The sequence below is a fragment of the Massilia solisilvae genome, assembly GCF_024753215.1.
In the GTDB taxonomy this organism is placed as follows: domain Bacteria; phylum Pseudomonadota; class Gammaproteobacteria; order Burkholderiales; family Burkholderiaceae_D; genus Telluria; species Telluria solisilvae.
Map to the genome: position 1 here is coordinate 169,050 of NZ_JANUGV010000001.1, position 115,343 is coordinate 284,392.

General features: G+C 65.4%; 82 protein-coding genes and 1 tRNA gene (2 of these 83 cut by a window edge). 41 read left to right on the top strand and 42 right to left on the bottom strand.

Annotated elements, in window-relative coordinates; all coding sequences use genetic code 11:
- Positions 1-42: the start of a 3-deoxy-7-phosphoheptulonate synthase gene (locus NX773_RS00810; protein WP_258854508.1), read on the bottom strand. Its footprint begins 1,020 nt before the window's first position; 42 of the gene's 1,062 nt are visible here — the first part of the coding sequence; the start codon lies at positions 40-42; its stop codon lies beyond the left edge, outside the window.
- 107 nt (positions 43-149) lie between these two features.
- Here NX773_RS00810 and ybiB point away from each other — a divergent pair, with 107 nt between their 5' ends.
- The 8 genes from ybiB (at position 150) to NX773_RS00850 (ending at position 8,488) form a co-directional block, all read left to right on the top strand.
- On the top strand, positions 150-1,112 hold the full coding sequence (ybiB, locus tag NX773_RS00815; RefSeq protein WP_258854509.1) for a DNA-binding protein YbiB: 963 nt from the start codon (positions 150-152) through the stop codon (positions 1,110-1,112).
- 133 nt (positions 1,113-1,245) lie between these two features.
- Positions 1,246-2,457, top strand: a complete 1,212-nt coding sequence (locus NX773_RS00820) for a BaiN/RdsA family NAD(P)/FAD-dependent oxidoreductase (protein WP_258854510.1) — start codon at positions 1,246-1,248, stop codon at positions 2,455-2,457.
- A 119-nt stretch (positions 2,458-2,576) separates the two neighbouring features.
- Positions 2,577-2,789: a 30S ribosomal protein S21 gene (gene rpsU, locus NX773_RS00825; protein WP_005665410.1), complete on the top strand. Its 213-nt coding sequence runs from the start codon at positions 2,577-2,579 to the stop codon at positions 2,787-2,789.
- A gap of 136 nt (positions 2,790-2,925) precedes the next feature.
- On the top strand, positions 2,926-3,375 hold the full coding sequence (locus tag NX773_RS00830) for a GatB/YqeY domain-containing protein (RefSeq protein ID WP_258854511.1): 450 nt from the start codon (positions 2,926-2,928) through the stop codon (positions 3,373-3,375).
- Positions 3,376-3,585: 210 nt separating this feature from the next.
- Entirely contained in the window at positions 3,586-5,382 is a 1,797-nt protein-coding gene (gene dnaG, locus NX773_RS00835; RefSeq protein WP_258854512.1) for a DNA primase, read from the top strand.
- A gap of 228 nt (positions 5,383-5,610) precedes the next feature.
- Positions 5,611-7,866, top strand: coding sequence for an RNA polymerase sigma factor RpoD (gene rpoD / locus NX773_RS00840; RefSeq protein WP_258854513.1), 2,256 nt, complete (start codon positions 5,611-5,613; stop codon positions 7,864-7,866).
- 116 nt (positions 7,867-7,982) lie between these two features.
- A tRNA-Ile gene (locus NX773_RS00845) sits at positions 7,983-8,061 on the top strand.
- Positions 8,062-8,242: 181 nt separating this feature from the next.
- The gene (locus tag NX773_RS00850; protein ID WP_258854514.1) at positions 8,243-8,488 is read left to right on the top strand and encodes a hypothetical protein; all 246 of its coding nucleotides are present in this window, start codon (positions 8,243-8,245) and stop codon (positions 8,486-8,488) included.
- A gap of 663 nt (positions 8,489-9,151) precedes the next feature.
- Here NX773_RS00850 and NX773_RS00855 read toward each other — a convergent pair.
- The 11 genes from NX773_RS00855 to NX773_RS00905 all read right to left on the bottom strand — a co-directional run bounded on the left by NX773_RS00855 (position 9,152) and on the right by NX773_RS00905 (position 21,413).
- The gene (locus NX773_RS00855) at positions 9,152-10,318 is read right to left on the bottom strand and encodes a HEPN/Toprim-associated domain-containing protein (protein WP_258854515.1); all 1,167 of its coding nucleotides are present in this window, start codon (positions 10,316-10,318) and stop codon (positions 9,152-9,154) included.
- Positions 10,319-10,707: 389 nt separating this feature from the next.
- Positions 10,708-11,394: a nucleotidyl transferase AbiEii/AbiGii toxin family protein gene (locus NX773_RS00860; RefSeq protein WP_258854516.1), complete on the bottom strand. Its 687-nt coding sequence runs from the start codon at positions 11,392-11,394 to the stop codon at positions 10,708-10,710.
- Positions 11,394-11,873 carry a helix-turn-helix domain-containing protein gene (locus NX773_RS00865; RefSeq protein ID WP_258854517.1) on the bottom strand — a complete coding sequence of 160 codons (480 nt, stop codon included), beginning with the start codon at positions 11,871-11,873 and terminating at the stop codon, positions 11,394-11,396. The genes NX773_RS00860 and NX773_RS00865 overlap by 1 nt, the downstream gene beginning before the upstream one ends.
- 172 nt (positions 11,874-12,045) lie before the next feature.
- Positions 12,046-13,422, bottom strand: coding sequence for a sigma-54-dependent transcriptional regulator (locus NX773_RS00870; RefSeq protein ID WP_258854518.1), 1,377 nt, complete (start codon positions 13,420-13,422; stop codon positions 12,046-12,048).
- Positions 13,415-15,295 carry a sensor histidine kinase gene (locus NX773_RS00875; RefSeq protein WP_258854519.1) on the bottom strand — a complete coding sequence of 627 codons (1,881 nt, stop codon included), beginning with the start codon at positions 15,293-15,295 and terminating at the stop codon, positions 13,415-13,417. The genes NX773_RS00870 and NX773_RS00875 overlap by 8 nt, the downstream gene beginning before the upstream one ends.
- Before the next feature lie 13 nt (positions 15,296-15,308).
- Positions 15,309-16,532 carry a CaiB/BaiF CoA transferase family protein gene (locus tag NX773_RS00880; protein ID WP_258854520.1) on the bottom strand — a complete coding sequence of 408 codons (1,224 nt, stop codon included), beginning with the start codon at positions 16,530-16,532 and terminating at the stop codon, positions 15,309-15,311.
- Positions 16,533-16,691: 159 nt separating this feature from the next.
- Complete coding sequence (locus NX773_RS00885; protein WP_258854521.1) at positions 16,692-17,873, bottom strand: acyl-CoA dehydrogenase; 1,182 nt, start codon at positions 17,871-17,873, stop codon at positions 16,692-16,694.
- A 35-nt stretch (positions 17,874-17,908) separates the two neighbouring features.
- On the bottom strand, positions 17,909-18,700 hold the full coding sequence (locus tag NX773_RS00890) for an ABC transporter ATP-binding protein (RefSeq protein WP_258854522.1): 792 nt from the start codon (positions 18,698-18,700) through the stop codon (positions 17,909-17,911).
- A gap of 10 nt (positions 18,701-18,710) precedes the next feature.
- Entirely contained in the window at positions 18,711-19,520 is an 810-nt protein-coding gene (locus NX773_RS00895; RefSeq protein ID WP_370662205.1) for an ABC transporter permease, read from the bottom strand.
- A gap of 21 nt (positions 19,521-19,541) precedes the next feature.
- Positions 19,542-20,531: an ABC transporter substrate-binding protein gene (locus tag NX773_RS00900; RefSeq protein WP_370662206.1), complete on the bottom strand. Its 990-nt coding sequence runs from the start codon at positions 20,529-20,531 to the stop codon at positions 19,542-19,544.
- 240 nt (positions 20,532-20,771) lie between these two features.
- Positions 20,772-21,413, bottom strand: a complete 642-nt coding sequence (locus tag NX773_RS00905; RefSeq protein ID WP_258854524.1) for a TetR/AcrR family transcriptional regulator — start codon at positions 21,411-21,413, stop codon at positions 20,772-20,774.
- 57 nt (positions 21,414-21,470) lie between these two features.
- Between NX773_RS00905 and NX773_RS00910 the strand changes: the two genes are divergently transcribed.
- The 6 genes from NX773_RS00910 (at position 21,471) to NX773_RS00935 (ending at position 28,163) form a co-directional block, all read left to right on the top strand.
- Positions 21,471-22,676 carry a glycosyltransferase gene (locus tag NX773_RS00910; protein ID WP_258854525.1) on the top strand — a complete coding sequence of 402 codons (1,206 nt, stop codon included), beginning with the start codon at positions 21,471-21,473 and terminating at the stop codon, positions 22,674-22,676.
- A gap of 54 nt (positions 22,677-22,730) precedes the next feature.
- The gene (locus NX773_RS00915) at positions 22,731-23,471 is read left to right on the top strand and encodes a DNA-binding protein (protein WP_258854526.1); all 741 of its coding nucleotides are present in this window, start codon (positions 22,731-22,733) and stop codon (positions 23,469-23,471) included.
- Between the two features lie 140 nt (positions 23,472-23,611).
- A complete protein-coding gene (locus tag NX773_RS00920; protein ID WP_258854527.1) occupies positions 23,612-24,364 on the top strand; it encodes an SDR family NAD(P)-dependent oxidoreductase in 753 nt (250 codons plus the stop codon).
- Between the two features lie 2 nt (positions 24,365-24,366).
- Positions 24,367-25,254 carry a ribose-phosphate pyrophosphokinase gene (locus NX773_RS00925; RefSeq protein WP_258854528.1) on the top strand — a complete coding sequence of 296 codons (888 nt, stop codon included), beginning with the start codon at positions 24,367-24,369 and terminating at the stop codon, positions 25,252-25,254.
- 36 nt (positions 25,255-25,290) lie between these two features.
- A complete protein-coding gene (locus NX773_RS00930; RefSeq protein ID WP_258854529.1) occupies positions 25,291-26,649 on the top strand; it encodes an MBL fold metallo-hydrolase RNA specificity domain-containing protein in 1,359 nt (452 codons plus the stop codon).
- On the top strand, positions 26,646-28,163 hold the full coding sequence (locus NX773_RS00935) for a thymidine phosphorylase family protein (RefSeq protein WP_258854530.1): 1,518 nt from the start codon (positions 26,646-26,648) through the stop codon (positions 28,161-28,163). The genes NX773_RS00930 and NX773_RS00935 overlap by 4 nt, the downstream gene beginning before the upstream one ends.
- A 3-nt stretch (positions 28,164-28,166) precedes the next feature.
- Here NX773_RS00935 and NX773_RS00940 read toward each other — a convergent pair whose 3' ends face one another.
- Both NX773_RS00940 and NX773_RS00945 read right to left on the bottom strand, forming a co-directional pair.
- Positions 28,167-28,550: a DUF1801 domain-containing protein gene (locus tag NX773_RS00940; RefSeq protein WP_258854531.1), complete on the bottom strand. Its 384-nt coding sequence runs from the start codon at positions 28,548-28,550 to the stop codon at positions 28,167-28,169.
- Positions 28,551-28,624: 74 nt separating this feature from the next.
- Positions 28,625-30,442, bottom strand: coding sequence for a DUF885 domain-containing protein (locus NX773_RS00945; protein ID WP_258854532.1), 1,818 nt, complete (start codon positions 30,440-30,442; stop codon positions 28,625-28,627).
- A gap of 117 nt (positions 30,443-30,559) precedes the next feature.
- Between NX773_RS00945 and NX773_RS00950 the strand changes: the two genes are divergently transcribed.
- The 4 genes from NX773_RS00950 to NX773_RS23480 all read left to right on the top strand — a co-directional run bounded on the left by NX773_RS00950 (position 30,560) and on the right by NX773_RS23480 (position 34,447).
- Positions 30,560-30,910: an ArsR/SmtB family transcription factor gene (locus tag NX773_RS00950; RefSeq protein WP_258854533.1), complete on the top strand. Its 351-nt coding sequence runs from the start codon at positions 30,560-30,562 to the stop codon at positions 30,908-30,910.
- Positions 30,894-31,835: an SRPBCC family protein gene (locus tag NX773_RS00955; RefSeq protein ID WP_258854534.1), complete on the top strand. Its 942-nt coding sequence runs from the start codon at positions 30,894-30,896 to the stop codon at positions 31,833-31,835. The genes NX773_RS00950 and NX773_RS00955 overlap by 17 nt, the downstream gene beginning before the upstream one ends.
- A 117-nt stretch (positions 31,836-31,952) precedes the next feature.
- Complete coding sequence (locus tag NX773_RS00960) at positions 31,953-33,860, top strand: bifunctional diguanylate cyclase/phosphodiesterase (RefSeq protein ID WP_258854535.1); 1,908 nt, start codon at positions 31,953-31,955, stop codon at positions 33,858-33,860.
- A 131-nt stretch (positions 33,861-33,991) separates the two neighbouring features.
- Positions 33,992-34,447: a glycine zipper 2TM domain-containing protein gene (locus NX773_RS23480; protein ID WP_370662207.1), complete on the top strand. Its 456-nt coding sequence runs from the start codon at positions 33,992-33,994 to the stop codon at positions 34,445-34,447.
- 148 nt (positions 34,448-34,595) lie between these two features.
- On the opposite strand, the gene NX773_RS00970 is transcribed toward NX773_RS23480, so the two are convergent.
- Complete coding sequence (locus tag NX773_RS00970) at positions 34,596-36,884, bottom strand: CHASE domain-containing protein (RefSeq protein WP_258854536.1); 2,289 nt, start codon at positions 36,882-36,884, stop codon at positions 34,596-34,598.
- 186 nt (positions 36,885-37,070) lie between these two features.
- Here NX773_RS00970 and NX773_RS00975 point away from each other — a divergent pair, with 186 nt between their 5' ends.
- From NX773_RS00975 to NX773_RS00990, 4 genes are all read left to right on the top strand, one after another.
- Entirely contained in the window at positions 37,071-37,577 is a 507-nt protein-coding gene (locus tag NX773_RS00975) for a cupredoxin domain-containing protein (RefSeq protein ID WP_258854537.1), read from the top strand.
- Between the two features lie 66 nt (positions 37,578-37,643).
- On the top strand, positions 37,644-38,261 hold the full coding sequence (locus tag NX773_RS00980; protein WP_258823742.1) for an LON peptidase substrate-binding domain-containing protein: 618 nt from the start codon (positions 37,644-37,646) through the stop codon (positions 38,259-38,261).
- Between the two features lie 129 nt (positions 38,262-38,390).
- Positions 38,391-39,101, top strand: a complete 711-nt coding sequence (locus NX773_RS00985; RefSeq protein ID WP_258854538.1) for an anti-sigma factor — start codon at positions 38,391-38,393, stop codon at positions 39,099-39,101.
- A gap of 328 nt (positions 39,102-39,429) precedes the next feature.
- Positions 39,430-40,866, top strand: coding sequence for a DEAD/DEAH box helicase (locus NX773_RS00990; protein ID WP_258854539.1), 1,437 nt, complete (start codon positions 39,430-39,432; stop codon positions 40,864-40,866).
- Positions 40,867-40,923: 57 nt separating this feature from the next.
- Here NX773_RS00990 and NX773_RS00995 read toward each other — a convergent pair whose 3' ends face one another.
- From NX773_RS00995 to NX773_RS01060, 14 genes are all read right to left on the bottom strand, one after another.
- Positions 40,924-43,005: an ArnT family glycosyltransferase gene (locus NX773_RS00995; protein ID WP_258854540.1), complete on the bottom strand. Its 2,082-nt coding sequence runs from the start codon at positions 43,003-43,005 to the stop codon at positions 40,924-40,926.
- On the bottom strand, positions 43,002-43,379 hold the full coding sequence (locus tag NX773_RS01000; RefSeq protein WP_258854541.1) for a GtrA family protein: 378 nt from the start codon (positions 43,377-43,379) through the stop codon (positions 43,002-43,004). Before NX773_RS01000 ends, NX773_RS00995 begins: the two co-directional genes overlap by 4 nt.
- Positions 43,372-44,352, bottom strand: coding sequence for a glycosyltransferase family 2 protein (locus NX773_RS01005; RefSeq protein WP_258854542.1), 981 nt, complete (start codon positions 44,350-44,352; stop codon positions 43,372-43,374). Before NX773_RS01005 ends, NX773_RS01000 begins: the two co-directional genes overlap by 8 nt.
- A 176-nt stretch (positions 44,353-44,528) precedes the next feature.
- Positions 44,529-46,448, bottom strand: coding sequence for a hypothetical protein (locus NX773_RS01010; protein WP_258854543.1), 1,920 nt, complete (start codon positions 46,446-46,448; stop codon positions 44,529-44,531).
- 14 nt (positions 46,449-46,462) lie between these two features.
- Positions 46,463-48,397: a hypothetical protein gene (locus NX773_RS01015; protein WP_258854544.1), complete on the bottom strand. Its 1,935-nt coding sequence runs from the start codon at positions 48,395-48,397 to the stop codon at positions 46,463-46,465.
- Positions 48,398-48,409: 12 nt separating this feature from the next.
- Positions 48,410-49,855 (bottom strand): UbiA family prenyltransferase, encoded by a 1,446-nt coding sequence (locus NX773_RS01020; protein WP_258854545.1) that lies wholly within the window; start codon positions 49,853-49,855, stop codon positions 48,410-48,412.
- A 16-nt stretch (positions 49,856-49,871) separates the two neighbouring features.
- Positions 49,872-52,772 carry a glycosyltransferase gene (locus NX773_RS01025; RefSeq protein ID WP_258854546.1) on the bottom strand — a complete coding sequence of 967 codons (2,901 nt, stop codon included), beginning with the start codon at positions 52,770-52,772 and terminating at the stop codon, positions 49,872-49,874.
- A gap of 3 nt (positions 52,773-52,775) precedes the next feature.
- Positions 52,776-54,008: an FkbM family methyltransferase gene (locus NX773_RS01030; protein WP_258854547.1), complete on the bottom strand. Its 1,233-nt coding sequence runs from the start codon at positions 54,006-54,008 to the stop codon at positions 52,776-52,778.
- A complete protein-coding gene (locus NX773_RS01035) occupies positions 54,005-55,228 on the bottom strand; it encodes an ABC transporter ATP-binding protein (protein ID WP_258854548.1) in 1,224 nt (407 codons plus the stop codon). Before NX773_RS01035 ends, NX773_RS01030 begins: the two co-directional genes overlap by 4 nt.
- The gene (locus NX773_RS01040) at positions 55,228-56,028 is read right to left on the bottom strand and encodes an ABC transporter permease (protein ID WP_307728418.1); all 801 of its coding nucleotides are present in this window, start codon (positions 56,026-56,028) and stop codon (positions 55,228-55,230) included. The genes NX773_RS01035 and NX773_RS01040 overlap by 1 nt, the downstream gene beginning before the upstream one ends.
- A 230-nt stretch (positions 56,029-56,258) precedes the next feature.
- The gene (locus NX773_RS01045; protein ID WP_258854549.1) at positions 56,259-56,951 is read right to left on the bottom strand and encodes a Crp/Fnr family transcriptional regulator; all 693 of its coding nucleotides are present in this window, start codon (positions 56,949-56,951) and stop codon (positions 56,259-56,261) included.
- A gap of 136 nt (positions 56,952-57,087) precedes the next feature.
- Positions 57,088-58,272 (bottom strand): acyltransferase family protein, encoded by a 1,185-nt coding sequence (locus NX773_RS01050; protein ID WP_258854550.1) that lies wholly within the window; start codon positions 58,270-58,272, stop codon positions 57,088-57,090.
- A 2-nt stretch (positions 58,273-58,274) separates the two neighbouring features.
- Entirely contained in the window at positions 58,275-59,540 is a 1,266-nt protein-coding gene (locus NX773_RS01055; RefSeq protein ID WP_258854551.1) for a tetratricopeptide repeat protein, read from the bottom strand.
- On the bottom strand, positions 59,537-61,441 hold the full coding sequence (locus NX773_RS01060; RefSeq protein ID WP_258854552.1) for a CHASE2 domain-containing protein: 1,905 nt from the start codon (positions 61,439-61,441) through the stop codon (positions 59,537-59,539). The genes NX773_RS01055 and NX773_RS01060 overlap by 4 nt, the downstream gene beginning before the upstream one ends.
- Positions 61,442-61,619: 178 nt before the next feature.
- Here NX773_RS01060 and NX773_RS01065 point away from each other — a divergent pair, with 178 nt between their 5' ends.
- The 7 genes from NX773_RS01065 (at position 61,620) to NX773_RS01095 (ending at position 72,321) form a co-directional block, all read left to right on the top strand.
- Positions 61,620-62,918, top strand: a complete 1,299-nt coding sequence (locus tag NX773_RS01065) for a FecR family protein (protein ID WP_258854553.1) — start codon at positions 61,620-61,622, stop codon at positions 62,916-62,918.
- A gap of 546 nt (positions 62,919-63,464) precedes the next feature.
- Positions 63,465-66,140: a DUF4214 domain-containing protein gene (locus tag NX773_RS01070; protein WP_258854555.1), complete on the top strand. Its 2,676-nt coding sequence runs from the start codon at positions 63,465-63,467 to the stop codon at positions 66,138-66,140.
- 336 nt (positions 66,141-66,476) lie between these two features.
- Complete coding sequence (locus tag NX773_RS01075; protein ID WP_258854556.1) at positions 66,477-68,312, top strand: type I secretion system permease/ATPase; 1,836 nt, start codon at positions 66,477-66,479, stop codon at positions 68,310-68,312.
- Positions 68,309-69,667: an HlyD family type I secretion periplasmic adaptor subunit gene (locus tag NX773_RS01080; RefSeq protein ID WP_258854557.1), complete on the top strand. Its 1,359-nt coding sequence runs from the start codon at positions 68,309-68,311 to the stop codon at positions 69,665-69,667. Before NX773_RS01075 ends, NX773_RS01080 begins: the two co-directional genes overlap by 4 nt.
- 2 nt (positions 69,668-69,669) lie before the next feature.
- Positions 69,670-71,022: a TolC family outer membrane protein gene (locus tag NX773_RS01085; protein WP_258854558.1), complete on the top strand. Its 1,353-nt coding sequence runs from the start codon at positions 69,670-69,672 to the stop codon at positions 71,020-71,022.
- Between the two features lie 57 nt (positions 71,023-71,079).
- A complete protein-coding gene (locus NX773_RS01090) occupies positions 71,080-71,562 on the top strand; it encodes a hypothetical protein (protein WP_258854559.1) in 483 nt (160 codons plus the stop codon).
- A 156-nt stretch (positions 71,563-71,718) separates the two neighbouring features.
- Positions 71,719-72,321 (top strand): DUF4214 domain-containing protein, encoded by a 603-nt coding sequence (locus NX773_RS01095; RefSeq protein ID WP_258854560.1) that lies wholly within the window; start codon positions 71,719-71,721, stop codon positions 72,319-72,321.
- Positions 72,322-72,454: 133 nt separating this feature from the next.
- Here the strand turns inward: NX773_RS01095 and NX773_RS01100 are convergent, their stop codons facing one another.
- Positions 72,455-73,321, bottom strand: a complete 867-nt coding sequence (locus tag NX773_RS01100; protein WP_258854561.1) for a sulfurtransferase — start codon at positions 73,319-73,321, stop codon at positions 72,455-72,457.
- 126 nt (positions 73,322-73,447) lie between these two features.
- Here NX773_RS01100 and NX773_RS01105 point away from each other — a divergent pair, with 126 nt between their 5' ends.
- Positions 73,448-74,557 carry an acyltransferase family protein gene (locus NX773_RS01105; protein WP_258854562.1) on the top strand — a complete coding sequence of 370 codons (1,110 nt, stop codon included), beginning with the start codon at positions 73,448-73,450 and terminating at the stop codon, positions 74,555-74,557.
- A 193-nt stretch (positions 74,558-74,750) separates the two neighbouring features.
- On the top strand, positions 74,751-75,602 hold the full coding sequence (locus NX773_RS01110; protein ID WP_258854563.1) for a MipA/OmpV family protein: 852 nt from the start codon (positions 74,751-74,753) through the stop codon (positions 75,600-75,602).
- A 46-nt stretch (positions 75,603-75,648) separates the two neighbouring features.
- On the opposite strand, the gene NX773_RS01115 is transcribed toward NX773_RS01110, so the two are convergent.
- Positions 75,649-83,580, bottom strand: a complete 7,932-nt coding sequence (locus NX773_RS01115) for a DUF4214 domain-containing protein (protein ID WP_258854564.1) — start codon at positions 83,578-83,580, stop codon at positions 75,649-75,651.
- Positions 83,581-83,784: 204 nt separating this feature from the next.
- Between NX773_RS01115 and dnaE the strand changes: the two genes are divergently transcribed.
- Positions 83,785-87,279, top strand: a complete 3,495-nt coding sequence (gene dnaE, locus NX773_RS01120; protein ID WP_258854565.1) for a DNA polymerase III subunit alpha — start codon at positions 83,785-83,787, stop codon at positions 87,277-87,279.
- Between the two features lie 41 nt (positions 87,280-87,320).
- On the opposite strand, the gene NX773_RS01125 is transcribed toward dnaE, so the two are convergent.
- The 6 genes from NX773_RS01125 to NX773_RS01150 form a co-directional block, all read right to left on the bottom strand.
- Positions 87,321-89,447 carry a DUF4214 domain-containing protein gene (locus NX773_RS01125; RefSeq protein ID WP_258854566.1) on the bottom strand — a complete coding sequence of 709 codons (2,127 nt, stop codon included), beginning with the start codon at positions 89,445-89,447 and terminating at the stop codon, positions 87,321-87,323.
- Positions 89,448-89,547: 100 nt separating this feature from the next.
- Positions 89,548-91,575, bottom strand: coding sequence for a hybrid sensor histidine kinase/response regulator (locus tag NX773_RS01130; protein ID WP_258854567.1), 2,028 nt, complete (start codon positions 91,573-91,575; stop codon positions 89,548-89,550).
- A 230-nt stretch (positions 91,576-91,805) separates the two neighbouring features.
- A complete protein-coding gene (locus tag NX773_RS01135) occupies positions 91,806-92,894 on the bottom strand; it encodes a glycosyltransferase family 2 protein (protein WP_258854568.1) in 1,089 nt (362 codons plus the stop codon).
- Between the two features lie 153 nt (positions 92,895-93,047).
- Positions 93,048-94,118 (bottom strand): glycosyltransferase family 2 protein, encoded by a 1,071-nt coding sequence (locus NX773_RS01140; protein ID WP_258854569.1) that lies wholly within the window; start codon positions 94,116-94,118, stop codon positions 93,048-93,050.
- Positions 94,102-94,956, bottom strand: a complete 855-nt coding sequence (locus NX773_RS01145; RefSeq protein WP_258854571.1) for a glycosyltransferase family 2 protein — start codon at positions 94,954-94,956, stop codon at positions 94,102-94,104. Before NX773_RS01145 ends, NX773_RS01140 begins: the two co-directional genes overlap by 17 nt.
- A 52-nt stretch (positions 94,957-95,008) precedes the next feature.
- Entirely contained in the window at positions 95,009-95,857 is an 849-nt protein-coding gene (locus NX773_RS01150; protein ID WP_258854572.1) for a glycosyltransferase family 2 protein, read from the bottom strand.
- A 59-nt stretch (positions 95,858-95,916) separates the two neighbouring features.
- On the opposite strand from NX773_RS01150, the gene NX773_RS01155 reads away from it, so the two are divergent.
- Genes NX773_RS01155 through waaF form a run of 3 tightly spaced genes read left to right on the top strand, consistent with a single transcriptional unit; the run spans position 95,917 to position 99,915 of the window.
- A complete protein-coding gene (locus tag NX773_RS01155; protein ID WP_258854573.1) occupies positions 95,917-97,161 on the top strand; it encodes an O-antigen ligase family protein in 1,245 nt (414 codons plus the stop codon).
- Positions 97,162-97,216: 55 nt separating this feature from the next.
- The gene (msbA, locus tag NX773_RS01160; RefSeq protein ID WP_370662227.1) at positions 97,217-98,881 is read left to right on the top strand and encodes a lipid A export permease/ATP-binding protein MsbA; all 1,665 of its coding nucleotides are present in this window, start codon (positions 97,217-97,219) and stop codon (positions 98,879-98,881) included.
- Positions 98,878-99,915, top strand: coding sequence for a lipopolysaccharide heptosyltransferase II (gene waaF / locus NX773_RS01165; protein WP_258854575.1), 1,038 nt, complete (start codon positions 98,878-98,880; stop codon positions 99,913-99,915). The genes msbA and waaF overlap by 4 nt, the downstream gene beginning before the upstream one ends.
- 45 nt (positions 99,916-99,960) lie before the next feature.
- On the opposite strand, the gene NX773_RS01170 is transcribed toward waaF, so the two are convergent.
- Both NX773_RS01170 and NX773_RS01175 read right to left on the bottom strand, forming a co-directional pair.
- Positions 99,961-100,911 carry a DUF535 family protein gene (locus NX773_RS01170; protein ID WP_258854576.1) on the bottom strand — a complete coding sequence of 317 codons (951 nt, stop codon included), beginning with the start codon at positions 100,909-100,911 and terminating at the stop codon, positions 99,961-99,963.
- A 262-nt stretch (positions 100,912-101,173) separates the two neighbouring features.
- Positions 101,174-103,423, bottom strand: coding sequence for a family 1 glycosylhydrolase (locus tag NX773_RS01175; RefSeq protein WP_258854577.1), 2,250 nt, complete (start codon positions 103,421-103,423; stop codon positions 101,174-101,176).
- 207 nt (positions 103,424-103,630) lie between these two features.
- Here NX773_RS01175 and NX773_RS01180 point away from each other — a divergent pair, with 207 nt between their 5' ends.
- Positions 103,631-103,867 carry a hypothetical protein gene (locus NX773_RS01180; RefSeq protein ID WP_258854578.1) on the top strand — a complete coding sequence of 79 codons (237 nt, stop codon included), beginning with the start codon at positions 103,631-103,633 and terminating at the stop codon, positions 103,865-103,867.
- Positions 103,868-103,901: 34 nt separating this feature from the next.
- Here NX773_RS01180 and NX773_RS01185 read toward each other — a convergent pair whose 3' ends face one another.
- Together NX773_RS01185 and NX773_RS01190 are read right to left on the bottom strand one after the other, a co-directional pair.
- Positions 103,902-106,091 (bottom strand): peptidase domain-containing ABC transporter, encoded by a 2,190-nt coding sequence (locus tag NX773_RS01185; protein ID WP_258854579.1) that lies wholly within the window; start codon positions 106,089-106,091, stop codon positions 103,902-103,904.
- 53 nt (positions 106,092-106,144) lie between these two features.
- A complete protein-coding gene (locus NX773_RS01190) occupies positions 106,145-107,401 on the bottom strand; it encodes an HlyD family secretion protein (RefSeq protein WP_258854580.1) in 1,257 nt (418 codons plus the stop codon).
- A gap of 561 nt (positions 107,402-107,962) precedes the next feature.
- Between NX773_RS01190 and NX773_RS01195 the strand changes: the two genes are divergently transcribed.
- Positions 107,963-108,112, top strand: a complete 150-nt coding sequence (locus NX773_RS01195) for a class IIb bacteriocin, lactobin A/cerein 7B family (protein WP_258854581.1) — start codon at positions 107,963-107,965, stop codon at positions 108,110-108,112.
- A 33-nt stretch (positions 108,113-108,145) separates the two neighbouring features.
- Positions 108,146-108,346: a hypothetical protein gene (locus tag NX773_RS01200; protein ID WP_258854582.1), complete on the top strand. Its 201-nt coding sequence runs from the start codon at positions 108,146-108,148 to the stop codon at positions 108,344-108,346.
- 165 nt (positions 108,347-108,511) lie between these two features.
- Here NX773_RS01200 and NX773_RS01205 read toward each other — a convergent pair whose 3' ends face one another.
- On the bottom strand, positions 108,512-109,651 hold the full coding sequence (locus NX773_RS01205) for a substrate-binding domain-containing protein (RefSeq protein ID WP_258854583.1): 1,140 nt from the start codon (positions 109,649-109,651) through the stop codon (positions 108,512-108,514).
- 126 nt (positions 109,652-109,777) lie between these two features.
- Between NX773_RS01205 and NX773_RS01210 the strand changes: the two genes are divergently transcribed.
- The 3 genes from NX773_RS01210 to fdhF form a co-directional block, all read left to right on the top strand.
- The gene (locus NX773_RS01210) at positions 109,778-111,418 is read left to right on the top strand and encodes an OFA family MFS transporter (RefSeq protein WP_258854584.1); all 1,641 of its coding nucleotides are present in this window, start codon (positions 109,778-109,780) and stop codon (positions 111,416-111,418) included.
- Between the two features lie 146 nt (positions 111,419-111,564).
- Complete coding sequence (locus tag NX773_RS01215; RefSeq protein ID WP_258854585.1) at positions 111,565-113,262, top strand: NAD(P)H-dependent oxidoreductase subunit E; 1,698 nt, start codon at positions 111,565-111,567, stop codon at positions 113,260-113,262.
- Positions 113,259-115,343, top strand: partial view of a formate dehydrogenase subunit alpha gene (gene fdhF / locus NX773_RS01220; RefSeq protein WP_258854586.1) — the 5' portion only. It continues 708 nt past the right edge of the window; only the first 2,085 of its 2,793 coding nucleotides appear in the window; the start codon lies at positions 113,259-113,261; its stop codon lies off the right edge, out of view. Before NX773_RS01215 ends, fdhF begins: the two co-directional genes overlap by 4 nt.

The window sequence follows — 115,343 nt, forward strand, 5'->3', positions numbered from 1 at the left end:
CGAGGTAACGTTGGTATTTTCGAGATCTGGCGTAGTTGTCATCTTGCTGCGGCAGTTTTGCTTCGGGTAACACTCACTATAGCCCGATTTTGCGTGCAGTGCAGCATTTTGCCCAAAACGGCCCGGCCCTGACGGTGTAAGCTGTGGTTATGCAGAACGATCAACACCCATTTCATACCGCACACTTCATCAAGGAAATCGGCCGTGGGCAAAAGGGCGCCCGCTCGATTTCCCGCGACGATGCCCGCGCGCTGTACGCCGCCATGCTCGACCGCAGGGTGCCCGACCTTGAGCTGGGCGCATTGCTGCTGGCAATGCGCATCAAGGGCGAATCGGCCGACGAGCTTGCCGGCTTCCTCGAAGCGGCCCACCAGTCGTTAGAGCGCCTGCCGCTGCCACGCGCCCATGCTGCGCCGGTGGTGGTGCCCAGCTACAACGGCTCGCGCAAGCTGCCGAACCTGACGCCGCTGCTGGCCGGCCTGGTGGCGCGCGAGGGCGTGCCGGTGTTGGTGCATGGCGTCATGCGGGACCCGGGGCGCGTGACCACCGCCGAGATCTTCGAGGCACTGGGCTGGACCCTGGCCACCTCGCACGACGCCGCGACGGCCGCGCTGGCGCAAGGCCAGCCGTGCTTCATGCCGATCGAGGCGCTGGCCCCGCAGATGGCCAACCTGTTGTCGCTGCGGGCGGCGCTGGGTGTGCGCAATTCGACCCATACGCTGGTCAAGATATTGCAGCCCTTCGATGGGCCGGCCCTGCGGCTGGTCTCCTACACGCATCCGGAGTACCTGGAACTGCTCGCGCAATATTTCACGGCGGCGGCGCCGGCCGCTGAGGGCGATGCCTTCCTGATGCGCGGCACCGAGGGCGAGACGGTCGCCAACCCGCACCGCGCGCAGCAGATCGACTGGTTCCATGACGGCGTGCGCACGCTGCTGGCCGAGCGCGATCCACCGACCGACGAACTGGCGGCGCTGCCGGAGGGGCGCGATGCCGAAGCGACCGCGCGCTGGATCAGCGAGGTACTGCATGGGCGCCAGCCAGTGCCTGAGCCGATTTCCGCACAGGTGGAACACATTGTGCGCGTGGCGCGTGGCTTGCCCGCTGCCTGAGCCGGGCGGTTACAATCCCGGGTTTCCCAGTTGATTTGAACGCGTGGGCCGGAGACCTGCCCACCCTACGGTAGGCATCGGTAGGGTGGGCAGGTTTTCCTGCCCACGCGTTCAACGAAAAGCGTATCAGGCGATGAGCAAACAATATGACGTGGCAGTAATTGGCGCAGGCGCAGCCGGCATGATGTGCGCGGCCGTCGCCGGTCAACGCGGCAAGAGCGTCGTGCTGCTCGACCACGCCACGCGCCTGGCGGAAAAGATTCGCATCTCCGGCGGCGGCCGCTGCAACTTCACCAACATCAACGCCGGCCCGCAGAACTTTCTGTCCGAGAACCCGCACTTCTGCAAGAGCGCCCTGTCGCGCTACACGCCACAGGATTTCCTCGGCCTCATCAGGAAGCACCACATCGCCTGGCACGAAAAGCACCGTGGCCAGCTGTTCTGCGACGACTCGTCCGAGCAGATCATCCAGCTGCTGCGCGCCGAATGCATCGCCGGCGACGTGAGCTGGCGCATGCCGTGCAAGATCGCGTCGTTGCGCAAGGAGGGCGAGCGCTTCGTGATCGCGACCGACGGCGGGGATGTTGTTGCCCGCAATGTCGTCGTCGCCACCGGCGGCTTATCGATTCCCAAGATCGGCGCAACCGACCTCGGCTATCGCATCGCGAAGCAATTCGACCTGCAAATCGTCGAGCCCCGGCCCGGCCTGGTGCCGCTGACCTTCGACGGCCCCAGCTGGCAACCGTTCACGCCGCTGGCCGGCATCTCGCTCGAGGTGGACGTCTCGACCGGCACGGGCAAGGGCAAGGGCGCCAAACGCGGCTATTTCCGCGAAGACCTGTTGTTCACGCACCGTGGCCTGTCCGGCCCTGCGATCCTGCAAATCTCGAGCTACTGGACGCCCGGCACGCCAATCATGCTCGACCTGCTGCCGGAAATGGACGTGGCCGAAGAACTGATCGCCGCCAAGACCACGCACAAGAAACAGCTCGGCAACATACTGGCCCAGTGGATGCCATCGCGCCTGGCCGATGGGCTGCTGGTGGCCAACGGCTTTGCGCCGGACGCGCGCCTGCCGGACATGGCCGATGCCAAACTGCGCAAGCTGGGCGACGCGATCAACCGCTGGGCCATCGTGCCCACCGGCACCGAAGGCTACAAGAAGGCCGAGGTGACGCTGGGTGGCGTAGACACGCGCGAGCTGTCGCAGCAGTCGATGATGGCCAACAAGGTGCCGGGGCTGTATTTCATCGGCGAGACGGTGGACGTGACCGGCTGGCTGGGCGGCTACAACTTCCAGTGGGCGTGGGCATCGGGCTACGCCGCCGGCAGCAATGTCGAGTAAGCTGCCGGCTACGGCGGGCATCTGTGGCAATTCCGGCACAGCCATCGAAACGCTTCCACTGCTGACAAAATGCTGCTAGAATCTCGTTCTTCCCTAAATCCAAACGGTTTGATTTTTACATGACCACTATCCGCCTTAAAGAAAACGAGCCGTTCGAAGTCGCTATGCGTCGCTTCAAGCGCACTATCGAAAAGACCGGTCTGTTGACGGAGCTGCGTGCGCGCGAGTTCTACGAAAAGCCGACTGCAGAGCGCAAGCGCAAGCTGGCCGCTGCCGTGAAGCGCCACTACAAGCGCATCCGCAGCCAGCAGCTGCCGAAGAAGCTGTACTGATTCCAGACTGATCGCGTGCTCCCGTGACGGCGTTGTGCCAGTCGCGGCAAGGCGCTGCTGAGTAGTCGTGAAACCCGCTCCGGTTGTTGCCGCAGCGGGTTTTGTCACTTCCATTTTTCGCATCCACGAGGACCCCATGAGCCTGAAAGACCAAGTCACCGAAGACATGAAAGCCGCGATGCGCGCCAAGGAAAGCTTCAAGCTGGCCACGATCCGCCTGTTGATCGCCGAGATCAAGCGCAAGGAAGTGGACGAGCGCATCGAGCTGAACGATGCCCAGGTGCTGGCCGTGGTCGAAAAGATGATCAAGCAGCGCAAGGACTCGATCACCCAGTTCGAAGCCGGCGGCCGCCAGGACCTGGCCGACAACGAAAAGGCCGAGCTGCAAGTGCTGGCCGCCTACATGCCTGCCGGCCTGTCGGACGAGGAAGTGGCCGCCGAAGTGAAGGCTGCCGTGGCTGCCTCCGGCGCGGCCGGCCCGCAGGACATGGGCAAGGTCATGGGTATCCTCAAGCCCAAGCTCGCTGGCCGCGCCGACATGACGGCCGTCTCGGCGATGGTCAAGAAGGCGTTGTCCGGCGGCTGATTCGTCATCCTGTAGGGTGGGCGGGTCTCCCGCCCACGCGTTCAACCAGCGTTCGCGTGACCGTGCATCCACGCGCCGCCTGAACGCCTGGGCAGCCAAGCTGCCCACCCTACGCCCCCCGCAAGTTGCCTCGCACTAAGCTTGTCGCATCTCAACTTGCAGCGAGCCCTGCGGTATAGTCTGACCTTAGACAAAACACTGTAATTTCAAGTGATTCCGCAATCATTCATCACCGATTTGCTCAACCGTGTTGATATTGTTGACGTGGTAGGGCGCTACGTGCAGCTGAAGAAGGGCGGCGCCAACTTCATGGGGCTGTGCCCCTTCCACAGCGAAAAGTCGCCCAGCTTCACGGTCAGCCCCACCAAGCAGTTCTACCACTGCTTCGGCTGCGGCGCGCACGGTACCGCGATCGGTTTCCTGATCGAATACTCCGGCATGGGCTTCGTCGATGCCGTCAAGGATCTGGCCCAGGGCGTGGGCATGGTCGTGCCGGACAACGACGACAAGATTCCGCCGGCCCAGCGCGCCGCCCAGCAGGCCCAGTCGCTGGCCCTGTCGGACGCACTGCAGCGCGCCTGCGACTTCTACCGCGCCCAGCTGCGCCAGGCGCCCAACGCCATCGCCTATTTAAAAGGGCGTGGCCTGACCGGTGAAATCGCGGCCCGCTTCGGCATGGGCTATGCCCCGGCCGGCTGGACCAGCCTGAAATCCGTCTTTCCCGATTACGAGGCACTGCAGCTGGTCGAATCGGGACTGGTGATCGACCACGTGGACGAGGATGGCGGCAACAAGAAGCGCTACGACCGTTTCCGTGAGCGCATCATGTTCCCGATCCGTAACGTCAAAGGGCAGGTGATCGGCTTCGGCGGCCGCGTGCTCGACGGTGGCGAGCCAAAATACCTGAACTCGCCGGAAACGCCGCTGTTCAGCAAGGGTACCGAGCTCTACGGGTTGTGGGAAGCGCGCCAGGCGATCCGCGACGCCGGCTACGTACTGGTGACGGAAGGCTACATGGACGTGGTCGCGCTGGCCCAGCTGGGCTTTCCGCAAGCCGTCGCCACCCTCGGCACCGCCTGCACCAGTACCCACGTCCAAAAGCTGTTGCGCCAGACCGACAACGTGATCTTCAGCTTCGACGGCGACAAGGCCGGCCGCCGCGCCGCGCGCCGCGCACTGGAAGCTTGCCTGCCGCAGGTGACGGACAACAAGACGATCCGCTTCCTGTTCCTGCCGCAGGAGCACGACCCGGACAGCTTCGTGCGCGAATACGGCGCTGATGCGTTCGAGCAAGAGGTGGCCAACGCGATGCCGCTGTCGCAATTCTTGCTGCGTGAAGTTGCTGGTGAGCACGATCTGACCACGCCCGAGGGCCGCGCCCGCACCCAGTTCGACGCCAAGCCGCTGCTGCAGGCCATGGCGCCGTCCGGGTTGCGCCTGCAGATCGTGCGCGGTCTTGCCAGCATGACCGAATCGACGCCGGCGGAAATCGAAAGCCTGTTTGACTTGTCCAAGCCAGTAGCGGTGGCAAAACGCGCGCCGCCGCGCCAGGGCCGGCCGCAACCGGTGGGGCTGGAGCTGCAGATCATCCGTCTGCTGGTGGCCCAGCCGTCGCTGGCGGTGCAGCTGGACGAAACCGCGCAGGCCGCGTTCACGTTCTTTGGCGAGGAAGCGGCGGAACGGCTGAGCCATTTGGTTACAACTGCACAGTCGCTGGGAGCGAACGGAACGTTCGCGGCGTTGTCTGAGCAATTGAAGGAAGTCACCACGGAATATGACCACCTGATCGCCGAGATTGCCGCCGAGCCGGAATCGGATCCCGATGCCGACCGTGTCTGGCTGGCAAGTGCGGTCCGGCAGATCAAGATGGATATGTTAAAAAAGGAGCTTAACCAGTTGTTTTCTTCGGGTTTGACCCCAGATCAGGTGAGTGCCCGCTACCGCGAAATCACAGCGCAACAGAACCTGCTGGTCCGCGAAGCCGAGGCCGCGATGGCACCCCGATGAGGTCCCAAACCCGTTCCGCTACGGAAGAGTTCGCAACTGGAAAAGCCAGGGGTGCGTGCTATAATAAAACGCTAACTATTGCAAGCTTTGAAACGATTTTTCGTCTCAATCGCCGCGTGGCGTTTCAGTTAGTAGGCGGGGGAGTTTGTTCCTCCACGTTGTGGATGTGAGGTAACAATCTTTATCTTTAACCATCGTACGTAAGTCGTTGTGACATCGAAAGCGCCTGTGCCAACCAAGAAACCCCAACCCAAAGTGGCTGCCAAAACCACCAGAGCGTCCGCGGCGAAGGCGGACAAAGCGCAAGACAAGGCAGTGACCGCGAGCACTGCGCCTGTCGTGAGCCAGACCACCGATGCGGCTGCACTGGCCGCGATCGACACGTCCGGCTACGTGCTGCCTACGGTCAAGGTACCGGGGCGTCGCGGTCGCAAACCCAAGGAATTCACGCCTGAGAACGACGAAGTCGCCGCGCTCAACACCATCGAACGCGCCGAGCTCAAGGCTGCGGACAAGGCCAAGGCCAAGGACCGCAAGGCCAAGGAGAAAGCGCTGCTGAAGGACGCCTTCTCGTCCGACAGCGAAGCCTCCGAAGAAGAACTCGAGAGCCGTCGGCAGAAACTGAAAGCGCTGATCAAGTCGGGCAAGGAACGCGGCTTCCTGACCTACGCCGAGATCAACGACCACCTGCCGGACAACATCGTCGATCCGGAAGCGATCGAAGGCATCATCGGCACGTTCAACGACATGGGCATTGCCGTGTACGAACACGCGCCCGATGCCGAAACGCTGCTACTGTCGGACAACGTGGCCGCCGCCACCTCCGACGACGAAGCCGAGGCTGCCGCCGAAGCGGCGCTGTCCACGGTCGATTCCGAATTCGGCCGCACCACCGACCCGGTGCGCATGTACATGCGCGAGATGGGCTCGGTTGAACTGCTCACGCGCGAAGGCGAAATCGAAATCGCCAAGCGCATCGAGGACGGCCTGAAGGACATGATCCAGGCCATCTCGGCCTGCCCGGTGACGATCGCCGAAATCCTGACCGTTGCCCAGCGCATCGACAACGACGAAATCAAGATCGACGAGATCGTCGACGGCATCGTCGACCCCAACGAGTCCGAGGACAACAGCCCGAGCGCCGTGGCCCCGTCCTCCAGCGACGGTGACGACGAAGACGAGGGCGAAGAGGACGAGGAAGAAGAGGAAGAGGAAGAAGAAGCCGCCGCCAGCCCTGGCGCCGCCGGCTACTCGGCCGAGCAGCTCGAAGCGCTCAAGGCCACCTCGCTCGAAAAGTTCGACGCCATCGCCCAGCAATTCGAAAAGATGCGCAAGGCGTTCGAAAAGGACGGCTACAACTCCAAGGCCTACGTCAAGGCGCAGGAAGCCATCTCCAACGAACTGCTCGGCATCCGCTTCACCGCCAAGGTCGTCGAAAAGCTGTGCGACACCCTGCGCGGCCAGGTGGACGAAGTGCGCCACATCGAAAAGCAGATCCTGGACGTGGCCGTGAACCGCTGCGGCATGCCGCGCGCCCACTTCATCAAGGTCTTCCCGGGCAACGAAACGAACCTGGAATGGGTGGACGGCGAAGTGGCCGCGGGACACGCCTACAGCGCCATCCTGAGCCGTAACATTCCGACGATCAAGGAACTGCAGCAGCGCCTGATCGACCTGCAAGCGCGCGTGGTGCTGCCGCTGCACGACCTTCGCAACATCAACCGCCAGATGGCGGCCGGTGAGATGAAGGCGCGCAAGGCCAAGCGCGAAATGACCGAAGCCAACCTGCGCCTGGTGATTTCGATCGCCAAGAAGTACACCAACCGCGGCCTGCAGTTCCTCGACCTCATCCAGGAAGGCAACATCGGCCTGATGAAGGCGGTGGACAAGTTCGAATACCGCCGCGGCTACAAGTTCTCGACCTACGCGACGTGGTGGATTCGCCAGGCGATTACGCGTTCGATCGCTGACCAGGCGCGCACCATCCGTATCCCGGTGCACATGATCGAGACCATCAACAAGATGAACCGCATCTCGCGGCAAATCTTGCAAGAGACCGGTGCCGAGCCCGATCCGGCAACGCTTGCGATCAAGATGGAAATGCCGGAAGACAAGATCCGGAAGATCATGAAGATCGCCAAAGAGCCGATTTCGATGGAAACGCCGATCGGCGACGACGACGATTCGCACCTGGGCGACTTCATCGAGGACAACAACACGCTTGCGCCGTCGGACGCCGCGCTGCACGCCTCGATGCGCGGGGTGGTGAAGGACGTGCTCGACTCGCTGACGCCGCGCGAAGCCAAGGTGCTGCGCATGCGCTTCGGCATCGAGATGTCCACCGACCACACGCTGGAAGAGGTAGGCAAGCAATTTGACGTCACGCGCGAGCGCATCCGCCAGATCGAAGCGAAGGCCCTGCGCAAGCTGCGCCACCCGTCGCGTTCCGACAAGCTGAAGAGCTTCCTCGAAGGCAGCAGCTAAGGCTTGACGGGGCTGCGCTAAAAGCAATATCCTCTCGCCACTTCGTTGGGATGGCCGTCTGGCTTCCCCGGGTGGCGAGACGTTTTTAGCGCCTCCCGTTTGAAACGATTTCTCCTGGGCCTCTAGCTCATGCCTGGTTAGAGCAGCGGACTCATAATCCGTTGGTGCGCGGTTCGACTCCGCGGAGGCCTACCAAAAAAATATTGGAAAATCAAAGGGTTAGCGATGTCGCTAGCCCTTTTTTCTTTCTATCGGCTTCGTGCTGTCCAACTTCTGTCCATATTTTTTTGTTTCCTTGACTCCATCGTTTAGTATTGCCTAGAATAAACTTCTAATACTGACAGGAACTGCAATAAAAAAAGCTATCTATCTCACGGTGGTTGGTTTTACGAACGATCGGCTCATCCTCAAGAAGCCCAATGGAGAAGATATTGCCGTTCCTTTACAAGAGATGGAGCCCCAGGACATTGATGCCATCGAAGCCGGGTTGAACAATCCCGTGCCTAACTGGAACAATAGTGGCCCTGCGCCATTCCAAATCGTCGCAGACGTTGAGGTTGATGATGAGACAGGGCGCTACAAGAACTTTGCAATAATGGCGTTCCATATCAAGAACGACTAGCTCTGTGCGCATCCGCCAGCATAAGGCGTTGTGCAATGGTGGCCGTCAACGAATGCGCACCGATTGAGCGCCCGCGCAAGCTCCCTCAAGGCTCGGCTCCATAAATATCAGGCACCATAAACACGGAGGCGCTCTGTTATCAAATGTTCCTGCGCAATCTTTAGAATTCTTACCTCGCGTCGAGTAAATCTTGGGTTGATCATGCCAATTGAAAAATCGAATCCAATCCTGAGAATCCGAATCGGCAGCCCATCTTCGCAAATCACGTGCCCCCACCTTGTGCTCGGCATCTCGCCAACCTCCCCGAGTATTGGCCCACGTCTGTCGTTGAGGTTGATGTAAAAGTCAGGCCAATTCCCACTTATATCAATCCCATTGAGTGCGAAGAGCCCCAATTTGTGATCGATTTGAAAGATGACTCCCTTGGGATCGATGATGCTTCCGTATAACGGGACCACGTGCCTGAACCAGATTGCGCGGAACAGATTGATCAAACTTTCATGCTGGTGACTTGGCATCGGATTGCACCCAACGTATTTTGTATCGCAAATTATCAGTACGGCGGGGCAGCCTGCAACTGCCGGTAGCAGCCTTGCAGATCTCTAACTCAACTCACAGCCCCTGTCAGGTCAAGTCTGAGTCAGTACAGCTAATCCCAACGTGTTACACGGTTGACCGGGTGCAGATCGCAACGATTTCATCGAGCACGCGGTTAAGCTTTTCGTAGTTGTAACTCTCTTGGAACCCATCGAGGTCCAAGAATTCACGCTTGAAGCGGTCCTTCTCCATCAGTGCTCCCTGGTAAACCGCAAGCGCTTCGTTGTAACTGCTCCAGCGGACTGCAGCATCTGCCGGCAGGTCGAGGTAGCATTCTATTGACGCTCCTCTCCCATTGATGTCGGCTAGTTGGTCGCCCTGTGGCCCTACAGTTCGGAATTGTCTGAACTCTTCGATGTCTGGCAGCTTCATCATTTTCATGTTGGGCGGAAGCGAAAGTGCGTTGCATTTCTTCATGCACGCTACGCCTTCCGCGTCGTTGTCGAATACAAAGACGACATTGTTTTGTATCCGGATACTTACCAATCCTTTGGCAAAGTTCAAGAGATTGCCAGTCCCTGAGAATGGATAACCATCGGCCATATCGACGAACCGGAAGAAGTCACTAATGTCTGGCCTGAGCACATCGAAAGCCCGACGCAGAATCTTCGCGTCGGAGCTGCCCTCGGTGACAAGTAGGTATTCTGCCGGCTCTGAAATTCCGTGCTGGATGTTTTCGCGTTCGGTCCACCCGCCTTGTACAACATCGTTAAAAAACCAAATAACTGGTAGGTCGAGGTTTGCAGGGCTCTCTGCCAGAACGCGTAGCGTCGATTCCGGACTGAAGTTCTCCAGTAGTGCTAACAGGTCCCAGTGAGTTGCTTCAAACCTTCCCGGCGGGAGAACCTCGCGAAGGATGGGCTGGATATCTGCGGGTACGAACTGCCCGCAAGCCGGCTGCTCCGGGTATTCGTTTTTGATTTCGGCAATGTTGACAGTGCGCAGGATGTCCATCACCTGGTCAAAGGTGAGCGGCAGCGGATCGTCGAACGAGTATGGGTTGGGGCGGACGTATTCCTCACGTGCGCGTGCCAGGGTGAAGCCCATCAGCTCCAATCTCTTCACAACCAGGCGCAACGGTCGTTCGTAGTGCTCTTCTGGTTCCGTTTGGCCGTACAAAGGAGATACCACAAGGTCTTCGGCCAAGAAGAATTCGTTGTGATATGAAACAAACTCGTTCTTGCTCTCCGTTACGGTGAGCGGGCCGAGCATAAGTCCAGAATACGATCCCATCGCGTGTACCTGTAGTTTTCGAACGGCGGTGTGTGCGATATCTTATCAGCTCGAATGAAGTCCTCAGCCGTGACCTTGCGCCGTTGTTGGGTGCGGAATCAGGACCTCATGTCATGTTGCCAACCCTGAACCCTGCCGGAATTCTGCCGGAATGGTCGGGTTGCCGGAGCTGAAGTCGAGTTGCGCCGAGTGATGGAAATCCTTGTGAAATCAAGTGATTAGCTGTAAACTGCTGGGCGCTTGATTCGACTCATAATCCGTTGGTGCGCGGTTCGACTCCGCGGAGGCCTACCAATAGCTTTTGCCATGAAATCAAGTCGTTGCGAGTGATCGTGAGGGCTTTTTTCATCGCCGCTTGGCCGTGTCATCCGCCGGGCCAAGGCGCAACGCTAACCTGTGGGTGAGCGATTTGCGTATGTTTCTTTTTCGACGTGTTGCGCGGCGGAGTCCAGCGTTTGGATGACGATGTCTCGCACTCGATCAAAAGTTGGGTTAAACGAGAGTTTTTCGATCGCATCGAATTGTAAGCGGAGGTTCGTGAGATCGCCGGCGAGAGTCGCCTTGATTGGGGTGATATGGCGAACGAGGAATCTGCTGGCCTTCAGCAGCTCATCGGGCTCCTTTTCGGCAACCAGAGCGAAATCGAACATGTCGCGGGCGAGTAGATGATCGCCGCGATGGAATAACTTCTTGGCCACGATCTCAGCTGCGGCCTCGACGTGCACTGTACGGCCGAATATTTCCTCGTCCACGTACGGGTTCTCGGTCAAATTCGAAGACGCGACGAAGTCGATCTCGCCGTCAGGCAAGAACAGTTTGATGAAGCTGTTCGCCTCGTCGTAGTGAACTGTCAGATCCTCCGCGACTTGACTCAGGCGTGGATTTACATAGTTCAGCACCTGCGGATCGGGCACAAAAATATCGATGTCTTTGCTAAGGCGGTGCCGATACTTGCGCATCAGCACCGTTCCGCCGCCGAAGGTCCAGTAGAGATGTTTGGACCCGTGGGTCCGGATCTCATCCACCAATCGCAAGGCGTCTTGGAAGAGGCCTTCCCAGGTCCTTTCGTCTGCCATTACCAAACAGCTCTATGTGTCTGAAGCTCTTTTGCCATTGCGGAGACGTTTTTCATGACTGTCTTCGGTGGCGTATTGGTCTCGACCGAGGCTTCCTTAATTGCACTGACGACCAGCGGTAGGGGCGTTTCGTCAAGCAGCGTCATCACATGCGGCTTGAAGTCGTCAGGAACCACACCCGACTTCAAGATATTCTTGAGGACATCGGATGTGAGGATCTTCTTGTAGCTCGTGCTGGCTGTCTGTGCGGCAATCTTGAGCGCCGGCGACTTTTTCAACCTTTCCTTGGCATCAAAGGTCAGGCCGAGGATGCCCAGCAGCTGGCTCAGCTTCGTATAGCCCAGATCTTCCAGGGCACCGCTCTCGAGCTGGTTGACCGTAGTGCGTGACAGGCCTGCCAGCCGCGCCAGTTGGGCCTGGCTGAGGCCGATCTCCTTGCGCCTGTCATGCACATGCATGCCTACTTCGCGAAGTTGCATGATCTCGACCTCGAAAAATGTTCAACAAACTGAACAAATTATCACCGATCCAGCGGAATTTTCAAGTCCTGAGGAAGGAGGTTGTTGGATCAAGTGATCATCGGCAATCCCTGCGGCGCTCGTTTGGGTCTGGTTGGACGCCGGGGAAGCTTGCGAGCAATCGGTGTTTCGTTCACCCGCGCCGCGCCGCCTGCGGCACCGGATGAAACTTGTCCGTCGATATATCAAACCGCTTCAGCTTGTCATACAGCGTCTTCTTCGGAATACCCAAGCTTTCGGCCGCTGCATTAACGTTGCCTTCCTGACGCTGCAACGCCTCTTCGATGATCGCCTTTTCGAACGCATCAACCTGCTGGGCGAGCGATCCTTCGCGGCGGGTTCCGGAGGGCATTAGCATATCGTCCAGCAAGCCCAGCACAAAGCGATCAGCCACATTGTGCAGTTCCCGCACATTGCCAGGCCAGCGTTGCGCCATCAGCGTATGCAGCAGCTCGCTGCCGATCAGCGGCGCGCTCTGACCGTAGCGCACGGCCGCCTGCAGCACGAAGAATTCGAACAGTAAAGGAATGTCCTCGCGCCGATTGCGCAGGGCAGGGAGCGTCAGGCTGGCGACGTTCAGGCGGTAATAGAGGTCGGCCCGGAACTTCCCCTGCTCGGACAGCACTCCAAGGTCTTCCTTGGTCGCGGCAATCACCCGCAGGTCGATCGGAATGACGCTGTTCGAACCGAGGCGCTCGACCTGGCGCTCCTGCAGCACGCGCAGCAGCTTGACCTGCAGGTTGAGCGGCATGCTTTCGATTTCATCGAGGAAGAGCGTGCCGCCGTTGGCATGTTCGATCTTGCCGATGCGGCGCCGCTGCGCGCCCGTGAACGCGCCTTCTTCATGGCCGAACAGCTCCGATTCGAAAATCGTCTCCGGCAGCGCGCCGCAATTGATCGCGACGAAGGGGTGATCCCGTCGGCTGCTGAAGTCATGCAGGCAGCGCGCCACCAGTTCCTTGCCGGTGCCGGTTTCCCCGAGGATCATGACGTCCGCGGTCTTTGGCGCGAGGTTGAGCACCAGCCGGCGCACCTTGTCGATCGCATTGCTGCGTCCGACCATGCGCGCTTCGATGCCTTCGCGGTTTTCCAGCTGGCGGCGCAGGGTCAGGTTCTCCAGCACCAGACGGCGCTTGTCGAGCGCGCGCCGGCACACTTCGATCAGCAAATCGGACGAAAACGGCTTCTCGATAAAGTCATAGGCACCCTGTCGCATGGCGCCTACCGCCATTGACACGTCGCCGTGGCCGGTGACGAGAATGACCGGTAGCGACGGATCGCGCGAAGCGGCCAGTTGCAAAAGCTCCAGACCATCCATGCCCGGCAGCCTGACATCGCTGACGAGAATGCCCGCAAAGTCCGGGGACAAATGAGCCGTTGCTTCTTCCGCGCTGGCGCAGGCAGTGACCCGCAGCCCGGCCAGTTCCAGGGCTTGCTTCGCGCCCTTCCTGACCACCGCATCGTCTTCCACGAGCAGCACCTGCATGTCGTCGAAGTTCGTTTCAAGCATCTTGTTCCCCTAAGTCTGTCTTCCCGCCCGGCTGCCGGCAGCGCAGCCGGATGGTGAATTCCGCGCCGCCGTGCCCGTCGCTGCCGTGGTTCTGTACCTCGATCGTGCCGCCGGCGGCGCGGATGATGCCCGCGCTGATCGACAGCCCCAGACCGAGCCCTTGCTCCTTGGTGGTGAAGAAGGGTTCGAAAATTTTCTGCGCGCTGGCCGGCGCAATGCCGGGCCCATTGTCGGCGACACGGATCACCGCCTGGTCGCCGGACTGCGCGACGCGGATCGAAAGATGCGCGATCTCGGCCGCGCCGACTGCATCCATCGCGTTCGTGATCAGGTTGGAAAAGACCTGCCGCAGCCCGGTCTCGTTGCACAGAACGACGATGTCCTGTTGCGGCCAGTCCTCGTCCAGCACCAGGCGGTCCGCGCCCCGAGTGGTGCGCACCTGCAGCATGGTCTGTTCGAACGCCTTGCGTACGCTGACCGGCTTTTGTGCATCATCGCTGCGCCGGGCAAAGCCTTTCAACTGCGAGGTGATATAGCCGAGGCGCTTGACCAGGTCCGAGATGATCGACAGGTTTTCCAGCGCTTCGTCGGCGCGGCCCCGTGTAATGAGCACCTGCGCATTGTCGGAGAATGTCTGGATTGCCGCCAGCGGCTGGTTCAGCTCATGCGTGATGCCCGCCGCCATCTGTCCGATCGCGGCGAGTTTGCCGCTTTGTACCAGTTCCGCCTGAGCCTGGCGCAAGGTCTGCTCGGCGCGCTCGCGTTCACCGACTTCCGCCTGCAGTCGTAGATTGGCGTCGAGCAGCGCGGCGGTGCGCCGCTCGACCTTGGCTTCGAGTTCGTCGTTGGCGCGCTTGAGCGCTTGCTGTGCGTTCAGCCGCTCCGCAATGCGCCGCCGGCGCTGCAACGCATACAGGATGCCAAGGCAAAGCGCGGTCCAGCCCAGCGCCGCGCCGACGGCCGCGTTGCGTGCCGCCGCGCGCACCTGTCCCAGTTCGGCCAGCACCGTGATTTGCCATTCGAGGGGCTTGAGCCGGCTGCTGACCGCCATGTAGCCGCTTGGTTCGCCTTCCCTCGGCAGGTTCAGCGACAGCAGCTTTGCGCCGTCGGTCAGGCGTTGCTCAACCCGGTGTGGAAGTTGCGGCAGCGTCTCATGCAGGAACTGCCGCTGTTCGTGGATGCTTTTGCGCGCGCCCTCAGACAATGGAGCGAGTGTCTTGAATTTGAAGGCGGAGATCGACGACAGGAGAATGACGCCGTTGGCGTCGGTCACCCAGATCTGTTCGGCCACGCTGGGCATGCGCCAGGACTGCTCCAGCCAGTCCAGGCTGACCTTGGCCGCGGCAACGCCGATAATGCGGCCATGGCGTCGTATCGGCAGTGCGATGAAGTAGCCGGCCTCGCGGGTCGATACGCCAATGCCATAGAAACGTCCGATGCCACCGTTCACCGCTTGCCTGAAGTAGGGACGGAAGCCGTAGTTCTGCCCGACATACGAGGTCGGCTCTTTCCAGTTGCTGGACGCGTACACCTCGCCCTGCGGATTGATCACGTAGACCGCGAAGGCGCCGGCGCCCTGGATCATCTCCTCCAGGTAGGCATTAACGCGTGCGGCCCGGTCGGGCGACCGGGTCTCGAGGAGGGCGGCGACTTCATCGCTCTGCGCGATGGCCAGTGGCAGGAATTCATACTTGGCGAGCACCCCGCCGATCGTCGCCGAGTACAGTTCGGCGCGCGAAGCCAGCGTGCGGTGCAGGTCGTCGAGCTGGCGGCGTTCGACCAGCATATAGGACAGCATCGTCACCGCCACCAGCGACGCCAGCGCCAGCAGCACAGTGTGCGACTGGCTCAGTTTCCATTTTTTTACCGCCACTTGTACTCCGCATTCAGATCACGCCCTGCCTCTGCAAACGGTCGATTTGTTCCCGGTCCAGGTGCAGGCGCTCTTGAAGTATCTCATGAGTATGCTCGCCCAGGAGCGGCGCCGCGCGATCATAGGCAACCGGCGTATCGGACATGCGGATCGGATTGGCGACCGAGGCAACGGCGTCATGCAGCGCATGCGGCAGCGCCACGGCAAGCTGCCGGTGGCGCGCCTGCGGCTCATCGAACACCTGGGCGATCGTGTTGATCGGTCCGCAAGGAACGCCGACCGCTTCGAGCTGGGCCAGCCACTCGCGCGTCGTCCGTTCCTGCAGCACCGGCTCCAGCAACGCAATCAGTTCGGCGCGGTGGCGCACGCGCATGGCATTGGTGGCAAAGCGTTCGCAGCTGCCCCACTCGGGATGCCCCGCAACCTGGCAAAAGCTGTTGAACTGGCGGTCGTTGCCCACCGCGAGGATGAGGTGGCCGTCCGCCGTGGCGAAGGCCTGATAGGGAACGATATTCGGATGCGCGTTGCCGAGCCGGCCCGGCACCACGTTGCCGACCAGGTAATTCGACGCCTGGTTGGCCAGCATCGCCACTTGCACATCGAACAAGGCCAGGTCGATGTACTGTCCGGCGCCGCTCACCTCACGCTGGGCAAGGGCGGCCAGCACGGCCACAGAGGCATACATGCCGGTCATCACGTCGGTGACGGCGACGCCGACCTTCACCGGCCCACCACCGGCCACCTCGTCGGGCTGTCCGGTGATGCTCATCAAGCCGCCCATCCCCTGGATCATGAAGTCGTATCCGGCGCGCTGCGCATCGGGGCCGTCCTGGCCGAAGCCGGTGATGGAGCAATAGATCAGGCGCGGATTGATGGCGCGCAGCGACGCCTGGTCGAGCCCGTATTTGGCGAGTGCGCCGACTTTGTAGTTCTCAAGCACGATGTCGCACTCGGCGGCGAGTTGTTTGACGATGTCCTGGCCTTCCGGCGTGGAGATGTCGAGGGTCAGCGATTTCTTGCCGCGGTTTGCGGACAGGAAGTAGGCGGACTCCTTCGTTTCCGCGCCCGACCTGTCCTTCAGGTATGGCGGTCCCCATGCGCGCGTGTCGTCGCCAACGCGGGGGCGCTCGACCTTGATGACTTCGGCGCCAAGATCGGCGAGCAGCTGGCCGCACCACGGGCCGGCGAGCACGCGCGACAGATCCAGTACTTTGATATGAGACAGCGCTCCAGCCATGGGGAAAACCTCATTAAGAAGGCGCTGTCTGTGTTAACTGTTGAAAGTGCCCCGTCGTTCCCGCGTGCGCGGGAACGACGTGCTTGAGTCCACACTTAGCGCAGACAGCGCCACTAAGGATGGGTGAGTGGGGCGTGCGAGATCGCACGTCCACGCTCGTCAGAATGCCGCGATGCCGGTCTGTGCGCGGCCCAGGATCAGCGCGTGGATGTCATGCGTGCCTTCATAGGTATTCACGACTTCCAGGTTGACCAGATGGCGCGCAACGCCGAACTCGTCGGAAATGCCGTTGCCGCCCATCATGTCGCGCGCCAGGCGTGCGATGTCGAGCGACTTGCCGCACGAGTTGCGCTTCATGATCGACGTGATTTCCACCGCCGCGGTGCCCTCGTCCTTCATGCGGCCCAGGCGCAGGCAGCCTTGCAGGCCCAGCGTGATTTCGGTTTGCATGTCGGCCAGCTTTTTCTGAATCAGCTGGTTGGCCGCCAGCGGCTTGCCGAACTGCTTGCGGTCCAGCACGTATTGGCGCGCGCGGTGCCAGCAATCCTCGGCGGCACCCAGGGCGCCCCACGCGATCCCGTAGCGTGCCGAATTCAGGCAAGTGAACGGGCCTTTCAAGCCGCGCACTTCGGGGAAGGCATTCTCTTCCGGGCAGAACACTTCATCCATCACGATCTCGCCCGTGATCGACGCGCGCAGACCGACCTTGCCGTGGATCGCCGGCGCGCTCAGGCCTTTCCAGCCTTTTTCCAGCACGAAGCCGCGGATCGCACCTTCGTCATCCTTGGCCCACACCACGAACACGTCGGCGATCGGCGAATTGGAAATCCACATCTTGCTGCCCGACAGGCTGAAGCCGCCCGGGACCTTCTTCGCCCGCGTGACCATCGAACCCGGATCGGAACCGTGGTTCGGCTCGGTCAGGCCGAAGCAGCCGATCCATTCGCCGGTGGCGAGCTTGGGCAGGTATTTCTGCTTCGTTTGTTCATTGCCGAATTCATGGATCGGCACCATCACCAGCGACGACTGCACGCTCATCATCGAGCGATAGCCGGAATCGACGCGTTCGACTTCGCGGGCGATCAGGCCGTAGCTCACATAGTTCAGGCCGGGGCCGCCATATTGTTCCGGAATGGTGGGGCCGAGCAGGCCCAGTTCGCCCATCTCGCGGAAGATCGCCGGGTCGGTTTCTTCCTTGCGGAAGGCTTCGAGCACGCGCGGCTGCAGGCGCTCCTGGCAATAGGCGCTGGCGGCCTCGCGCACCATGCGTTCTTCGTCCGTCAGTTGCTGATCCAGCAGCAGCGGATCGTCCCATTGAAATGCTGCTTTCGTTTGTCCCATGTTGTTTTCCTGGTTGATTGATTGACGGTGCCGTATCAGTCGGCAGTCGTTGCGAGCAGCTCCGCGTTGTGGTGACGCTGCTGTTCTTCCATGACGAGTTCGCCCAGCATGCGCTTGAGCCGATTGAATTCCGGGTCGCTGGGGTCGCGCGGACGTGGCAGGGTGATGCGCACGTCCTGCTTGATGGTGCCGGGACGATAGGTCATCACGATCGTCCGGTCCGCGAGATAGATCGACTCTTCGATGCTGTGCGTGACGAAGATGATCGTGGTGCCGAAGGTCTTCCAGATTTTCAGCAGCTCGTCCTGCAGGTTGCGGCGGGTGAGGGCGTCGAGCGCGCCGAAGGGTTCGTCCATCAGCATGATCGGCGAATCCAGTGCCAGCACCCGCGCGATCGCAACGCGCTGACGCATGCCGCCCGACAGGTCCTTGGGATAGCGGTCGCGGAATTCGCGCAGGCCCAGCATGTCCAGCAGCATGTCGACACGCTCCTTGATGGCCGCGGTCGGGCGACCGGCGATTTCCAGACCGAAGGCGATGTTTTGCTCGATGGTCATCCAGGGGAAGAGCGCATATTCCTGGAACACCATGCCACGATCCGGCCCCGGCTCGGTGATCGGGCGGTTGTCGACCAGGATCTGGCCCGAGGTGGGGTGCGAGAAGCCGGCAATCGCGTTGAGCAGCGTCGACTTGCCGCAGCCCGACGGGCCTAGCAGGCAGACGAACTCGCCGCTGTTGATGGTGAGATTGATGTCCTTGAGCGCGACGACGTCGCTGCCGTGGCTCGAGAACACCTTGTTGACGCCGTTGATATGAATGGTTTTCATGCTGTTTTCTTCAATGTTCCAGCCCGCGATGCCACTTGAGCAGATGGTTGTTCAGCGCGTTCATGCCCAGGTCGATGGCAAGCCCGAACAGGCCGATGGTGAACATGCCGGCGATGATCTTGTCGGACCAGAAGTACTCGCGCGCTTCCAGGATGCGGAAGCCCAGGCCACTGTTCACCGCGATCATTTCGGCCACGATCACCACGATGAAGGCCGTTCCCATGCCGATGCGCGCACCGGCCAGGATGTAGGGCGTGGCCGCCGGCAGGATCACGCGGCGGAACATCGTCATCTGCCCCGCGCCCAGGTTGCGTGCGGCGCGCAGGTAGATCCCGTCCACGTGGCGTACGCCGGCAATCGTGTTCATCAGGACCGGAAAGAAGGAGCCGATGCTGATCAGGAAGAATGCCGGCGGATTGCCCAGGCCGAACCACAGGATCGCCAGCGGGATGTAGGCGATCGGCGGAATCGGCCGCAGGATCTGCACCAGCGGGTCGAACAGCTTGTAGATCGTCTTGTTCGTTCCCATCAGCAGGCCGAGCGGCAGCGCCAGCCCGGCGCCGATCAGGAAGCCGCCGATCACGCGTGACAGGCTGGCGTAGGCGTCGTGCAACAGCTCGCCGGAAACCAGCCAGACCAGGTAGCTACCCTGCTCGGGCGAATACGGTTCCAGCGGCGATGCGTACTCCAGCAGCTTGCGCAGCACCGCCAGCGGCGACGGTACGATCTGCGGATTGAGCCAGCCCAGTGCCGATACCGCCTGCCAAAGGACTACCGCAGCAAGCGGCACGGCGGCGCCGTGAAGAATGCGTTTGATCATGTTCGCGTTCATGGCGCGCCTTTACTTGCTGCTGACCGACTTCTGGGCTGCTTCCAGCAAGTCCAGCTTGACCCAGTCCTTCGCGGCAGGCGGCGTCGCCATCCGGCCGATGTTGTACTTCATCATGTAATCGGTGGTCTGCTGCACGTGCTCGGTGGTGATGCTCTCGGTGAAGCTGGCGTTGTTCATGGCATCCTGGTAGTCGTCCGACGTCACCTGGTTCTTGAACATCGATTCACGCACGTATTTCTCGGCCAGCTTGGGGTCGGCGATGAACTGGCGCGTCGCCATCACGAAGCACTGCATGAAGCGCGCGGCCACGTCGCGTTTTTCCTTGTACATCTTCTCGGTCATCACCAGGGCGCGCACCGGCTCGCCCAGCGGCGTGTCGTACGGCTTCATGATCTCGGCGCCGTACTTCTTGTGCATGGCCTGCGTTGCGTAGGGTTCGGACTGGCTCATGGCATCGATTTCCTTGGCCAACAATGCCTGGTTCAGGTCGGGGTAGCCCATGTACATGATCTGCACGTCCTTGCCCGGCTTGTCGGACCAGGTGAGCTTGTTTTTCGCCAGCTCGGTGAAGAGCAGGATCTCTTGCGGTCCGCCGCGGGTCACGCCAACCTTCTTGCCCTTCAGGTCTGCGATGGAATGGATGTTGAGGTCGGGGCGGCCGACGATGCGCACGCCGCCCTTGGCAAATCCGCCGACCAGATAAACCGGCACGCCGCTGGCACGTCCGGAAATCGCGGCTTCGAGCGCGCTGGCGGAGACGTCGATTTCACCGGCGATGATGGCCGGCACGATGTCCAGGCCCTTGGCGAACACGCGCTCTTCAATCTTGAGGTTGCACTTCGGTGCGATCTCTTTCATGTAGGCGACGGCGCCGTAGTGCGCGAACTTCAGGTTGCCCAAGCGGACGAGGTCCGCGGCCTGTGCGGTCGGCGCGATGGCGGCCGAAGCCAGAGCGAGCATGGGAAAGCTGAGGATTGCCTTGAGGCCCTTGAGTTTCATTGCGTGTCTCCTGTTGTGGTGTGTGATGAATCCTTTGGCAGCTGGTCGCGTGCCAGAGTCCGCATCTTCTTCAGCACAGTTCGTGCCATGCGGTACCAAAACAGGAGATGTCGTATCTCCTTGATCTTTAATGTTTTTTTATCGGCGCCCTGAAGCGCGGCCGCGCACGATTCCGGGCTTTCGCACAGGAGGCGCAAATCGTGTCCGGAATTTCGCACGCCCCGGGGGCTGCGGTGAGCGCTACTGTCGGCCGGGAGCCCGGGCGCCGTCCACGAATAATCGGACCACCGTCGTGAACTCTTGCTTCAAATCGAGTCGGCGGTCAGTGATCCAGCGCATCAGTGCGCCCAGGTAGAGATAGTGAAAATAGATGGCCAGCTGTTCGGCCGGGGGCGACGGATCGAGTTCGCCGCGCTGCTGTGCGGCGGCGATCAGCAGCGACCACGTTTGCACCAGGTCACCTTTGCCATCGGTTTGCGCGTTCGGCTCGAAACTGGCGAACTTGTAGCGGATATAGGGCAGCAGATAGTCGGGATGGCGCTCGCACCAGCCGGCGGACTCCACCAGCAGGGCAGAGACGTTGGCACGGAAGGGCGCATCCAGGTCGAGCTGAAAGCCAGGGTTTGCGAGATCGCGCGCCAGCTCCCCCTCCAACAGATGCGCGAGGATTGCCTCCTTCACCGGAAAATACTTGTACAGCGTACGCTTGGAGACCTCGGCCGCCGCCGCGATCTGCTCCATCGTCACCGCCATGTAACCACCGGCCTGGAACAGTGCACCGGCTGCGGTGGCGATCTGTTCCAACAGGCGGGCTTTTTTCAGCGTTCGCCGGTCGCTCACGGGCGCATCGGGTTGATTTTCCGGATCGGTAGGGGAGGCCATGGCTCCGGAGTATAAAGGGTGTTAAAGTATACGTCGTATACTTTTTAAGAAGATTGTATGAAACTGCTGATCCTTACCTATGGAACGGAAGGCGACACCCGGCCGCTCGCTGCCCTTGGCCACCAGCTGGTCAGCGCCGGCCACGAGGTACATCTGCTGGGTGATGCGAGCACCCTCGGCTCGGCGCAAGAGCTGGGCCTCGCGAACTCGGCGCTGTCGGGCGACATCCGGCAGTTGTTTTCCACATCGAGCAGTCAAGGGGCAAAAGGCACGGCCAAGGCGCTGGCACAATTGACCAATGCCAACACCCGCGCCTGGACGCTTGAAACCCTGGCGGCAGCGGAAGGATGCGACGCCATCCTCACGTCCGGCCTGGCTGGTTTCGTTGGCCTGTCGGTTGCTGAACGGCTGGGCATCCCGGCCATCGGCACCGGCATGATTCCGCTCACGCCTTCGCGCGACTTTCCGTCGCCCTTTCTGCCGCCAGGACTGGTGCCGCGCTGGCTTAACCACGCCAGCCTCAGGCTGACCAACCAATTGGTCTGGCTGGCCTTCCGGAAAAGCTTGAATGAAGCGCGCCAGGCAGTGCTCGGACTACCCGCGCGCCGGGAACTGCCCACCGAGCATCCCATGCTCTATGGGATTTCCCCGACGATCCTGCCGCAGCCTGCGGATTGGCCGGCTCACGCCCGCGTGTGCGGCCAATGGCAGACGCCGGCCGGTGAATTTACGCCGCCGCCTGAACTGGCCGATTTTCTCCGTGCTGGCCCGCCGCCGGTCTACGTCGGCTTTGGCAGCATGGCGGGCATCGATGGGCCGCGCCTGGCCAATACGCTGGTAACCGCCCTGGCTGGCCGACGCGCGTTGTTCTACCCAGGCTGGAGCGGCATGGATGACATCGAACTGCCAGACAATATCCTGCGCATCGGCACTACCCCGCACGGCTGGCTGCTCCCGCGCATGGCCGCTGTCGTTCACCATGGTGGCTCCGGGACCACCCATTCCTCCACCCGCGCTGGCGTGCCATCGATCGTCATTCCATTCGCAGGCGACCAGGCATTCTGGGCCGAGCGCCTGCAGCGCCTGGGTATTGCGCCGCCGCCGCTCGATGGAGCGAAGCTGGACGCGGGCGCATTGGGCAAGGCGATCGGCTTCGTTGAACGCCCAGAGGTCCAGAAGCGCGCCGCGGAGCTTGGTGAGCAGATGGAACAGGAGAAGGGGCTGGCGATGGCCGCGAGGGAGATTGAGAAGCTTTGCTGTTGAGAGCATGCGGTGGCGTATTATATTGCTCTTCGGCAATTATAATTACTCAATCTCATGAAACCCGATTCGGCCCATCAGGGCATCCAGTTCGACGCGGTGGCCGCCGCGGCTGACGCATTACAGAAAGACGGCAAACAGGTCACCATCGACGCCGTGCGGGAAATCCTCGGCGGCGGCACGCCAACCGCCATCCAGAAGCATCTGATCCCGTGGCGCGCCAGCCAGGCCAAGCCGGCGCGCACCAGCAACGCGGAACTGCCTGAAACGATTGTTGCAGCCTTGGCCGACTGGGCGCAGCAGTTCGCCCTGGAGTCCGGCGCCGGCGCGCGCGAGGCGCTGGCACAGTCCGAAAGTGACATGCAGGCCCTGCTCGAGGCCGGTGAAGCGCTCGAAGGCGAGCGCGACGAATTGCAGGCACAGGTAGCGTCTGTTACCGCCGCGTCGCATGCCGCCATTGCTGAACGGGACGAGGAGATCGAGCGGCTGCAGGCGGAGCTGCGCAATGCACGCCATATCGCCACCGAAGCTTTGGTCGGCAAGGCCAAGGACCAGCTGGCCATCGACGGCAAGGACGCCCAGCTGGCCGACTTGCGCACCCAGCTCGAGCGCTACGTGGCGTCGTCCTCCGAGCAATCCGATGCGCGCCTGGCTGCCGAGATGGAGCTGGTGGGCGCCAAGACGGTCCGCGAAAGCCTGGAGGCCGAGATCGCCGACCTGCGCAAACAGCTGGACGCGGCGCGTGCCGAGCGTGGCGCCTTGCGGGCCGAACTGGAGACCCTGCGCGCCAGGACCTAGCCTGTGCCCTCGGTGATGACGGGTTCACCGGGCAGTTTCACGATCCGGAACACCGCCGCCATGCAGGTTGACACCACCATGCCTGATGGCCACACTAGGCATGGATGAACCCGCTTGTGTTCGCAGAAAGAGAGACTCAGATGAAATACTCGTTTTCCGGCCAGTCCGTTCTCGTGACCGGCGCCGGCTCCGGCATTGGCGAAGCCACTGCGCGCCTGCTGGCACAACAAGGCCTGTCGGTGGTGGTGTCCGACGTGCACGCCGACGCCGTCAAGCGCGTCACCGATGCCATCGCGGCCTCCGGTGGGCGCGCGGTGCCGAATGTCGCCAACGTGGCCGATCCCGCGCAGGTAGAGGCAGCGGTCGATTGCGCCGTGAAGCACTTCGGCGCGCTGCATTTTGCTTTCAACAACGCCGGCATTGGCGGCACCCTGCTGCCGGCCGGCGAGCTGCCTGCGGACGACTGGCAGCGGGTCATCGACATCAACCTGAGCGGCGTTGCGCACGGCTTGCGCTACCAGATCCCGGCCATCCTCGCCGCGGGCGGCGGCGCGATCGTCAACATGTCGTCCATTCTTGGCCTCGTGGGCAACTCCTTCGCGCCGGCCTACGTGGCCGCCAAGCACGGCGTCACTGGCCTGACCCGCTCGGCCGCGCTTGCGTATTCGGCCCAAGGCATTCGCATCAACTCGATCCATCCCGGCTACGTGGACACCCCCATCCTCGACGGCCTCGACCAGACCGCGCGCGCCGGCCTGGTGGGCCTGCACGCCATCGGGCGCCTGGGCCGCGCCGAAGAAATCGCACATGCCGTCGCCTTCCTGCTGTCGGACGGCGCCAGCTTCATGACGGGCTCATCCATGGTGGTCGATGGCGGCTACACGGCGAGCTGACAGTGCGGCGCCTGATCCTGCCCCTGCCGGGCAACGAAGCCTTCGCCGCCGCGCTCGCGTCCGCAACCGATGCTGAGCTGGGCCGCCTGGAGACCCGCCAGTTCCCCGATGGCGAAAGCTACGTGCGCCTGCATGGCGACCCCGCCGGCCGCGCCGTGGACCTCGTCTGCACGCTGGCCAAGCCGGACGCGCAGTTCCTGCCGCTGGTGTTCGCCGCCGACGCCGCCCGCGACCTGGGCGCCACCGAAGTCAACCTGGTCGCGCCTTACCTGGCCTACATGCGCCAGGATAAGCGCTTCAACGATGGCGAGAGCGTGACCTCCCTGTCCTTTGCCCGGCTGGTGTCCTCCACCTTCGACCGCCTGCTGACCGTGGACCCGCACCTGCACCGGCATCCGACGCTGGCGGCGCTCTACACGATTTCCACCACGACGCTGCACGCCGCGCCGCAGCTGGCCGACTGGATCGCCGCCAACGTCGAAGCCCCGCTCATCGTCGGCCCCGACGAGGAGAGCGAGCAGTGGGCAGCGGCCATCGCCTCGCGCATCGACGCGCCGCATGCGGTGCTCACCAAAACCCGCCACGGCGACCGCAACGTGGACATTGAAATGCACGACCTGTCTGCCTGGCGCGATCGCACGCCGGTGCTGGTGGACGATATCGCTTCCTCGGGCCGCACGCTGGCGGTGGCCGCGCGCAAGCTCGCCGAACAGGGACTGGGTAAACCCGAGTGCGTCGTCGTGCATGCGCTGTTTGCCGACGACGCATGGAACGAGCTGCAGCCCCTGTTCACGCGCATCACCTCCACCGACGCAGTGCCGCATCCGAGCAACCGGATCGCCCTTGCGCCGCAGTTTGCCAACGCGCTGCTGAACGACGTGCGCGACTGAAGGCGAGCCAACCACTTAACACGAACAAGAAATCTCATGCTTTCATTGACCAGCCTTGGCGGCGCTGGGACCGTCACCGGTTCCAAGCACCTGCTTACCTATGGTGATTCCAAAATCCTCGTGGACTGCGGCCTGTTCCAGGGCCTGAAGAACCTGCGTACCCTGAACTGGCAGGACCTGGCCGTGGCGCCGCGCGACGTCGATGCCGTGGTGCTCACGCACGCCCACCTCGACCACAGCGGCTACCTGCCGCGCCTGATCCGCAACGGCTTTCACGGCAAGATATTCTCCACCGCCGCCACCCGCGACGTGGCCAAGCTGATCCTGCTCGACAGCGCCTGGCTGCAGGAGAAGGACGCCGAATTCGCCAACCGCAAGGGCTACTCCAAGCACAAACCGGCGCTGCCGCTGTACACGGTCCAGGATGCGGAGCACTCGCTCAAGCACTTCCAGGCGGTGCCGGTGCATGAAGAAGTGGCGCTGCCCGGCGGCGCCAGCCTGCTGCTGCGCCGCGCTGGCCACATCCTCGGCGCGTCCACTGCGCAGATCGACGTGGACGGCGTGCGCATCGTGTTCTCCGGCGACCTGGGCCGCTACGACGACCCGGTCATGTTCGACCCCGAGCCGGTCACCGACGCCGACTACATCGTCATCGAGTCCACCTACGGCAACCGCCGCCACGATCGTTCCGACCCGCTCGCGGCGCTGGACGAGGTGATCGCGCGCACCGTGCGCCGCGGCGGCACCGTGGTCATCCCGGCCTTTGCCGTTGGCCGCGCGCAGTCGCTCATCTACAACCTGTGGCAGCTGCGCCAGCGCGGCAGCCTGCACAACGTGCCGGTGTTCCTGGACAGCCCGATGGCCACCAGCGCCACCGAACTGCTGCACCGTCACCAGCACGACCACAAGCTCTCCATGGACGAATACGAGGCCGCGTGCGACGCTGTCACCTATGTGCGCGACGTGGAGGAATCGAAGGCGCTCTCGGCCAACCGCTATCCGAAGGTGATCATCTCGGCCAGCGGCATGGCCACCGGCGGGCGCGTGCTGCACCACATCGCCGCGTTTGCGCCGGACCATCGCAACACGCTGCTCTTCTCCGGCTTCCAGGCAGCCGGCACGCGCGGACGCAAGCTGCTCGAAGGCGCGCGCGAGGTGAAGGCCTACGGCACCTGGATTCCGGTGAACGCCGAGGTCGCGGAACTGCCGATGCTGTCGGCGCACGCCGACTGCGACGAGTTGATGAAGTGGCTGTCCGGCTTCAAGCGTGCGCCCAAACGCGTGTTCGTGGTCCACGGCGAGCCGGAAGCGTCGGAAGCGCTGCGCGAACGGATCGCGCGCGAACTCGGCTGGGCGGTCGACGTGCCCCTGCAAAACCAGGAGTTCGTCCTGTGAGCGCTGTCATCTGGCCCCAGCAGCCGCTGCTGCGCGCAACACGTCTGCGCCTGCACGCGCAGGACCAGGCCATTGCGCTGATGCGCGCCGATTGCCACGTCTGCCGCTCCGAAGGGCTGTCGCCGCGTTCGCAGGTGCTGGTCGTAGCCGGCGAGCATGAGGTGCAGGCCTTGCTGTACCAGATCGACAGCCCGCTGCTCGAGCAGGGCCAGGTGGCGTTGTCCGAGGCGGCCTGGGACGCGCTGCACATCAGCGACGGCGACCAGGTCCAGGTGCGCCACCCGCCGGTGCTCGAATCGCTGGCTGGCATCCGCCGCCGCATCCACGGCTACCGCCTGAACGCGCAGGACCTGTCGGCCATCGTGCGCGACGTGGTGGACGGGCGCTACACCGATGTTCATTTGTCTGCCTTCCTGACGGCGACTGCCACGCTGGCGCTGGACGCGCAGGAAACCGTGCACCTCACGCGCGCGATGGTCGATGTCGGCGAGAGCCTGCACTGGAACGCGCCCGTGGTGGTGGACAAGCACTGCGTGGGCGGCCTGCCGGGCAACCGGACCACGCCCATCGTCGTCGCGATCGCCGCCGCCAATGGCCTGGTGATGCCCAAGACCTCGTCGCGCGCGATCACCTCGCCGGCCGGCACCGCCGACACGATGGAGATGCTCGCGCCGGTGGACCTGGACATGGCCACCCTGCGCAAGGTGGTCGAGACCGAGGGCGGTTGCGTGGCCTGGGGCGGTTCCATGCACCTGAGCCCCGCCGACGACATTTTCGTGCGCATCGAGCGCGAGCTGGACATCGACACCGAGGGCCAATTGATCGCCTCGGTGCTGTCGAAGAAGATCGCGGCCGGCGCGACCCACGTGGTCATCGACATCCCGATCGGGCCGACGGCCAAGGTGCGCAGCCGCGAGAGCGCGGTGCGTCTCTCGGCCAAGCTGCGCGCCACCGCAGCCGATTTCGGCCTTGCGCTGCGCTGCATGTTCTCGGACGGGAACCAGCCGGTCGGGCGCGGGATCGGCCCGGCCCTGGAAGCGCGCGACGTGCTGGCCGTGCTGCAGAACGAGCCGGGCGCACCGGAGGACCTGCGCGAGCGCGCGGTGCTCGTGGCCGGCGCCGTGCTGGAGCTGGGCGGCGTTGCGGCCGAGGGCGAAGGCATGCGCGTGGCGCGCGAGACGCTCGACAGCGGACGCGCCTGGGACAAGTTCAAGCGCATCTGCGCGGCGCAGGGCGGCCTGCGTGAGCCGAAACGCGCCGAGTTCGTCGAGCCGCTGGTGGCAACGCACGGCGGCCAGGTGGTGCACATCGACAATCGCAAGCTGTCGCGGCTGGCCAAGCTGGCCGGCGCACCGGCCAGTCCCGCGGCGGGCGTGCACATGGAAGTGCGCCTGGGCGACGAGGTCGCGCGCGGTCAGCCGCTGTTGTACGTGCACGCGCAAACGCCGGGTGAGATGGCCTACGCGCTCGATTACGCGCGCCAGGCCGGCGACATCATCCGGGTCGAGGCCTAGGGCTCAGGCGGCGTTACGCGCGACGGCGGCGAGGACCAGCGCCTTGAACGCTTCCTCGTCGATCGCGTCGCCCTCGTGAAAGTCGATGGCGCGCCGCACCTTGCCTTCCAGGCTGGAGTTGAACAGGCGCGCCGGGTCCGCCAGCGATGCCCCTTTCGGGAAGGTGAGCTTGACCGCCTTCTTGTAGGCTTCGCCGGTGCAGATGATGCCGCCGTGCGACCACACCGGAACCTGCCACTTCCATTCTTCCACTACCTGCGGGTCCGCCTGCTGGATAAGGGCGCGGATCCGGGCGAGCATGGCGCCGCGCCAGTCGCCCAGTTCCCGAATGCGCGCGTCGATCAGTTCCGATGGCGAAGGCCCGGCAGGATTCGCGTTCTTGTTCATGGTCGGTCCTCAGGTTGGGATACGCAGCAATTGTAGTGGCCGGCGCGAACGCGAGGTTTGCGCCGGCGCGCGGATCACTTCTGGCTGGCGATCCACTTGTCCACTTGCGCTTCCAGGATCGGCAGCGGCAAGGTGCCGTCGCCCATCACCACGGCGTGGAACTTCGGGTAGCTGAACTTCGGCCCCAGCGCCTTTTGCGCCTTGGCGCGCAGTTCCAGGATCTTCAGCGCGCCCACCTTGTAGGCCAGCGCCTGGCCCGGCCATACCATGTAGCGTTCGATCTGGTTGGTGGCGCGCGCTTCGCTGTAGCCCAGCACCTGCATCGCGTACGCAACCGCCTTCTCGCGGCTCCAGCCCATCGCGTGCATGCCGGTGTCCACCACCAGCCGCACCGCGCGCAGCAGCTCGTCGTTCAGGTGGCCGTAGTAGGGCGCCGGGTCGTCGTAGAAGCCGAACTCGCGTCCCAGCGTCTCGCAGTACAGCGCCCAGCCCTCGGTGTAGGCGGCTGCGCTCGGGTGCTCGGTGTAGAACTTGCGGAAGTCCGGCAGCGGCAGTTCCTTGAGCAGCGCCGCGTGCAGGTGGTGGCCCGGCACGCCTTCGTGCAGCAGCAGGCTGGTCATGCCCACGTTGCTGTACTTCGCCGGATCATTGACCACGGCCCAGAACACGCCCGGGTGCGAGCCGTCCGCCGCCACCGGGGTGTAGTGGTCCGACGCGGTGGCGCGCGTGAGCTCCGGTTCGAGCTGGATGTCGAGCCTGGCCTTGGGCAGCAGGCTGAAGTAGTTCGGCAGCTTTGCGTCCACCGTCGCGTAGATCTTGCGGTAGGCGTCCAGCACTTCCTGCTCGGTGTGGAAGGGCTTGAATTTGTCCTGCGCCGCCACCCATTGCGGCAGCTGGTTGGCCGGGCCGGTGTAGCCGAGCTTGGGCCCCAGTTCGGCCAGCTGGCGCTGGATGCGCGCCACTTCCTTCAGGCCCAGCTCGTGGACCTGCTGCGGCGTGAGCGCCAGGTTGGTGTTGTTCTTGATGCGCGCCTTGTACCAGGCCGCGCCGTTGGGCAGATCGCCGTAGCCGGAGCTCGCGCGCGCGGCGGCCATGTAGTCGGACTCGAGGAACTGGCACAGGCTGTCCAGCGCGGGGCCGATGCGCTCCACCGCCTGGCGGTACGCGGCCGTCAGCTCTTCCTTGTCCTTGGCCGAGAATTGCGCCGGCAGGTTCTTGATCGGGGTGTAGAAGATGCTCGCTTCAGGCGTGCTGCTCCTGAGCTGCTGGAACTGCGGCAGCATCTTCATCACGATTGCCTTCGGCTGCACCACGCCCACGCGGATGCCTTCCTTCATGTTGACGATCGCCTGGTCGATCCATGCCGGCAGCTGGTTCAGGCGGGACAGGTAAGCGCGGTACTGCGCCGGCGTGGTCAAGGGCTGCGAGCCGGTGCCGCTGGCGTAGTTGGCCAGCACGCTGGGCACGTTCTCGAAGTGGTTCAGCGGCAGCAGGTGCTCGGGAAAGTGCTCCAGGTCGAGCTGGCTGTTGATTTCGAACTCGAGGATGTCGTAGTTCAGCCGCGCCTTCTCCGGCAACTGCGCGCGCGCGATCATGTGCAGCTGGCGCAGCTGGTCGTGGTACTGCGCGAACTGTTTGGCCCGCACCACCGGCGAGATCGCCATGCCGATCTGGTCGTCGTAGCGGCTGTCGCCGTTGGCGGTGGCGTACAGCAGCGGGTCGAACTTCGCGCGCGCCACGTAGAACTGGTCGGCCAGCCTGTCGAGCTTTTGCTGGGCCGGGCTCGGCGCCGCGGCGCGGGTCGCGGCCAGCGCAGGGTGGGTCAGGACGGCGCCCGTCAGCAGGCAGGCAGCGAGGGCGGTAACACGCAGTGCGGGGAGGGTTCGGGACATCGTCGTTGCATCCTTGGGTTGAAGTTCCAAAAGGATACAACAGTTGTTGCACGATCCAGACGCGAGTTTGATACTAAAGTTCTTGCTTTACTATTTGAACTCGCTATACTTAAGTCCATGCTTAACAAACACGATCCACTCGACCTGGCGTTCCAGGCACTGGCTGATGGTTCGCGCCGCGCGATGCTGGCGCGGCTGGCCAAGGGGCCGGCTTCGGTATCGGAGCTGGCGCAGCCGCTGTCGATGTCGCTGCCGGCCGTCATGCAGCACTTGTCCGTGCTGGAAGGCGCTGGCCTGGTGCGCTCCGAGAAGGCCGGGCGCACCCGCACCTGCAACATAGAGCCCGCGGGCCTGTCGCTGGCCGAACAGTGGATCAACCAACGCCGCCAGGAGTGGGAGGGGCACTTCGACCGCCTTGGCGAATACCTCAATACCTTGAAAGCTGAAGGAGATGGCAATGGCAAATGACACCGTAGCGACCAGGCAGCACCAACTGAAGGTATCCCGTGTATTCCCGGCCTCGCGCGAGCAGGTGTTCGCGGCGTGGAGTTCGGCCGAGCACGTCAAGCACTGGTTCTGCCCGCAGGGCTTCACGGTGCCGCACGCGACGGTGGAGTTCCACCCCGGCGGCGCGTTCGACGTGTGCATGCGCGCGCCCGACGGCCAGGAGCACTGGACCCGCGGCCATTTTCTCGAGGTGGTGCCGCCGGCGCGCCTGGTGATCGACATGACGGTGCCGGGCGCCGATGGCGAGCCGCTGTTCAGTGCCCACACCACCGTGGTGTTCACCAGCGGTTGCGGCGGCACGCACATGGAAGTGGAGCAGGCGTACACGCTGTTCCATCCGCTGGCCGAACAGATGGTCAAGGGCGCGCAAATGGGCTGGGAACAGACCCTCGACCGCCTCGGCCGCGCGCTGGAGTACACGCAGCAACCGGCCGCGCACAGCGTGGTGCACGGCAGCTTTCGCATCGAGCGCCATTTCGACGTGCCGCGCGAACGCGTGTGGAGCGCCTTCACCGACCAGGAGGCCAAAGCCAGGTGGTTCGGCGGCGGCAACGGCCAGACCATCCTCGCGCGCACCGCGGACATACGGCCCGGCGGCCGCGAGCACGTGCAGGGGCGCTGGGGCAGCGGCACGGTCTCGACCTTCGACGCGGTGTACTTCGACGTGGTGCCCAACGAGCGCCTGGTGTACTCCTACGAGATGCACCTGGACCAGCGCAAGATCTCGGTGTCGCTCGCAACCCTGGAATTGAAGCAGGACGGCGCCGGCACCCTGGTCGTGATGAGCGAGCACGGCGCCTTCCTCGATGGCTACGACGATGCCGGCTCGCGCGAACGCGGCACCAATCTGCTGCTCGATGCGGTGGGCCAGTACCTCAAGGGCTGAACGGCAACGGGCATGGCATGTTGCAGAAATGCACACTATTTTTTCTAATATGCAACTGCGAAATGGTATGATGTATGCATCCAGAATCCGGAGTGGCCGTTCCTGCTCCTGGCTGTCATGCCTATCTATACCTATAAATCGCTGCGCGCTGCCGGCTCATCCGGCGCGTGGTTCCGTCGTGCCGTCCTGCTGCGTCTCGCCGTCTTTCTTGCCCTGAGCACGCCCCTGGTGTGGCTGGCCGTGTGCGCCGAACGCAGCCAGCTCTCCACGATCGCGTTCGAGCAAAGCCGGCTGGACGTCAAGAACCTGGCACGCGCGTTTTCCGAGGAAGTCAATTCCACCATCAGCACCGTGGACATGTCGCTGCTGCACCTGCGCTCGCACTGGGAGCAGGGGCACGAGGGATTCGCCGCGCTGGTCGAGCGCCTGAACAAGGAGCTGCATGGCCGCGTGATCATGCAGGTGGCGGTGACGGACGCGCGTGGGCGCCTGGTGTATTCCAACGCCGGCCCGGCCAATGGCATCGACCTGAGTGACCGCGAGCACATCCGCGTGCACCTGCAAGGCCACGAGGACGTGCTGTTCGTCAGCCACCCGGTGCTCGGGCGGGTGTCGGGCCTGTGGTCGGTGCAGTTCACCCGGCCCATCTACCACGCCGGCAAGCTCGATGGCGTCATCGTCGCATCGGTCGCGCCCGAGTACTTTTCGCGCTTCTATTCCGACATCGACCTGGGCCCGGATACCTCGATCTCGCTGGTGCGCTACGATGGAGTCGTGGTGGCGCGCCAGTCGCGCAACGGCGTGGGCGACATCGGCAAGGTGGTCACGGGCTATCCATACTACGACTGGCGTGCCTCGAAAACCGAGAAGGCCGGCTACTTCCAGCGCCCCGGTCAGCTGGACGGCATCGAGCGCGTCTATGCCTGGCGCGACCTGCCGAACTATCCGCTCACCGTCACCGTCGGCGAGTCGCTCGCCGATGCGAACGCGCACTTCGACAAGCAGAAGACGATCCTCGTGCGCACCGGCGCCGTGGTCAACGTAGTGCTCGCGCTGCTGGGCTGGTTTGCGATCGCCGCCTCCGACAACCGGCGCCGCGCGGTGAAGGCGCTGGCCGAGGCAGAGGCGCGCTGGAAGCTGGCGCTGAACGCGGCCGGCGAGGGCGTATGGGACTGGAACCTCTCGACCGCGATGCTCAACCTGTCGCCGCGCGCGCAGGCGCTGCTGGACGTGGGCGTTCCCGCCATCCCGTGCCCTCCCGATACCTTGTACCCGTCGATCCATCCGGAAGACATGGGCCGCGTGATCCGCGCGCTGCGCGACCATTACGAGGGGCGCACGCCGGACTTCATGGCAGAGCATCGGGTGCGCCAGCGCGACGGACGCTGGAGCTGGATCCTGGCGCGCGGGATGCTGGTCGAGCGCGCGCCGGACGGCGCCCCGCTGCGCATCATCGGCACCTTCGCCAACATCGACGAGCGCAAGAGCGCCGAAGAGCAGATCATCCATCAGGCCCACCACGATGCGCTGACCGGCCTGCCCAACCGGCTGCTGTTCGGCGACCGCCTGCAGCAGGCGATCCGCGCGGCGCAGCGCGAGCAGACCAAGCTGGCGGTGCTGTACTTCGACCTGGACAAGTTCAAGCCGGTCAACGACACGTATGGCCACGCGGTGGGCGACGTGCTGCTGGTCGAGGTGGCCAAGCGCGTAGCCGGCACCCTGCGCGAATCGGACACGCTGGCGCGGCTGGGCGGCGACGAGTTCGTGGTGCTGCTGCCGGGCTGTTCGGAAGCGGTGCAGGCGCGCCTGGTTGCGGAGACCGTTCTTGCGCAGTTGAACCTGCCGTTCGTGGCGGACGGCCATGTGCTGAACATTTCCGGCAGCATCGGCTTTGCGCTGTTCCCGGACAACGGACTGGACAGCGAGGAACTGCTGCGCAGCGCCGACGTGGCCATGTACTCGGCCAAGTCCACCGGGCGCGGGCGGGTGTGCGGACCGGACGAGCACCTGCCTGTGGCGGCCTGAAAACGGAACACGGCGCAAAGATCCGGAACCGTTACATTCGCTTGCAATTGAAACGTTTTGGGCCTTTGCGCACTGCGGCTGGACAAGTACTCTGTAGCCATTCGTCCATATCGGCAACAGAGGAATTCAGCGTGAAACAAGCATTCAATCTTTTTAGCGTGCGCAACCAGGTGGTCGCGGCAGTCATCGGTATCGCGGCCCTGTCCGCACCGCTGGGCGCGCAGGCGGCGTCCCAACATGGCGAGCGCTGCGAGAGCTGCGGCACGGTCGTCTCGACCCATACTTACCAGCGCGCGGCCGAGCATGGCAGTGGCCTGGGCATCGCGACCGGCGCGCTGGTGGGCGGCTTCCTGGGCAATCGCGTCGGCGGCGGCAACGGCCGCAAGCTGGCCACGGTGGCCGGCGCGGTGGGCGGCGGTTACGCCGGCAACGAAATCGAGCGCAATGCGCGCTCGCGTACGGTCACCGAAACCCGCGTGCGCATGAGCGGCGGCGCGGTGCGCAGCTTCACCGAAGAGGGCGCGCGCCAGCACTACAAGGGCGAGCACGTGCGCGTCGAACACGGGCGCCTGATCTCGCAGCGCTGAGCGTACAGCTAACTCAAGAAACGCCGTCCCCGCGCAGGCGGGGACCCATAGGGCTCCAGCAGCACCGTTCGGCTCGGCGTCGCGTTGGCGCCAGCTCGGTATGGGGCCCCGCCTGCGCGGGGACGACGTTTCAGCTTGATGAGACCGGTTACCGCATCATCGCCCCGCGCATGCCGGCGGTATCGGGCAGTTCGTGCGTGCAGCGCGGCAGGTAGATCGACACCGTGGTGCCGCGCCCGACCTGGCTCGACAGGCGAATGTGGCCGCCGCTTTGCTTGACGAAGCCGTGCGCCATCGACAGGCCAAGGCCGGTGCCCTTGCCTTCGGGCTTGGTGGTGAAGAAGGGCTCGAAGGCGCGTTCCATCACTTCCGGCGGCATGCCGCTGCCGGTGTCCGATACCGCCACCATCACATACTGCCCGGGTGTCATGTCCGGGTCGGGCAGCTGGTTGCGGTCGAGGTTGGCGTTGTCCAGCTCGATCGTGATGCTGCCGCGGCCCTCCATCGCGTCTCTGGCGTTGATCACCAGGTTCAGGATCACGTTTTCGAGCTGGTTCGGGTCGACCTGCGCATTCCACAGGTTGGGCGCGACTGCCCGGCGCAGCTCGATGGCGTCGCCCGCGGCGCGGTGCAGCAGGCTGTCCATGCGCTCGATCAGGTGGGCCACATTCACCACCTGGGGGTGCAGCGGCTGGCGCCGCGCGAACGCCAGCAGCTGGACCGACAGCTTCGAGCCGCGCTCCACGGCGTCCAGGATGCTTTGCAGGCGCTGCGCCATGTTGCCGGGCGAGCGCTGGATCAGTTGCACGTTGGCGCTGATGATGTGCAGCAGGTTGTTGAAGTCGTGCGCCACCCCGCCGGTAAGCTTGCCCACCGCCTCCAGCTTTTGCGCGCGCTGCAGCGCGCTGCGCGCTTCGTCCAGCCGCAGCTGGCGCTGGCGCTCGCGTATTTCGGCTTCCTTGCGCGGCGTGATGTCGCGTATGAAGGCACTGGCCCCGTAGCCGGCCGCGGTCGGCAGCGCTGTAACCGCCAGCTCGACCGGGATCTGGCGCCCGCTGCGGTGCAGGGCCAGCATTTCGGTCGGGCCTTCGAGCAGCCGGCCGGTGCCGCTGGTGACGAAGCGGGCAAAGCCTTCGCGGTGGCGTTCGCGCTGCTCCTGCGGCACGATCACGTCGGCGATCTCGCGGCCGACGGCCTCGTGCTCGGTCCAGCCGAACAGCTGGGTGGCCTTGATGTTCCAGTCGGTGATGCGGCTCTGCGCGTCGATCGCGATGAAGGCGTCATAGGCGTTTTGCAGGATCACGCGCATGCGGCCCTGCTCGGCCTCGATGCGCTCGTACGACTCGCGCAGCTCGTGGGTCATCTCCTGCGCCAGATCCACCGCCCGGCTGCGTTCGCTGGCCAGCAGCCACACCACGAGGCTGAGCAAAAAGCCCAGGCCGGCCCCGGTCACCGCGATCACCAGCGGCCGCGTCCGGTCCAGCTGCGCTTCGAACGAAGGCGCCGAGGCGATCGCCACGGTCCAGTGGCGTCCGGCGATCGTCACCGTGTTCGAGGTCGCGAACAGCGGCGTGCGCGCGGCGTGGCCGGGGCCGGACGCGTACAGCAGGGCGTCCGGGGAAACCGTCTCGCCGTCGTAGATCCGGGTCGCCAGGTCGCCGGAATGCTCGCCGCCCAGGCCGCGCATCAGGTCGTTCATGCGGAACGGCGCATACGCCCAGCCGACGATCGCGGCGCGCCGCTCCTCGACGGTGCGCGAGCCCACGCCCGGGCGGTACACCGGCAGGTACATGAGAAAGCCCGGCTGCGCGCCCTTGTCGCCTTCCTGCACCAGCACCACCTTGCCGGTCACGGCCGCCTTGCCGGTGTCGCGCGCGGCCTCCATCGCGGCGCGGCGCGATGGTTCGCTGAACATGTCGAAGCCGAACGCGCGCAAGTTGCGGCCGTGGAACGGTTCGATGTGGGTGATCGAGGTATATTCCGGGCGCGGCGGATCGCGCGGGTGGACCAGGTAGCCGGCAAAACCCATGCGCTGCATCGCCGCCTCGTGCGCTGCCAGTTGCGCTGCGGGAACGATGGCGGCGATGCCGAGCGCTTCGATGCCGGGAAAATCCTCGTCCAGCTTGAGCACCGAGAAGTAGTCGGCGAACGCCTGGTGGCTGATGTCCACCGAGCCGCGCAGGAAACCCTGTTCGCCGCGCAGCACCTCTTCGTACACGGTCATGCGCCGCACCAGCAGGCTGGACATGTCGCGCGCCCGGTAATCGAAGTTGTTCTGCAGCGTCGAGTGCGCCATGTGGCGCGCGCTGGTATAGGCGCTGTACGTAATCAGCAGCGACACCAGGAACACCAGCCCCGCCAGCAGCAGCGGTACGCGCCGGGAACCGGGCGGAGCGTCGCGACGCGGCGGGGACGATGGATGGGCTTGGCTGTGCATGGGTCAGGTGGATGGTCGAGGGCGGTCATTCCAGGCCGCAAGCAGGAAGCACGCCAATACATTTAGCATACGCATCTATGCATCCCGAAGGCGCACGCCATCCCGAGCGCACCCGAGGATATTGGAAGCAATAGTTGCGATGCTACAATCTGCCGCTGCCGCCGATCCGTTGCCGCCCCATATCCGATGAGCTCCGATTCCCCCACCGTGAACCAGCGTCGCCGCCCCGGCCAGGACATGCTGCGCCGGCGCCGGCCGCAGCTGGCGGCGGGCGCCGCGATGGTCGCGTTGCTGCTGTGGGGCGCGTTTGCCCCGCTTGCCGGCAACAGCCGCGAGCTGCCGGTCGAGATCCCGGCCGGCACCGACGCGCGCCGCTTGCAGGGCGAGCCGGTCGAGCTCCTGCCGCAGCTGGTCACGCTCACGCTCGGCGTGCAGGACGTGCTGCTGCTGCGCAACCGCGACAAGGTGCCGCAGGTGTTCGGCCCGGTGCTGGTGATGCCGGGCCAGGAGTTCCGCCTGCCATTCGAGCAGGCCGGCGACTACCAGTTCAACTGCAGCGCGCACGCCAGCGGCCAAATGACCGTGCGCGTGGTCGGGCAGCCCGACCCGGGCTGGGACCGGCTGCGCTGGCGTGCCCGCAAGCTGGTGCACGAGTTGCGCTATCTTCCTTTGGTGGGGCCACGATCAGGGTGATCCGGCAGGACAGGGCCGGCCGCAATCGTGTTCGGGTCCCGCGGGCGATTCTGTCATGATGCAGCCATGTCCACGTTTTCGTTGCCACTGTTCCCGCTCAGTACGGTGCTGTTCCCGGACGGGGTGCTGCCGCTGCAGATTTTCGAGGTGCGCTACCTCGACATGATCAGCCGCTGCCTGACGGAGGATTCCGACTTCGGCGTGGTGCTGCTCACGCACGGGCACGAGGTGCGCTCGCCGCAGGGACACGAGCGCTTTGCCGCGGCCGGCACCATCGCCTCGGTGCACGACACCACGGCGTCGGCGCCGGGCCTGCTGCAGGTGGTGTGCCGCGGCGGCTCGCGCTTCGAGGTGCTGTCGGCCGAGCAGCGCGCCAACGGCCTGTGGGTGGGCGAAGTGCAATTGATCGAGGACGACCACGAAGTGCGCATCCCATCCGAGCTGCAAGGCGCGGCCGATGCGCTCGATCGCGTGCTGGCGTCGCTGCACGACGTGCCGCAGCACCGCTGGCCGATCCAGCCGCCGTTCAAGCTCGACGATTGCGGCTGGGTCGCCAACCGCTGGTGCGAGCTGCTGCCGCTGCCCAACCAGCAAAAGCACAACATGCTCATGCTCGACAACCCGGTGATCCGGCTCGAGCTGCTGCACGACGTGCTGGACGAACACGGGCTGATCACCTCCTGAACGACGCTTGCCGGATGCGCGCTTCGCGGCAGCCGGACTTGTCGCGCCCGTACAAGCGGTGTCAGCCTGGCTGGCGTCGTGCATCCATGATCGGATGATAAGATGGGTCATCGGAGTGAGGACGGGACCATGAAATTTTCCGATGAAGTATTGATGGCGTATGCGCGCGGCACCCTGGACGAGGCCGAGCGCAGTGAGATCGAGCGGGCCATGCGCGCTGACCCCGGGCTGGCGGCGCGCATTGCGCGGCACCGGGCCTTGCGGGCCCATGCCTACGACACCTATGGCGCGGTGCTGCACGAGCAGCCCCCGCCGGCGCGCCTGGCCGGGGTTGCCGGCAAGGTGGTGCAGCTGGACGCGGTGCGCGCCGCCCGCCAGCAGGCGCAGCAGCCGGCGCCGGCGCACTCGCGCTGGTCGTGGCGGCAGTGGGCCGTGCTGGCGGCGGCGCTGGCGATCGGCGCGCTCGAGGGCGTGTTCGCCTACAGCCTCATGCAGGGCGAATCGGGCCTGGCGGCGGTGGATGGCAAGGGCGGGGCGCTGCTGGCGCAGGGCGTGCTGGCGCAGGCCTTGTCGAACCAGCCGGCCGGCGGCGACGGCAAGGTGCGCATTGGCCTCAGTTTTGCGGCCAGGGACGGCAGCTATTGCCGCAGCTTCGCCTTCGGCGGGGCCACCGGGCTGGCATGCCGCCAGGGCGAGCGCTGGCACATCCCCGTCATGGCCGAGGCGCAGGACAGCGTCGTGCCCGCCCCGGTGCGCGACGTGATCGCCCAGCGCATGGTGGGCGCGCCGCTGGACGAACAGGGCGAGCGGGCGGCGCAAAAACAGGGCTGGCGGCGGTAGGGTGGGCGCGCCAGCCCACACGGTCGATCGGCCGCAGGGTGTCCCGGCCTGGGCACGAGTGCCCGCGCCGCGCCCCCCGCAAATCACGAGTCCATATACAGTGTCAAGGATTTAGGGTATCGTTTAGGGCGCTATCAGTGCTTCTACGTCCGCGCGCCGGGTTTTTCAGGCCGGCGCTGCCGTGGCACCGTCGAGCCGGCCGCGGGCCGTGCCCAGCCGGCGGCTCATTCCAGTCCACCCCGGAGTTTCCCGCGTTGGCCGCCACCGGCGGAGCCTGGCGCAACCCGGTTCGGCCGTTAAGCAGAACGAATTACTGCCCGGAAATACTATGTCTGAAACAAACAACAACGAAAATGGTGCGGCGCCGACCGTGCGCTTCGCCGATTTCGGCCTCGCGCCGGAGATCCTGCGCGCACTCTCGGACCAGGGCTATGTCCATCCGACTCCGATCCAGGCCCAGGCCATCCCCGTGGTGCTGCAGGGCCGCGACGTCATGGGCGCGGCCCAGACCGGCACCGGCAAGACCGCCGGCTTTTCGCTGCCCATCATCCAGATGCTGCTGGCGCACGCCAGCACCAGCATGTCGCCCGCGCGCCACCCGGTGCGCGCGCTGATCCTGACCCCGACGCGCGAGCTGGCGGTGCAGGTGGCGGAAAACGTCAAGGCTTACGCGGCCCACACCCCGCTGCGCTCGACCGTCGTGTTCGGCGGCATGGACATGAAGCCGCAGACTGAAATCCTGCGCCGCGGCGTCGAGATCGTGATCGCGACCCCTGGCCGCCTGCTCGACCACGTGGAGCAGAAGAACATCAGCCTGGCCCAGGTGCAGATGCTGGTCATGGACGAGGCCGACCGCATGCTGGACATGGGCTTTTTGCCCGACCTGCAGCGCATCATCAACCTGCTGCCGAAGAAGCGCCAGAACCTGATGTTCTCGGCCACGTTCTCGCCCGAGATCAAGAAACTGGCCGGCAGCTTCCTGACCAACCCCACCACGATCGAGGTGGCGCGCAGCAACGCCACCGCCGACAAGGTCACCCAGGTGGTGTACAAGGTGGCGGAAGAGCAGAAGCGCGACGTGGTCGAGTTCCTGATCCGCTCGCGCGAGCTCAAGCAGGTGATCGTGTTCTCGAACACCAAGATCGGCGCCTCGCGCCTGTCGCGCTCTCTGGAGCAGGCCGGCATCAAGGCCTCGGCGATCCACGGCGACAAGACCCAGCAGGAGCGCATGGCTGCGCTGGAAGCGTTCAAGAAGGGCGAGGTCGAGGTGCTGGTGGCGACCGACGTGGCCGCGCGCGGCCTGGACATCTCGGACCTGCCGTGCGTGATCAACTATGATCTGCCGTACAACGCCGAGGACTACGTGCACCGCATCGGCCGCACCGGCCGCGCCGGCGCCTCGGGCGATGCGCTGTCGGTGTATTCGGACAAGGACGAGCGCCTGCTGGCCGACATCGAGAAGCTGATCAAGCAGACCATCACGCGTGGCGAGCTGGCCGGTTTTGCGCCGTACGCACGCGGCGCCAGCGCCGGCTACGGCGGCGAGCGCCGCGCCCGCCGCAGCGGCGAGAGCGAATCGCGCCCGAGCCGCACCAGCAGCAGCGCGCCGCCCCCGCGCCGCGAGAAGGTCGATCCGTGGTTCCTCAAGCCTTACGAGCCGTCCACCGTCACGCGCAAGGAAGCCGCGCCGGCGGGGCCGGCGTCGCCGTCGTCCAAGCCGAAACAAAAAGTGGCGGCGCTGCTGGGCGGCTTGCCCAAGCCGTAAGCCAATCAAACACGTAGGGTGGGCAGGTTTTCCTGCCCACGCTGCCCTCTACCCCCTTCAGTTGTTGGCCAGGCCGTCGCCGCCGGTATCGCCGATCTCGATCTCGCTGATGCCAATGCCGATCCGGCGCGGGTCGGGCTGGCCGTGCACCGTGGGCGACACCGGATGCGGCACATCGATCACGATCTCGCGTTCGGCGCCGCCGGTCTCGAACGCCACGCTCACGTCCTGCGGCGCCCAGCCCACCTTGAACTGTTCGCTGCGCTCGCCCACGTGCATCGTGAACGGCAGCTGCGTGTTCACGTCATACGCCTGCGCCTTGAGCACGACGCGCAGGTGGCGCGGCAGCGGCATGTTAAAGCGGATCACCACCTTGTCGGCATCCGACCAGCGGCCCCAGCTTTCGGCCCACGACAGCCCCGAGGCCGAGGCGATCAGTCCCTGGCCGAACGGCGCCGCCAGCGAGGCCAGGCCCACGCGCCGGTGCCCGCCGTGGATGCGCACCAGGCTGAATTCGTCGTTGCGGTAGAGCGGCGTCACGCCGTCGGGCAAGGGATGGTTGCCCAGCACCAGCAGCCATTTGCTGCGGGTCGGCAGCGACGCGTGCTCGATCGGCGCGTCCGGCGCCAGCAGCAGCGTCATCGAGTCTTTTGCATCCAGCCGAAACTGGGTGCGCATCAGGCGCGGCGTGTCGTTGCCGGCCACCGTCACCTGGTCGCGCTCGGCGGGCGGGATGTGGGCGCGGGCGTAGTCGGCAGCGCGCTCGGCCAGGTCTTGCACGCGCGCGCCCTTGAGCGTCTGCGTCGATGCAAACGCGCCGCACAGCACCGTTGCCGGCAGTACGGCAAACAGGAACAGGGGCGCGGCCACGGCGCGGCCGCGCGCCCACAGGAACAGCAGCAGCGCATCGAGCGCGGCCAGCAGCAGCACCCCTTGCTTGTGGACGGTGATCGCGTACAGGTCCGGCCCGTCGACCGGGCTGGGCGAAAACTGGCCCAGCCGGGAGATCGCTGCCGCCAGACCAGCCGCGACCACCAGCGCGATTGCCCAGCGCAGCCGAGTGCGCGGTTCGCTCTGCCGTTGCCCCGCGGCGGCGGCCACAACCAGCCACAGCAGCGGGAAGATGAAGTCGTAGTAGCGCAGGTGCAGGCGCAGGCCTTCGTTGTTCAGGCCGGCATTGGCGATCGACGCGGTGAACAGGACCGTGACGCCGGCGGCCGACCCGAGCATGAGGAATGCATACAGCTGCAGCAGCGCGCCTTTGCCGGCTTGCGCGCGCGGCGGCGGGCGCAGCAGCGAGGCGGCCACCATCGCCAGCGGCAGCGGCAGCAGCAGCGCCAGCGCCATCAGGTGGCCGCCGGCGCTGACCAGCGCGGGCGCCACCAGGGCGAACAGTGAGCGGCTGCCGGCGGCGTGCACAGCGCCGCCGTAGAAATTGCCGAACAGGTCGAGCGCCGACCTGCCACCGAGCAGGTAGCCCAGGCCGAAGCGGACCGCCGCCACGCAGGCGAGCGCCAGCGCCACCGCGCGCGCGCCGTCGCGCAGCCAGCGCCCGCCGCCCATCCAGCGGGTGTACAGCAGGAACAGGCAAAGCGCCGGGACCAGGAACAGCGCGTGCACCTTTACCAGGCTCATCAGCCCAAGGACGATGCCGGTGGTGGCAGCGTAGCGTGCCCACGGCCAATGGGCGCGGGTCAACGCGATCCAGGTCAGCACGCAAAAGCCGAAGAAGTACATCGACTCCGGCATGAAGTACGCGGTGTACAGGTTGAACGGCGCCAGCATCGCGAGCAGCGCGATGAAGGCGGCCACCGCCCTGCCGGTGTAATGGCGGGCGATCAGGTAGACAAACGGGATTGCGGCGGCGAAGAAGGCGACGTTACCCGCATGCACGCAGTCGTAAAAGCGCGGCCCGCACATGCTGCTGGCGGAAAACAGCCACAGGTACAGCCAGGACGGCAGTACCGACTCGTGCAGCGGCTGCAGCCGCGACAGCTTGTCGTAGTACCACTCGTCGGCAAACACACTTGGGTACAGGCCGCCGGAGCGCACCAGCAGCCAGGCGCAGATGGCCACGAAAGTGGCGCCCACGAGGATCTTCCACGCGGAGCGGTCGGTCAGGAGCGGGGGCTGTGTCACTTGAAGATCCAGTATTTGCCCAGCACGTAGCCGTTCAGCGCCACCAGCGGCAGCGACAGCAGCTTGCCGGCGAGCGGGCTGCCGGCGAGCTGCTCGAACACGGCCACGCAGGCCAGGGTGAGCAGGTAGTTGACGCCGACGATGCACAGGTAGCGCATGAAGCTGGCGGGCGAGGCGTTGGCAGCAAAGGTCACGCGGGCGTGGAAGGCGTAGTTGACCACCAGCCCGGCGGCAAAGCCGGCCGTGGTGGCGCTGGCGTAATGAACGCCGTGCCGGATGAGCGCCTGCATGATGCCGATGTCCACCAGCGCGCACAGCAGCCCGCCGCTGACGTACACGGCGAACTGGCGCCAGTGGGCGAAGAGCTTATGCATGGATGCGCGAGTACGAGGTCTTCTTGTGCAGCGGCCGGCGCGGCACCGAGGCGATGTCGTAGGCCAGGAAGGCCAGCACCAGCTGCACGCCCATGATTACCGGTAGCGCCGCCAGCATCACGGTGCCGGCCGGAGTGACGACCTCGTGCTGGGCGGAGCGCAGCCAGTGCGTGATCCCGTACACGGTGCCAAAGCAGATCAGGAACAGGCCCAGCGGCAGCTCGATCGAGGCCAGCGACATGTTGCGCAGGTAGTAGTTGTAGAACAGGCGCTTGCAGAAATTGCGCAGGTGCTTGGCCGCGAATTCGGTGACGATGCGCGACACCTTCAGGTTGCTCACCTCGTCGGCGTACACGGCGTCCATCGGCACGTCCACCACCACCGCGCCCAGCGTGTTCAGGCGGAACAGCATGTCGGTTTCGAAAAAGTAGCGCCGGCTCAGTTTGTCGAAGGGGACGAAGCGCAGGCAGTCGGCGTGGATCGCGGTGTAGCCGTTGGTCGGGTCGAACAGGTCCCAGTAGCCGGACGAGACTTTGGTGAGCAGCGACAGCACCGCGTTGCCGAACAGGCGTACCGGCGGCATGCTGCGGATGTGTTCGAGGTTGAAGAAGCGGTTGCCCTTGGCATAGTCGGCTTCGCCTGCCAGGATCGGGGCCACGAAGCGCGGGATCAGCGAAGTGTCCATCTGGCCGTCGCCGTCCACCTTGACGATGACCTTTGCGCCGTCCGCCAGCGCGGCGCGGTAGCCGGTGATGACGGCGCCGCCGACGCCCTGGTTGGCGTCGTGTTCGAGGACGGTCACGCGCGGGTCAAGGCATTGCTCGCGCACCAGCTTGCCCGAGCCGTCGGGGCATTTGTCGTCGACCACATAGATGCGGTCAACCTCGGGTCCGATGCCGGCGATCACGTCCAGAATCTGGCGTGTGACTTTGAAGCTCGGAATCACGACAGCGATGGATTCGGTGCGATGCATGAGCGGCGGCGGCTGTTGAGAAATGGGCTGCACGGATGGTAGCGTATGGCTGAGCCTTTGTCTAAGCGTGGAAGGTAATGATTGGCTTTGGTAGGGTGGGCAGCTTGTCTGCCCACGCGTCCAGGCAGCGCGGGCACTGGTTGAACGCGTGGGCACGATGTGCCCATCCTACGAAGCTAATGCATCGTGACTTTCTGCAGGAAGAACGCGATGTGGCGCTGGTCCGGTTGGCCGGGCGCGGGCAGGTTTGGCGCATCGAATTCCAGTTCCACCGAGAGCAGCCAGGCGCCATCTGGCGCCTTGGGCACCACCAGCTCCGGGGCCTGGTCGAGCGCCTGCCAGCCCAGGTCGGTTCCGTCGATGCTCACCCGGGTACGGCGGTTGGCGCCATGGTAGCGCCCGTGCAGCACCAGCCGGGTGGGCCGCTGGCGTGGGTCAAGCGCGATCGCCAGCCGCGCCCGCGCGCCGTCCGACCACACGCCGCTCCACAACGCGCCTCCATGCTCGACGTGGCTCCAGCCGCCCGCGAGCTGCAGCCCCGCCTGCCCGACCTCGATGTCGATCGCAGGCACGCAGGATAGCCTGCCGTTGATGTAGCGCCAGCCACCGTCGGCCGCCGTCATCGGCGTATCGTCCGCCAGCACCTGGCCCTGGCCGCACAAGGCGGTCCCGGCGTTCAGGTTGGCCACGTTGAACATCCGCTTGACCACCGTGCCGTGTACCGCATAGCTGTCGATGCGTTGCGGGTCGAGCGCACTTTCCTGGCCGTTGGCACGCTCGTGGAAGATCTCGGGGTCGGGATTGTAGGCGGCCGGCGCGTGCGCCATCACGAACGCGGCCAGCGGGCTCATGGACACGAAATTGTAGGCATTGGCGTGGACGATGCTGACCACCTGCAGCGTAGCCACCACAACCAGCGGCGCCGCCGGCAGGCGCGCGGATTCGCGCAGGCGCCACAGGAAGGCGAACAGCAGGGGCATCGCGCACCAGAAGGCGTAGCGCATCATGCCCTGCGCGCCCGAGTTCCAGTTGTACGCCACCAGCGCCGGCACCGCCATCGCCATCGAGAACAGCACGGCCACGCCGGCGATGCAGGCGGCGCGGCCGCGCTGCCCGAACAGCAATACCGCGAACAGGCCGGGCACCCCGACCACCATCCCCTGGTTCAGGTCGAACAGCAGCGAGAACAGCCGGTTCGGGGTTGCCATGGCGGCGGACGTCGCGAGCTTGCCGATGATGCTCGGCACTCCGAATGCCCATTGGTTGAACAGCACCGACAGCGCGAAGATGGCGATGGTGAGCAGCGACCCGGCCAGTTCGCGCATGCCCACCGCGGTGCGCACGTTGGCGGCCAGGCCGGTGCCGCTCCGCCATGCGCCGCACAGGCGCAGCAGCGGCGCGAACACGGCGAAGAACACGATCGGCGGGTTGTGGGTGGCGGCCAGGCCCGCCAGCAGGCCGACGCGCAGCGGCGCCCCGCTTGCGTTCAGCGCCAGCGCGGCCAGCAGCGCGCTCGCACTGAACATCTCGGGGCTGCTCCAGGCGCCGTACAGCAGGCCGCCGCACAGCACGAACAGCAGCACCCCGAGCATGGCGCGCGCCGCGCTGCCGAACAGGCGCAGCAGCGCCATCCCCAGCACGAAAACGCATGCCAGGTTCACCGCGAGGAAGGCCTTGAAGGCCGGCGCCCCGGCCAGCGGCACCACTTTGGTCGCCAGTGCGGCCAGCGCCGGGTAGGCGAAGAAGTGGATCGCATACACGCGGCCGTCGCGCCCGCGCCAGAAGCCCGGCGCGCACTGCTCGCTACCCTTTGCGCAGGCCTGCTCCAGCCGCGACAGCGCATCGGCGAACGGCGGCAGCAGGACCTTGGTGGCTTCAATGTCGGCGGGGCGGATGTCCGGGCTGGCGTGCCGCGCCAGTGCCACGGTCATCAGCGCGTATTCCTCGACGTCGCCACTGTGCTGCGGCGTGGCCACGGCGTACAGCAGCGCGAGCAGGAGGGCCAGCATGGCCGCGAACGGCGCCGTGGACGCGGGACGGCGCGGTTCGCCGTTCCGGTAGCTTGCGCGCGCGTGTTGTCGCAGCGTCCTGAACATGCCGGGGTGTGGGCTTAGTGGTTGCGCGCCGTGGTGCTGGCGCTGGCGCGCAGGTCCAGTTCGCGCAGGAAGAATGCGATGCGCCGCGTGTCGGCGCCGCCCGGCAGGGCAGGCGCTTCGTTCTCGAGGTCGAATTCCAGCAGGCGCGTTCTGGCCACCTGCGGCGGCAGCGCGATCGGTCCCTCGCGGTCCAGCTGGTGCCAGCCAAGGTCGATGCCGTTGACGCTGACACGGGTGCGCTTGTTGCCGTCGTAGTAGTGGCCGGTGAAGCTGACGGTGGCCGGTGCAAGGCCGTTGGCCGGCGTGACCAGGATGCGCGAATGCGCGCCGTTGGACCACACGCCGTTCCAGGGTTCGCCGGAGCGCTCCACGCCGTTCCAGCCAGTGGCCAGGCTGATGCCCACGCCGGCCTCGAACTGGTCGGCCTTGAAGCGCTGCTGCGGCAGGCCGCCTTCCAGGCAGTGCGGCTGGCCGTCGATGTAGCGCCAGCCGTGCGCGCTGCCCACGATGCGCGTTTCCGGCGCAAGCGCGCCGCCTTCGCCGCACAGCAGGCCCTCGGCGGCCGGGTTGGCGATGTTAATCAGCGTCTTGACCGGACGGCCGGCGACCTTGTACACGTAGATCTTGTCCTTCTGGATGCCGTCGTCGTTGCGCGCCATGCGTTCGGCGAAGATCTCGGGTTCCGGGTGGTACAGGTCCGGCGCGCGGTCGAGCAGTCGCTGCGCCAGCGGGCTGAACTCGATGTACGGGTAGCTCTTGGCATACACCATGGAGCCCGCCTGCACGGCCACGAACAGCAGCACCGGCACGAGCGGCCAGCGTTCCTGCTCGCGCAGGCGCAGCAGCAGCGCGAACAGCAGCGGCATGGCGGCCCAGAAGGCATAGCGCATCAGGCCCGCGGCGCCCGAGTTCCAGTTGGTGATCACCAGCGTGGGCAGCGCCAGGGCCAGCGTGAACAGTGCGCAGCCGGCCAGCACCAGCGCCTGTTTGCCGCGCTCGCCCGCGCGGCCCCAGCCCCAGGCCAGGAGCGCCACCGCCAGCGCCGGAATGGCAAGGAACATGCCCTGGTTCAGGTCGAAGAAGAACGACACCAGGCGCACCCCGGACACCAGCGACGGGTCCGAGAACCACTTGGCGATGATGCTCGGGACCCCGAAATGGTAAAGGTTGAACAGCGGCGGCAGCGCGAACAGCGCCAGGCCCGAGGCCAGCCCCGCGAGGTTACGCGCGCCGAGCGCGGCGCGGATCGCCTGCGCGGGCGTGGCGCCGTTGCGCCAGGCCTGCAGCGCAAAGAGCAGCGGCGCAAAGCCGAAGAACATGACGATGGTGGGGTTCTGCTGGCTGGCCAGGCCCGCCAGCAGGCCGGCCGCCACCGGGGCGCCGCTGGCAAACAGTAGCAGCGCGGACAGCAGGGCGGCCGCGCTCAGGCATTCGGGGCTGGTCCAGTCCCAGTACAGCCAGCCGCCGCACAGCATGAACAGGGCAACGCCACCAAAGGCCCTGGCGCTGGAACCGAAGAAGCGCAGCAGCGCCAGGCCCAGCACGAACACCGCCGCCAGGTTCACCACCTGGAACGCCTTGAGCGGCGGCTGGTGCAGCTTTTCCAGCACCTTGAACGGCACCGCCACCAGCATCGAGTAGCCGAAGAAGTGGATCGAATAGACCTTGCCCTCGCGGCCGCGCACAAACGCCTGGAACACGCGGGGGGTATTGGTGCGCATCTGCTCGGCGAGCACGTCGTACACCGGGGCCAGTTCGGGCGCCAGCGGCTTGGCGGCGCCCAGGTCCTCGATGCGGATGTCGGGCGAGCGGTGCGCGGCCAGTGCGACCGTGTCGCCAAGGTATTCGAGGACGTCGCCGCCGATCCACGGCTTGCCCCAGGCCAGCAGTGCCGACAGCAGCGCCAGCAGGATCAGCGCAAAGCGCCAGGTGTGCAGTTGTTTGCTCATGGCCCCTCCATCTCACCAGCCGGCCGCGGCCACCACCAGCGCCGCGCACAGCGCCAGCACGGCCAGGCTCACCTTGTCGCGGCTCACGTACAGCACCGGGTCCTCGTTCACCTGGCCACGAAACGACAGCGCCCACAGACGGCCGAGCCAGAACACCAGCAGCGGCACGATCCCGAACAGCCAGTCCGGGTGGCGGTACATCTGGACCACGTTCTGCGAATTAAAGTAGAGCATGAATACCAGCACTGACACGAAGGCGGCGTTGATGCCCATGATCCCGACCGGGGTCTTGTCGGCTGTGGTATAGCCGCGTCCGCGGGTCTTTTCCTTGCCGTCGCGGTGCAGGTTGAACAGTTCGCTGTGGCGCTTGAGCAGGGCCAGGCTCAGGAAGATGAAGAACGAGAACGCCAGCAGCCAGAACGAGGGTGCGATGCCGGTCGCCGCGCAGCCGCCCAGCACGCGCAGGCAGTACAGCAAGGCCAGCGTGACGATGTCCACCATCAGCAGGCGCTTCAGGTACACCGAATAGGCCAGCGTGGCCACGAAGTACACGCCCAGCGGCAGCAGCAGGAAGGGCTTGATCGCCGCGCACACGGCCAGCGCAGCCAGCGCCAGCAGCGGGCTGGCCACGAGCGCCAGCGGCAACGGCAGCGCGCCGGCGGCGATCGGGCGCTTGTGCTTGGTCGGGTGCAGGCGGTCGTCCTGGGCGTCGAGCGCGTCGTTGAGCAGGTAGGCGCTCGATGCGCAGGCCGAGAACACGGCGAAGGCCAGCAGCGACATGGCCAGCATGTCCGCATTGAGCGCGTGCGCGGCCAGCATCGGCAGGAACACCAGCAGGTTCTTGAGCCACTGGCGCGGGCGCAGCGCCTTGAACAGCGCGCGCGCCGCGCCACCGCGCGTGCTGCCGACCTGGGTGGTGCTGCGGCCGTCGGCCAGCACATATTCTTTTCCGGCCACGCAGTAGGCGGTGCGGCTGCCCAGCCACACCGGCAGGTCGGCGCGCGAATTGCCGATGTAGTCGTAGCCCTGCGCGCCGTACAGCGCCGCCAGGCGCTCGGCCTTGTTGTGCGAGGTGAGGTTGATGCTTTCGGTGGCCAGCACCAGGTCGAACAAAGCCGTGTGCGCGGCCACCTGGTCGGCCAGGCGGCGCTGCGCACCGGTCGCCAGCACGATGGCGCGGCCGTCGTCGCGCTCGGCGCGGATCAGCGACAGCAGCGCCTTGTCGTAAGGGAGGGCGGCGACGTCCAGTTCCACTTCGCGCGCCAGTTGTTCCTTGAAACCCGCCTTGCCCTTGAACAGCCAGAACGGCAGCAGCCAGGCGCGCAGGAAGTGCCGGCGCAGGAACAGCACCAGCGTTTCCCACAGCAGGTCGGAGTGGATCAGGGTGCCGTCCAGGTCCACCACCAGCGGCGGGTGATCTTCCCGGGGGCGCTTCACGCCTTTTTCTTCTTGGAGCATGGCTGTCCTTGCGCTCTCAGATGCTGCGGTACCACTGCTGGCCGATCAGCGCGTCCAGCACCTGGCGCGCGCTCTGGTCCCACGTCAGCCACGGCATGCCGGTGGAGGCGGGCGCCTTGCCTTGCTTGTGCAGTTGCAGCCAGGCCTTGATGGCGTCGGCCAGGTCGCGCGGCGCGAGGCCCTCGAAGTAGAAGGCGTGCTCGCCCGCGACCTCGCGGAACACGGGCAGGGTGCGCGCGATGATCGGAATGTTGTGCTGCGCCGCCTCGATCAGCGGCAGGCCGAAGCCTTCGCCCTCGGACGGGGAGAGCAGGGCGCTGGAGCCGGCGTACAGCTTCTGCAGCATCTCGTCCGAGATGCCGGCCAGCCAGAACAGGCGCTTGTCCTTTTCGACGTGCGAGCCCATGCGTTCGGCCAGCTTCTCGACCATCCAGCCCTGCTTGCCGACGATGACGAGGTTCACGTCCACGCCCTGTTCCCACAGCAGCTCGAACGCGGCCAGCGCCTGGGTGTGGCCCTTGCGCGGCTCCACCGTGCCGACCATCAGGAAGCTCGGGCGCTCGCCCAGTGCGGCCAGTACCCGGCCGGCGTCCGGCGGCAGGCCGCGGGTGGGCGCGCTGGCGTCAATGTCGGCGCCCAGGTGGAACCAGCCGAGCTTGAGCGGGCTCGCGCGCTCCAGTTCCTGGTCGGCGATCCACTGCGCCAGTTCGTCGGCCACCGCGCGCGAAATGCACACCACGCCGTCCGACACCTTGTGCACGGTGCGCAGGAAGTCGCCGAAGTACTGCTCGGTCCCGAACGGGAACACGTCCGGGCGCAGCATCGGCAGCAGGTCGAATACGCAGAAGTAGATCTCCACGCCGCGCGCGCGCATCGACAGCAGCAGTTCCTCGTTCTGGCTGGTGCCGTTGGTGAACAGGTCCAGGCCAAAGAAGATGTCGCCGGGGCGCAGGTCGACCGGCGCGTCCTCGAGCACGATGCCGGTTTCGCCCACCAGCGACAGGCCGAAGTGGCGCGCGTACTGGTAGCTGCGGTTGCCGCCGGCCGAGAACACGGGCTCGACCCGGTAGCCGGGCGGCGGCTCCTCGATCAGCGCCAGCAGCACGCTGCGCACCACGCGCTGGATGCCGGTCTTGAGGTCGGACTGGACCAGCGCCGACACGTCCACCAGCAGCTGGCGCGGCGGCGTGGGCGCGCGGTTGAATGCGATCCTGGCGGCGGCCAGCGGCAGCTCGGACGGGCTGCACAGCGGGGCGCAGGCATCGACCACGGCACGGTAGTGCGCGTGGGGACCGCGCAGCGCGAAGTACTCGATCGCTTCGTGGTACAGCTTGCCGACGTGGCGCGGCGCGTGCTCGGTCTCCATGTGCGCCAGCGCGTGGCGCGAGAGCCGGCTGCGCAGCGCTTCGTCGGCGCGCAGCTGCGCCAGCGCCGCCGCCAGCTCGGCCTGGGTGAACGCGTCCGGCAGCTTGACCAGCAGGTCGTCCGCGATCGAGGCGGCCGAACCGTGCGCGTTGACGATGGTCGGCACGCCGTACAGCAGGCAGTCGAGGATGGCGGCCGAGGTTTCGCCGCGGGTGGAGGCGCGCAGCTGCACCGCGCAGTCGCAGGCGGCCAGGTGGTCGGCATAGACCGCCGCATCGACGAAGCCGGTGATCTTGATGCGCTCGGACGCAGCGCTGGTGGCGATGGTCTTGAGGACGCCGGCGCCGTACAGGCCCGGCTCGTTGGCGCCGACGAACACCAGCTTGCAGGCCGGGTCCTGCGCCAGCGGCGACGCGAGGAAGGCCGCCAGCAGCTCTTCGTTCAGCTTGGTCCGGCCCAGCATGCCGAAGGTGCAGACGACGAAGTCGTCCTGCGCAAAGCCCAGCCGCTCGCGCGCGGCCGTGCGCGCCTCGGGCGAGCAGGCGCCTTCCGGTTTGCCGCGCAACAGCGGGATGGTGCGCCAGTCGTCGGCCGCACCCGGCCCGTACCACTCTGCCGCCAGCTGTCTGGGGAACTCGGAGTGCACGATCACGCCGCTGGCGGCGTCCAGCACGCCCTTGTTGACCGGGTACTTCCAGATCGACGGGTTGCGGCCTTCCTTGCGGTGGCCATACAGCCCGGGGAAGCCGTGCGACTCGTACAGCGCCTTCAGGAATGCTTGCGGCAGGTAGGCTTCGCGTTCCAGGTTGTCGAGCACGCCGGAAAGGTAGAAGTCGTGCAGCACCACCACGCCCGGCACCTCGCGCACCAGCTCGAACATGTGCTTGTGCGCGTGCGAATTGCCGAAGTGGTAGAGCACGCGGTCGAGCTGCCAGCCGTGCTCGCGCAGCCAGTTGGCATCGCGCAGCGGCCAGGCGGCCAGGCGCGGGTCCTCGACCTTGTCCTGGCCGATCACCAGCTCGATGTCGTAGTAGCGCGCCAGCTCCGGCACCAGCTCGGCGCTGTAGTCGGCAATGCCCGATTTCTCGGGCGGCAGCGGCGACACGTAGGCCAGCTTCGGCTTGCCGCTGCGCGCCGCTTGCGGCAGGCGTTCGGCGGCGGTGGCGGCCAGTTCGGTCCACAGGTCGGCAGCGTTGGCGCCGTGCGCTTCGGCCACCAGCACCGGGAAACTGCCCGTGTTGCGGCTGCCGGCGCGGCCGTTGCCGGGGCGCGCCGGCACGAACACGACGGACGGTTCGAGCCCGGCCAGCGCGTGCTGGCGCAGCAGTTCGCGCATGCGGCCGGAGGCCGGCAGGTCGAACGCGCGCACGCGCCCCGGCGGCAGCAGGTCGTGGAAGGCCAGGCGCAGGGTCTCGATCGCGCGCGGGGCGGACAGCGGCGCCGCGATCCACACTTCGCGGTTGTGCGCTTCGGCCGCCAGTTCGCGTGCCAGCTGCAGGTCGGCCGGTTCGATGACCGGGCCGCTGTCGAGGAAATCGATAACGAGTCGCATGGGTCAGCTGCCTGCCTGGTTGGAACGGGCCCGCTTGAGGTCGGCCAGCACGGCGCGCACCGAGGCGGGCAGGGCGCGCAGCTCCTCCGGCACGGCCGCGCCTTCCGGCGCCGGGCCGGGAACGGCTTGTTTCAAGGCCTGCAGCGAGGCGGACACCCGCTTGCCCAGCGCCGGGTAGCGCAGCAGGATGGGTATGATCGCGCGCCGCAGCGGCTCGTACGAGGTGATGCGCGACAGGACCCGGCGCGCCAGTCCCGGGCGGCGCAGCGAGTGCACGACGCGGCCCGCGCCGCGCAGCGGACGGGTGATCTTCCACGAGGTGCTGTTCTGCATCGCGACCAGGTGCTCCTCCAGGCCTTGCGCCCACAGGCTGGTCTGGTGGTTGGCCGCATGCACGGCCGCCAGCTCGGCGCGCAGCTGCTCGCCCTGGTCTTCCAGCTGCTGGGCGCGCTGCATCGCGTCGTGCATCTCGACCCGCGCCACCGCCGCGTGGGCTTCCGATTCGCGCAGCGCCTTGACCACCGACTTGTGCGCGTCCCACGCCTCGGCCAGGTGGTAGCTGACATATTCGTCGAACACGTTGGGCGGCACGCCGAACGCCGCTTCCAGCTCCGGGTGCTCCTCGGCCACATAGTAGCGGTTCAATCCATCGAACCACACAAAGCGGTAGCGCTGGCCCGTGACCATGTGCTCCCAGGTGTCGTGGTTGGTGACGCGGCTGTTGGGCAGCGTTGCCTCGATCACCAGGATCCACGGGCGCCAGCGCGCAAAGTCCATGCCGCGCAGGACCTCGCCCTCGAAGCCCTCGACGTCGATCTTCAGGAAGTGGATGTCGCCTTGCACGTACTGCTCGCACACCGAGGCGAGGGTGCGCACCGGGACCTTGAGCTCGGCCACTTTGTGCCCTTGCGCCGCGTGGGCATCGGCCACCTCGCGCTCGGGCGAGGCCCAGCCGCGCACGTCCGGAACGTCGTACAGGGTCAGTTCGCCGTCGGCGGCGCCGGCGGCAATGGCCAGGTTGACGTCGCGCGTGCGCTGCGCGAGGAAGGCCTGGTGGTAGGCCGGCAAAGGCTCGATCGAGATGCCGTGCCAGCCGCGGTCGTAGAAGGCCTTGGTGACGGAGTGCTCGACCGGGTCGTTGGCGCCCACGTCGATGTAGAAGCCGTCCTTGACGTGGCCCAGCGCGCGCCACAGCAGCACGTCCTCGCAGTTCTGGGCGTAGGTAATGAAAGTCATGTGCGTTCGATGTCGATGGCGGGATCGAGCCAGGCCGAGCCCTCGAAGTGCGCTCGGCGCATGTTCATCACGGTGAACACGAGCGCCAGGTCGCGCCATTCGTAGTTGTTCACGAGGTGGGTTTCGGTGCTCACGATCGCGGTGGCCACCGAATAGGTGCCCGGGCCCAGGTTCATCGGGAACGCGAAGCGGTACACCACTTCCTCGCCGGCCGCCACGTCGGCAAGCGGCAGCTCCTTCAGGTGCGTGTTGGTGCCGTACATCGGCTGGCCGAGCCGGTCCTTGATCATGTAGCCCAGCACCATGCGCGGAATCGGCGCCCTGGCCTGCACCTTGACCTGCAGCGTGACGGGAGCGCCCACGTCCACCACCTCGACGCGCTGACCGTCCTCGTCCAGCAGCGCGATGTCCGAGACGGTCGCTTCGCCGGTGCCCGAGATGGTCTGCACCTTGCCCGCGCTGGTCTCTTGCAGGCGCACGGTGTCGTTCTCCCGCTCGGCGATCAGGGCGTTGTAGAAGTCCATGATCTGTTCCGGGTTGCCCTGCCTGGCCAGGCGCCCGCCGTCGAGCAGGATGGCGCGGTCGCATACCGACTGGATCGCCTGCTTGTCGTGCGAGACCAGCAGCAGGGTGGTGCCCTGTTCTCGGAACTTGCGGATGCGGTCAAAACTCTTGTGCTGGAAGTAGGCGTCGCCCACCGACAAGGCCTCGTCCACGATCAGGATGTCGGGCCGGCGCGCGGTGGCCACCGAAAACGCGACGCGCATCTGCATGCCGCTCGAGTACACGCGCACCGGCTGGTCCATGTACTCGCCGATCTCGGCGAACGCCTCGATCTCGGGCATCAGCGCGGTGACCTCGTCCAGCGACAGGCCGAGCAGCTGGCCGGCCATGATCGCGTTCTGGCGTCCGGTGAAGTCGGGGTGAAAGCCCATGCCCAGCTCCAGCAGCGCGGCCACGCGTCCTTCCATCCACACGCTGCCGGTGGTCGGCTGCGTGGTGCCAGTGATGAGCTTGAGCAGGGTGCTCTTGCCGGCGCCGTTGATGCCGATCAGGCCCACGGCCTCGCCCGGCGCGACCTCGAAGCTGATTTCCTGCAGCACCCACTTGAGCTTGTGGCGCTGGCCGGCCCACGGCAGCATCCACTCGGCCAGCCGCGACCAGCGGTTGGCGTACTGCTTGTAGGCCTTGCCCAGGCCTTGTACGACGATCGCGCCCATCAGAGTTCGTCCACCATTTCGCCGGAGCGCTTGCGAAACAGGCGCAGGCCGAACACGCACAGCAGCACCGCCAGTACGGCTGCCGGGCCCAAGCTGGCCCAGTCGGGCGCGCGGCCCTCGACCAGGATCGCCTGGCAGGCGCCAATCACCGCGGCCATCGGGTTCCAGGACAGCAGCGCTCGCACGTTCTCGGGCAGGATCGAGGCCGGATACACGATCGGCGTGAGCCAGAACCAGAACTGCATCGCGATCGTCAGGAATTGGCCGACGTCGCGAAAGAACACGTTGAGCACGCCCGCAACCATGCCGATGCCGGTGGCCAGCAGCACCAGCACCGCCAGCACGGGCAGCAGCGCGAACCAGACCAGGCCCGGGAAGTTGTGCGAGGCCAGCAGGAACAGCGTGAACAGGCCGAAGATGATCGCAAAGTTGGCCAGCGCATTGAACACCACGATCAGCGGCAGGCAGATGCGCGGGAAGCTGATCTTCTTGATCAGGTTGGCCTGCTCGATGAACACGTTCTGGCCGCGCGCGACGATCTCGGCGAACAGGCCCCAGGTGAGGACGCCGGCGCACAGGTAGATGCTGTAGCCGTATTGCGAGGCCACACCGGGCAGCTTGCTGTGCATGACCTCGGCGAAGATGACGGTGTACACCACGATCATCGCCAGCGGCGACAGCAGCGACCACAACGCGCCGAGAATGGCATTGCTGTAGCGGGCCTGGAATTCGCGCTTGACGCTGCCCACCACGAAGCCGCGGTACGACCACAGCGCGCGCAGCATGGGTGGCGCAATCATGGCTTGGGGCGCGCAAAGACCGCGCGGGCGTGCGAAAGGGACGTCGTCATGGAAGTGGCATTGCCGTGTGAACCCGGCATTATAGCCCACACAATTGCCACAATTATTGAACGATTTGTAACGACTTGTCCGTGCTCAATTGGGCGCTGCGGCAGGGTGGGCAGGTCCTCCTGCCCACGCGTCCAACAGCGCACGCTTCACTCGAACGCGTGGGCAGCAAGCTGCCCACGCTACGTGGCCTGCACCAGTTTCTTCAGCGCTTCCGGGTCGCGGATGATCAGGCGGTGCGAATCTTTCTCGACGATACCTTGCTGCACCAGTGCAAGCAGCGCGCGGGTCACCGTTTCGCGGCTCGTGTTGACCATGTTGGCAATGTCCTGGTGGGTCGGCAGGTTCTCCACCACCGCCTGGCCGTTGGGGGTGTCGTCCTTCTTCTGCTGCATCACCAGGAAGGCGTAGATGCGCTTCGAGGTATTGTTAATGCTGAGCAATGCGCGGATCTCGGAGTCGCGCTGGATCTTCTGGGCCAGGTGCTTGAGCATCTGGTTGGCCACCGACGGCGAGTGCGAGAACAGGTGCATCGCGGCGGGGGCGGGCAGGAAGCCGACCAGCACGTCGGTCATCGCCACCACCGAGGCCGAGCGGGTCGAGTTGTTGATCAGCGCAATCTCGCCGAAGAAGTCGCCGGGCGCGAGCAGGCGCAGGCCGATCGCGCGGCCGTCCTCGGTCACGTCGATCACCTGGGCCTGGCCGGACAGCAGGAACATCAACCCGTCGCCGTGGCCGCCTTTCTGCAACACGATGTCGCGTTTGTTGTAATGGCGAAACCGGAACTCTTGCTTGACGCGGATGATTTCCTCGTCGGTCAGTTGCGACAGCAGCGGGATCTTGCGCAGGTGAATCTGGATGTGCCGCTCTTCCATCGGCACCTCACCAGGCTGTTGCGTTTGATTGGCGTTGGACGTCATCGATAGTCACTGGTAAAGCTGCCGCGACGGCAAGGGCGCCTGCGCGGCGTTCTTACGGAAAAGATTTCCGACAAGGAGAGATTGTAGCGGTTCAGGCTGAGTCCGCGTCAATCCTGGCGGCAGCTTGCGGCTTTTTTGCAGCATCGGCCTGGCCGGATGGCGGGGACACGGGGGCCGGACCGGCCGCAATGAGGCGGCGGTGCTGGCCCAGCCAGCGCCGCGCCAGCCGCAGGGCCGGTGCTTCGACCAGGTGCCAGCTCAGCGCCGCCAGCGCCAGCGTCACCGCCATTGCCAGCAAGGTCAGGCGCAGCGCGCCCAGCGGCGGCAGCACGGCGCGCAGCATCAGCAGCACCGGCCAGTGGTAGATGTACACGCCGTACGAATAGTCGTGCCGCTGGATGTGGCCGATGTGGCGCACGCGCGCGCCGCCTGCCCACAGCGCGAGCGCGCCGGCGGCCAGCGCGATGCCGAACCAGGTCAGCGGGCTGGGGGTGAGGGCGCCGAAGCGGGTCCAGTTCAGCGCCAGCAGGGCCAGCGCGCAGCCGACCTGCAGCGCGCCCACGCGCAGTTGCGCGGCCACGGTCTGCAGCAGCATCCCGGCCAGGAACATCGACCACAGGCGCACTTCCCACACGTAGCCCGCGGCCACCTCGGGGAACAGGTTGGCCGCCAGCAGCAGGAACAGCGCGCAGGCGCGCATCCAGGTGGCCAGCGGCAGCGCCGCCGACAGGCCGACCAGCGCCACCATCACGTACATGCGGCCTTCCCAATACAGCGTCCATAGCGGGCCGTTCAGGTCCTGGCCGGCCAGCACGCCGGGGATGCGCAGCTCTTCGGGCGGGATGATGTAGCGCAGTTCATGCAGGGCCGTGTTCCCGAAAATGAAGCGCCAGGGCTCCGCGCCGAGCAGGGTGCCAGGCCCGTGATCGGAGAAGAACGCGCACGCGAGCACGGTGGTCACGAGCAGGCAGGCGAACAGGCCCGGCACGATGCGCGCCGCGCGGCGCAGCGCGTAGCGGCCGGGATGCGGGTCGCGCATCCAGCTCTGGGTAATGAAGATGCCGCTGACGAGGAAGAACACGGCCACCGCCAGGCCGCCAAGGTCGGTGACCGGCTGCAGCCACAGCGTGGCCGGGTCGGTCGCGGGACGCAGGGTATTGAGCTGGTAGCCATGGAAGACGACCACCAGCAGGGCGCATACCAGGCGCACCAGGTTGAAACCATTGTCGTGGCCTTCGATCGCGCTGCCGAGCGAGCGCACGCCGGGTGTGGCCATTGTCAGAATCCTTGCCATTGCCAGCTCAGTTGCAGCTGGCGCGAGTTGTACTGGAAGATCGAGATGTTCTCGCGGTTGCGCACCACGCGTCCCTCCAGCTGGATCGACTGGTTGCGGGTGAGGGTGTACATCAGGCTGGCGCGGGCCACGTTGGTGCCTTGCGCGCGGACCTCGTCGATGAGCCCCGGCGAGTAGGGTGATGTGCTCGACCAGGTCTGGCGCGTGAACGACAGCTCGCCGGCCAGATTGCCACCCAGGTGGCGCTTGACCAGCAAGTTGCCGAACCAGCCATGGCGGTCGCCGCCAGGGCGCGCCGCCAGCGCGTGATCGAGCAGGCGGCCGGCCGATGCGCTGGCGAACAGGTTGGGGCGGCGCCAGGTGAGCTGGGCGCGGGTGTCCCAGATGTTCGAATTGAAGTTGGACAGGGTCAGGAATTCGTTGTAGGCGAAGCCGGTCAGAACGCTTGCCTGCATGCCGGTCGGCAGCGGCAGCGGCGGCGTGACGCGCGCCTGCAGCTGCAGCTGGCGCTGGTACAGCCTGCTGCCCAACGTGACCAGTCCCACGGCGGCGCTGCCGCGCAGGGTCCAGCGCCCGACGCGCCATGGCGTATCGACGCCGGCAAACGCCGAGGCGCTGTCGTACTGGCGCAGCCGGTCGTTGCGGCGCACGACGTATTGCGCAAAGCCGGTGGTGCCGTTGGGCGTGATGTCGCGCGTGTAGTCACCCGACAGCAAGCTGTACTGGTCATGCATCGGCCGGAAGTCGCTCGACAGCTCGCGCACGATCGGGCCGTCCGTCCCCCCGCTGATATAGGTCGAGCTGAGCGCGCCCTGGTTGACGTTCTGGTCCACGCCGCGGCCGGCCGTGAACGACCACGCGCTCGCCGGGTGCCAGCGGTTGCAGCCTTCCTCGCGCGCCTCGGCAATCAGCCGCAGCATCTCTTCCCAACCCGGGGTCAAGCGCGAGGGCGCGAAGCGCGTCTCGATCGTGGCGAACAGGCGCTCGGCTTCCTCGGAGTGGCCCAGCGCGCACTGGGTCATGGCCAGGTCGAGCCAGGCGCCGGCGTGCTGCGGTTCGTTCTCGATCAGGCAGCGCAGCTCGCGCGAGGCGTCGCTGCGGCGGCCTTCGGCGATCGATTGCAGGGCGTTCTGGTACAGGTCCTGCCGCAGCGCGCCGGCGTCGCAGCTCTCGCGCGCCTGGCCGTGCGCCAGCGTGTGCGCGGCAGCCAGCGCGAGCGCGGCGGCAAGGTGGGCCGGGCGGCGCATCATGCGCGCGCCTCCGCGGCCTCGAACAGGGGCAGCGGCTGGGCGGCACCGATGTCGAGCGTGTACAGGGTGGTCGATTTGCCCTTGCCGCGCAGGTGGCGTTCACCCAGCAGCACGAAGCGATGGCGGCGCGCGCGCTCGACCGTGCCGGCGCCGATGATCACGTCATGCGGGAAGTCGCGCGCGGCCTGCTCCAGGCGCGAGGCGGTGTTCACGCTGTCGCCCACCGCCGTGTAAATGCTGCGAAACGAGGTGCCGAAGTCGCCCGCCATCGCCGGGCCGGACTCGATTCCGATGCGCACCCGCAGGCGTGGCAGGCCGGCTTTCTCGCGCTCGCGTGACAGGCGATCGACGCGTTGCAGGATCTCGAGCGCGGCGTCGAGCGCGAGGTCGGCGTGATGCTCGAGCGGCAGTGGCGCGCCCCAGAACGCGACCAGGCCGTCGCCGGTGTACTTGTCCAGCGTGCCCTGCATCGCGATCACCGGCCCGGTCAGGCAGTCGAGGAAGGCGCGCGTCAGTTCGGCTGCTTCTTCCATCGACAGCGACTCGACCTGGCTGGTGTAGCCCTGCATGTCTGCGATCAGTGTGGTCACGTCGAGCAGGCGCGGCGCCAGCGGGTCTTCCATGTCGCTGCGCAGCAGCTCGGCCACCACGCCGGGGGCCACATACTGGCGCAGGGTGTCGAGCAGGCGGCGCGACTTGCGCTGGGTGAGTTGCCACTGGTATGGCACCGCGACCGCCAGCAGGAACAGATTGGTGGCCAGCGGCGCGGTGGTCGAGAACACCGGATCGTGCGGCGCGGCGGCGAACGCCACTCCCAGCCAGACCAGGGACAGCGCGGCCAGCAGGCCGACGCTGGCGGCGGCCGCCAGGCGCGGGAACGCGAAGCCCGCCAGCAGCACCGCCGCCAGCGCGAACCCGAGCGCCAGCAGCCGGCCTGGCCACGGCGCGGGCACGGCGCCTTGCTGGCGGTCGAGCAGGGTCGAGAGCATGGTGGCCTGCACCCCCAGCCCCGGGCGGCTGGGCGCAAACGGGGTGGCGACGCGGTCGGTCATGCCGAGCGAGGAGGAGCCGACCACCACCAGCCGCCCGCGCGCGCTTGCCGGGTCGATCGACTGCGCCAGGATGTCGGCGGCGCTGACCACGGTATAGGCGCCCCAGTCGCGCCGGTAGTCCACGCGCAGCAGCGGATCGGCCGGCAGCGCGATTGCGCCGCCGCCGGCGCAACAGTCCACCAGTGCGAGCGCGAGCGCCGGGTACTGGCGGCCGTCAAAGCTGGTCAGCAGCGGCACCCGCCGCAGCACGCCGTCAGGGTCGGGGATGAAGCCGATGTTGCCGACGTGGCGGGCATGGGACAGGCCGGCGTGGTTGGCGATGTAACCAGTGGCCGGCGTCGCCGCGCCGTCGTTGCGCGGGCGGGCGCCGGCCAGCACGCCGGCGCGCAGCGGCTGCGGGCGCAGCTGCGCGAAGTCGTAGTCGAAGGCCTGCGCCAGCACCAGGGGCCCGTGCCGGGCGAGCGCGGCCAGGCGCGCGTCGCCCAGCGCGTCGCCCGCTTCCGGCAGCAGGATGTCGAGCGCAACGCCGCGTGCCTCGTAGCGGTCGAGGAGCGTCTCGACCAGGTCGGCAATGCGGCTGTGCGGCCACGGCCAGGGGCCGAGCTGGGCCAGGCTGGCCTCGTCGATATCGACCACCAGCACGCGCGGCTCCGGAGCGGTGATGGCGCGCATGCGCACGAACACATCGCGCGCAAGTTCGTTGCCGAAAAACGACGTTCCAACCGCCGGGCCCCACTGGGCAAAGATGGTCAGCGCCAGCGCCAGTGCGCCGATCAGCGCGCGCGCCAGCGGTGCCGGAAGCCGGAAATGGTAGCGCGCAGCAGGAGATTTGAGAGTGTGTTCGACCACGCAGCCCTTGGAATGCCAGTGTTCCAAAATCTGAAACGCGCAGTATAACTTGCTTTCAGACTAACGGAGGAGACGTTCAACTTCACGGAAGCGGACTCAACTTTGCACTAGAATGTGATGGTCGTCACGGAAAACGCGATTGTCCGTGCGGATAATCGCGGAGAAAAGGGGAACAAATATGTTGCGTCGATTCATTTTTGCTTGCAGCTTCGCGCTTGCTGCGCAAGCCCAGGCGGCCGAGGCGGGCAAGGTTATCTTCACCGCCGGCGCCAGCCATGTGGCCGAGCGCGCGGCGGCCGAGGGCGTGCCGGTGCAGGAGGGCGAACTGCTGTCCACCGGCGCCGACGGCTATATATATGTGAAGACGATCGACAACGGCCTGTTCATCCTGCGCCCCAACACCAGGGCGCGCATCGTTACCTATTACGTTGACAACGCCAACCCAGCCAATACCAAGGTCAAGCTGGAACTGATCAGTGGCGTGGCGCGCAGCAAGTCGGGGGACGCCGTCAAGCTGGCGCGTCAGAATTTCCGCTTCAACACTCCGGTGGCGGCGATCGGCGTGCGCGGCACCGATTTCACGGTGTTCACCGACCAGGACACCTCGCGCGTGGCGGTGCTGACCGGCGGCGTCGTGGTCAGCAGCTTTGGCGGCGCCTGCCGCCCGGAAGGCGCCGGCCCGTGCGAAGGCGCGGCCAGCCGCGAGCTGTTTGCCGCCCAGCGCGGCCAGTTGCTGCAGGTCAAGCGCGGCCAGGCGGCCCCGCAATTGCTGCCGGCCTCCTCCGGCGCGCCGGACCAGGTAACCCCGCCGCGTTCGGACGAGCCGGTCGCCAAGGTGGGCAGCCCCAGCGATTCGGTCATCGACGCCCGCAAGGTGGACTCGGTCGAAAAATACGTGCAGCACCAGCCAACCCTGCCCAGCACGCCGCCGGTGGTGGAGGTGGTGACTCCGCCGGTAGCCCAGCTTCCTGAGCGCGAGCTGCAATGGGGGCGCTGGGCCGACGTCATGGGGCGGCCTGCAACGATTTCGCTGACCGGCCCGAACGGCGCCGAGCGCGTCATTTCCGGCGACTATGTGCTGTTTCGCACCGCTGGCAAGGACTATGTGGCGCCCGAGCGCGGCAACGTCGCGTTCCTGCTGAGCGGCAGCGAGGCCTACATCCTGAACGACAATCCGAACAAGAACCCTGTCCTCGGGCAATTGCAGAATGGCTTGTTGAGCGTGGACTTCGGCAAGCAGAGCTTTGCCACCAGTTTCGACCTGATCGGTGACGGCTCCACCTTCAAGCTGCATGCGGAAGGGCAGGTATCGCCGGACGGACGGTTCGCCAACAACCTGTATGAACGGCCCGCCAGCAATAACATGCAGGTCGACGGCATGCTCAGCAATGCCAACGGCGGCAGCGCCGCCTATCTGTTCCGCTCGCGCCTGGACGAGTCACGCTCGGTGAGCGGCTTTACCAGCTGGACTCGCTAATCGCCGGTCCTCGGCCGGGCGAACTGCCGCCCGGCTGCTTCCTCCCCCCTCCCGTCTCTCGCGGTCAGCCCGCGGCCCCGCGCTTGCCGGATATTGCAGTCTTTCTATTGTTCCTTGGTGCGCCTGGCGCGCACCGGTGACTTGCCGGTTTCAAACAGCGGCCAGTACTTATGCGTGAAAGCGACACGAAATGTGTGTCCATTTGTAAGCAAAATCCTGCCCCAAGGAAACTAACTCGGTGTTCAAATAACACTGTTATCAAACAGAAATGAGCTGAAAATGCTCGCAAGCGCAAAATTGGCGCAATCTGCTGCCTCGCGGTTTGCTTGTAAAGACAGCGTCTTGCTTCAAACCTTGTCATCCTAGATAATGCCCGACCAGCTAGCAAATCGTGAATAGATACAACTTCAAGACAAAATTTGTTCCTGATTGTGACGATCGTCACATTAATGGAACATCAGGCTCTGTCATGATTCGCTCCGTTGGATTGCAGACGCTTGAGCAACTGCAAGTTAACCTTGATTGAACTTCTACTTGGAGCACTAAATGGGTATTTATACCGATGCAGTACAGAAGGCATACATTGCTTACTTTGCACGTCCGGCGGACGTCGGCGGTCTCGCCTACTGGGAAAGCGCCCTGACGGCCAGCAAGGGTGACACCTCGGCGATGTACAAGCTGTTCGCCGCCCAGAAAGAATACACCGACACCTACGGCGGCAAGGACGCCTACACTGTCGTCGCTACCGTGTACCAGAACCTGTTTGGCCACGCTCCGGACATCGCTGGTCTGAACTTCTGGGCACAAGGCCTGATGAAGGGCGACTTCAAGATCGACTACGCCGTGACCGAGATCGCCAAGGGCGCCCTGGGCAGCGACGCTACCATCTACGCAAACAAAGTTGCAGCAGCAACCGCGTTCACCGCTGCTCTGGACACCGTGCCGGAAATCCTGGCTTACCAGGGCGACGCAGCAAACCGCCTGGCCAAGCAGTTCATCGCCAACGTGACCGATGACGCTTCGCTGAAAGCAGCCATCGACACCGCCGCACTGAACGTGACCGTGCAAGGCATCGTCGACAACGGCGGCGTGGGCGGCCAGACCTACACCCTGACCCCGGGCCAGGACATCATCACCGGTACCGACGGCAACGACGTCATCAACGCCAACGCCTTCAACGCCACCACCGGCGTCGATCAGACCAACCTGAGCGTCATCGACTCGATCGACGGCGGCAACGGCAAAGACACCCTGAACGTCGAAATCAAAGATGCCAAGGATGCCAACAACGTTGCGTTCACCGCCAACGGCGCCTTCCCGACGACCATCAAGAACGTTGAAGTCATCAACCTGAACCTGTCGGGCTACACCATCCCGGCCGCTCCGAACAACACGCTGGACGCATCGAAGTTCGTCGGCGCGACCAACATCAACCAGATCGGCAAGGCACTGAACGTGACCAAGCTGGCTGCTGGTGTGACCGCTGGCTTCGACTCGATCGTTGGCGCAACCGCCCTGAACGTGGGTGCATCGGGCGCCTCGGCTGCCGTGTCGCTGAAGAACGTCGACGACCTGGCAAGCCTGACCGTTGGCGGCACCAAGCTGGCAACCGTGACCGTGTCGGGCTCGCGCGTTGACTCGGCACAAGATGGTACCGATGCGATGGCGCTGACCGTCAACGCTGGCACCGACGTGCAGACCGTCACCGTCACCACCGACCAGAAGACCGCCCTGACCATCAACGAAGACGCCGTCACCCCGTCGGTGAAGCACATCACCAACGTGAACGCTTCGGCTTCGACCGGCGCCATCACCTTCACCGGCAGCGGCACCGAGACCACCATCTCGACCGGTTCGGGCAAAGACACCGTGACCTTCAACGGCGTGACCTCGGCTGCAACCGACACCGCTGCTGCTGTGAACGGCAACGTCTCGACCGGCGCTGGCGACGACACCATCACCCTGGCAGTCACCGCTTCGACCGGCGGCCTGCTGACCGTTGATGCTGGCGCAGGCAACGACAAGATCACCGTCAACAAGATCGCTGGCCAAGGCCTGAAAGTTTCGGGCGGCGACGGCAACGACACCATCACCATCAACGGCACCCTGGCAACCACCGACGTGATCGACGGCGGCGCCGGCACCGACACCGTGGCTGTGGCTGGCAAGGCTACCCGCGTTGCTGACGACTACATCGTGTTCAACAAGCTGCTGACCGGCTTCGAGACCATCAAGTTCACCGGCGCAACCGCTGAAGGTGCACTGGACGCATCGGCCCTGGCCGCCAACTACACGACCATCGACATGAACGCTGGCGGCATCGTCGCCAACGTCGGTTCGCAGGCTGTGATCGCCAACGGCGCAGTGACCGCCACCACCCTGGCTTACGGCGCTGACGCCAATGCTCCGCGCGCTGGCTCGCTGAACATCACCGAGAAAGCTACCGGCACCGTGACCGCCAACGGCGACACCGTGACCCTGGCTGTCAAGGCAATCACCGGCGCAGGCGGCAGCGTGAACGGCACCCTGACCGGTGACCTGAACAGCGCTACCATCAGCACCGTCAACTCGGTCAACGCTTCGAGCAACGCGACCCAGGACACCATCGCTAAAGCAACGGTGACCGCAGGCGCAGCCGCTGGCGCGCTGAACAAGCTGGCATCGCTGACCCTGACCGGCAACGGTACCGCTGTTGTGACCAACACCGACGGTTCGAAGCTGGCCACCGTGGACGCATCGGCTCTGGGCGGCACCTACTCCCTGGGCGACCTGACCCACGCAGCTGGCGACGTCGTTACCGGCCTCGTCTACGGCTCGACCAGCACCAAGGCTGAGACCGTCAAGCTGGGCGCAGGCGTGGACATCGTGACCATCGGCGCTTCGAACTACGGCGCAGTGGACACCGTCACCGGCCTGAAGCTGGTCACCAACGCAGCTGGCGACACCCTGATGCAGTCGTCCGACCACATCAACGTCACCGGCTTCGCTGGCGGCGCCAAGTTCACCACCACCCAAACCGACCTGGACCTGGCACTGAAAGACGCTGCGGTCTCGGCCAAGGGTGACAACCTGGTGTTCCAGATGGGCGGCGACACCTACGTGTACGTCGACAAGGGCACCCTGGGTACCGTTGACTCGGCAGACATCGTCGTCAAGCTGACCGGCGCGATCGATCTGGACGCCCTGCTGCTGGCGCTGAACACCGCCAACCCGGCTGGCTAATCAGCCAATCGCCGACGGCTGAGGGCGCAAGCCCCCAGCTGTCCGCAGCAAAAGGCCAGGCGCAAGCCTGGCCTTTTTTTATCGTCTTCCTCGCCTTCCGCCACGCACTGGATCGGCGGCCGCACCGCAGCGCGCCGTCGGGCCGCGCATGCGCCGCGATATCCCCCCCTGCCGCGGGGGAGATGCGCCAAAAAACCACTCGCTTGGCCCTGCTGTTAAAAAAATGTGACGCACATCACATTTATTGAACAAATTGAGCGATAATCTCGCACGCTTGTTCCCGTTGAGGCTGCTTCTCGGGACTGCAATCGTTGCCAACCCGAGCCGCGACCCAACATGAAAAAACTCATAACCGTAAAAAACGAGATCGAGCAGGCGCTGCTTGCCTTCAAGAGCACCTTCTGGACGGTGGGCGCCTTCAGTGCGGTCATCAACCTGCTGATGCTGGTGCCGTCGCTGTACATGCTGCAGATCTACGACCGCGTGCTGCAGAGCCGCAATGACATCACCTTGCTGATGCTCACCCTGATCATGCTGGGCGCCTATGCCTTGATGGCGACGCTGGAGCTGGTGCGCTCGTTCGTGCTGGTGCGGGTCGGCGCCCGCTTCGATATGACGCTCAACAAGCGGGTGTACACCGCCGCCTTCGAACAGAACCTCAAGCAGGCCGGCGCCAACGCCGGCCAGGCGCTGAACGACCTGACCAACCTGCGCCAGTTCCTCACCGGGAATGCCCTGTTCGCGTTCTTTGACGCGCCCTGGTTCCCGATTTACCTGATCGTCATCTTCTTTTTCGAACCGTCGCTGGGCCTGTTCGCGCTGGCCGGCACGGTCGTTTTGGTGGTGCTGGCTGTCGTCAACGAGCGCGTCACGCGCCGTCCGCTGGCCGAAGCGAATCAAATGGCAATTGCCGCTTCGACCATGGCCACCAACAACCTGCGTAACGCCGAGGTCATCGAGTCGATGGGCATGCTGCCCAACCTGATCTCGCGCTGGTTCAAGACCCACGGCCAGTTCCTCAAGCTGCAGGCCCAGGCCAGCGAACTGGCAGGCAAGATCAACGCCACCACCAAGTTCGTCCAGACCTCGCTGCAGTCGCTGGTGCTTGGTTTTGGCGCGTTGCTGGTGCTTGAGAACAAGATTACTTCGGGCATGATGATCGCCGCCTCCATCCTGGTGGGCCGCGCGCTGGCGCCTGTGCAGCAACTGATCGCAGTGTGGAAGTCGTGGAGCAGCACCCGCAGCTCGTACGAACGGCTGGCCAAGCTGCTCGAAGCCAATCCCGCCCGCCCGGCCGGGATGCCGCTGCCCAAGCCGCAGGGTGCGCTGTCGGTGGAGGCCGTGACGGCAGCGCCGCCGGGCGCAAAGAGCGCGGTGATCAAGGGACTGTCGTTCGCGGTCGCCCCCGGCGACGTGCTCGGCGTGATTGGCCCGAGCGGCTCCGGCAAGTCCACCCTGGCGCGGCTGCTGGTGGGCGTCTGGCCGGCGGCGGTCGGCAAGGTGCGCCTGGACGGCGCCGACATCTATGCCTGGAACAAGGGCGAGCTGGGTCCGAACATCGGCTACCTGCCGCAGGACATCGAACTGTTTGCCGGCACGGTGAGCGAGAACATCGCGCGCTTTGGCGAGGTCGATCCCGAAAAGGTGGTGCTGGCCGCGCAGCGCGCCGGCGTGCACGACATGATCCTGCACATGCCCGACGGCTATGACACGCGTCTGGGCGACGCCGGCGCCGGCCTGTCCGGCGGCCAGAAGCAGCGCATCGCGCTGGCCCGCGCCATGTACGGTGACCCGTCCCTGATCGTGCTCGATGAGCCGAACTCAAACCTGGACGATATCGGCGAGCAGTTGCTGGTGCAGGCCGTGCTTGACCTGCGACGCCGCGGCAAGACGATCATCCTGATTACCCACCGCACCAGCGTCATCGGCGCGACCAACAAGCTGTTGCTGCTGCGCGATGGCGCCGCCCAGCTGTTCGGTCCGACCGACCAGGTGCTGGCAGCGCTGCAGCAAGCAAACCAGCAGGCCGCCCAGCAGGCCCAGGCGGCCCAACAGGCCCAGGCAGCCCAACAGGCCCAGGCAGCCCAACAGGCCCAGGCGGCCCAGCAAGCGGCACGGCCGGCGACGCAGCCGGCCCCAGCCGGCGCCACGACCGGAGAAGAAACCAAATGAAATTGATCGAAAACCAGAACAAGCCGGCGGAGGTCGTCAGCCATGACGTCGCCCCGCTGGAGGTCAACACCGACGAACGCAAGTTTGCGCGGCTGGGCTGGCTCGTCGTGCTGCTTGGCGTGGGCGGTTTTCTGCTGTGGGCATCGCTGGCCCCGTTGGACAAGGGCGTCCCGCTGATGGGCACGGTGGCCAAGGAATCCAACCGCAAGACGGTCCAGCACCTGCTGGGCGGCACCATCCAGAAGATCCTGGTCAAGGACGGTGACGTGGTCAAGGCCGGCCAGGTGGTGGTGCGCATGAACCCGGTGAATGCGCAGTCCCAGTTCGAGATGGTGGATGTGCAATACCTGACTGCCCTTGCGGCCGAGGCGCGGCTGGCCGCCGAGCGCGATGGCAAGAGCAAGATCAGCTTCCCCGAGGAACTGGAAAAGCGCCATGGCGAGCCCCGTGTCGCTGAACTGATGAGCCTGCACAATCAACTGCTGCTTTCGCGCCAGGGCTCGCTGCGCAACGAGCTGGCCAGCGTGGATGAGAGCATCGCCGGCCTGAAAATCCAGATCAAGGGCCTGCAGGAATCGCGCGACAGCAAGAAGGAACAGATGGCGATCCTGAAGGAACAACTGGGCGGCATGCGCGACCTTGCCAAGGAAGGCTATGTGGCGCGCAACCGACTGCTCGACCTGGAGCGCACCTACGCCCAGCTGTCGGGCGCGCTGTCCGAAGATATCGGCAACATCGGGCGGGCCGAGCGCCAGGTTCTCGAGCTCACCATGCGCAAGGCGCAGCGCATGCAGGATTACCAGAAGGAAGTGCGTACCACGCTTTCCGACGTGCAGCGCGAAGCCGACGCCACCAAGGCCAAGCGCGACGCGCAGCAGTTCGAGCTGGCCAATGTCGACGTCAAGGCGCCGGTCGATGGCACGGTGGTCAACACGGCGGTGTTCACCGAGGGCGGCGTGGTCGGCTCCGGGGCGCGCCTGATGGATATCGTGCCGAGCGACGATCCGCTGATCGTCGAAGGCTCGCTGCCGACCAACCTGATCGACAAGGTGCATCCGGGCCTGAAGGTCGAGATCATGTTCGTTGCCTTCAACACCAATCGCACCCCGCATATCGAAGGCGAGGTGGAGCAGGTGGCGGCCGACCGTACGGTGGACGAGAAGAGCGGCCAGTCGTTCTACAAGGTGCGCGTGCGGGTGACCCCGCAAGGCGCCAAGATGATCGCCAGCCACCACCTGAACATCGTGCCGGGCATGCCGGTCGAGCTGCTGGTGAAAGCGGGCGAACGCACCATGATGAACTACCTGCTCAAGCCGATCTTCGACCGGGCCAAATCGTCGATGAGCGAGGACTGACCGTGGCCAAAGCAAACATCCCGGCGCGCCTGGGCGCGTGCGCGGCGCTGCTGGCCGCGTTGTACAGCGGCAGTGCCGCCGCGGTCAGCCTGCAGCAGGCCTACCAGGCCGCGCTCAAGAACGACCCGACGTTTCGTATGAACTTCTACGAGAACGAGGCGGCGAAGGAAAACCTGGTGCTCGGCCGCGCCGGCCTGCTGCCGAGCGTGTCGGCCCAGTTCTCCGGCAACAAGAACGTGGCCGACATGGAGAACCTGGACCAGATGAGTGTGCTGCTGGGCAAGTCCGTCACGCATCCGCGCTACATCAGCCGTTCCTCGGTGGTGCAGATGCGCCAGTCGCTGTTCAACATCGACGCGCTTACCCGCTATCGCCAGGGCAAAGTGCAGACCCAGGCCAGCGAGCAGCAGTACGAGGCGAACGTGAACGAGGTGGCGCTGCGCGTGGTTGGCGCTTACTGCGACGCACTGTTCGCGCAGGACCAGGTGGCGCTCGCGCAGGTGCAGCGCGATATGTACCTGGAACAGCAGAAGGTCAACCAGCGCCTGTTTGAAAAAGGCGAGGGCACCAAGACGGATATGCTGGAAACGAAGGCGCGGCTCGACCTGGCCGAGGCCACGCTGGTCGAGGCGCAGGACAACGCGGTGGCCATGCTCAACGCGCTGGCCGGCGTCATTGGCATGGACCCGGGCACGCTGGATACGCTGTCGAGCAACTTTCGCATCGGCGACCTGGACGTCGGCCCGTACGAGAAGTGGCAACAGCTCGCGCGCGAACGCAACCACGAGCTGGCCGCCGCCCGCCTGACGGTGGAGAACGCGCGCCTGGAAATCGTCAAGAACAAGGCGGGCCATTATCCGCGTGTGGACTTCATTGCCAGTTACAGCAAGGGCGATTCCGAGTCGCTGAACACCTATACCCAGAACACAGTCAACCGTTCGTTGGGCGTGCAGGTGAGCATTCCCATTTACCAGGGCGGCGCCATCAACGCCGCCACGCGCCAGGCCGCGGCCAACTACGAGCGTGCCAAGGCCGACCTCGATGCGCGCACCAACAAGATCATGGTCGACCTGCGCAAGGCGCACAGCGTCGTGCAGAGCAGCGTGCACAAGGTCGAGGCCCTGGTCAAGGCGGTGGAGTCGAGCAAGGAGCTGATGAAGGCGACCGAGCAGAGCATCAAGGGCGGGGTGCGCATCAACCTCGACCTGCTCAACGCCCAGCAGCAGCTGTTCACCAGCCAGCGCGATCTGGCCCAGGCGCGCTACACCTACCTGCTGGGCTTGCTGCGCCTAAGCGCCGCCGCCGGCACGATCGGGGACACCGACATCCGCGAGGTGGCCGCTTACTTTCGTTGAACCGCAGCCGCTTGCCCCTGAACCGCCGCGCCCGCGGCGGTTTTTATTTGTGACGAAATGAACCTCCTGCAACGCGTTACGACCCAGTATTCCCATGTCGAGGACCGGATCGGCCTGTCGGGCGAGGCCGCCGACGGCAAGGTGCAGCATGTGTGGCTGACCCAGCGCCTGCTTGGACGGCTGGTGCCGGCCCTGTGCAAGCCGCTGGCGGCACAAGGTGATGCGCGCGCCGCACTGCTCAACAGTTTCGAGCAGCAGGCCGCGCAGGCGCAGCTCGTGGCGCAGGAACCGGTGGCGGCACCGGCAGGCAACGCCGCGTGGGTCGCGACCCGGGTGGACCTGTCCACGACCACCCAGGGCGTGCGGCTGGACTTGTTCGGGCCCAACGGTGAGACGGCCACGTTCGCCTTGCCCGAGCTGGCGCTGCGCCAGTGGTTGTCGATCCTGCGCAGGCTGTACCGCGTGGCGGAGTGGTCGGACAGCCTGTGGCCGGCGTGGCTCGACGCCAGTGCGCCCGCAGACAAGCTCGCGCTGCATTAAAATTTAACAATCTAGTGTCGCGGAAATTTCGTTGATTTCCTTTAGGTAAGGGCGATGTCGGTAGGAAACTACCTGAGCACGGTTGAGTCCGCTGCGCCTTCGATTTCGCAATTAGGGTAGGATTTGCTCACCTCTAATTGAACCGGAGATATCGTCATGGCAGACAACATCAACGCAGTCGAGAAGCTGTATGTGGCCTACTTCAGCCGTCCGGCCGACCCGGCGGGGCTGGCGTTCTGGACCGGTCAGCTGCAGACCAACCCGAACGCCTTGCAGCAAATGTCGGCGCAATTCTCGACCTCGGCCGAGTACAAGGCAGCGTACGCCGGCATGACCAACGCCCAGATCGTGAGCACGGTGTACCAGCACCTGTTTGGCCGGCCGGCGGAGCAGGCGGGGGTGGACTGGTGGGCGCAAAAGCTGGACGCGCACACCATCACGATCGACAACGTGGTGACGCAGATCGCGGCCGGCGCCCAGACCACCGACCTGTTCGCCTACAACGCCAAGGTCGCGGTGGCGACCACCTTCACCGCGCGCCTGGACACGGATGTGGAGAAACAGGCGTATTCGGGCGATGCGGCAAACAAGCTGGCGATCGATTTCATCGCGACCGTCAAGGATTTGCAGTCGGCGGCGAACGCGAGCGACCCGGGCACCATCGACTCGGTGATCAGCAACATCGTGCACGCGGCCGGGCTGGGGATGGATGGCGCGCAGCTGGTTGGCGTGGCGGACGCGCCGCCACCGATGTTCTGACAGTTGCGCCGTCGTCCCGGCGCAGGCCGGGACCCATGCTGAGCCTGTTGGCTCGCGGCATGATGCAACGCCCGGCGCTTTCAGCATGGGTTCCGGCGTTCGCCGGAACGACGTGGTGGCAGAGGCGCTGGCTTCAGCGCGCGACAGTGCTGCCGGCCGCCCCGCTTTGTTCCTGCGTGCCCGCGCAGTGCGGACACGAATGCCCTTCGACGTAATCGGGCGACAGCTGCTGGCGCGGCGTGACCACCGCGCGGCACGCGAAGCACTGCACCGTTTCGGTCGGCTCCAGCCTGGGGTTGAGTGCGGTGCGGTAGTCGAACACGAAGCAGTCGCCGGTGTAATGGTCGCCGCCGACTTCCTCGAAGTACTTCAGGATGCCGCCCTCGAGCTGGTACACGCGCTCGTAGCCGATGTCCTGCATGTGGATCGCCGCCTTCTCGCAGCGGATGCCGCCGGTGCAGAAGGTCACGACGGTCTTGCCCTGCAGCTCGTCCTTGTGCTCGGCCACCACTTGCGGGAACTCGCTGAATTTCTCGATGCGGTAGTCGATCGTGTTGTCGAAGGTGCCGACATCCACCTCGAACGCGTTGCGCGTATCCATCATCACCACCGGCACGCCGTCGTCATCCACGCCCTGGTCGAGCCAGCGCTTGAGCGTGCGCGCGTCCACCGCCGGCGCGCGGCCGAGCTCGGGCTTGATGAGCGGCATGCGCATCGTGATGATTTCCTTCTTGATCTTCACCAGCATGCGCTTGTGCGATTGCTCGTTCGACAGGCTTTCCTTCCATTCCAGGTCGGCCAGGCGCGCGTCGCTTTTTACCCACGCAAGGTAATCGTCGATGTGCGCGCGCGGCCCGGACACGAACATGTTGATGCCCTCGGGCGTCAGCAGGACCGTGCCCTTCAGGCCCAGTTCGTTGCAGCGCGCCTCGTATTGCTCACGCAGCGCTTCCAGGTTGTCGAGCGTAACGAATTTGTAAGCGGCGATGTTGACGTGCATGGGGAATGGGGGCGGAAGGTAAGGGCGGTATTATAGAACCAGTCGCGGCGGTGCGCTGGCGCGCGGCGTGGTTTTCGCGGCGATTCGTTTTACAATGTTCCCTTTTGAAAAGCAGGGCGGGAACGCATGCAATCGCTGAACATCCAGTACAACCCCCGCATCGACCAGCTGCGCTGGCTCGCGGCCACGGTCGTGTTCCTGTTCCATTTCCACCTCGAGTATCGCGGGCTGTCCGGCGCCGGGCTGTCCGGGCCGTGGAGCGCCCTGATCACCGAGGGCCACACCGGTGTCGGCCTGTTCTTCACGCTGTCCGGCTTTTTGTTCATGCAGATCGCGCTGGTGCAAAAGCAGATCGTGTACCGCGACTTCGTGCGCAACCGGGTGCTGCGCATCTTTCCGCTGTTCCTGACCATCTTCCTGGTCGCCACCTCGATCGGGCGCGACAAGTTCCAGCCGCAGGACCTGCTTTACCTGTTCGCCACCAACCTGGGGCTAGCGCCCACTTCCGGCACCGTGGTCACCGGCGCGGCCTGGACCATTTCGGTCGAGTTCCTGTTCTACATGGTGTTCCCGTTCCTGGCGCGCTTTGCGATGGAGCGCGGCCTGCGCTACCTGGCCAACCTGCTGGTGCTGATGGCCTTCTTCAAGGTGGCCGCGTACACGGTCAACGACAACAGCACGCTGATGTACTTCAGCACCTTCGTCGGGCGCTTCGACCAGTTCCTGATCGGGATGGCGGCGGCCATGCTGCTGCAGGGGCGCCGCGCCAGGTTGCAGGAATTCGCGCCCTTGCTGCTGGCCGCGGCCAGCGCGCTGGTGGTGTGCACCACGGCGCTGATGCACACGGTCGCGCCGTTCGGCGGCGCGCCTAAGTCGTCGTTCTGGATCGGGTGGTCGATGCTGGAAAGCGCGGGCTGGGCCTTCTTCATCGTGGCCTGGGTGTCGTTCCAGCGCCGCCTGCCGGGCGCCATCGAGCGCGCACTGTGCCACGGCGGCAAGGTCAGCTTCTCGTTCTACCTGCTGCACATGGGCGTGCTGCACGTGCTGGCGACCAAGGTCGGGCTGGTGCGGCCGACCGGCCACGCGGGGCTGGACGCGGCCATCATGCTGGCCGCAAGCTACGGCATCACCTGGCTGCTGGCGACCATCAGCTACAACACGATCGAGGAGCCGTTCCTGCGCATGCGGCGCAGCTACGGCGCCAGGCAGGCGCCGGCCGTGGCTCCCGCGGCCTGAGAAGCGTCGCCGAAGGGCTTTTTTACGTGGGGCGCAAGCGATGGCTTTGCGCCACGCGCGCGCCGTCCTCTGGCGCCTGATCCGCAAGTTCCATTTCCCGCTTGAGATGCCGCAAGCGCGCACCGGGATGCCTTCGTACGATGGGTTCGTACATCGAAAGCCACACGTGGCCCCATCTTTCAGGAGGTAAGTCATGACCCGACCCAAGCTATTGAGCGCCGGCCTTGCGGCAGCGGCGGCGATGCTGTTCTCCCAGAACGGCGCCGCGCAGGAGATCATCCCCTTGCAGATCCCGCAGGACTTCAACCTGGTTGGCCTGGGCGTCTTCTCGGTGCCCGATTACTATGGCTCGGACGATTACGAGGCGCGCGCGGCGCCGCTGGTGCGCTATGCGTGGAGCGACACCCAGTACGTGCAGCTGATCGGGCCCGAGCTGCGCGCCAACGTGGTCCCCTACCGCACCGACCTGCGCGCCGGCCCCCTGATCCGGTTCCGCCAGCGGCGTGACGACGACGTGAGCGACAGCGTGGTCAAGCACATGCGTCCGGTGGCCAGCGCCACCGAGATCGGCGCCTTCCTCGATTACCACATGCCGCTCGAGCCAGGGCGCCCGCTGCACAAGATCGTCTTTTCCGCCGACATCGTCGGCAACACCACCGGGGTGTACAGTGGCCCCAGCGGCAACATCCGCGCGACCTATGTGTACCCGTTCGCGCAGGGCCTGTTCGGCAAGCCGCTGCTGGGCACGCTCGGCTTCGGGCTGTTCTTTGCCAGCGACCATTTCAATGACCGCTATTTCGGCATCCATGGCGCCGACGTGGCGCTGTTCCCGCAGCGCGCCGGGCGGGCCTACAAGGCCGAAGGCGGGCTCACCTCGATCAAGATCCCGTTCAGCCTGACCAGCCAGGTCGACCCGAAATGGCTGGTCACGGTGGCCGGGCGCTACGAGCGGCTGCTGGGCGACGCGGCCGACAGCCCGGTGGTCAAGGACCGCGGTGACGAGAACCAGTGGATTATCGGGGTGGCGGCGTCCTACCTGTTCTGAGTGTCGCGGTGGCCGGCGCGCTGCCGTGGCCACCGCGAACCTGCGCTTAGCCAGTCAGCCCGGCAATGGTGGTGCTGTTGCCCACGAGCGTGACCTGCTCGGGCGAGTCGGCAAAGTACAGCACCAGGTCCGCCCGGCTGATGGCGCCGGCGTGCAGCTTGTCGGTCCAGTAGCCGATTTCGCCTGCGTCTGCATGGCGTCCAAAGCCCACGTTGTACAGGGTGTCGACAAACTGGCTGTCGCTGGTGCCGCCGTAGCGCTGCTGGGCCTCGCCCGACTGCAGGAAGGCGTTGACGATGTCGCGCATTGCCATGCCGGCTTCGCTGCTGCCGATCCAGAAATTGACGCCCGCTTCGTCGGCGTGGCGGCCGAACACGGTCTGGTACAGGCGCACGATGGTGGCCGCATCGGTGTCCGCGAACGCAACGTCCGAATGCTCCTGTGCGTCCAGCGCGAGCTTTTGCGTGCCGTTGGCAATGCCGAGCAGGACGTCGGCGCGGTCCGCCTTGCCCTGGTCGAGCAGGCCGATCCAGCGCGCGCGTTCGTCGGCCGGCACCGGGGCGGTGCCCAGCGCGTCCCGGTAAAGCTGGTCGACGAAGGCGGCGTTGGCCAGGCCGGCGCTGCCCTTCGCTTCGCTCGAGGCCAGCAGGTTGGCCGCGATGTCGTGCAGCGCCATGCCGTGGTTGGCGGCCGCGCTCCACCAGGCGGCTCCCGCCCCATCGGCAGGGCGGTCGAACAGGGTGTCGTAGATGCGCCGCAGGCTCGCGTCGGTGCCCATGTCCGGGTGCGCGCCGGCAAAGCGCAGCACTTCCACATTGGCGATCGTGTCGGTGCCGTCCGGGCCGCCGTGCAGTTGCGTCGCTACCAGGTTGCCGTGGTCGAAGCGCAAGCTGTAGTCGGCGCGGCTGGCGCCCTGCAGCAGCACCACGTCGGTGCCGGTGCCGCCATCGAGATAATCGTTGCCTTCGCCGCCGAAGACCACGTCATTGCCCTCGTCGCCGTACACGCGGTCGTTGCCGCCTGCGCTGCCTACCGTGTCGTTGCCAGCGCCGCCGTGCAGGACGTCGTCGTCGGCCCCGAGCACGATGTACTGGTCCGAGGCATCGCCGAACACCACCTGCGAGCCGTCGCCGCCGGTCACATGCATGGGGCCGATCAGGGCAGCGAAGTGCACGTTCTGCAGTTGGATCGCAAGGCCACCCGGCACGTTGGACGAGTCGATCACCACCGCGGTCAGCGGCGCGTTGGGGGCCGCGGGCGGGGCTGCGATCACCACGGGGGCCGATGGCTGCCCGTTTGGCGCCACGCTCGGCGTGATCGATTGCACCACCAGCGAGCTGCCGGGCGCCAGCTCGCCGAGGAAGCTGGCGCCGGCCGCCACCAGGCTGCCCTGGCCGGCGGAGCCGGCGGGCGTGTGGGCCTGGATGTCACGCGTCAGTTCGGCAAGGCTGGCGGCGGGGCCTTGTGGGCCGGCCGAGCCGGCGACCTGCATTCCATAGCCGGTCGGAAGCTGCGCCGTCAGTACCGGCACGCCGTCGCTGGAGCTGACCAAGGGAATGTCCGCCACCGCCTTGCTGCCGGTGTCGTCCACGCGCGATGGAGTCACCACCGGCACCACGAGCACCTGGCTGCTGCTGCCGTCCGGATTGGTCACCGTGCTGGTTTCCAGCACCACGCCGTCGACGGTGTGCTTGACCGGGGGCGTGACGGGCGGAGCGTCCCTCTCGATGAAGAAATCCGTCGCGTTTGATGCTGCCGCGCTGTGATTTCCGGCCAGGTCGGTATAGCGCACCTGCACCGTGCCGGCCACATGCTTGCCGAGGGTGAGGTAGAAATTGACGCCGCGGCCAGTGGACCAGGTGGCGCCGCCATCGGTGCTGTATTCCCAGCTTGCCATATCGGCCGGCAGCGTGGCTTGGACCATCGGATTGGTGGTCACGCCATCGGTGGGGCTGGCGCCGTTGTCCTGTGCCAGTGCCAGCGTGGGGGCCGGCGCGGACAGGTCCACCGTGATCGCAGCGGCATTGCTTGCTGCCGCGCTCAGGTTGCCGGCCTTGTCGGTATAGCGCACCTGCACGGTGCCGCCGGCCCAGGTTCCCGCTCCCAGGACGAAGCTGTTACCGCTGCCGACGGCCCAGTGCGCACCGGCGTCGGTCGAGTATTCCCAGCTCGATGCGTCCGGCGCGGTGGTGACGTTGACCTGGCCGTTGGCGGTGATGCCGTCGCTCGCGCTCGCGCCGGTGTCGGCGGCGAGCCCGATCACGGGCGCGGCGGCCGTGGTGTCGATCGTGATTGCCGCGGCATTGCCGGCCGCCGGACTCAGGTTACCGGCCAGGTCGGTCTGACGCACTTGCAGCGTGCCGGCAGCGTAGCTCCCCTCCGGCAGCACGAAACTGGTGCCGCTACCAGCGGTCCAGTGCGCTCCGCCATCGGTGCTGTACTCCCAGCCGGCCGCATCGCCCGCCAGGACGACATTGATCGTGGCATTGTTGGTCAGGCCGTCGGCGCCGCTGCTGCCGGTGTCCGCAGCCAGCGCCACGCCCGGTGCGGCCACCGTGTGGTCCACGCTGATGACGGCGCCGTTGCTGGCGGCGGCACTCAGGTTGCCCGCGTTGTCGGTATAGCGCACCTGAACCGCACCGGCTGCGTAGCCGCCTTCTGCCAGGACGAAGCTGGTGCCGCTGCCGGCGCTCCAGTGGCCGCCGCTGTCCACGCTGTATTCCCAACTTGCCGCGTCCGGCGGCAGGGTCACGTTGATCGTGCCATCCTTGGTGATGCCGTCGGCGGCGTTGGCGCCGCTGTCGGCCGCCAGCGCCAGCGCAGGCGCGGCGGCCGAGGTGTCGATGGTGATGGCCGCCGCGTTCGAAGCGGCCGTGCTCAGGTTGCCGGCAACGTCGGTCTGGCGTACCTGCACCGCGCCTGCGGCATAGGTGCCGTCGGCCAGGTTGAAGCTGGTGCTGCTTCCGCTCGTCCAGTGTGCGCCGCTGTCGGTGCTGTACTCCCAGCTGGCCACGTCGGCGGCCAGCGTCACGTTCACGGCCGTATTTTTGGTCAGGCCGTCGCTGTTGCTGGTGCCGGTGTCGGCCGCCAGGGTCAGCGTGGGCGCGGCCACGGCGTTGTCGATTGTGATGGCTGCCGCATTGGCGGCGACCGCGCTCAGGTTGCCGGCGGTGTCGGTGTAGCGCACCTTCACCGCGCCGGCCGCGTAGCTGGCGTCGGCCAGCGTGAAAGCGGTGGCACTGCCTGCCGTCCAGTGCGCGCCGCCGTCCACGCTGTATTCCCAGCTGGCCGCGTCGCCGGGCAGGGCCACGTCGATGGTGCCGTTGCGGGTGATGCCATCGGCGGCGCTGGCGCCAGTGTCGCTGTGCAGGGCGAAGGAAGGTGCGGCGGCAGTCGTGTCGACGGTGATGGCCGCGGCGTTCGATGCCGCGCTGCTCAGGTTGCCCGCAATGTCGGTCTGGCGCACCTGCACGGCGCCAGCGCCGTAGCTGCCGCTGGCCAGCGTGAAACTGGTGCCGCTGCCGGCCGTCCAGTGCGCGCCGCTGTCCACGCTGTACTCCCAGCTTGCCACGTCGCCAGCCAGCGTCACGTTGATGGCGCCATCCTTGGTGATGCCATCGCTGGCGCTCGAGCCGGTGTCCGAGGCCAGCGCCAGCGCAGGCGCGGCAACCGAGGTGTCGATGGTGATCGCGGCCGCATTTGAACCGGCCGCGCTCAGGTTGCCTGCAAGGTCAGTGTAGCGCACCTGCGCCTGGCCCACGGCCTGCGTGCCGGCCGGCAGGTTGAAGCTGGTGCCGCTGCCGGCCGTCCAGTGTGCGCCGCCGTCCACGCTGTATTCCCAGCTGGCCGCATCCGGCGGCAGCGTCACGTTCACCGTCGGGTTGTTCGTGATGCCGTCGCTGTTGTTCGTGCCGGTGTCTGCGGCCAGGGCGAACGAGGGCGCGGGAGCCGACGTGTCGACCGTGATGGCGGCGCCATTGCTGCCCGTGGCGCTCAGGTTACCGGCCTTGTCGGTGTAGCGCGTCTGCACGGCGCCGCTGGCGTAATCACCGGTGGCCAGGCTGAAACTGCCGCCGCTGCCGGCGCTCCAGTGCGCGCCGCCGTCCACGCTGTATTCCCAGCTGGCCACATCAAGTGGAAGGTTCACGTTGACGGTGCCGTCCTTGGTGATGCCGTCGGCGGCGCTGGCGCCGGTGTCGCTGGCCAGCGCCAGCGTGGGCGCGAGGGCGGCGGTGTCGATGGTGATGGCCGCTGCGTTCGAAGCGGCCGTGCTCAGGTTGCCGGCAAGGTCGGTCTGGCGCACCTGCACCGCGCCTGCCGCATAGGTGCCGTCGGCCAGGTTGAAGCTGGTGCCGCTGCCGCTCGTCCAGTGTGCACCGCTGTCGGTGCTGTACTCCCAGCTGGCCACGTCGGCGGCCAGCGTCACGTTCACGGCGGTATTCTTGGTCAGGCCGTCGCTGTTGCTGGTGCCGGTGTCGGCCGCCAGGGCCAGCGCGGGGGCGGCCACCGTGTTGTCGACCGTGATGGTTGCCGCATTGGCGGCGACCGCGCTCAGGTTGCCGGCGGTGTCGGTGTAGCGCACCTTCACGGCGCCGGACGCGTAGCTGTTGTCGGCCAGCGTGAAAGCGGTGGCGCTGCCTGCCGTCCAGTGCGCGCCGCCGTCTACGCTGTATTCCCAGCTGGCCGCGTCAAGGGGCAAGGTCACGTCGATGCTGCCGTTGCGGGTGATGCCGTCGGCGGCGCTGGCGCCAGTGTCGCTGTGCAGGGCGAGCGAAGGCGCGGCGGCAGTCGTGTCGACGGTGATGGCCGCGGCGTTCGATGCCGTGCTGCTCAGGTTGCCCGCGACGTCGGTCTGGCGCACCTGCACGGCGCCAGCGCCGTAGCTGCCGCCGGCCAGCGTGAAACTGGTGCCACTGCCGGCCGTCCAGTGCGCGCCGCTGTCCACGCTGTACTCCCAGCTTGCCACGTCGCCAGCCAGCGTCACGTTGATGGTGCCATCCTTGGTGATGCCATCGCTGGCGTTCGATCCAGTATCCGAAGCCAGTGCCATCGCGGGCGCGGCGACCGCGTTGTCCATTGTGTAGCCCTGGTTGGCGCCGGTCGGGCTGGTACTGCCCAACGCGTTGCCCGTGCTGTCGGCCACGTTGTTGCCCGAGATGAGCGCCAGGCCCACGGTGCCATTGAGCGAGGCCAGGTCGCCGCCCGATACCGTGACCGAATAACTGTTGGCTCCCGATGAGGTGACCGACGACACCGTGGCGGTGGTGCCGCTGACCGAAAAATCGCTTGCATCCACATTGCTCACAGCCTCGCTGAACTGCACCTGGAAGACCAGCGTGTCGGCATTGGTCGTCGCGCCGGTGGGCGTGCCACGCGTGATGGACGTGATGGTCGGCGCCTGCGTGTCGCCGCTGATGCCAAGCACGTTGCTGGCCACGTTGGGCTGGCTGGTCGCGTCCATGAAAGCACCCGCGTTGATCTGGATGGTGGCGCTGAGCGACTGGGCGGCATTCGGCGCGAAATCGGCCGTATAGATCTTCGGGTCGCTGCCATCGACCGTGAGCGCGCTGATGGTGCCGCCCGTGGCGCTGATGTCGGCGGCGGTGAAGCCGGTGGGCACGCTGCTGAACGTGAACGTGATGGTCGCGTGCTGCCCCGCCTTGAGCGAGGTGGGGCTGGCGCTGATGGTGACGGTGGGCGGCGCCGAGTTGGTGGTGAAGTTCAGCGTGGTGTTGTCGCTGATGCCGGCGTAGGCGTTGCCGGCCAGGTCCGTGACGGCCCCGCTGTCGATCTTGATCGCGTAGGTCTTCCCGTAGCCGAGAGACGCCGTGGGGTTGATGGTCAGCGTGGTCGTCGAAATGCTGACCTTGCCGTCACCCACACCCTGCGCCGTGGCGACATCGAATTGTTCGACCACAGTGTTGGACGCCACGTCGACGAGGTAGATTTTGCCGGTGCCGAACTGCACCGCTTCGCTGAACACGATCGTCGGCGAGACGGTGGTCAGCACGGCGGTGGCGTTGTCGGCCGGGCTCGAGCTCGACAGGGTAGGCGCGGTGCCGTCAGTGCCGACCATCGAGAACGCGTAGGAGGCCGAGGTGCCACCGTCCCCGTCGTTGAGCACGAGGTTGAAATCGCGCTGCCCCGTTGTGGTCGAATTGTAGGCCAGGTACTTGAGCAGCCAGGTGACGTTGGCGGGCGTGGCGTTGGCATTGAAATCGATGTGCAGCACGCCGCCGCTGGCGGCTACCGTCCCGATCTGCACGTAACTGCTGCCGGTTCCGGTCACATCCACGTACACCGCGTCGCCTGGACTGAGCACGGAGTCGGTGCCGCCCTTGACCTTGCTCGGGTCGGCATAAAAGGAGCCGTCGTTGGTACCGGCGGTCAGGTTGATCTGCAGGTAGCCGCCGGCCAGGTTGGCGGAGTCCACGTCCGTCACGCTGACGGTCGCCGGGGCGATCCTGTCGCCGATCGTGTTAGCCATCCCGGCCTTGAAGGTGCCAGAGTTGCCGGCGAGGTTGGCCACCAGCGGCAAGTCGTTCACGCCGGTGATGTTGACGGTCAGCGTGGCCGTGCCGCTGCCGTTGGCGTTGTTCGCCGTGACCGTGAAGGCGTCGCTGGCATTGGCCGACAGCGCATTGATCGCCGGGTTGTTCGGCTCGTATGCGTACTCGCCGGTCGAGCTCTTCAGGTACAGGGTGCCGTAGCTGCCCGCTTTCGAGACGTCGTAGGTAACGCTGCCGATCGTTTTCGAAATGCCGGTGGTGCCGCCCTGGATGCCGCGGCCGGTGATCGCCGTGTCCGAGGTGATGGCGAGGGTGGCGTTGGCGCTGGCGGTGAACGTGTCGTTGGCGCTGGTGTCCACAAAGCTGAGGGCCGCCGGCGTCGTGATGGTGGGCGGGAGCGCGTCGAGGTAGGTCGACTCGAACGACTCGCTGACATCGAGCTGGTACAGGCCGTTTGACCCAGCATAGTTCCGCACCAGCAGTGCCCCGTTGTCGGTGGTAGGTGCGACGATCACAAAGTCCGTGGACGGGATCGCATAGGTCTCCAGGACGGTGCCTGCGCTGCTGACCTTGGCGACGGTCTTGGGGTTTCCCGTCGACGGGTGATCCGTCAGCAGGAAGCTGCCGTCCGGCGTCATGGTGACGCTGGGCTCCTGGTTGGACGTGAACCCGGTGAGCGTGTAGTTGCCGATGACGGTGTGGCCCGCGCCCGAAATCTTGGTCGCGTAGACTTGTGACGAGTTTACGTAGAAGAACCAGAAATTGGTGCCGTCGTAGGCCAGCGTGCCCCGGTATCCGGCACCGACGGTGGTGACCAGCGTCTCGTTGCCAGCCGTGTCTACGTATTTCAGTTGCGAGCCGTCCGTGGAAGTAGTGCTCGCCGGCGTGGAGTACATGAAACCACCGCTGGCGTCGCCTGCTACCGACAACAGCGCGACGTTGGTCGGCGCCTGGAACTGCTTGTTGGTTTGGCCCGCGATCGGATTGCCGTCCTTGGTGTAGTGCGTGTAAAAGAAGCGTTGAATACCTGGATCGTCGTTGAACCAGGTGACGATAAACGTCCCGTCTGCCACGCCCTTCACGTCATAGTAGCGATAGTTTCCCAGGCTGAAGGTGGGCGACATGGTGTTGCCGTTGGTGTCGAAGATCCGCATGTAGGCACCGGTGAAAGGCGGGTTGGCGTCATCGCCATCGTCGCCCAACACGACGAAACGGTCGGGGCCTGCCGCAGCCACATGGAAACTTGAATTGGCGTCCATCGTCGCGCCCATGAGCAAGTAGCCTGTTGGTCCCACAGTGCCGCCGGGACTTACCAGGTTCACGCGCAGGTTGGTGGTGCCGTATACACCCCAGACCACCGCCACCCCGGTGTGGTTGTTGAGCAGGGGCGCGCCCCACGGGATGCTGTCGATCGACAGGTCGTTTTCCACCGGCTTGGTGGTGCCAAGAGTTGTGGTCGGAATGGCCATGGGAGGGAAAATAAAAAGTGGAAATGGGCGATCCGAATCGCATAAAAAGCGCTGACGGATCAACTACTTGTTACTATAGTTGCACCAGAGACATTATTGCAAGTTTAACCATTTCTTATAGTCAGGTAATGAGCGTATCCCGCGAGGCGGTGTTGCATGGGAGTAACGGCCCGCGAGCACGGCCGGGCGAGGTAAAATGCGCAGATGACTTCCCCGACCTTCACCCACCTGCGCGTCCATACCGAATATTCGATCGTTGACGGGCTGGTACGTCTCGACGACCTGGTCGCCGCCGCCGTCAAGGACAAGCAGCCGGCGCTGGCGGTGACGGACCTGGCCAACATGTTCTGCATGGTGCGGTTCTACAAGGCCGCGCGCGGCAAGGGTGTCAAGCCCGTGGTCGGGGTCGATGCCTGGATCACCAACGACGAAAACCGCGACAAGCCCTCGCGCCTCCTGATCCTGGCCAAGAACCGCACCGGCTACCTGCAGCTGTGCGAGCTCTTGTCCAAGGCCTGGCTCACCAACCAGTACAAGGGCCGCGCCGAGATCCGCGTCGAGTGGCTGGAGGCGCTGGCCACCAGCAAATCGACGCTGGAGCCGGACGTGGACCAGGCCAACGCGCTGATCGTGATCTCGGGCGCGCACTTCGGCGACATCGGCCAGGCCATCGACAACGGCGACCTGGACAAGGCCGAGCGTTGCGCGCAGCGTTGGGCGGCGATCTTCCCGAACCACTTCTACGTCGAAATCCAGCGTGCCGGCCAGCCCAACCAGGAGCAGCAGGTGCGCCAGAGCGTGGCGCTGGCGACCCGCCTGGGCCTGCCCGTGGTGGCCACCCACCCGGTCCAGTTCATCAACAAGGATGAATTCATCGCGCACGAGGCGCGCGTGTGCATCGCGGAAGGCGAGATGCTTGCCAACGCCAAGCGGGTGCGGCGCTTCAACGAAGAGATGTGCTTCAAGTCGCAGGCGGAGATGGCCGAGCTGTTCGCCGACCTGCCCGGGGCGCTTGCCAACTCGGTGGAAATCGCCAAGCGCTGCAACGTGGAGCTGGTGCTGGGCAAGCCGCAGCTGCCGAACTTCCCGACCCCGGGCATGACCATCGACGAGTACCTGGTCGCGGAGACGAAGAAGGGCCTGGAGATGCGACTGGAGCAGCTGTTCCCCGACCCGGCCCAGCGCGAGAAGGAGCGGCCGCGCTACGAGCAGCGGCTGGAGTACGAGAACGAGATCATCATCAAGATGAAGTTCCCGGGCTACTTCCTGATCGTGGCGGAGTTCATCCAGTGGGGCAAGAACAACGGCGTGCCGATCGGACCGGGCCGCGGCTCGGGCGCGGGCTCGCTGGTGGCGTACTGCCTGAAGATCACCGACCTCGACCCGCTGCGTTACAACCTGCTGTTCGAGCGCTTCCTGAACCCGGAACGGATCTCGATGCCTGACTTCGACATCGACTTTTGCCAGGAAAAGCGCGAACTGGTGATCCAGCACGTGAAGGACCTGTACGGCCGCGACGCGGTGTCGCAGATCGCCACCTTCGGCACCATGGCGGCCAAGGGCGCGATCCGCGACGTCGGCCGCGTGCTCGATTTCGGCTACAATTTCTGCGACGGCATCTCCAAGCTGATCCCGTTCAAGCCCGGCAAGCAGGTCTCGATCGCCGAGGCGATCGAAGAAGAGCCGATGCTCAAGGAGCGCCTGGAAAACGAGGAAGAGGTCAAGCAGCTGCTCGACCTGGCGCAGCAGGTCGAAGGCATCACCCGCAACATCGGCATGCACGCCGGCGGCGTCTTGATCGCGCCGGGCAAGCTCACCGACTTCTGCCCGCTGTACACGCAGTCGGGCGACACCGGCGTGGTGTCGCAGTACGACAAGGACGACGTCGAGGCCGTGGGCCTGGTCAAGTTCGACTTCCTGGGCCTGACCACGCTCACCATCCTCGACCGCGCGGTCAACTACATCAAGGCGCTCGACCCGGCGCAGGCCGACTTCGACCTGTCCAAGGTGCCGCTGGACGACAAGCCCTCGTACAAGCTGCTCACCGACGCCAAGACGGTCGCGATCTTCCAGCTTGAATCGCGCGGCATGCAGGGCATGCTGAAAGACGCGCGGCCCGACCGCTTCGAGGACATCATCGCGCTGGTGGCGCTGTACCGCCCGGGCCCGATGGACCTGATCCCGGACTTCTGCAAGCGCAAGCACGGCGAAAAGTTCGACTACCCCGACCCGCGCACCGAGGGCATCCTGTCCGAGACCTACGGCATCATGGTCTACCAGGAGCAGGTGATGCAGATGGCGCAGATCATCGGCGGCTACACGCTCGGCGGCGCGGACATGCTGCGCCGCGCGATGGGCAAGAAGAAGGCCGAGGAGATGGCCGAGCACCGCGCGATCTTCCGCAAGGGCGCGGCCGAAGGGGGGCTCTCGACCGAGAAGGCCGACGAGATCTTCGACCTGATGGAGAAGTTCGCGGGCTACGGCTTCAACAAGTCGCACGCGGCCGCCTACGCGCTGCTGTCATACCACACGGCCTACCTCAAGGTGCACCACACCGCCGCGTTCATGGCAGCCAACATGTCGCTGGCCATGGAAGACACCGACAAGATCAAGATCCTGGTCGAGGACTCGATCGACGTGTGCGGCCTGACCATCCTGCCGCCGGACGTGAACGAATCGCAGTTCCGCTTCACGCCGGAAGGCCCGCCGCAGTCGGTGACCGGCAAGCAGGTCAGGCAGATCCGCTACGGCCTGGGCGGCGTGAAGGGCGCGGGGCAGGGCGCGATCGAGGCGATCATCGCCGCGCGCCAGGAAGGCGGCAAGTTCAAGGACCTGTTCGACTTCTGCAAGCGGGTGGACCGCAAGCAGATCAACCGCCGCACCATCGAAGCGCTGATCCGCGCCGGCGCCATGGACTGTTTCGGCGTGGACCGCGCGGTGCTGCTGGCCTCGGTCGCGTTCGCGGTCGAGGTGGCCGACCAGGCGGCGGCATCAGCCAACCAGGTGAGCCTGTTCGGCGGCGACGACAGCGACCTGGTGGCGCCGCCCGAGTACGTGAAGGCCACGCCCTGGACCGACCGCCAGAAGCTGTCCGAGGAAAAGATCGCGCTGGGCTACTACCTGTCCGGCCACATGTTCGACTCCTACGAGGCCGAGGTGCGGCGCTTTGCCAAGACCAAGCTGTCCTCGCTGGAACCGTCGCGCGAGCCGCGCATGCTGTGTGGCGTGATCACCGGCCTGCGCACGCAGATGACCCAGCGCGGCAAGATCCTGATCGTCACGCTCGACGACAAGACCGCGGTGCTCGAGGTGACGGTGTACGGCGAGCTGTTCGAGCAGTACAAGAACATCTTCAAGGAAGACGAATTCCTGCTGGTGGTGGGCAAGGTGTCGGAGGACCGCTTCAATGGCGGGCTGCGCATCACGGCCGAGAAGGTGTACGACATCGCGACCGCGCGCATCCAGTACGGGCACAAGCTGGAAATGGAGATCGACTGCGGCGTGGACCGGGACAAGCTGGCCGAGGTCCTGCAGCCGTACCGGGTGCAGGACGGGCTGCCGGTCAGCCTGCGCATCAGGCCGCAGGGCATCGAGTGCGTGCTGCAGCTGGGCGACGAATGGCGCGTGGCGCCGTCCGACGTGCTGACGCAGGCGCTGCAGCTGACGCTGGGCGCGAAGGACGTCGCGGTCGAGTACTAGCCTCGTTGGTGCCGCCCCGGCGCTGCCGGGGCGGCACGCGCTTACCCGTAGAACGGGGTGAAGGCGATCCCGTGTTCGATCTGCCCGGCCACCTGCGCCTGGTTCTCGGAGCCCTCGCTGAATTGCGCCAGCACGTCGCCTTCGCTGACGCCGGCATGCATCGCCTTGGCCCAGAAATTGAACCCGTCCTGGTCGGGCGCCCGGTGCAAGATGTTGTGGTACACCGTGTCGAGAAAGGATTCGGGCGTGCGCGTGGCCCCGTACATCTTGGTGAACTCGTCGTTCTGCGTGAACGCGGTCGCCACGTTCACCAGCGACATGCCCTTGTCCATCTGCGCGATCCAGTAACCCAGTCCGGCCATGTCAGGCTTGCGGTTGAACGCGGCCGCGTACAGGCGGTAGGCCTGGGCCGCGATGCCGTCCAGGTCCAGCGCCAGCGCGCCGTCCTTGAACGCGATGCGTTCGATACCGATCAGGGTATCGGTGCCGACGCCGCCCGTGGTGTCGGTGACCGTCCAGCCATCGGCGCCGGGCGTGACCGTGAAGCTGGCCATGGGGTCCAGGTACAGCGCGATGTCGCGCCCGGCGCCACCGTCGAGGCGATCGTTGCCGCCGCCGCCGCCCAAGATGTCGTCGCCCGTCCCGCCCTTGAGCTGGTCGTTGCCGTCGCCGCCGACCAGCATGTCGTTCCCGGCGCCGCCATCGATCTGGTTGGCGGCCTCGTTGCCCACGATGGCGTCGTTGCCGCTGCCGCCGATGGCGTTCTCGATCACGCTGCCGGAGTTGATCGTCAACTGGCCGGGGTCGGAAATCAGCTTGCCCTGTTCTCCCACGTAGCTCCAGTAGCCCGGCTGGAGGAACAGCGTCATCGGTTTGGTCTGGCCGGATCCGTCCAGCGTGTCGATGCCGCCGCCATCGCCGATCATCAGGCTCTGCTTGTCGCTCACGGTCCAGCGCGTGTCGCCGGCCGCCGCCGCGCTGGACGGGCCGTACAGGAACTGCAGCGCGGCGATGTCGAGCGGGCTGTAGGTGGACGCGTCCGCCTTTTCGCCGGTGTAGCTCATCACCGTCGAGACCACGTTGTCTTCGGCGGTCGGCAGGTAGGGGCCTTCGCCGACCTGGCCGAGCGAATCGGGAGCGCCGAACGGGTGCTTCAGGCCCAGCGCGTGGCCCAGTTCGTGCAGCGCCACCGCGAAGAAGTCCTGGCCGCCATCGGCGCCTGGATGTTGCGCGTTGCCCGGATCGTTGGACGCCAGCAGCAGCACGCCGTGGGTGTCATCGTGGTGCGCGTAGCCGCCGCTCTTGTCCTGGTGGTTGTTGCCGAACACGATGGTGTAGCCGCTGGTGCTCTCGGCGTCGGTGGTTTGGACGAAATGCACCCCAACCACCGACTCGACGTAGGCCAGCATCTTCCTGGTGTACGCGACCTGCTCATCATTGAACGGGGTAAAGCCGTCCTGGTCGGTGGCGTCGAAATAGCTGGTTGGCGCCTGTGCAAAGCAATATTTGATGGCGCCGGTGGTGACGATCGACACGGCCAGGTTGATATCGTTGCCGAAGGTGAGCGCGTCGATCCAGTAGGGCAGCTTTTCCACGCCAGGTGCCCAGGTCCAGGTCTCCACGCTCGGGTCGGTCTTGTACCAGTCGGCATAGATGATGCCGCTGTCCTTGCCCGCCGAGTCGTAGACCCGGTCGGAGCGGCTGCGCACGATATAAGTGTCGTCGCCGGCGCCGCCGTACATCCAGTTCACCCCGCTGCCGCCGTCGAGGGTGTCGTTGCCGTCGCCGGCGTCGAGCAGGTCGTTGCCGTCGCCCCCCGCAAGCTTGTCGTCGCCGCCGAAACCGCGCAGGGTGTCGTTGTCGGCGCCACCCACCAGGCCGTCCACGCCGGGGCCGCCGATCAGCATGTCGTTGCCGGCCCCGCCATCGAGATAGTCGCCGTCCGGGTCCGCCACCCACGCCTGGGTGGTCTTGTCCCACAGGTGGCCGCCGTCGAGCCAGTCGTCGCCGTTGCCGCCGTAGATGAGGTCGTGGCCGCCATTGCCCACGATCGTGTCGTTGCCGTCGTTGCCGTAGATTTGTTCTGCGGCCGAGCTGCCCTTCATGTTGTCGTCGCTAGCGCTGCCGTCGATGCGCGGCAGCGGCGTGCCGCTTGCGTGGATGCTCATGCAGTTTCCCCAGGAGGTCGGACCGAAGATCCGTTATATTTTTATTTCCGCAGGGCAATATTACTGCACATCTTATCAAGAAGCAAACTGACGACCCGATCTAGCGCCGCGCCACCAGCGAGCGCACGCGCGCCAGCAGCGCGTTCATGGCAAACGGTTTGACCAGCAGCTCCATCTGCGGCGGCAGCGGCTCGTTCTTCATCACCGTGCCCTCCGCATACCCGGTCACCAGCAGCACCGGCAACTGCGGCCAATGCGCGCGCGCGATGTCGGCCAGCTGGCGCCCGTTCATCCCGCCGGGCAGGCCGATGTCGGTGACCAGCACGTCCGGCGCCAGGCCGGCGTGCAGCTGCCGCAGCGCCGCGTGCGCGTCGGCGGCCAGCACCACCGTGTAGCCGTGCATGCCCAGCACTTCGGCCATCACCGCGCGGATGTTCTCCTCGTCGTCCACCACCATCACCACGCCCTTGCCTTGGCCGGCGTCGGGGGCGGCGTCCGGATGACGCGGCTGGGTTTCCTGGTCCCCGGCCACGTGGCGCGGCAGCGTCAGCCGCACCGTCGTGCCCAGCCCGGCCTCGGAGGTGATGCGCACGTGCCCGTGCGACTGGGTGGCAAAGCCGTACACCATCGACAGCCCGAGCCCGGTGCCGCGGCCGAGCGGCTTGGTGGTGAAGAACGGGTCGAACGCGCGCGCCAGCACGTCCGGCGTCATGCCGCTGCCGTTGTCGCTCACGCTGATGGCCACGTGCTCGCCCGCGCGCAGGCCCGGGTGATGCGCCGCGGCCGCTTCGTCCAGCACCACGTTGCTGGTCTCGATCAGGAGCAGTCCGCCGTCGGGCATCGCGTCGCGCGCGTTGTTGGCCAGGTTGAGCAGGGCGCTTTCGAGCTGGTTGGGGTCGCAGAAGGTGGTCCACAGCGATGCTGCCAGCCTGGTTTCGAGCTTGATCGACGGCCCCGCGGTGTGCGTGACCAGGTCCATCATCGAGGCGACCAGCGTGTTCACGTCGGTCGGCTTGGGGTCGAGCGCCTGGCGCCGCGAGAACGCCAGCAGGCGGTGGGTGAGCGCTGCCGCGCGCTGGGTGGCGCCCAGCGCGGTGTCGATGCGCTCGCCCAGGTCGGCGGTGTGGCCCAGCCTGAGCTTGAGCTTCATGAGCTCCAGGTGGCCCGCCACCCCGGCCAGCATGTTGTTGAAGTCGTGCGCCAGGCCGCCGGTGAGCTGGCCCACCGCCTCCATCTTCTGCGACTGGCGCAGCGCGTCCTCGGCCTGGCGCAGCGCCTCGCGCTGCTGCCTTTCGGCGGTGATGTCGCGCGCCACGCCGTACAGCAGTTCGCCTTCGGGCACGATGGTCCACGACACCCAGCGGTGCGAGCCGTCCTTGTGCATGATCCGGTTCTCGTAGCGCACCAGCGGCGTGCCGCCGGCCAGCACCTGCATGTGCTGCGCCACGTCCTGTTTGTCGTCGGGGTGCACCAGGTCCATGAACGGCACGTTGGTCGCTTCGTGCTCGCTCCAGCCGAAGGTGTCGGAAAACGCCGGGTTGACGGTCAGGAAGCGCCCGGTGGCCAGCGAAGCGGCCGCCATCACGTCCTGCGAAATGCGCCATAAGCGGTCGCGGTCGGCCGCGTGCGCCGCCGCCTGGTGCGCCAGGCGCTCGTTCAGGTGGCGCAGCGCATCCTCTTTTTCCTGCAGCTCGGCGATCGCCTGTACCTTGGCGGTGGTCTCGATCACCGTGCACAGGATGCCGCGGACACTGCCGTCGTCCGCGCGCACCGGGCTGTACGAGAAGGTGTAGTAGGTCTGCTCGCGGTAGCCGTGCCGCTCCAGGATGAGCGGCAGGTCCTCGAAATAGCTGGCTTCGCCCGCCAGCGCGCGCGCCACGATCGGCCCGATCGTGTCCCAGGCCTCGGGCCAGACCTCGCGCAGCGGCCGGCCGAGCGCGCACTTTTCGCCCAGCAGCGGCTGGTAGGCATCGTTGTGCAGGCTGGTAAACTCCGGCCCCCAGCACAGGAAGCACGGGAACTTCGAGTTGAGCACCAGCGACAGCGCGCTGCGCAGCGATCCCGGCCAGCCGTCGATCGGGCCCAGCGGCGAGTGCGACCAGTCGTGGGCACGGATGCGCGCACCCATGTTTCCCCCGCCCGTCAGGAACCCCAGGCCTGGCTTCACAGCTTCCATCTGCCCCCGCCTTGCGATATGTACCCGGATTGGATTGTAACCACGCGTTGCTGGCTTTTGCTGCTTAGTTGTTCTTCAGTTAAGGCTAGCGTTGCAGAGAAAACACGGCGCGGAAGCAATGTTGCGCCGGGAAAATTCAACCAGTATGGGTATTTTGGGCGGGAGCGGGCGCACGATTGCGGCTAGGCCGCTGCCATGCGCTGCCACAGTTTAATGCGGCGGCTGGCGGCCCTGGCCAGCGCGAAGCAGAGGCTGTCGCCCAGGGCCAGGCGCACCTGGCGCGCCACCGCCCGCTCCCGCGCCGGGTCGGGCCAAGGCAGCGCGCCGGTGGCCATGGCGTCCAGCACCTGGCCGGGTGCGTGGAACAGGCTGTCGAGGAAGATCTCCTTGACCTGCCTGCGCGCAGCCCGCCCCTGGGCCCAGGGCAGCTGGTAGGAGTTCTTGACGATGCCGATGTAGAAATGGCAGGCCGCCGCGTCGATGAAAAGGCGCAGCGCCTGGCTGGCGCCGCGCTCGGCAAAGGTCGATTTCACCTGGCGCTGCGCCAGCGCGAAATCGACGCACCACGTGGGCGAGATCGCGCGGGTCAGGCTGGCCGCATGCTGGCGGTAGGCGACGGCCGGCAGCGGCAGGCGCACCAGGCTGGCGCACTCGGACAGCAGCCGCGACAGCACGGCCACGTCCTCGAACACACGCCCCGGCGGGAACACCGGCTGCGGCAGGCCCGCGTAGATGGCGCGCCGTATCACATGGGCCCAGACGTACATGTGGCGATTGGCGAAGAAGGGCGAGAGGATCGCGTCGCGGCCGGTCACGCTCTGCTGCGGCGCATAGCCGAGCGCGACGCGGCGCGTCTTGCGCTCCTTGTGCGGGTGCCACATCAGGAAGTCCCAGGCGACCACGTCGGGCCGGTGGCGTTCGATGGCCCGGTCCAGCGCGGCCAGCGCGCCGGGCAGCAGCAGGTCGTCCGCGTCCACGAAACAGAGGTAGGCGCCGCGCGCCTCCAGCAAGCCGCGGTTGCGCGCCGCCGCCACGCCGCCGTTCGGCTGGCGCACCAGGCGCGCGCGCAGGCCGGGGCGCTCGTCGAACACGGCCTGCGCGCATTCGGCCGTGCGGTCGCGCGAGCCGTCGTCCACCAGCACCAGTTCGTGCGCCGCCGTCATCTGCGGCACGATCGACTGCAGGCAGGCGGCGACCAGGTCTTGTGCGTTGTACGCCGGTACGACGATCGAAACGGCCGGGCTGCCGCGCGATGCCAGCTGTGCCTGCATATGCGTGCCCCCCTTGCGCCGCCCACGGCGCCCTTCGATAGCGGCCGATTGTAGGGGGACGCCCGGTGCGTGCGCCCGGCCTGGATCAAGGCGCGCGGCGCGGGTTGCGGGGAACGGACGGCGTCGCGGCGTGCGGCACCGGGGGCAGGCGCTTTAAGCGGCGAGCGCGCGCTGCCACTGCTTCAGGCGGCGGCTGAGCGTCTTGCCCAGGCTGAAGGCCACGCTGCCGGAAAGCGCCTTGCGCGCCTGGAGAGCGGCCGCGCGGTCGGCCTTGCGGTCGCGGCTTGGCAGCGTGCCGCGCTCCATTGTGTCCAGCACTTGCTCCACCGGATGGAACAGCGCGTCCGCGAACAGGCGCCCCGCATGCGCGCGCGCGGCGGTCCCTTCGCGCCAGGACAGCTGGAAGCTGGCCTTGATCATGCCGATGAAAAAATGGCAGGCGCAGATGTCGATCTGCATGCGCAGCGCGGGGCTGGCCGACCGCTGCTCGAACAGGTGCTTGACGTGCCGCAGGGCCAGCACATAGTCCTCGCACCACGCCGGCGACACCGCATTCTTCAGGCTGGCCGGATGCTGGCGGTAATCCACCCCCGGCCGCGCCAGCCGGTACAGGCTGCGGCAGTCCGCCAGCAGTCCCGCCAGCGCGGCCACGTCCTCGTAGGAGCGGCCGGGCGGGAACACCGGCTGCGCCTGCTGTGCATAGATCGTCCGCCGGAACACGTGCGCCCACACATAGGTATGGCGGTCGGTGAAATAGGTGGACAGGATCGCTTCGCGCTCGCAGGTCAGGGCGTCGGGCGCATGGCCCATCGTGACCGGATAGCTCTTGCGTGGATTGTCGGGCCGCCACATGTTGAAGTCGAACACGATCACGTCCGGCGCGTGTGCGGCGATGACGGCGCCCACGTCGGCCAGCAGGCCCGGCAGCAGGATGTCGTCTGCGTCGAGGAACAGCAGGTAGTCGCCGGCCGCTTCCAGCAGGCCGCGATTGCGCGCCCCGGCAATGCCCTGGTTCGGCTGGCGCACCACACGCAGGCGCGCGCCCGGATACTGCGGCGCCAGCCCTTCGACCAGGGCGGCGGTGTCGTCGCGCGAGCCGTCGTCGATCACCACCAGCTCGTGCGCCGGGGTCATTTGCCGCAGGACCGGCGCCAGGCACGACTCGATGAAGGGCGCGGCGTTGTAGGCGGGGACGACGATCGACAGTTCAGGCGTGGCTGGCATATTCCTGGTCGTCCAGCTCCTGGTGGTCGCGCAGGCCGCGCTCCGCTTGCGTGGTCTTGTTGGCGGCGCGCTCGAGCACCACGCGGCGGTTGCTGGACTCCTGGTCGCGCTTGGCCTCGCGGTGCCACAGGTGGAACACCTCGGTGGCGAAGGCGCCGTCCTTGCGCATCACGCCGGCGTGGTACAGGCGCACGACCAGGTCGGCATCCTCGTGGCCCCAGCCGGTGAAACTCTCGTCGAAGCCGTTGATGCGCTCGAGGTCGTCGCGCCAGACGCCCATGTTGCAGCCCTTGATGCGGCGGAACGAGAAGCGCGCTTTTTCGCGCCCGATGTCGGGCAGGGTCCACAGTAACTGCGCCAGCTTGTTCGCCTCGCCCGACAGGCGCATGCGCAGCTTGTCGAACAGCCCCAGCGACTGCAGGTCGAGCTGGCCGGCCAGCGCGCGCTCGCTGGCGGACGGGTTGAGCAGGATGCGGCTGCCGGTGACCATGAAGCCGCGCCGCGCCAGCTTGCGGTGCTGGGCGACGAAATGGCGTTGCGGGACGCAGTCGCCGTCCACCAGCAGCACGTAGTCGCCGCTGGAGGCACGAATGCCGCGGTTGCGCGACATCGCCAGCCGGTAGCCGATGTCCGGCTGCCACACGTGCTTGATCGGCACCGGCGAGCGCGCCCGCAGGCGCTCGATGCATTCGCGGGTGGCCTCGCGCGAGCCGTCATCGGCGATGACGATCTCGAAATCCATGTCCGTTTGCGAGAAAAACCCTTCCACCGCGGCCTGCAGCGCCTCGGGCCAGTTGTAGGTGCTGATGACAACCGATAGTGTTGGACGTTTGGTCATGCTCTTGTTGTAGTTATTGTTGTGGTCTTGATTCCACTACTTCTTGTGCTTGCTATGTTACCGGACCTGCCCGGCTGTGTCCCAGGTGCTCGCGCAGCCCCTTTTCGGCCTGCGTGATCTTGCGCGAGGCGCGCTCGAGCACCACGCGGCGGTTGCTGGCGGCCTGGTCGCGCTGGGCCTCGGGGTGCCACAGGTGGAACACTTCGGTGGCAAAGGCGCCATCCTTGCGCTTGACCCCGGCATGGAACAGGCGCACCACCAGGTCGGCGTCTTCGTGGCCCCAGCCCTGGAAGCTTTCGTCAAAGCCGTTGACCCGTTCCAGGTCGGCACGCCAGACGCCCAGGTTGCACGACTTGATCCGCCGCCAGGTGAAGCGGCGCCGCACGCGCAGTACGTCGGGCCAGCGCACCAGCAGCTGCAGCACCTTGTTCAGGTGGCCGGCGAAACGGTAGCGCAGCTTGGCGCCCAGGCCCAGGGTCGGCAGCGAGATATGGTCGCGCAGCACTTGCGCGGTCAGCTCCTTGCTGAGCAGGATGCGGCTGCCGGACACCATGAAGCCCGGCTCCGCCAGTGCGCGGTGACGCGCGATGAAGTCGCGTTGCGGAATGCAGTCGCCATCGAGGAACACGATGTACTGGCCGGTGGCGGCCAGCGTGCCGCGATTGCGCACCATGGCCGCGCGGAAGCCCTCGTCGGGCTGCCAGACGTGCAGCAGCGGCACGGGCGAACGCGCGCGCAGCCGGTCGATGCACTCCCGCGTGTTGGCAGTCGAGCCGTCATCAGCGATAATGATTTCGAAGTTCTTGTCGTCCTGCGCGAAACAGCCCTCCAAGACGGCTTCGAGCGCATCCGGCCGGTCGTAGGTGGTAATAACGAGGGAGATAATCGGTGAGGGCTGCATGTTTCGCTGGGGTTGGATGGGGTTAAGGATATCCTACAAGAATATGAATGAACAATAATTTGACAAAAGCTTACAATGCGCGGGCTTGGTGGGTCGCCGCGCTTGCCTTCTCCCTTCCTTTCCTCAGTCTCATTACCCTGTCCGGCACCAGCGCAACCAGTTACCTGTTGCTGCTGACGGCCGTGTTGTCGTTCAAGGATTGCCGCGCCGCGCTCGCGCGCCACTGGCATGATACACGCCTGGTTGTAACGGCATTTCTGATTAATTTCGTATTTGTGTTGCTGTGCTTCGTGCTACGCCCCGAGGCCAGCGCGAACCACCTCGAAAAGCCGCTGCGCATGCTGCTGGCGGCATCGGCGCTGGCGCTGGTGCTGGCGCGCCGGCCGTCGCGCCAGGCCCTGTGGTGGGGCGCCGTCGGCGGGGCGCTGGCCTGCCTGCCGTTCGTGGCCTACCAGCGCTTCGACCTGGCGCAGGAGCGGCCGGGCGGCCTGATCAATGCGATCACCTTTGGCGACCTGGCGCTGCTGCTGGGGCTGTTGTCGCTTGTCGCGGCGATCGACATGCGCCAATCGCGCGCGCGCGCCGCGCTGGCGTCGCTGGGCGCGCTGGCCGGGCTGCTGGCGTCGCTGCTCACCGGCACCCGCGGCGGCCTGCTCGCGCTGGTGCCGGCGGCGGTGATTTTCTACGTGCTGTCGCGCCATGAACGCGGCGCAGGACAGCGCGTGCGCCTGGGCCTGCTGGCCGGGACCGTGTTGCTGGCGGGGGCGTATTTCGTGCCCGCGCTGGGACTGGAGGGGCGCATGGCCGAAGGGCTGGCCGACGTGCGCGCATGGGACGGCGGCGGAAACAAGGTGACCAACGTCGGTATCCGGCTCGAATTGTGGAAGGGCGCGATAATGCTGATTCGCGACCACCCGCTGTTCGGGATCGAACCGAACCTGATGAAGATGTACCTGGGCCGCTACGTGGCCGCGGGCGCGCTCGACCCGGTGGTGCTGACGATGCCGCACCTGCATAATGCGATCTTGCAGGCGCTGGCGACCGGCGGCATTCCGGGCCTGCTGGCATGGTTTGGCATGTTTGCCGCGCCGTTCGTGTACTTCGTGCGCGCGCTCGGTGCGCGCGGCGCCGCCAGCGCGGCGTTCGCGCCGGCGCTGGCGGGCCTGTTGGTGGTCACCAGCTACTTCTGCTTCGGCCTGACCGAAGTGATTTTCTGGTCCATGAAGGCCTGCCTGTTCTACGCGCTGACGGTGTTCTTGCTGGTGGGGTTCTGCCAGCTCGCAAAGGAAGAAATTGGAAAATAGTGTCATCATCAAGCGCCTGTGGGCGTACATCAAGCCCTATCGCATGCGCGGCCTCATGTCGATGCTCGCGATGGCGCTGACGGCGGCCACCCAGCCGCTCTTGGGCAAGGCGGTCGAACTGCTGATCGACCAGGGCTTCACGCAAAAGGTCCCGTTCAGCCTGTGGCTGATCCCGGCCGTGCTGATCTCGATCTTTGTGCTGCGCGGGATCGGCACCTTCGCCACCGCCTACCTGAACAACTGGGTCATCAGCCGCGTGCTCAACGACATGCGCGCGCACGTGTTCGAGCGCCTGCTGCGCCTGCCGGTGGCGCGCTTTCACGAAGAGTCCACTGGCCGCATCATCAATACCGTGGTGGGCGACGTGCGCCAGGTGGTGGACATGATCACCTCGGTATTCGTGGCCAGCATCCGCGATTCGCTGGTGGTGGTGGGCCTGATCGCGGGCCTGTTGTATTTGAACTGGAAGCTGACCCTGGTGGCGGTGGTGATCCTGCCGCTGACGGCCGCCATCGTGCGCACCACCACCGGCCGCCTGCGGCGCCTGAACCGCGACAACCAGCGCGTGACCGCCGAGATGACCCAGGTGGTGGAAGAGGCCGCGCGCGGCCACCAGGTGATCCGCGTGTTCGCCGGCGAAGCCTACGAGCGGCGCCGCTTCCACCAGCGCAGCGAGGCCCTGCGCGGCTTCTCGCAGCGCATGACCGTGGCCTTTGCCGCCACCGCGCCGGTGACCCAGATCGCCACCGCGGTCGCGCTGTCGGTGGTGATCGTGCTGGCGGTGCAGTCGCAGATGTCGGCCGGCGAGTTCACCAACTTCGTGACCATGATGCTCATGCTGCTCACGCCGATGAAGGCGCTGGCCGAGGTCAACGGCCCTATCCAGCGCGGCATCGCCGCCGCCGAAAGCGTGTTCGAGATGATCGACGCGCCGGTCGAGGAAGACACCGGCACGCGCGTGCTCGGCCGGGCCAGGGGCCACCTGCGGTTCGAGGACGTATCGTTCCGCTACCCCGGCGCGCACAACCTGGCGCTGTCCAACATCACGCTCGACGTCCCGGCCGGCAAGACGGTGGCGCTGGTGGGCATCTCGGGCGGCGGCAAGTCCACTTTCGTGAACCTGGCCACCCGCTTCTACGACCCGGATGCGGGCCGCATCGTGCTCGACGGTGTGCCGTATCCGGAGATCGCGCTGGCCAGCCTGCGCGAGCAGCTGGCCATGGTGAGCCAGAACGTGGTGCTGTTCGATGACACCCTGGCCGCCAACGTGGCCTACGGCGCGCGCGAGGTGGACGAGAAGCGCCTGATGGCCGCGATCCGCGCCGCCCACCTGGCCGACGTGGTGGACAAGCTGCCCGAAGGCGTGCACACGATGATCGGCGAGAACGGCATGCGCCTGTCCGGCGGCCAGCGCCAGCGCGTGGCGATCGCCCGCGCGATCTACAAGGACGCGCCGATCCTGATCCTGGACGAGGCCACATCGGCGCTGGACAACGAGTCCGAGCGCGCGGTGCAGGCAGCGCTCGATACGCTGATGGCCGGCCGCACCACGATCGTCATCGCGCACCGCCTCTCGACCATCGAGCGCGCCGACCGCATCGTGGTGCTCGAACACGGCCGGGTGGTGGAGCAGGGCACGCACGACGAGCTGCTGGCGGCCGGCGGCATGTACGCCAACCTGTACCGCCTGCAGTTCGCCGACACGGTGGCCGAGAAATGAGCGGCCGCACCCTCGTCATTTCGCCGAACTGGATCGGCGACGCAGTGATGGCGCAGCCGCTGCTGGCGCGCCTGAAGGCCCTGCATCCCGAGCGCCCGATCGACGTGCTGGCCCCGCCCGCGGTGGCCCCGGTGTGGCGCGCAGTGGCCGAGGTGGACACGGTGCTCGAGACGCCGTTCCGGCACCGCGCCCTGCAGCTGAAGGAACGCTGGAAGTACGCGCGCTTGCTGCGCGCGCGCGGCTACCTCGATGCCTATGTGCTGCCCAATACCATCAAGTACGCGCTGATTCCCTGGCTGGCCGGCATACCGCGCCGGGTCGGCTACAAGGGCGAGATGCGCTACGGCCTGCTGAACGTGATGCACCACGACGACGTGCCGGCGCGGCCCATGATGCCGTTCTACGCCGCGCTGGCGCAGCACCCGTCGCTGCCAGCGCCAAAGGACGTGGCGCGGCCGTCGATGCGGGTGGCGCCGGAACTGGTGCTCGCCGCTTGCGCGCGGCACGGCATCGACACCGGCAACAAGCTCGTGGTGTTCGCGCCGGGCGCCGAGTTCGGCCCGGCCAAGCGCTGGCCGCCGCGCTATTTCGGCGCGCTGGCGGAGAAAATCGTGCAGGCCGACCCGCAGGCCCAGGTCGCGCTGCTCGGCTCGCCCAAGGACCGGCCGACCTGCGACGAAGTGGTGGCGGGCGCGGGCGCGGCGGCGCCGAACATCCTGAACCTCGCGGGCGCGACCAAGCTGGACGAAGCGGCCGCGCTGATCGCGCAGTGCGATGCGGTGGTGACCAACGACTCCGGCCTGATGCACATTGCGTCCGGCCTGAACAAGCCGCTGGTGGCGCTGTACGGGCCAACCGATCCGCGCCACACGCCGCCGTCGTCCGAGTTCGCGCGCTGGATCTGGCTGCACATCGAGTGCGCGCCATGCCAGAAGCGGGAGTGCCCGCTGGGGCACCACAACTGCATGGAGAAGCTCGGCCCCGATCTGGCCTGGCAGGAGCTCAGGCCGATGCTGCCAACGAGGGCTGCCTGAAAGCGCGTTCGGACCCAGGGGGGGCACTCGTGCCCACGCGTTCAACTAGCGCCGCTGTCCCCACAGCCTTTCATTTAAGGTGGTAGCAAGGAAGGTCATGAGCTCATGGCGCTTTCGCGCCTCCGAGCGCTTCTTTGAGGGGATTGCCTCCAGGTCGGGCGCCTGCAGCGGCGCGCAGGCGATGCGGTAGTCGCCGTCGGCCATGCGCTCGGCGCCCATCTCTTCCCAGGCCTGGTTGTAGTCGGCCAGCACGCGCCCCTTGCGCATCGCGCAGCGCACCACGCGGTTCTCGTTCGACACCAGCATCAGCTGCGCGCAGCCGAACTGGTGGCCGAGCTGGCGCACCAGCGTCACCAGCAGCTGCCTGGGGCGCATGCCGTGCAGCTCGCGCGTGGCCAGGCGGATCGCGTCCTGGTTGCCGGCGCTCCTGCCGCCCTGCACGCAGCCGATGTTGACCGCATGGCTCTCGCCGCGCCAGGCAAAAGTGAACGCGGCCGAGTACACCAGCTCATCGCCCTGGCACAGCTGCAGCACCAGTTCTCCTTCGCGTTCCAGGTTGGTGCCGACGGCGCGCAGCACCAGCCGGTAGGCGGTCCCGCCCTTGCCCTCGAACGCCACCAGCGGCACGCCCGAGTGGCTGGCCTGCACCAGCAGCGGCCCAAGGCCATGTTCGAACATGAACTGGTAGTGCGAGGACAGCACCGCAAGGCGCGCGTCCATCGACAGGGTGGCGGTCAGGTAGGGACGGTAGATCTTGTACAGGAACCGCGGCCAGTTGCGCACGTACTCGGAAAAGGCCGGGTGCGAGTTGAGCAGCCCGAGCCAGCGGCGCGTGTGCTGATAGTGGGCCAGCGAACGGACCTTCAGCTTGAGCAGCTCGCGCCAATAGGGAACCGTCTTCAGCTCAGGCGACACGCCCGACCGGATCGTGATCGATGGCTGGGCGGTGGAGATCAGGCGTTCCGCCAGGCCGGCTTCCGCGGAATAGAGCTTCATCAAGCACGCTCTCGCAGCAAGGGAACACAGGGGGGCAGGACGGGGCGCAACAGCGGCATTTCGACGGCACTTGTAAAGTTAGGTGAGCGCTAAGTAACGCTTTGTAACTTAGTGTATCAGAACGATTCACGCTGTAAATATTTTTAATATGAAACTTGAATATCCGAGTTGGAATAGTTCTTCCATGCAATGATTTTGTGGCGCACATGCCACCATCGTGTTCCTCGCGTGTCCTGGCGTACGCCGGGACACGCGCCAGCGCTTACTGGTTCGCGTAGTTCGCCGATTCGATCGTGTTGGCGCGTTCGGCCACTTCCTGGACGAACCGGGCCAGCGCGTCGTCCAGCGGCGGCAGCAGCGCGGCCCGTTGGCTGGCCAAGGCGCTGTAGCGCGGACGCCGCGCCGGCTGGCCGAAGCTGTGCCACGGCCGCGCCGTGATGCCCGCCGGGTCCAGCCCTGCCGCCATGACCGCGCGGCGCGCCAGCTCGGCCCAGCTCACCGCATCGCCGTTGGACAGGTGCCAGATGCCGCGTTCGCGGTCCACCAGCAGGTCGAGCGTGGTGTTCACCAGGTCCGGCACGAAGGTCGGGCTGACGAACAGGTCGTCCGCTGCGGCGAATGGCTGCCCTGCGTCCAGTGCGTTGAGCGCCCGGGTCACGAAATTGTGCGCGTCCCACGGGCCGAAGAAGGCGCTGGAACGGATGACCAGGGCCTGCGGGTCGGCGTCCAGCACGCGGCGTTCGGCCTCGGCCTTGCTGCGGCCGTACACGTTCAGCGGCGCCACCAGGTCCGATTCGACATAAGGCGCGCCCTTCGCGCCGTCGAACACCAGGTCGCTGGAGAAGGTTACGAAGCGCAGCGCATGGCGCATGCACGCCAACGCGAGCACGGTCGGCCCGTGCGTGTTCTCGCGCATGCAGCGCGCCGCATCCTGCTCGGCCTCGTCCACGCGCACGTAGCCGCCGGCGTTGATGACGGCCCACGGCTTGAAGCGCGCGATCGCCGCCTCCACCGAGGCCGGGTCGGCCATGTCCATCTCCTGCCGCGTGAGCACGTGGCAGGCCAGGCTGCGCTGTTCGCAGATGCGCGCAAACGCCGAGCCCAGGGTGCCGGTGGCGCCGCTGATCAGGATCGGCTGCACCGCCTGCGACCTGGCCTGGCTGCGCAGCGCGATGTCGGCCACCGCGGTGCTGGTGGCGACCGGCTTGCACAAAAAGCGCCCCGGCCGGCGCCACCAGCCCTGGCCCTGCAGCACCGGATTGGACAGCGGCCGGTTGGTGGCCAGCTCGCGCATCATGGTGGCCACGGCGGTCGGGCGCGGCGCGGGGCCGCGCACGTCGAACGGGCCGGGCTCGTAGTAGCCCCTGCATTCGGTGACCAGGCAGTTCCAGTCGAACGAGCCCAGGAGCGCCCACACCGTCACCGCGCGCACGTCGACGCCGCAATCGCGCAGCTTTCTGGCCGCGTTCCAGATTTCGAGCAGCCAGCGCAGCTGGTCCTCGCGGTTGGCGTCGATGTGCGCCTCGGTCACCGCCAGCGGCAGGCCGTAGCGTTCCCATGCCTCCTGCATCAGCGGGCCGATGCCGGGCGTGGGCGTGGCCAGGGCGCGCGGGGTCTCGATGTCGGCGTGGTGGATGCCGCGGTAGGTGTGGCGGTGCTGCGGCGGATAGCGCTCGGGCCGGTGGTCGATCCAGCGCTCGCTGGTGACGTAGTAGTTCACGCCGATGATGTCCGGCGGGCAGGTGTTATCGCGGAACCAGAGCAGCTCGGTCTCGCCGGCGCCCGACTCGCGCAGGTAGTTCCACAGCGCGTGGCCGGGCTCCACCTTCCCGCACAACAGGTCCCAGGCCAGCCAGCGGCGCTCGTTGTAGAACTCGGCCAGCGCAGCCATTTCGGGCGTGCCGTAGGTCTTGGACAGGTCGTCGGTCTGCACCAGCTTGGCGTTGGGGTTGACTGCGCGGATCGCGCGCATCGACAGCACCACGGCGCGGCACTGGTTCAGCAGTGCGCGCACGAACGTCTGTTCGCTCGAACCGTGCGGGTACCACACGCCGTTCAGGCCCGAAAAGCGCGCCGTGGTCAGCGGTTCGTTGACCGGGGTGTAGTATTCGACCCAGGGATAGCGGCGCGCCACCGCGCCGGCGTACTCGGCCAGCTGCTCGGCAAAGCGCGGATCGATGAGGCTGGTGTGGCGCGGGCCGCTGCCGTGGTGGACCAGGCCCACGATCGGCGCGACGCCCAGGTCGCGCAGGGCCGGCAGGCGCTCGTCCGGCCAGCTCCAGTCGGCCTTGTCGATGCCGTCGGGCGCGGTGCGTTCCCACAGCACGGGGTAGCGGATGGCCTGGATGCCGAGGGAAGCGAAGCGTTCGATGTCCTGCAGGCGGTCGGCGTGGCCGTTGCGTTCCATTTGGCTGAAATAATTGTCGCGCACTCGGTTGACCGTGCACTCGAGTCCGCCCCACAGCGCCAGTTGCGGTGCGGTTGACGGGTGACTATTGGTGCTCAGGTTCATAGGGTTCCCTGCGTTGTTGTAACGAGGGTATAGCCTAGACGGCAGGCGCGGACGGGCTGTGTGGGTTGGCGCACACAACGAGGAAGTTTCGGACAAGTCCTACGTGTTCTCGTTCTTTCAATTAATTCGCTGTGACGCGTGTTCGATGTGCGGCTTGGACTTGCGGTCGCAATCGTGGAACAATCGGCGCAACGGGAGAGTAATGCGATGTACATGGTGTACTGGACGATCGTGAACGGCGAAGAGCATGTGCCGCACGAACGCATCTTCGACACGGCCGACATGGTCGCGGCCATGCGCTTCATGGAAGACCTGCGCCGCCGTCAGCGCGCAGGCGAGGGCGTGCGCTTCATCACCATGTGCTCCGAGCACCCGGACGTGGTGGGCCATCCGGGCGTGGACGTCACCGGACCGGAGTACAACTGGAAGAAGCGGCGCCGCTAGGGAATCTATTGCCGCAGCCGTACGACTAATCTGTTCACGTTGGGCCGCTGCAATAATCTGTCGCAAGACAGTGGTTGTACCCTTCGCTATCCGCCAGCGCGTTCATCTGCCGGATATCTCTGTCTTGAGCCACCTTTCCAGAAGAAAGTACAATGACGCGGCTGGCGCTGGCGATGGTTTCGGCGCGGTGCGCGATTATCACCCTGGTGATATTGAGCGCCTGCACCGCTTGGTTGACTTGCTGCTCATTCACGATATCTAGGTGACTCGTCGCTTCATCTAGGAACAAGATGCGGGGGCGTTTGTAGAGCGCGCGGGCCAGGAGAATCCGTTGTTTCTGGCCCCCTGACAGTACTGTGCCCATATCTCCTACCAATGTGTTGTATCCCATCGGCATTAATGCGATATCTGCCGCGATGGATGCCCGCTGTGCACATTCAATGATCCAGGCCAGGTCTCGATTCGGATCAAAAAAGCTAATATTGTCGCTAATAGAACCGGCAAAAAGAACGTCGTCTTGTACTACCGTACCAACTAATTTTCTGAACTGCTCTACTCCTATTTGCTTCAGGGGGATCCCGCCGATCAAGATCTCACCTCCCGTGGGGGAAATCAAACCCAGCATTATATTGATAAGTGTAGTTTTGCCACAACCTGATGGTCCGACAATCGCGAGAGATTCGCCTGCCTCAACTGAAAAGCTGACGTCGTCTAGCACAAACGATTCGTGGTCAGCATAGCGATAGTAAATGCTCTGAACAGTAATGCTTGGATCGATCCTGCCGACGTCCACGTGAGGATGTTCCGCCTCGATCGCTTCCGGTTCTGTGAATACGATATCCGCCAGCCGTTCGCCTTGAACTTGCAACATCTTTACTTCAAAATACTTGTCGACTAGTGCGCTAACTCGGTTATCGAACTGGCTTTTGTAGGCGTTGAACGCCATCAGTACGCCTACCGTGAAACTGCCGTCCAGGACGAGTCGCGCACCCAGCCAAACAATCAATATATTCTCGACTCCGAATATTAGACCGTTGAAAATTTTGTAGACCACTTGAAGCTTTTGAGTTCGCAGTTCAGCATTTATTTGATCAACCACAAGTGCGAGCCAACTGGCGTGACGTTCGTCCTGCCGTTGGAAGAGTTTAATGGCTTTCACGCCTCGCACAGTCTCCAAGAAATGGCTTTGTTGTCGGGCAGCGTGAACAATTTGCTCCTCTGTAGCATGACGCAAGGGGCGATACCACGCCCATCGGAATGCTAGGTATAAGAAAATTGTGATTGTCGCCACGCTTCCCAGCGGTACGCTATAGAGGAACATCATAATAAGTGTCACAACGGTCATAAGGCCGTCGAGAATTCCTTCGAGAAACGAAGTGGTCAGTGTGCGCTGAATCAGATCAATTGAGCTGAACCGCGATACGACGTCGCCCAAATGTCTCTTTTCGAAATATTGCACAGGAAGTCGAACAAGGTGTGAAAAGACATTGGAGCGCCATTGAAAGTTCAAGGTGGTACCTAGGTAAATAAGCACCCAAGCTCGAATTGAACAGACCACCTGCTGCATTAACATCAGTAATCCAAAACCTATGGCTAGGGTGGTCAGAAGATCGCGGTCGCCAGACACGATTACGTTGTCGATAACCCATTGCAAGAAGAATGGCGAAAGAAGTGTGAATACTTCTAGTGCGAGTGCAAGAACCAAGACCTGAGTGCACGACGCCCAGAGCCCTTGGACGTGTCCCAGTAGTTGTCTGAGTTTGAGTCGCTGCCGTTGATCCTCTGGCCTGAACTGGCCGTCAGGCCATGCCTCAAGCGCTACGCCAGTGAAGGATTCAGATAACTCGTGCCAAGAAATTTGCCGGAGGCCCTCAGCGGGATCGTGAATCGTTATCTGCCTTTGGCCGACAGATTTCAGGACAACAAAATGACTAAAATTCCAGTGTAAGACGCACGGAAGTCTCAACTCGCGCAAATGCTCCAGGTCGAGTTTCAATGGTCGCGCGTGTAAGTTAAGATGCTTCGCGATGTCTATTAGGCCACCCAGCGTCGTGCCTTTTAGCGATACGGAAAAACGGTTTCGCAGACTCCTTAAGTCTGCACGATAGCCGTGAAATCCGGAAATCATCGCTAAACAGGCGAGGCCGCACTCAGTCGCTTCCGTTTGGAGTATCAGGGGTAACTGGCGGCCAATCCCGAAGTGAAGCTTGTTGAAACGAACCATTGAACTCCTCCGATGGTAGCCCGCCACCGCTGCCGAGACCCAATCTTAAGCTCTCAGAATTTGCCGCTTAGACTGTATAGTGGATCGAGAACCCACTCGTAGAGCTTACGTTTCTCTTGGAAAACGTCAGCGTCGACGAGCATGCCAGCCTGCAGAGGTTGAGGCTTTCCGTAGGCCATAATTGTTTGACGCGCGAGCGCGACGGTGATTAGGTAGACCGGTCCCTCCTTACCATCGCTCCCTGCGAAGCCTGTTACATCTCGTGATGCTAAGGTCGTTTTCGATACCGAGACTATAGAGCCAACTGCGTGCCCAAATTTCTGGTAGGGGTAGGAGTGGAAGCGGAGAAGTACCTTGTCTTGAGGTCGCACGAATCCAATTGCACTGCTTGGGGCGTAAAGTTGAGCTACAAACTTCGCTCCCTTGGGAACTATGCTTGCCAGGGGGCGCCCGCTATCAACGGTCTGTCCTACCTCACCCAAGACTGCAGTGGCAACACCATCCTCTGGTGCAAGTATCACAACGGTTCGTTTTCCTTCACTCTCGGTCAGCTCTTGGTCAGTGCTAACGAGTACTCTTTCCAGTTGCGCTATGTCGTTTTGTTGACGCAGCGGTAAACTGTCCAGCGCGCTTTGTTGCTCTTCAAGATCCTGCTGGGCGGTCAGCTTATCTCGTTCAAGTGCAGCAAGCCGATTTCGCTGGTCCAATAGGTCGGCCTGTTTTTGTTGCGCCAGGTCAGCGGAGACGAAACCTTGACTAAGCAGTCTGGACGTACGTTCTGTACCAGCTTCAGCCAACGCCACGCGGATCAACTGGTCTGCGATCTGATGGGAAATTTTTGTTTCCTGTACCTGTGACCAAGCGATCTTTTTACGCAACGCGCTCTTCTCCCTTTCGTGAAGCATGAGCGTATGGGTTATTTCATCGCGCAATAATTGTTTGCGAAATAAAAGCTGTTGGCTAACCGTAGCGTGCACTTTCTCGAGCAAACCTGACTGATGCTCGGTCGATACTATGTAGAGTGTCTCTCCCTTCTTAATCAGCTGACCTTCCTTGATTAGCTTTTTCTCAACGATCCCTGGCTGCGGTGAGTAGACTGTGATCACACCTCTATCGGGCGCTAGCTGGCCCGCAACACTCGTGCGTTTCGTGTAGTCAGTAAGGGCAAGAAACCCAATGACGGCCAAAGCCATGGCGATAGCGGTCGAGGTTAAGACAGAAAGGGACAAGGGCTGCACGAGGATCACCTCGCCCAGCCATTTGGTTTGGCATTTTTCTATTGCCGCCTTGCGAAAAAGTGTGCTCGACATACTGATTGAACGAGTCAGGAGACCATGAACTCTGCAAATCCATATCCTTACATTGAACAGATAAGAGCAGCGTGAGAATTGTCAAACGGCAATGGAACGAAGTGCGTGACGAAGCGACTTTTTGCGACTAGTAGGGTCGTCGACGTGACGATCTATTTTTGCCAGCGCGGTCGGGTTGACCACGATTGAGGCAGCAGGGGGAAGGAGGGAAATGGTAGAAATGAAACTGTTCTTGCTTCCGGTCAAGGTTGCAACCCCGACATGCACAAATGCGGCACGGGCGTACTAGGTAAAAATTGGACCAATGCACGCGTAAGTGTGTTTTCGTGCAGTGGGGTTTCCGTGAGATTTGGAAACGGTCTTCTTTTACGTCTTGGAAGGTAGAGACTTATGGACGTGACAAATGAACTGCTGAGAGTCACGGATGGGCTATCTCCGCAGGTCCAGTTTTTGCTAACAGTTGGGCTAGCGGTAGTGGCGCTGTACTTTTCCGCTTGTTTCGGCGAGAGCCTTGGTAAAGCCCTTTTCTATTTTAACCACTAAAGAATGACGGAGCATGTTATGCAAGAACTAAACTACGACGAAATCGAAGCTGTCAATGGTGGTTCCGTCTTGCTCATCCTGGCCGGGATCGCCATCGGAGCGGCGGTTGGTGTTGGTATATACAATGGCTATAAGGATGCCGAAAACGCGGCAAAACAGAAGAAGTGATCGATGTCTTCCCAAAAGGAAAGGAAAGTCAAAATGAACGAAACTATCACCATTAGTGATCGCGGTCACTTTGTGCCGATGGCATTGTTGACTGACGAAGAAGTCAGCTATGTTTCTGGAGGGAACCCGATGCTTGTCGCGGCCGCAGCGGCCGCGGCAGCATTCGGTGCATTAAATGCTGCCGAGGCTTTCGGAGAGAAGATCGGCAAGGCGATTTACAGCGCGACACACTGACGTATAGCACCTCTCTAGCCTGAGAGGTGCATTTACGATCGGTTAATTTCAATGAGGGTTGGAAAGGCTTCGGCTACCACCTAATAACGGGCGGAGGGAATTTTTAGAGCAAATTCCTTCCAAAGACAACTCAAAGATGCCCCCGTGTTTGAAAAAATTATTGATCTATGGACTGTTTTTTCGAACACGAAGACCACTATCCGCCTTTGACGTTGGTTCGGTGCTGATAGCCTGAGTCGTCGAGAACGCATCCTGCAGCGATGCGGTCCTGCCGGTGTCGATGGCGGCATAGCCGGGCAGGGCATCGACCATGGCGTGGTACATGCTGTCCTGTAGCAGCGCCACCAGCTGGCGCATCAGCGGTTCGGCCAGCGCGTCGGTGCGCAGCGCAAAGAAGTAGCGCTCGCGCGCCAATGGAATGAAGTCGAGCCCGAAGCGCGCCGCGGCCGGGCGCACTCCCAGCCCCACGTCGCCCATGCCGCTGGCAATGTATGCGGCCACCGCCGAGTGCGTGAACTCGGCGCTGTTGTACCCGTTGATGCTGTCGGGCGCGATGCCGGCATCGTCCAGCATCATCTCCAGCAGCATGCGCGTGCCCGAGCCCGACTGCCGGTTCACGAAGCGCACCCCGTCGCGCGCCAGGTCGGCCAGCCCCTGCACGCCCAGCGGGTTGCCGCGCGCGACCATCAGGCCCTGCTCGCGGTGCGCGATGTGCACCAGCGTGTGCTGCTCCGGGTCGAGCCAGCGCAGGTAGTGCGCCAGCGTGGGCGCTTCGAATTTGCCTTCCGGGGTGTGAAAGCCCGCCAGGTCGCATTCGCGCCGGGCCAGCGCGGCCAGCGCGTCCGAGCAGGTGCGGTAGCGCAGCTCCACCGGTACTTCGATGCGGTTCAGGTAGCCGGTCAGCGCGGCCACCGCGAAACCGTGGCTGGCGTCCATGCGCAGCGTGCGCAGCCCTCCTTGCGTCAGCCTGGACAGCTCGCTTTCCAGTTCGGACGCCAGGCTCTCCAGCGTCGGCGACAGGCGCGCGGCGATGCGGTGATCGGCCCACACCAGCTTTTGCGACAGTGGCGTGAGCGTCGTGCCGCGCCCACGGCCGCTGTCGATCAGCTTTTCGCCAAACAGCCGCTCTGCCTCGCGCAGCAGTCCCCAGGCATAGCGGTACGATAACCCGACCGCCTTGGCCGCATGCGCGATCGAGCCGCTGTCGTGAATCCACAGCAGCAGTCCAAGCAGCGCCGCCGTGTCGAGCGGGGGCTCGGAATGGAAGCTGATCTCCCAGTGCGGACGGATGTGGACTCTGAGCATATGCACAAAATAGCTTATTTTTTGTTGATATGCATCATGCTACCCTGCCGGGAAATAAAAAAAGTTGTATCAAATATATGTTCTTTAGAGCATATTTGGGTGTAAATATAACAACAAGGAGGAGACATGGCATTACTCGACATGCTGGACAAAGACCGGACCATCGCCGGCCCCATGTTCAACCGCTGGCTCGTGCCCCCCGCGGCGCTGGCCATCCACCTGTGCATCGGCATGGCCTACGGTTTTTCGGTGTTCTGGCTGCCGCTGTCCAAGGCGATCGGCATCAAGGAGCCGGTCGCCTGTCCGGCCGACATGAGCTTCATGGCCGAGATCTTCAGCACCACCTGCGACTGGAAGATCTCGATGCTGGGCTGGATGTTCACGCTGTTCTTCGTGTTCCTGGGCCTGTCCACGGCGCTGTTCGGCGGCTGGCTCGAGCATGCCGGCCCGCGCAAGGCCGGCGTGGTGTCGGCGCTGTGCTGGTGCGGCGGCCTGGTGATCTCGGCGCTGGGCATCTACCTGCACCAGATCTGGCTGATGTGGGTCGGCTCGGGCGTCATCGGCGGCATCGGCCTGGGGCTGGGCTACATCTCGCCGGTCTCCACGCTCATCAAATGGTTCCCCGACCGGCGCGGCATGGCCACCGGCATGGCGATCATGGGCTTTGGCGGCGGCGCCATGATCGGCGCGCCGCTCGCGGACAAGCTGATGAAGTACTTCGCCACGCCCACCTCGGTTGGGGTGTGGGAGACCTTCCTGGCGCTGGCCGCGATCTACTTCGCGTTCATGATGGCCGGCGCGCTGGCCTACCGCGTGCCCGCCGCCGGCTGGACACCGAAGGGCTGGACCGCATCGGCTGCCAAATCGTCGAACAAGATGATCACCAACCGCCACGTGCACGTGAACCGCGTGTGGAGCATTCCGCAGTTCTGGCTGGTGTGGGGCGTGCTGTTCCTGAACGTCTCGGCCGGCATCGGCATCCTCGCGATGGCTTCGCCCTTGCTGCAGGAAGTCTTCGGCGGGCGCCTGATCGGCGTGAACCTGTCCTACAACGAGCTGGATGCGGCGCAGAAGGGCCAGATCGCGGCGATTGCCGCCGGCTTCACGGGCCTGCTGTCGCTGTTTAACATCGGCGGACGCTTCGTGTGGGCCTCGTGCTCGGACTACATCGGGCGCAAGGCCACCTACTTCGTGTTCCTGGTGCTCGGGCTGGTGCTGTACGCGTCGATTCCGTCGCTGGCGCACTCGGGACAGCTGGCCTTGTTCGTTGGCTTTTTCTGCATCATCCTGTCGATGTACGGCGGCGGCTTTTCGACCGTGCCGGCCTATCTTGCCGACCTGTTCGGCACGCAGATGGTGGGCGCGATCCACGGCCGCCTGCTGACCGCATGGGCCGCGGCCGGCGTGTTGGGGCCGAGCCTGGTCAACTACGTGCGCGAATACCAGATCGCACACGGCGTGGCCAAGGCCGAGGCGTACGACCTCGCCATGTACATGCTGGCAGGGCTGATTCTGCTGGGGCTGGCCTGCAATGCGCTGGTGCGCCCGCTGGCGGACAAGTACTTCATGACCGAGGAAGAGCTGGCCACCGAGAAGCGCCTGGCGCACGAGCGCGACGTGGCCGCGTCCAGCGGCACCGGCAGCGGCGTGGTCGCTACCGGCGGCAGCAACCCGGCCATTGCAACCTTTGCGTGGCTGGCGGTCGGCCTGCCGATCCTGTACGGCGTGTGGGTGACGCTGCAGAAGGCGGCGGTGCTGTTCAAGTAACTGGCCGTGTTCAGGCTGGCTGGACGCGTGGGCGGGACACCCGCCCACCCTACGTGACGCGAACGGTAGGGTGGGCAGATTCTGCCAACGCGTTCAACGAACCTTCGCAAGCCGCAATAATCAGAATCACATCAGGGACTGTCAACATGAACCACCCCGTCATCCCGATCGCCGCGCAGGACCCGTCGCGCCAGCGCAAGCGCGAGGCGCCGCGTGGGCGCCGGGTCGATCCCCAAGCCCTGCAGGAGGTGCGCGCGCTGCTGGGCGATGGCGCGCGCCGGCGCGACCTGCTGATCGAGCACCTGCACAAGATCCAGGACCGCTTCGGCTGCATCGCCAGCCACCACATCGCCGCGCTGGCGCAGGAAATGCGCCTGGCGCAGACCGAGGTGTACGAGGTGGCGACCTTCTATCACCATTTCGACGTGGTCCGCGAGGGCGAGGCCGCGCCGGCGGCGCTGACGGTGCGCGTGTGCAGCGGCCTGTCGTGCGAGATGGCGGGGGCGGCGCAGCTGATCGAGCGCCTGCCTGCCATCCTTGGCCGCGAGGTGCGCGTGCTCGCCGCGCCCTGCATCGGCCGCTGCGAACAGGCGCCGGCGGCGGTGGTGGGCCAGAACCCCGTGCCCAACGCGACCGAAGAGGCGGTCGCCACGGCAGTCGCGCTGCGCAGCACCACGCACCAGCCGGCTGGCTACATCGGCTACCAGGAATACAAGGAACAGTCAGGCTATGCGATGCTGCGCGCGTGCGCGGGCGGGGCGCGCGACCCCGAGCAGGTGATCGCCTCGCTGGAAAGCTCGCACCTGCGCGGCCTGGGCGGCGCCGGCTTTCCGACCGGGCGCAAGTGGCGCATCGTGCGCGGCGAGCCGGGCCCGCGCCTCATGGCGATCAATATCGACGAGGGGGAGCCGGGCACCTTCAAGGACCGCGTGTACCTGGAGCGCGACCCGCACCGCTTCCTCGAAGGCGCGCTGATCGCGGCCTGGGCCGTGGGCATCGAGTCCATCTACATCTACCTGCGCGACGAATACCACGGCTGCCGCGCGCTGCTGGAACAGGAGCTCGCCAGGCTGCAAGCAAACCCGCCGGTGGCGAACATGCCGCGCATCGAGCTGCGGCGCGGCGCCGGCGCCTACATCTGCGGCGAAGAGTCGGCGATGATCGAATCGATCGAAGGCAAGCGCGGCATGCCGCGCCTGCGCCCGCCCTACGTGGCCCAGGTGGGGCTGTTCGGCAGGCCCACGCTGCAGCACAATTTCGAGACGTTGCACTGGATCCGCGACATCCTGGAGCACGGCGCCGACTGGTTCGCCAGCCACGGCCGCAACGGGCGGCGCGGCCTGCGTTCGTTCTCCGTATCGGGCCGGGTGCGCGAGCCGGGCGTCAAGCTGGCCCCGGCCGGCATCAGCGTGCGCGAACTGATCGACGAATACTGCGGCGGCATGCTGGAGGGGCACAGCTTCTATGCCTACCTGCCGGGCGGCGCCTCGGGCGGCATCCTGCCCGCGTCGCTGGGCGATGTGCCGCTCGACTTCGACACCCTGCAGCCCTATGGCTGCTTCATCGGCTCGGCCGCGATCGTGATCCTGTCCGACCGCGACAGCGCGGTGGCGGCGGCGCGTAATACGCTGCGCTTCTTCAAGGACGAATCCTGCGGCCAGTGCACGCCCTGCCGCGCCGGCACCGCCAAGGCGCTCGCACTCATCGAGCAGCCGCACTGGGACACCGCCTTGCTGGCCGAGCTGTCGCAGGTGATGCGCGACGCGTCGATCTGCGGGCTGGGCCAGGCGGCGCCGAATCCTTTCGACTGCGTCATCAAGTACTTCACGCAGGAGCTGGCATGAACCCGATCAACCGAACCGTGCGCTTTTCGATTAACGGCCGCGAGGTCGAGGCGCTGGAGCACGAAACCCTGATCGAGGTGGCAGGGCGCGAGCTCATCGAGATTCCGCGCCTGTGCTACAAGGAAGGCATGGCGGCGGTGGGCAACTGCCGCTCGTGCATGGTGGAGATCGACGGCGAGCGCGTGCTCGCGCCATCGTGCTGTCGCCACCCGTCGCAAGGCATGAAGGTGACCACCGACAGCGCGCGTGCCGTGGCCGCGCAAAAGCTGGTCTTGGAACTGCTGCTGTCCGACATGCCCGAGGCCGAGTACACGCGCCACAACGAGCTGGACGAGTGGGCAGACAAGCTTGGCGTTGGCGAATCGCGCTTTGCGCGCACGCGGCGCGAGAGCACGCCCGACCTGTCCAATCCCGCGATCGCGGTCAACCTCGACGCCTGCATCCAGTGCACCCGCTGCGTGCGCGCCTGCCGCGACGTGCAGGTGAACGACGTCATCGGCTACGCCTTCCGCGGCCAGGATGCGTTGCCGGTGTTCGACCAGGGCGACCCGATGGGCGCGTCCACCTGCGTGACCTGCGGCGAATGCGTGCAGGCCTGCCCGACCGGCGCCTTGATGCCGGCGCGCGGGGTGGCGCTGAACATCCCGGACAAGCAGGTCGATTCGGTGTGCCCGTACTGCGGGGTGGGCTGCCAGCTGACCTACAACATCAAGGACAACAAGATCCTGTATGTGGAGGGCCGCGACGGCCCCGCCAACCACGGCCGCCTGTGCGTGAAAGGCCGCTTCGGCTTCGACTACGCGAACCACCCGCACCGCCTGACGCGCCCGCTGATCCGGCGCGAGGGTGTGCCCAAGACCGGCGACTTCACGATCGACCCCGAGCGCGTGCTCGAGGTGTTCCGCGAAGCGACGTGGGAAGAGGCGCTGGCGCTGGCCGGGGGCAAACTGAAGCAGATCCGCGATACCCTCGGCCCGCGGGCGCTGGCCGGCTTTGGCTCGGCCAAGGGCAGCAACGAGGAAGCCTACCTGTTCCAGAAGCTGGTGCGCACCGGCTTTGGCAGCAACAATGTGGACCACTGCACGCGCCTGTGCCACGCCTCGTCGGTGGCGGCGCTGCTGGAAGGGATCGGCTCGGGCGCCGTGTCCAACCCGGTGATGGACGTGACGAAGGCCGAAGTGGTGATCGTCATCGGCGCCAACCCGACCGTGAACCACCCGGTTGCGGCCACGTGGATGAAGAACGCGATCCGCGCGGGGACGAAGCTCATCGTGTGCGATCCGCGCCGGCCCGAGCTCGCGCGCCACGCGCACCGCTTCCTGCAGTTCAAGCCCGATACCGACGTCGCGCTGCTCAACGCCATGATGCACGTGATCGTGACCGAGGGGTTGGTCAACCAGGACTTCATCGACAGCCGCACCATCGGCTTTGAGGAGTTGGCGAAAAACGTCGAGGGCTACAGCCCCGAGCTGATGGCGCCGATCTGCGGCATCGACGCCGAGACCATCCGTTACGTCGCGCGCCTGTACGCGACCTCGAAGGCGTCGATGATCCTGTGGGGCATGGGCGTGTCGCAGCACGTGCACGGCACCGACAATGCGCGCTGCCTGATCGCGCTGGCGCTGATGACCGGGCAGGTGGGCCGCCCCGGCACCGGCCTGCACCCGCTGCGTGGCCAGAACAACGTGCAGGGCGCGTCCGACGCCGGCCTGATCCCGATGATGTACCCGGACTACCAGCGCGTGGACAACCCGCAAGCCCAAGCCAGGTTCGAACAGGCCTGGGGCGTCAAGCTCGATCCCAGGCCGGGCCTGACGGTGGTCGAGATCATGGACGCGATCGACCGCGGCGAGATCCGCGGCATGTACATCATGGGCGAGAACCCGGCCATGTCCGACCCCGACGCCAACCACGCGCGCGCCGCGCTGGCCGCGCTCGACCACCTGGTGGTGCAGGACATCTTCCTGACCGAGACCGCCAACCTGGCCGACGTGATCCTGCCCGCCACCGCCTTCCCCGAGAAGACCGGCACCTTCACCAACACCGACCGCCTGGTCCAGCTGGGCCGCCAGGCCATCGAC

What these genes read in the sequence shown, in the direction of transcription:
- ybiB (WP_258854509.1), top strand. Translation starts at nt 150, where the DNA reads ATGCAGAACGATCAACACCCATTTCATACCGCACACTTCATCAAGGAA.
- NX773_RS00820 (WP_258854510.1), top strand. Translation starts at nt 1,246, where the DNA reads ATGAGCAAACAATATGACGTGGCAGTAATTGGCGCAGGCGCAGCCGGC.
- rpsU (WP_005665410.1), top strand. Translation starts at nt 2,577, where the DNA reads ATGACCACTATCCGCCTTAAAGAAAACGAGCCGTTCGAAGTCGCTATG.
- NX773_RS00830 (WP_258854511.1), top strand. Translation starts at nt 2,926, where the DNA reads ATGAGCCTGAAAGACCAAGTCACCGAAGACATGAAAGCCGCGATGCGC.
- NX773_RS00855 (WP_258854515.1), bottom strand. Translation starts at nt 10,318, where the DNA reads ATGGGATCGTATTCTGGACTTATGCTCGGCCCGCTCACCGTAACGGAG.
- NX773_RS00860 (WP_258854516.1), bottom strand. Translation starts at nt 11,394, where the DNA reads ATGGCAGACGAAAGGACCTGGGAAGGCCTCTTCCAAGACGCCTTGCGA.
- NX773_RS00865 (WP_258854517.1), bottom strand. Translation starts at nt 11,873, where the DNA reads ATGCAACTTCGCGAAGTAGGCATGCATGTGCATGACAGGCGCAAGGAG.
- NX773_RS00870 (WP_258854518.1), bottom strand. Translation starts at nt 13,422, where the DNA reads ATGCTTGAAACGAACTTCGACGACATGCAGGTGCTGCTCGTGGAAGAC.
- NX773_RS00880 (WP_258854520.1), bottom strand. Translation starts at nt 16,532, where the DNA reads ATGGCTGGAGCGCTGTCTCATATCAAAGTACTGGATCTGTCGCGCGTG.
- NX773_RS00885 (WP_258854521.1), bottom strand. Translation starts at nt 17,873, where the DNA reads ATGGGACAAACGAAAGCAGCATTTCAATGGGACGATCCGCTGCTGCTG.
- NX773_RS00890 (WP_258854522.1), bottom strand. Translation starts at nt 18,700, where the DNA reads ATGAAAACCATTCATATCAACGGCGTCAACAAGGTGTTCTCGAGCCAC.
- NX773_RS00895 (WP_370662205.1), bottom strand. Translation starts at nt 19,520, where the DNA reads ATGATCAAACGCATTCTTCACGGCGCCGCCGTGCCGCTTGCTGCGGTA.
- NX773_RS00900 (WP_370662206.1), bottom strand. Translation starts at nt 20,531, where the DNA reads ATGAAACTCAAGGGCCTCAAGGCAATCCTCAGCTTTCCCATGCTCGCT.
- NX773_RS00905 (WP_258854524.1), bottom strand. Translation starts at nt 21,413, where the DNA reads ATGGCCTCCCCTACCGATCCGGAAAATCAACCCGATGCGCCCGTGAGC.
- NX773_RS00910 (WP_258854525.1), top strand. Translation starts at nt 21,471, where the DNA reads ATGAAACTGCTGATCCTTACCTATGGAACGGAAGGCGACACCCGGCCG.
- NX773_RS00915 (WP_258854526.1), top strand. Translation starts at nt 22,731, where the DNA reads ATGAAACCCGATTCGGCCCATCAGGGCATCCAGTTCGACGCGGTGGCC.
- NX773_RS00920 (WP_258854527.1), top strand. Translation starts at nt 23,612, where the DNA reads ATGAAATACTCGTTTTCCGGCCAGTCCGTTCTCGTGACCGGCGCCGGC.
- NX773_RS00930 (WP_258854529.1), top strand. Translation starts at nt 25,291, where the DNA reads ATGCTTTCATTGACCAGCCTTGGCGGCGCTGGGACCGTCACCGGTTCC.
- NX773_RS00940 (WP_258854531.1), bottom strand. Translation starts at nt 28,550, where the DNA reads ATGAACAAGAACGCGAATCCTGCCGGGCCTTCGCCATCGGAACTGATC.
- NX773_RS00945 (WP_258854532.1), bottom strand. Translation starts at nt 30,442, where the DNA reads ATGTCCCGAACCCTCCCCGCACTGCGTGTTACCGCCCTCGCTGCCTGC.
- NX773_RS00950 (WP_258854533.1), top strand. Translation starts at nt 30,560, where the DNA reads ATGCTTAACAAACACGATCCACTCGACCTGGCGTTCCAGGCACTGGCT.
- NX773_RS00955 (WP_258854534.1), top strand. Translation starts at nt 30,894, where the DNA reads ATGGCAATGGCAAATGACACCGTAGCGACCAGGCAGCACCAACTGAAG.
- NX773_RS00960 (WP_258854535.1), top strand. Translation starts at nt 31,953, where the DNA reads ATGCCTATCTATACCTATAAATCGCTGCGCGCTGCCGGCTCATCCGGC.
- NX773_RS00970 (WP_258854536.1), bottom strand. Translation starts at nt 36,884, where the DNA reads ATGCACAGCCAAGCCCATCCATCGTCCCCGCCGCGTCGCGACGCTCCG.
- NX773_RS00975 (WP_258854537.1), top strand. Translation starts at nt 37,071, where the DNA reads ATGAGCTCCGATTCCCCCACCGTGAACCAGCGTCGCCGCCCCGGCCAG.
- NX773_RS00980 (WP_258823742.1), top strand. Translation starts at nt 37,644, where the DNA reads ATGTCCACGTTTTCGTTGCCACTGTTCCCGCTCAGTACGGTGCTGTTC.
- NX773_RS00985 (WP_258854538.1), top strand. Translation starts at nt 38,391, where the DNA reads ATGAAATTTTCCGATGAAGTATTGATGGCGTATGCGCGCGGCACCCTG.
- NX773_RS00990 (WP_258854539.1), top strand. Translation starts at nt 39,430, where the DNA reads ATGTCTGAAACAAACAACAACGAAAATGGTGCGGCGCCGACCGTGCGC.
- NX773_RS01000 (WP_258854541.1), bottom strand. Translation starts at nt 43,379, where the DNA reads ATGCATAAGCTCTTCGCCCACTGGCGCCAGTTCGCCGTGTACGTCAGC.
- NX773_RS01005 (WP_258854542.1), bottom strand. Translation starts at nt 44,352, where the DNA reads ATGCATCGCACCGAATCCATCGCTGTCGTGATTCCGAGCTTCAAAGTC.
- NX773_RS01010 (WP_258854543.1), bottom strand. Translation starts at nt 46,448, where the DNA reads ATGTTCAGGACGCTGCGACAACACGCGCGCGCAAGCTACCGGAACGGC.
- NX773_RS01015 (WP_258854544.1), bottom strand. Translation starts at nt 48,397, where the DNA reads ATGAGCAAACAACTGCACACCTGGCGCTTTGCGCTGATCCTGCTGGCG.
- NX773_RS01020 (WP_258854545.1), bottom strand. Translation starts at nt 49,855, where the DNA reads ATGCTCCAAGAAGAAAAAGGCGTGAAGCGCCCCCGGGAAGATCACCCG.
- NX773_RS01025 (WP_258854546.1), bottom strand. Translation starts at nt 52,772, where the DNA reads ATGCGACTCGTTATCGATTTCCTCGACAGCGGCCCGGTCATCGAACCG.
- NX773_RS01030 (WP_258854547.1), bottom strand. Translation starts at nt 54,008, where the DNA reads ATGACTTTCATTACCTACGCCCAGAACTGCGAGGACGTGCTGCTGTGG.
- NX773_RS01035 (WP_258854548.1), bottom strand. Translation starts at nt 55,228, where the DNA reads ATGGGCGCGATCGTCGTACAAGGCCTGGGCAAGGCCTACAAGCAGTAC.
- NX773_RS01040 (WP_307728418.1), bottom strand. Translation starts at nt 56,028, where the DNA reads ATGATTGCGCCACCCATGCTGCGCGCGCTGTGGTCGTACCGCGGCTTC.
- NX773_RS01045 (WP_258854549.1), bottom strand. Translation starts at nt 56,951, where the DNA reads ATGGAAGAGCGGCACATCCAGATTCACCTGCGCAAGATCCCGCTGCTG.
- NX773_RS01050 (WP_258854550.1), bottom strand. Translation starts at nt 58,272, where the DNA reads ATGGCCACACCCGGCGTGCGCTCGCTCGGCAGCGCGATCGAAGGCCAC.
- NX773_RS01055 (WP_258854551.1), bottom strand. Translation starts at nt 59,540, where the DNA reads ATGATGCGCCGCCCGGCCCACCTTGCCGCCGCGCTCGCGCTGGCTGCC.
- NX773_RS01065 (WP_258854553.1), top strand. Translation starts at nt 61,620, where the DNA reads ATGTTGCGTCGATTCATTTTTGCTTGCAGCTTCGCGCTTGCTGCGCAA.
- NX773_RS01070 (WP_258854555.1), top strand. Translation starts at nt 63,465, where the DNA reads ATGGGTATTTATACCGATGCAGTACAGAAGGCATACATTGCTTACTTT.
- NX773_RS01075 (WP_258854556.1), top strand. Translation starts at nt 66,477, where the DNA reads ATGAAAAAACTCATAACCGTAAAAAACGAGATCGAGCAGGCGCTGCTT.
- NX773_RS01080 (WP_258854557.1), top strand. Translation starts at nt 68,309, where the DNA reads ATGAAATTGATCGAAAACCAGAACAAGCCGGCGGAGGTCGTCAGCCAT.
- NX773_RS01090 (WP_258854559.1), top strand. Translation starts at nt 71,080, where the DNA reads ATGAACCTCCTGCAACGCGTTACGACCCAGTATTCCCATGTCGAGGAC.
- NX773_RS01095 (WP_258854560.1), top strand. Translation starts at nt 71,719, where the DNA reads ATGGCAGACAACATCAACGCAGTCGAGAAGCTGTATGTGGCCTACTTC.
- NX773_RS01100 (WP_258854561.1), bottom strand. Translation starts at nt 73,321, where the DNA reads ATGCACGTCAACATCGCCGCTTACAAATTCGTTACGCTCGACAACCTG.
- NX773_RS01105 (WP_258854562.1), top strand. Translation starts at nt 73,448, where the DNA reads ATGCAATCGCTGAACATCCAGTACAACCCCCGCATCGACCAGCTGCGC.
- NX773_RS01110 (WP_258854563.1), top strand. Translation starts at nt 74,751, where the DNA reads ATGACCCGACCCAAGCTATTGAGCGCCGGCCTTGCGGCAGCGGCGGCG.
- NX773_RS01115 (WP_258854564.1), bottom strand. Translation starts at nt 83,580, where the DNA reads ATGGCCATTCCGACCACAACTCTTGGCACCACCAAGCCGGTGGAAAAC.
- dnaE (WP_258854565.1), top strand. Translation starts at nt 83,785, where the DNA reads ATGACTTCCCCGACCTTCACCCACCTGCGCGTCCATACCGAATATTCG.
- NX773_RS01125 (WP_258854566.1), bottom strand. Translation starts at nt 89,447, where the DNA reads ATGAGCATCCACGCAAGCGGCACGCCGCTGCCGCGCATCGACGGCAGC.
- NX773_RS01130 (WP_258854567.1), bottom strand. Translation starts at nt 91,575, where the DNA reads ATGGGTGCGCGCATCCGTGCCCACGACTGGTCGCACTCGCCGCTGGGC.
- NX773_RS01135 (WP_258854568.1), bottom strand. Translation starts at nt 92,894, where the DNA reads ATGCAGGCACAGCTGGCATCGCGCGGCAGCCCGGCCGTTTCGATCGTC.
- NX773_RS01140 (WP_258854569.1), bottom strand. Translation starts at nt 94,118, where the DNA reads ATGCCAGCCACGCCTGAACTGTCGATCGTCGTCCCCGCCTACAACGCC.
- NX773_RS01145 (WP_258854571.1), bottom strand. Translation starts at nt 94,956, where the DNA reads ATGACCAAACGTCCAACACTATCGGTTGTCATCAGCACCTACAACTGG.
- NX773_RS01150 (WP_258854572.1), bottom strand. Translation starts at nt 95,857, where the DNA reads ATGCAGCCCTCACCGATTATCTCCCTCGTTATTACCACCTACGACCGG.
- msbA (WP_370662227.1), top strand. Translation starts at nt 97,217, where the DNA reads ATGTCGATGCTCGCGATGGCGCTGACGGCGGCCACCCAGCCGCTCTTG.
- waaF (WP_258854575.1), top strand. Translation starts at nt 98,878, where the DNA reads ATGAGCGGCCGCACCCTCGTCATTTCGCCGAACTGGATCGGCGACGCA.
- NX773_RS01170 (WP_258854576.1), bottom strand. Translation starts at nt 100,911, where the DNA reads ATGAAGCTCTATTCCGCGGAAGCCGGCCTGGCGGAACGCCTGATCTCC.
- NX773_RS01175 (WP_258854577.1), bottom strand. Translation starts at nt 103,423, where the DNA reads ATGAACCTGAGCACCAATAGTCACCCGTCAACCGCACCGCAACTGGCG.
- NX773_RS01180 (WP_258854578.1), top strand. Translation starts at nt 103,631, where the DNA reads ATGTACATGGTGTACTGGACGATCGTGAACGGCGAAGAGCATGTGCCG.
- NX773_RS01185 (WP_258854579.1), bottom strand. Translation starts at nt 106,091, where the DNA reads ATGGTTCGTTTCAACAAGCTTCACTTCGGGATTGGCCGCCAGTTACCC.
- NX773_RS01190 (WP_258854580.1), bottom strand. Translation starts at nt 107,401, where the DNA reads ATGTCGAGCACACTTTTTCGCAAGGCGGCAATAGAAAAATGCCAAACC.
- NX773_RS01195 (WP_258854581.1), top strand. Translation starts at nt 107,963, where the DNA reads ATGCAAGAACTAAACTACGACGAAATCGAAGCTGTCAATGGTGGTTCC.
- NX773_RS01200 (WP_258854582.1), top strand. Translation starts at nt 108,146, where the DNA reads ATGAACGAAACTATCACCATTAGTGATCGCGGTCACTTTGTGCCGATG.
- NX773_RS01205 (WP_258854583.1), bottom strand. Translation starts at nt 109,651, where the DNA reads ATGCTCAGAGTCCACATCCGTCCGCACTGGGAGATCAGCTTCCATTCC.
- NX773_RS01210 (WP_258854584.1), top strand. Translation starts at nt 109,778, where the DNA reads ATGGCATTACTCGACATGCTGGACAAAGACCGGACCATCGCCGGCCCC.
- NX773_RS01215 (WP_258854585.1), top strand. Translation starts at nt 111,565, where the DNA reads ATGAACCACCCCGTCATCCCGATCGCCGCGCAGGACCCGTCGCGCCAG.